The organism is Manganibacter manganicus (assembly GCF_002075885.1).
Classification (GTDB): domain Bacteria; phylum Pseudomonadota; class Alphaproteobacteria; order Rhizobiales; family Rhizobiaceae; genus Mesorhizobium; species Mesorhizobium manganicum.
Map to the genome: position 1 here is coordinate 169,341 of NZ_MDET01000023.1, position 106,737 is coordinate 276,077.

Below are 106,737 nucleotides of genomic sequence, written 5' to 3' on the forward strand. Positions count from 1 at the left end.
GTCGGGCAAGTCGTTTATTTCCGCATCGGCCGCGAAGCGGTGCTGCGCCGGATGGGTTGGCAGGCCATGGGCACGGCCGAATCCGCCAAGGTGGCGTCGGTAGCCGCCGATAATCTCGAAGCCATATTGGCGGCCCGCATGAGGAATGCCCCATGAGTTTTCTGTGCGCCCTTCCGCTCGCCATGCAGCTTTTTTCCTCCTGTGCTCCGGCCCCTTTGGCTGTCGGCTATGTCGAGGGAGACTATGTGCTTCTGGCGCCGAACGAGGTCGCGCAGGTGGAAAGTATCGCGGTCAAGCGCGGCGACCGCGTCAAGCCGGGCGAAAAACTGGTCGAACTGGAAAAGGACGACGCAGAGATTGCCGTGGCGCAGGCTCAGGCGGCACTTGCCGAAGCCGAGGCGCAACTCGCCAATCTCAAGATCGGCAAGAGGCCGGAGGAGATCGCGGTACTGGAGGCCGCCGTGCGCTCGGCCAGGGCGCAGGCCGACGATGCGCGGCGCACGCTCTCCCGCACTCAAGATCTCCTGAAACGCGGTGTCGCCAGCCAGGCGCAATATGACGATGCCGCGACCAAAGCCGAGGTGGCGCAAGCGGCCATCGGCCAGAGCGAGGCCAATCTTGCCGTCGGCAAGCTGCCGGCGCGGCCGGAAGAGATCGAGGCGGCGCAAAACCAGGTCGATCAGGCCGAATCCGCGCTCGATCAGGCGAAATGGCGGCTGTCCAAACGCACGCTGACGGCGCCGGCGGCAGGGCGCATCGATGACGTCATCCGCAATCCGGGCGACACGGCCGGCCCGACAGCGCCGGTTCTTTCCATGTTGCCGGACGGGGCGGTCAAGCTCACCGTCTATATTTCGGAGGCTGAATTCTCCTCGGTCAAGGTCGGCACCCTGCTTTCGGTGCATTGCGACGGCTGCGGGGCAGGCCTGAAGGCGCGCGTCAGCTATGTCTCGCCCGACCCGGAATTCACCCCGCCGGTGATCTACTCGCTCGAGAACCGGCAGAAGCTGGTCTACCTGGTCGAGGCCAGACCGCAGGGCGACGCCACGCGGCTCCAGCCGGGGCAGATCGTCGATGTAGACTTGGCAATCGGCAATCGGCAATCGGCAGTTGGGGATTAAGGCATGCGCCCAGGCAGAACTGCTCCGCAACACTGGCAAGGCTCGGGTCCCGATTGCCGACTGCCGACTGCCGACTGCCTCGTCCAGCCATGAACGTCATCGAGGTCAATGGGCTTACCAAACGCTTCGGCGACAAGACCGTCGTCGATGACGTTGCGATGACGGTGGCGCAGGGCGAGATCGTCGGCTTCCTCGGCCCCAACGGCTCCGGCAAGACGACCACCATCCGCATGATGTGCGGGCTTTTGACCCCCGACGAGGGTGAAGGCACGGTGCTCGGCTACGACATCCGCACCGAGAGCCTGAAGATCAAGCGCGAGGTCGGCTACATGACGCAGCGCTTTTCCTTCTACGAAGACCTGACGATCGGCGAGAACCTCGAATTCGTCGCACGGCTCTACCAGTTGCGGCCAATGGAACAGCATGTCGCCGACACGCTGGAAGACCTCGGCATGACCTCGCGCCGTAACCAGCTTGCCGGCACGCTGTCAGGCGGCTGGAAACAGCGGCTGGCGCTTGCCGCCTGTATCATGCACAAGCCGAAACTGCTGCTGCTCGACGAGCCGACGGCCGGTGTCGATCCCAAGGCGCGGAGAGAGTTCTGGGACGAGATCCACCGCCTCGCCCATGGCGGACTGACGGTGCTGGTTTCCACCCACTACATGGATGAAGCCGAGCGTTGCCACCGCATCTCCTACATTTCCTATGGCAAGATGCTGGCCACGGGCACGGTCGCCGAAGTCGTCCACAATGCCGGGCTCACCACTTTCGTCGTGCAGGGACCAAAGCTCGATGCGGTGGCCCGAGACCTCGAAAAGCGCCCCGGCGTCGAGCAGGTGGCCCCGTTTGGCGCGACGCTGCATGTCGTCGGCTCGGACAAGACAGCGCTGGAAGCCGCGCTCGCCGATGTCGAGAAAGACCATAAGGGTGTGACGGTCGCGCCGGGCGAAACCAGCCTGGAGGATGTGTTCATCCAGTTCATGGCCGGGTCGAAGGACAATATGGCGTCATGAACACCTTCTTCTCTCCCGCCCGGCTGAACGCGCTGCTGGCGAAGGAATTCATCCAGATGCGGCGCGACCGCGTCACCTTCGCCATGATGCTCGGCGTGCCGCTGATGCTGCTCATCCTGTTCGGCTTCGCCATCAACAACGACCCCAAGCGGTTGCCGGCGGCGCTGCTGGCCATGAGCAACGACCAGTACAGCCGCGCCATGGTGACGGCGCTGGAAAACACCGGCTATTACCGCTTCGACCATATCGCCGAAAGCGAAGCCGAGGCGGAGCGACTGCTGGAGCGCGGCACGGTTTCCTTCGTGGTGACGATCCCCGCCGATTTCGGCACGCGCGTGGCGCGCGGCGACCAGCCGCAAATCCTGATCGATGCCGACGCCACCGACCCTTCTGTCGCCAGCGGCGCAATTTCGACGCTGGGCACGGTGGCGAGCCAGGCGCTGCTCAGAGCCCAGGGCAAGCAGGCTGCGGCCGCGGAAAACGCCCGCAGCCAGCTCGATGTCGTCGTGCACCGGCGCTACAACCCGGAAGGCATTTCCCAATACAACATCGTGCCCGGCCTGCTCGGCGTCATCCTGCAAATGACCATGGTGATGATGACGGCCATGGCGCTGACGCGCGAGACCGAGCGCGGCACGATGGAGAACCTGCTCGCCATGCCGGCGAGCCCCGTCGAGATCATGTTCGGCAAGGTGCTGCCCTATGCCGGCGTCGGCGCCGTGCAGGTGGTTGTGGTTCTGATCGCCGCAAAGCTCCTGTTTTTCGTGCCCTTCATCGGCGGTATGACCCTGCTTTTATCGAGCATACTGATCTTCGTGCTCGGGCTGGTGCTGCTCGGCTATTCCATCTCCACGGTGTCGCGCACGCAGATGCAGGCGATGCAGTTGACCTTCTTCTTCTTTCTGCCCTCGATCCTGCTTTCGGGCTTCATGTTCCCCTATCGCGGCATGCCCGGCTGGGCGCAGACGCTGGGCGAAATCTTCCCGCTCACGCATTTTTTGCGCGTCGTGCGCGCGGTGATGCTGAAAGGCGCGACGCTGCCGGCGGTGGCCGGCGAGATCGTCTGGCTGATCGGCTTCGTGGTGTTGTTTGCGGGCATGGCGCTGGCGCGCTTCCGCCGCACGCTGGATTAATCCGCAGCGAGCGCCCTGGCATAGAGGTCGGGATCGACATTGCCACCGGAAAGCACCACGGCGACGCATTTGCCGGCAACATCGATGCGGCCCGCCAGAATGGCCGCCAGCGCCACCGCGCCGCCCGGCTCGACGACCAGTTTCAGCGCGCTCATCGCCTCGCGCATGGCGGCGAACACCTCCGGTTCGGAAACCGCCACGGCACCGGTCAGCGCCGTGCGGTTGATGGCGAATGTGATCGCGCCCGGCTGCGGTGTCAGCAAGGCGTCGCAGACGGAATTGTGGCCGGGGCGGTTGGCGACGGGGCTACCTTCCTCCAGCGAGCGCCGCGTATCGTCGAAATGCTCCGGCTCGGCCGCCCAGATCGCGGTTTGTGGCGAGGCATCCTTGACCGCCAGCGCAACGCCGCCGGTCAACCCTCCCCCGCCGCAAGGCACGATAACGGCATCGAGCACAGCGCCAAGTTCTCTGGCCTGCGCTGACAGTTCCAGCCCGACCGTGCCCTGCCCGGCAATGATCGCCGCATCGTCATAGGGCGGCACCAGCACCATACCGTCCTCGACATAGCGGCACACCACGGCGGTGCGGTCTTCGCGATGGCGGTCATAGGCAACGATCTCGCCACCCATGCGCCGCACATTGTCGGCCTTGGCGCGCGGCGCATCCGCCGGCATGGCGATAACGGCCCGGATGCCGAACATCGCCGCTGCCGCTGCCACGCCCTGCGCATGATTGCCGGAAGAATACGCGACCACGCCGCGCGCGCGATCTTTCGGGTCGAGCCCGGCGATCTTGTTGTAGGCACCGCGAAATTTGAACGAGCCGGTGCGCTGGAGGACTTCCGACTTGAACAGGATGCGTCCGCCGAGGCGTTCGTTCAGCGCCTGCGATTCCAGCAACGGCGTCTCGACTGCAAGGCCGCGCAGGCGTTCGGCCGCGCGGCGAATGTCGGCAATAGCGGGCGGCGTGTTCACAGGCATGACGGAATCCAGACACGGGAGGGAGTTCGCGACGCATATGAGCGAAAAAAACAGCAGCATGCCACCGAAAAAACCAACCACCGGCACCAGGCCGCACAGTTTCACGATTTCACCGATTATATCAGCGCAGCAATGGAAACTGATGTGAACCGGAAGGCAGCCGCCACGTTATGGCGAGAAGGAATCAACAGGAGATCGCTGCAATGCGTGCAATCGTGACATCTACCATTTTCGCCTTTGCCACGATGCTGGCCATGCCTGCCGGCGTCGCAACCGCCCAGGATATCGAGCTGCATCTGGGAAATGACGGACCGACAGTCCGGCTTCGCGACGATTGCGATCCGCGTCGTGAATATTGCCGGGATCGGGACGATCGCAGGGCATGGCGGCACAAATGCACGCCCGAGCGGGCGCTCGACAAGGCCAGCCGCATGGGCATACGCCGGGCGCGCATCGATCATATCGGGCATCGCAGCATAGAGGTGCGCGGGCGCTCGCATGGCGAACGCGTGAGCGTGCGCTTCGATCGAAGGAGCAGCCGTTGCCGCGTGCTGGGCTAGAGCATCGGACCGAAAAGTGGAATCCGGGTTTCGGCTTGTTCCGATGCTCCATCAAAGTGTTGGAGCGTTGTGCATTCAATTGAACGCACGGTGCTCTAAGCCGCGACGAAATAAACGCCCGGCTCTACCCCAGCAGCGCACGCTTGCGCTTGGCGCCGCCGGCCTTGCGCCAGGTTTCAAACCTGTGGCTGGCCGCGGTGAATGAAATCTTCATCGACTGCGCAACGGAATAGCGCGACTTGCCTTCATCGAACATGCGATAGCAGCGTTCGACGCCATCCTTGGTCAGCTTGCCGTCAGCCGTCTTGTTATGCGGGTTGGCGGGATCGGCCTCGTCGATCCTCTGGGCCACCATTGTCTTCAGACGCTGGAGGTCGGCTTCGATGGAAGCGATCAGTTCGAGCACCGGCTTGGGGTCGAAGGAATTCTTGTGCGGTTGGGTCATCGGACCTGCCTTTCGCGAGCCGTTTATATAGGCAAAGGCTTGCCGATATAAAGACCGCGTGCCTTGCAACCGCATGGTTGACCCAACCACGACATTTGCCTAGATTAGAACTATTCTAAACTAGGTAAGAATTTGCATGCTTTCCCGTGTTTTCGGCTTTGGCCGCCGCAGCTTCGATTCACTATCGGAGCAGGAAGTCCTGGCGCTTGCCATTTCGTCGGAAGAGGACGACGCGCGCATCTACCGCGCCTATGCAGACGGGTTGCGAGACGAGTTCCCGCAATCGGCCAAGGTATTCGAGGAGATGGCGCTCGAGGAGGATGGTCACCGGGCATCGCTGATCGAACTGCACCGCACACGTTTCGGCGAACGCATCCCGCTGATCCGGCGCGAGCATGTGCGTGGCTATTACCAGCGCAAGCCGGACTGGCTGGTGCGGCCGCTCGGCATCGAACATGTACGTGCCCAGGCCACCGCCATGGAACGGCAGGCGCAGCTTTTCTACGCCGAAGCGCAGAAGCGGGCAGGCGATGCCGCGACCCGCAAACTGCTCGGCGATCTTGCCGCCGCGGAACAGGGCCATGAGACACTGGCCGAAGACCTCGAGCGCAAGCATGTGCCCGGCAAGGTGAAGGCCGAGGAAACCGAGGCCGAGAGGCGGCAGTTCATCCTGACCTATGTGCAGCCGGGGCTGGCCGGCCTGATGGACGGCTCGGTCTCGACGCTGGCGCCTATCTTTGCCGCCGCCTTTGCCACGCACGACACCTGGCAGACTTTTCTTGTCGGCCTCGCCGCCTCGATCGGCGCCGGCATCTCGATGGGCTTCACCGAGGTCGCCTCCGACGACGGCAGGCTTTCAGGGCGCGGTTCGCCGATCAAGCGCGGACTGGCCACCGGCATCATGACGGCACTTGGCGGATTGGGCCACGCGCTGCCCTATCTCATCCCGCATTTCTGGATGGCGACGGGCGTGGCGGCAATCGTGGTGTTCTTCGAATTGTGGGCCATCGCCTTCGTGCAGAACCGCTACATGGAAACGCCGTTCCTGCGCGCCGCCTTCCAGGTGGTGCTGGGCGGCGCGCTGGTGTTCGCGGCGGGTATCCTGATCGGCAATGCGTAAGGGCATCAGCCGTTGACGGCGCGGCTGTCGGTGGGAGCCTCAGCGCGTTCGGTGAGGCCGTAGTCGCGCACGACATGGGCAATACGTAGCCTGTAACCGGCAAATACGCCGCCACGGCCAGCCTTTTGCGCCTGCCGATGCTCCTCCGTGTTGCGCCAGACTTTCACCGCCTCCTCGTCGCGCCAGAAGGAGAGCGACAGGATGCGGCTGGGATCGGCAAGGCTCTGGAAACGCTCGATCGAGATAAAACCGTCAATGTCATCAAGCAGCGGCCTGAGATCGGCGGCAATGCCGAGATAGGCGTCTCGTTTTCCAGCGGCAGGCTCGACCTCGAAGATGACCGCGATCATGGCAACACCTGCGGCGCATGCGGGCCGGAGACCAGTTTCAGGAAAATGCGGTCTTCCTTGAAGATGAAGCGTTCACGTCGCGCGAAATCGTAGTTCGCCTTGCCCAACGGATGCGCGCTCAGCCGCGCTCGATAGGCCTCGTAGGCCGCCAGGCTTTCGATATTGTAGATGCCGTAGGCCGTCGTCGCAGAGCCCTCATGCGGCGCAAAATACCCGACCAGATCGGCGCCGCAACCTGGAATGGCCTGCCCCCAATTGCGGGCATATTCCTCGAACGCCTCCTTTTTGAATGGATCGATTTCGTAGCGGATGAAGCAGGTGATGGTCATTGTTCGTTCCTCGCAAGGGCTTGTTCTGACAGTTCGATGGAAAGCGAAGCATTGCCGCTTGCCACGATGTGACAATAGTGGTCCCATGACATCAATGCTTCGATGGAGAGCGAACTATGAACGACAGATTGAAGGACGGACCGGACATTGCCCGAATCGCCAGCCTGGTCGGTGATCCCGCCCGCGCCAATATGCTGACCGCGCTGATGGCCGGTTCGGCTCTTACCGCCAGCGAACTGGCGCTGGAGGCCGGTGTCCGCCTGCCGACGGCGAGCTCGCATCTCGCCAAGCTGATGGATGGCGGCTTGCTGACCGTAGCGAGTGAGGGCCGCCACCGCTATTACGGGATTTCAGGCCCGCAGGTCGCCGGCATGCTGGAAGCGATCATGGGTGTTGCCGCCAGCGTCGGACCGAAACGGGTGCGGCCCGGCCCGCGCGAACCAAAAATGCGCGAAGCGCGCGTGTGCTACGATCATCTTGCCGGCGAGCAGGCGGTGAAAATGCTGGACAGTCTGCTCTCACGAGAAATCCTGATACGGGAGGGCCAGAGCCTCAAGCTCGGCACAGGCGGCGCGGCGCATTTTTCGGCCATCGGCATCGATGTCGATGAAAGCGCCAGATCCGGCGTCCGGTCTGCCGCACCTGTCTCGACTGGAGCGTGCGCCGCTCGCATCTGGCCGGGCGGCTGGGCGCGGCCATTCTCGACAAGATTCTCGCCGAGAAATGGGCGCGCCGCGAAAAAGACAGCCGCGTCGTCACCTTCTCGCCAAAGGGGCGGATGGAATTCGCGCGCATGTTCGAACTCGACGCGGTTTCCGGGTAAAAGTTCTACGTTCGTTTCAAGGCCTTCGCCTTGTCGAAAAAATCCTTCCATGGATCGTCTCCGGCAAGCCGTTTCAGCGTGGTCTTGTCGCCCAGCGGAAAGGCGTTAGGCGCAACGCCGTCCTCGATCTCCGCCCACGTCACCGGCATTGAGATCGTCGCCCCTTTTTTGGCGCGGGAAGAATAGGGCGCCACTGTTGTCGAGCCACGGCCGTTGCGCAGATAATCGATGAAAATCCTGCCCTTGCGCGCCTTTTTCGATAGGGTCGCCGTAAAGCGCTCCGGCTCGGCCTGTTCCATGGCGCGGGCAAAGTCATGTGCAAAACCCTTGACCTCATCCCAACCGGCCTTGGGTTCCAGGGGAACCACAACATGATAGCCCTTGCCGCCGGACGTCTTGACGAAAACCGGCAGAGCCAGCTCCTCCAGTCTGTCGCGTATATCCATGGCGGCCTGCCGCACCATATCGACCGCAACGCCCTCGTCGGGATCGAGATCGAAGACGATCTGGTCGGGCGTGTTGATCTCCTCGACCTTGCAGCCCCAGACGTGGATTTCCACCACGCCCATCTGCACCAGTGCCGCGATGCCGTCGAAATCCTTTAGGTAGAGGATTTCCTCGCCGTCCTCCGGGTCCTTCGACCTGAAGATTTTTTCGCTCATGCCGGCCGAAGCATGCTTCTGGAAGAAGCGCTGCCCGCCGACGCCGTCCGGTGCGCGCACGAGAGCCAGCGGCCGGCCGACGACGAATTGTTCCATGCGCGGCCAGACAAGGTCGTAATGCTCCAGCAGATCCTGCTTCGCCACCTTCTCGTCCGGCCATAGCAGTTTATCGGCGTTGGTGAGATTTATCGAGGTCTTCACTTCGGATTTCCCCTTCCCGGTCGAGCCGGTTCTTTCCGTCTTGCGCTTGCCGGCATTGGCGGCCGGCGGCTTCTCCCGCACCACTTCGTCCGCCGGCTTGTCCTCGCGCAACCCCTGGAAGGAGGCATGGCGAATGATACGGTCGGCTGTCCAGGAACGGAACTCCACCTCAGCCACCAGTTCCGGTTCAACCCAGACCAAGCCCTTGCCACCGGGCACCTTGGCACCAAAGGGCGATTTTTTTGCCTTCAGGGCATCGAGTTTTTTCTTGAGGTCGTCGCCGGTCTTGGTGGAAAAGCCGGTGCCGACACGTCCGGCATAGTTCAGCTTGCCGCCCTCGTGATAGCCGACCAGCAGCGAACGCAGGCCGCGCCCGGTCTTGTCCGAGGGCAGGTAGCCGCCAACGACGAATTCCTGCCGTTGGGTGCATTTCGACTTTATCCACACGCTGGTCCGGCCCGACCTGTATGGCGCGTCGGCACGCTTGGAGACCACGCCCTCCAGCCCCATGCGGCAGGCATGCTTCAACATCAGCTTTCCAGGCTCGGAAAAATGATCGGAAAGCCGCACCATGGCATCGTCGGGCAGGTTTTCGAGCAATTCGCGAAGCCGCTCCTTGCGCTCGACCAGCGGTTCCTTGCGCAAATCCTCGCCGTCCAGCCGCAGCAGGTCAAAGACGTAGTAGATCATGCGGGTGGTGCGGCTGGCCGACAGGTCGGCCTGCAAAGCCGAAAAGGACGAGACGCCGTTATCGGCGAGCACCACGATTTCGCCGTCGAAGATTGCATCGGCGCATTTCAGCGACGCCAGCGCAGCCAGGATGTGCGGGCCGAAACGCTTCGTCCAGTCGAGGCCGGTGCGGGTGAGCAGACGGATTTCGATGCCGGCGATCTGCCCCTGCATGCGATAGCCGTCGAACTTCACCTCATGCAGCCACTCATTGCCGGACGGGGCGCTACGCCCCAGCGTCGCCAATGCCGGCTCAATGAAGTCGAGCTTTGCCGCCTTGGCGTGTTTTGCCTTGCCCGCCGCCGGCTTGTTCGAATGCCAGACCTGCGGTTTCTCGCCTTTCGCCGCCTTGCCGGCGCCGACCTCCTCAACGGTCAGGCCAGATTTCACCGATGCCGGCGCTTCTTTCAGAATATCCTCGCCTGGCCGCGCCGCCGCATCGTCGGACTTGATCAACAGCCAATTGTCTTTTTTTTCGCCGCTGCGCGGCTTCAACCGCACCAGATGCCATTTGCCTTTGAGCTTGTGGCCATGCAGTTCGAAATCGATATGCCCCTTCTTCATGCCGGCGGCCGGATCATGTTCCGGCTGCCAGGTGCCTTCATCCCAAACGATCACCGCACCGCCGCCATATTCGCCTTTGGGGATCGTGCCCTCGAACGGCGCATAATCGATCGGGTGATCCTCGACGTGAACGGCGAGCCGCTTCTCGTGCGGATCGAGACTGGGGCCGCGGGTGACCGCCCAACTCCACAGCACGCCGGCACGCTCAAGGCGCAAATCGTAGTGCAATCTCGTCGCCGCATGCTTGTGGATGACGAATATGCCGCCGCCCTGCTTCTTTGCCCGCGTTCGCACGGCCTTGCCGGCGGGCTCAGCAGTTTTGGAGAAATCGCGCTTGGCACGGTATTTTTCGAGGGTGTCAGCCATCACAGCCCGCCGTCGCGCCTGGTCGTTCGCTGGCACCCGTGAGCCGAAACAAAGCCGTCCGCATCAGGCGGACTTCCGTTTCGTCTTCGCCGCCGGCGCCTTCTTCCTGGACGCTTTCGTTTCCTTTACCGCGTCATTGTCGGCGGCCAGGCTCTTCTTCAGTGCATCGAACAGATTGACGACATTCGATGGTTTTTCGGCCGTCCTGGCTTTCGGCGCCTTCTTGCCGGCCTTCTTGGCGCGGATCAGCTCAAGCAGTGCCTCGTCATATTTGTCCTCGAATTCGGATGGATCAAACCTGGTCGCCTTTTTCTCGATGATGTGCTCGGCAAGATCGATCATCTCCCTATCGGTTTTCACCGCCTTTATGTCGTCGAACACGGTGTCTGGCTGACGCACGATGTTGTTGTAGCGAAGCGTGGTGAGCACCATGCCCTTGCCGAGCGGTTCGATAACCACCGGCCGCTCGCGGCGGTAGAGCACGATACGGGCCAGCCCCGCCTTCTTCTTTGCCGCCATCGCTTCGCGAATAACGGCAAAGGCATCTTCCGAAACCTTGTCGGCGGGAGCCAGATAGTAGGGCGTGTCGAGATAAATCTGCTGGATCGAAGCTTTGTCGACAAAGCCATCGAGGCTCATCATGTTGGAGGATTCAATGGCAACGGCATCGATCTCGTCCTCTTCAATATGGACGAACTCGCCCTTATCGACCTCATAACCCTTGATCTCGTCGCCATCGTCGAGCGGTTTGCCCGTTTCGGCATCGATATAGATGCGCTTCACCGGATTTCCCGTCTCGCGGTTGAGAATTCGGAAGGAAACCTTTTCGGCATGGCTGACGACATTGGTGAGTTCCACAGCGCAGGTGACCAGCGACAGCTTCAGATATCCTTTCCAGGCAGGACGCGGCGCCATGGCAAACTCCAGACGATTCGGGTTCGTGGTAGGAACGGGTTGGGCAAGCCGAGGTTCCATGCCGCGAAAGCGGAAAGAACCTCCCCGTCCGCAGGCGCCGCAAGTTGCTGAAATGCAACAGCTTTCAGAATGACGGCAAAAGGCGCTGAAAGACCGCGAATCAGCCGCATTCCCGCCACGAAGCGGGGCATTTCGACCCAAAGATTAACATCGCGTTCACCGAAGATTCACAGCTCGACGCTAATGTCATTCTCACTTCGGGCGGGGTCCGAACGGGACAGGGATTGAGTGCCGTGAACTTCTTGACGCACCTTATCGGCTACGTTGCCGCCATCCGCGAATTCATCGCCCCGACTTACCGTCCCGAGCGCTATTACATGCGTGGTCCCGGCCCCGCCTGCCAGCGCCGACACCCGCGGCTCGGCGTTCAATGAGCCTTGCCTTGAGCACGACCGTCACACGCCGTCACCACGGCCGGGTCTTGCGCCCGGCTGCCGAGCACCGTGCAACCATCTGACGTGCAGAGCGTCCAGCCTTCGCCCGTCGCCCCTGAGGCGGCGAGCACCAGCTTGTCCAGCGGCTTGACCTTCGGCGCATAGACCCACCAGCCATCCTTGAGCACCGAGCCTTCGGGCGGGTCCATTCCGGCGCCCGATCCCTTGATGCGCGCCTCGACCACCTGGAGGCCCGCCGGCGTCACTTGCCAGTGCTCTTCCCAGCGGGTCTTTTCCACCGAATGGGTCCAGGCCAGCGTGAAGACGGTTCCGGCCAGCACCGTGACCTTGCCAGCGGCGAGGATGCAGATGCTCATGCCGCCATTGCCGCTGCCTGCCGCGCGCGCCACCAGTGCCAGCCGATCCACGCAAAGGCCAGCAGCCAGCCCGCCTCGTCGGTAAGCGGCAGCGCCAGAACCAGAAGCAGCCCCGCGGCAAAGGCGATCAGGCGTTCCCACCACGCAGCCCGCGCCACCAGAAAGCCGACCGCCGCCGCACCCCAAAGCACGATACCCATGCAGGCCTTGGCGACGATGTAGAAAACCTCGACCGGGTAGCCATAGGCGGCCGCGATTGGGCCGGGATCCTGCAACATCAGCGCCGGCGTATAGACAGCCATGAACGGAACGACAAAGCCGGCAATGGCGAGTTTGCTCGCCTGAACGCCAATCTTCAGCCCGCTTTCCTTGGCCATGGGGGCCGCGGCAAAAGCCGCCAGTGCCACAGGCGGGGTGAGGTCCGCCATGATGCCGAAATAGAACACGAACATGTGGCTGACCACCAGCGGCACGCCGAGATGCAGCAGCGCCGGGCCGGCCAGCGAGGAGGTGATGATGTAGTTCGGGATGGTCGGGATGCCCATGCCCAACACCAGGCAGGTCAGCATGGTCAGGATCAGCGACAGGAACAAATTGTTCTCGCCGATGGAAATAATCCAGCCGATGAAGGTAGAGGCGATGCCGGTCAGCGTCAGCGTGCCGATGACGATGCCGACAATGGCGCAGGCGATGCCGACGGGTAGCGCATTCTTGGCGCCTTCCGCCAGCGAGTCGACGCAGATTTGCAGCGTTTCGCGGCCGCCCTTGAACAGCAGGCAGGCGACGATCAACGCGCCGATCACCAGAGACAGGATATCGACGCCGTACTCCACGAAAGAGGCAGCGGCAATGCCGAGCGCGATCCAGAAGACGACGCGAAAGGCCAGCGGTCCGATCAGGGCGGCCAGCGGCGTGCCGAGAATGAGCACGATGGTCAGCGCCAGCCCCATCGTGCCGGCGAAGATCGGCGTATAACCGGCGAACAGCAGATAGACCAGCGCCGCGAGCGGCAGAACGAGCGGCCAGTGTTTTCGCACGGCCTCCCACGGGTTGGGCAGCGATGCCTTGTCCATGCCGCGCAAATTAGCCTTGCCGGCCTCGAGATAGACCTGCCAGAAACAGGCGCCGAAATAGAGCACCGCCGGGATGATCGCCGCCTTGACCACGGCGGCATAGGGGATGTTCAGCGTCTCGGCCATGATGAAGGCGACCGCGCCCATCACCGGCGGCATGATCTGGCCACCCATCGAAGAGGTCGCCTCCACCGCGCCGGCAAAGGCCGAGCGGAAGCCGAAGCGCTTCATCAGCGGAATGGTGAACTGACCGGATGCCACGACATTGGCGACGCCGGAGCCGGAAATGGTGCCCATCAGCGCCGACGACAGCACACACACCTGCGCCGGGCCGCCGCGCCACGAGCCGACCAGCCCCAGCGCGAAATCGTTGAACAGCGCGATCATGCCGGCGCGTTCGAGGAAGGCGGCGAAGACGACGAAGATGAAGATATAAGCGGCGGAAACATAGATTGGCGTGCCGTAAATGCCTTCGACGCCATAGGCGAAAACATCGACGATCTGCGAAAAATCATAGCCGCGATGGATGAAGGGCGGCGGCAGATGGTTGCCGATGAAGCAATAGCCAAGGAAGATGAAAGCGATGATGGCCAGCGGCAGGCCCATCAGCCTCCGCGTCGCCTCGAACACCAGCACGATCAGCACCGTGCCGACGATCAGGTCCGGCGTGGTCAGGAAGCCCGAGCGCATGATCAGTTCGTTGTAAAGCACCCAATGGTAGATGCCGGTGGCAAAGCCCAGCATGCCGAAGGTCCAGTACAGGGCCTTGGCTGCCTTCGATGTCATGCGCAGATTGGCGAGCAGGCCGAAGCCGAGCAGAAGCAGGAAGCCGACATGCATGGCCCGCACGACCTGGCTCGGCAAATTGCCATAGGCCGCGGTATAAAGCTGGAAAACGGAGAAGGCGACGGCGATCAGGAATGCCAGTTTTCCGGCGAGGCCGTCGCCGAAACCGGGCGGCAGGCCCTCCGTCTGCTCCTCGACAACGGGCATATGAATCGTGGAGGCGCCGTCAGCGCCGCCTGATGTCGTCTGGCTCAAGTCGGTTCTCCCGTCGGCTACATTCCAGCGAAGCGACCGGTCGGACGCCCCGCAATGATGCCGCGCTCTTTTGGTATGCGGGCTACTTGATAATCCCGGCTTCCTTGTAATAGCGCTCCGCGCCCGGATGCAGCGGGATCGGCATGCCGTCCAAAGCCTTGGCGGGGTCGATGCCCTTGGCGGCGGAATGGGCGGCGACAAGCTGGTCGAGATGTTCGAACAGAAGCTTCGTCATCTGATAGGCCGTCTCGTCGGACACGCCGCTGTGGGAGACGAGGAAATTGCCGACAGCCGCGGTCGAGACATCCTCCGTCTGGCCTTCATAGGTCCCGGCCGGAATAGTGGCGGCAACATAGGGTGCGCCGATCTTGGCCACCACATCCGCCGGCACGGCAACGACATTGATCGGTATAGATGTGGAAAGATCACGGATCGAGGCAACGCCCAGCCCGGACGATTGCAGCGTGGCGTCGATCTGGCGGTTCTTCATCAGTTCGACCGATTCGGCAAAAGGCAGATATTCGACCTTGCCGAGATCCTCGTATTTCATGCCGGCCGCGGCCAGAATGGCGCGGGCATTAAGCTCGGTGCCGGATTTCGGGGCACCGACCGAAAGGCTCTTGCCCTTGAGGTCGGCGAGCGTCTTGATGCCGGAATCCTTGCTGGCGACGATCTGGATATAATTCGGATAGATGGCGGCGATGCCGCGCAATTTGTCGAGCTTGCCGGGGAACCCCGCTTCGGTGTTGCCTTCGGCAGCGAACTTCACCGAATCGCCCAGCGCAAAGGCGATCTCGCCCTTGCCCTGCTGGAGCAGGTTCAGATTTTCCACCGAGGCCTTGGTTGCCTGCACCTGAACACGGGCGCCTTCGATATTCTTGGAATAGATTTCCGACAGCGCCACGCCGAGCGGATAATAGACCCCGCTCGTACCGCCGGTCAGTACGTTGATGAATTCCTGCGCGGACGCCGTCACCGTGCCGGCGCCGGCAACAAGCGCGGCAACGCCGGTTGCAATCAACTTGTTTCTGAAATGGAACATGTGGTCCTCCCTTATGCAAATGCGAAAGATGCCGGGCGCCCCCCTTTTCGCACGGACGGGCGAGTTTAATCGGTGAAAGCGAAATGCCAACCCGCAAAACGCTGCGGCAAGGGCAGGTCCGGTTTGATCGAGCGGTATGTCCGACTATCCGCCCAGCCCGTCGAACAGAACGGTCGAGAGATAACGCTCGGCGAAGGAGGGAATGATCACCACCATCGACTTGCCGGCACTCTCCGGCCGGGCGCCGACAATTGCCGCGGCCTGCAAGGCGGCACCGGACGAAATGCCGACCGGCACGCCTTCAAGCCGAGCGACCAGCCGGGCATTGGCGACAGCATCCTCGTTGGAGACTGTAACGATCTCGTCATAGACCTTGGTGTCGAGGATTTTGGGCGCGAAACCGGCACCAAGCCCTTGGATTTTGTGTGGACCGGGCTGGCCGCCGGACAGCACCGCCGAGGCCGTCGGCTCGACGCCGACGATCTTCACCGTCGGCTTGCGTTTTTTCAGCACCTGGCCGACGCCTGTAATGGTGCCGCCCGTGCCGATGCCGGCAACGACGATGTCAATCGCACCATCCGTATCGTTCCAGATTTCCTCGGCGGTGGTGCGGCGGTGAATATCGGGATTGGCCGGGTTCTCGAATTGCTGCGGGATAACCGCATCCGGCAGCGTTTTGGCCAGTTCATCCGCCTTGGCGATGGCGCCGTTCATGCCCTTGGCACCGTCGGTCAGCACCAGTTCGGCGCCGAGCAGGGTCAGCATCTTGCGCCGCTCAACCGACATGGTTTCCGGCATGGTCAGGATCAGTTTGTAGCCCTTGGCCGCGGCAGCGAATGCCAGCGCGATGCCCGTATTGCCGGAGGTCGGCTCGATCAGTGTCGATTTGCCGGGCGTGATCCGGCCTTCAGCCTCCAATGCCTCGATCATCGCCACGCCGATACGGTCCTTGACCGAGGCGATGGGATTAAAAAACTCCAGCTTGGCCAGCAGCGTAGCGACGATGCCTTTTTCCGCGGCATAGCGGTCCAGCCGCACCAAGGGTGTATCGCCGATCGTCTCGGTGATCGAGTTGAAGATGCGGCCACGGCCGGGAGCGCGCGCTGGAACGGTCTTACTCATGGATAATGGCTCCCGTGAATGGATCGCAGAATCTCGGGCCGGACCGGCCGCGCAACGAGGATAGCCTAAGGGGCGGGCCAGTGAAAACCCGCATTGCCGGATACGCTCAACTCAAGCCTTGCTGACGCCGAAATCCTCATCAAGCCGCTGCTCCAGTTCGACAAGGTCGGCGGGAAGCGGCATGCCCATGGCCCGCAGTTCCGCCAGTTTCTCGCGCAGTTGCTCCTGAATCTGGTGCGCGTCCTCGGGCTGGTTGACCATCTCCTGGAACAGCAACCCGATTTCGGCCTTGATCGCTTCCAACGCCAACTCACCCTCCAGCCAATCACCATGCCGCAACACCGCAAAAGCGGGCACTTAGCGCAGCATGCGCGAAATAAGCTGCGCCGTATAGTCCACCATCGGCACGATGCGGGCATAATTCAGGCGCGTCGGGCCGATCACGCCAAGCGCGCCGATGACGCGTGCTTCCTTGTCGCGATAGGGCGCCACAACCAGCGAGGAGCCCGACAGCGAAAACAGCTTGTTCTCCGAGCCGATGAAGATGCGAACGCCCGAACCCTGTTCGGCAAGGTCGAGAAGCTGGATCAATCCATCCTGCGTTTCCATATCCTCGAACAGCCGCTTCAAAAGCTCGATATCGGCCTGTGCAGTGACGTTTTCCAGGAGATTGGCGTGGCCGCGCACAATCAGCCGTGCCGGTTGGTCGCTTTCCGTCCCAACCCACAGTGCCAGGCCCTTCTCGACCAGTTGCTGCGACAGCGTATCGAGTGCGGCGCGCGTCTCTTCCTTCAACCGACCGATCTCGATACGGGCTTCCGGCAGCGTACGGCCGCGAATATGGGCATTGAGAAAATTGGACGCTTCGTGAAGCTGCGAAAGCGTGATGCCGGCCGGAAGGTCGATGACGCGGTTTTCCACGTCACCGCCCTGTGAAACCATGACGACGAGCGCCTTGGTGGGCTCCAGTTGGATGAACTCGATATGCTTCAGCGCCGCCTCATGCTTGGTCGCCAGCACAAGGCCGGCACCGCGCGACATGCCCGAAAGCATCTGGCTGGCCTCGGTCAGTAGATGTTCGAACGACGCGCCCTCGCCAGAGGCCTTGATTTGCGTATCGATGGAGCGGCGCTCCTCTTCCGTCAGGTCGCCGAGTTCCATGAAGGCATCGACGAAAAAGCGCAGGCCTGCCTGCGTCGGCAGGCGTCCGGCGGAAATATGCGGCGCATAGATCAGGCCGAGATGCTCAAGATCGCTCATGACATTGCGAATGGTCGCCGGCGAGAGCGAGGACGGCAAGACGCGCGACAGCGAACGTGAGCCGACCGGCTCGCCGTCGCGCAAAAAGGAATCGACAATGCGCCTGAAGATGTCGCGCGAGCGCGCATCGAGCGACTGCAGGGTCGGGTCTTTGATTGGCGTGTTCATGGTGGCCTGCAAGATATAAAACCTCCACAGGCAATGACAAGGCAAAGAGTCTTGTCGCTGCTTCGGCATGATCGCGCCGCTTTTTCTTTGCGCTCCGCCGCACCGAGGGCTAAAAGCCGCGGCAGTTTCCCCTTTCCGGAGTTCCCATGCGACCGTCCAAACGCCAGCCCGATGAAATGCGCGCCATAGCCTTTGAACGCGGCATATCGAAACATGCGGAAGGGTCCTGCCTCGTCAAGTTCGGCGATACGCATGTTCTGTGTACCGCCAGCCTCGAAGAAAAGGTGCCGGGCTGGATGCGCAATTCCGGCAAGGGCTGGGTAACGGCCGAATATGGCATGCTGCCGCGCTCGACCGGCGAGCGCATGCGCCGGGAAGCCTCGTCCGGCAAGCAGGGCGGTCGCACGCTGGAAATCCAGCGCCTTATCGGGCGCTCGCTCAGGGCGGTTGTCGATCTCCAGGCGCTTGGCGAACGGCAGATCACCGTCGATTGCGACGTCATCCAGGCGGATGGCGGCACCCGCACGGCTTCGATTACCGGTGGATGGGTAGCACTTTACGACTGCCTGCGCTGGATGGAGGCGCGGCAGATGGTCAGCCTGCCGAAAGTGCTGAAAGATCATGTCGCGGCGATTTCCTGCGGCATCTACGACGGCCAGCCGGTGATCGACCTCGATTACCTCGAAGATTCGTCCGCCGGCACCGACGCCAATTTCGTCATGACCGGCAAGAGCGGCATCGTCGAGATCCAGGGCACGGCCGAGGGCGAGCCGTTCTCGGAGGAGCAATTCGCCGCGCTGATGGGATTGGCCAAGAAAGGCATTTCGCGGTTGGTGGACCTGCAAAAAATGGCGGTGGGATAAGGCGCCGCCGGCATATGCAACCCTCATCCATTCTTGAATCGGCACTCTACGTCACCGATCTCGCGGCGGCGGAAGCCTTTTACGCCGACGTCCTGGGATTGGAATGCATTGCCAAGGTGGAAGACCGGCATGTGTTCTTCCGCTGCGGGCAAGGGGTGCTTTTGCTGTTCAACGCCGAAGCGACAAGAAAGCCGCCGGCTGCCGGGGCAAAGCTGCCGGTGCCACCGCACGGCACGACCGGCCAGGGCCATCTGTGCTTTGCAGCCAGTGCCGACGAAATCGAGCGCTGGAAGACAGTGCTGGAGGCGAAAGGCGTAATCGTGGAGGCTGATTTCGAATGGCCTCCCAAAGCCGGAGAGGCAAGTGGCGGCCGCTCAATCTACTTCCGCGATCCGGCTGGCAATTCACTCGAATTCGCCGAACCGCGTATCTGGGTCAAGAACTAAGAGAGCTTCATGCACGCATTGAACGGAAAAGAAATCGTCGTCGCCAGCCACAATGCCGGCAAATTGTACGAGTTCGCTGGATTGATCGCGCCGTTCGGTTTTACGGCCAAATCGGCCAAGGATTACGGCCTGCCCGAACCGGACGAGACTGGCACGACCTTCGAGGAAAACGCCTATATCAAGGCTTTCGCTGCCGCCAAGGCCACCGGCCTGCCGGCATTTTCCGACGATTCCGGCCTGTGCGTCGATGCGCTCGACGGGGCGCCGGGAGTCTATACCGCCAACTGGGCGGAAAAAGAGGACGGCACGCGCGACTTCGCCATGGCCATGCAGCGCACCGAAGTGGCGATGCAAAAGGTGGGCGCGACCGAACCCGAACAGCGCGGCGGCCGCTTCGTCGCCGTCATCTGCCTGGCTTTCCCGGACGGGCAGGCCGAATATTACCGTGGCGAGACGGAGGGCCGGCTTGTATGGCCGCCACGCGGCGACGTCGGATTCGGATACGACCCCGTTTTCCAGCCGGACGGTTATGACAAGACCTTCGGCGAAATGACGACCGAGGAAAAGCATGGCTGGAAGCCGGGCGACGAAAAAGCACTGTCGCACCGCGCCCGCGCCTTCAAGAAATTCGCCGAGGCACGGCTGGAGGTCGCGTGAACCCCGACCGCGCGCCCGGCTTCGGGGTCTATGTCCACTGGCCGTTCTGCGCGGCCAAATGCCCCTATTGCGACTTCAACAGCCACGTCCGCCACCAGCCGGTCGATCAGGAACGCTTTGCACGCGCCTTCGCTACCGAATTGGCCACGATGCGCCAGCGCACCGGGCCGCGCGAGGTGACGTCGATCTTCCTTGGCGGCGGCACGCCGTCGCTGATGAAGCCTGAAACAGTCGGCGCGGTTCTCGAGACCATCTCACAAAACTGGACCGTGCCGGCCGGCATCGAGGTGACGCTGGAGGCCAATCCCTCCTCCGTCGAGGCCGAACGCTTTCGCGGCTATCGCGCCGCCGGCGTCAACCGTATTTCGCTGGGTGTGCAGGCGCTGAACGACAGCGACCTGAAATTCCTCGGCCGGCTGCACAATGTTTCGGAGGCGCTGCACGCGATCGGGCTGGCGCGCGAAATCTTTCCGCGGCTCTCCTTCGACCTGATCTATGCACGACCCGGCCAGACGCTGGAAAGCTGGGCGGCGGAACTGGAGCAGGCCATCGGCCATGCTGCCGATCACCTTTCGCTCTACCAACTCACCATCGAGGATGGCACCCCCTTTGCGGCGCTGCACAGAGCGAAGAAATTCACCATCCCCGATCCGGATCGCGCCGCCGATCTCTACCAACTCACGCAGGAAATCACCGCCGCGCATGGCCTGCCGGCCTACGAAATCTCCAACCACGCCCGGCCGGGTGCCGAAAGCCGGCACAACCTGACCTATTGGCGCTATGGCGAATATGTCGGTGTCGGGCCGGGTGCGCATGGCCGTTTTGTCGAAGATGGCCGCCGCGTCGTCACGATTGCGGAAAAGCTGCCGGAGCGTTGGGCCGAACTGGTCGAGGCTCAGGGGCATGGCGTTGTCGACGGCGAGGTGCTGACGCGCTCGGAAGAAGCCGACGAATTCCTGCTGATGGGGCTGCGTCTGGCCGAGGGTATCGATCTGGCCCGCTACGAACAGCTTTCAGGCAAAAGTCTTCCCGCAGCCCGACTTTCAATCCTCCAGGATGAAGGGCTGATTGCGCCGATCGGCAATTCGCATTTGCGCGCAACGCCGGCCGGAATGATCGTGCTCGACGCGGTGGTGGCCGATCTGGCACGATAGGCGAAGCGAGGGTGTGAGCGTGACCGCCGGAACAACCAGACACAGCTTTGTCATCGGCCAGGCCGAAATCACGGCATCGCCACTCGAACCGGCGCTTTATCTGGTGGCGACACCGATAGGCAACCTTGCCGACATCACCCTGCGTGCGCTTCAGACGCTGGCTGCCGCCGACATTCTGGCCTGCGAAGACACGCGCGTGTCCCGCGTGCTTCTGGAGCGCTACGGCATACGCCGCCGCACCACTGCCTATCATGAGCACAACGCCGCGCAGGCCGGGCCGAAACTGATCGCGGCGCTGGAAGCCGGGCAGAGCGTGGCGCTGATTTCCGATGCCGGCACGCCTTTGGTGTCCGACCCCGGTTATCGGCTGGTCGGCGAGGCGCTGGAGCGCGGCATTCGCGTGGTGCCAATACCCGGCCCATCGGCCCCGCTTGCCGCGCTGACCGCATCCGGCCTGCCTTCCGATACCTTCCTGTTCGCCGGCTTCCTGCCCGTCAAGGCAGGGCAGCGCTCCAGCCGGCTGGAGAGCCTAAAAGTGGTGCCGGCAACGCTGATCTTCTTCGAATCGCCACGCCGCTTACCCGAAGCTCTCGCTGCCATGGCCGAGACATTGGGCGGAGGTCGCAAGGCTGCGGTGGGACGCGAACTCACCAAGACATTCGAGGAAATGCGCACCGGCACACTTGCCGAACTTGCTTCCCACTATGAGGAAAGCGGTCCACCGAAAGGCGAAATCGTCATCTGCATCGGTCCGCCCGAGGACCAACCGGTCGAGGCCAACGATATCGATCGCCTGCTGCTGTCGCTTGCCACTGAAATGCCGGCATCGAAGGCCGCCGGCGAAGCGGCAAGAATGACCGGCGGGCAAAAGCAGGCGCTTTATCGCCGGCTGCTGGAATTGAAGGCCGAGGGCGGTGGCTGATACTTTCACGGCAAAGCGGCGCAAATCCTACCGGCGCGGTCACCGCAGCGAATGGCTGGCGGCCATGGCGCTGATGCTGAAGGGTTATCGCATTCTTGCCCGCCGCCACCGCACCAGGCTCGGCGAGATCGATCTGATCGCGCGGCGCGGCGATCTGATGGTGGTCGTCGAGGTCAAGGCCCGCAAGACGCTGAAGGAAGCCATGGAGGCGATTGCCCCCGGTTCCGAGCGGCGCATCGAAGGCGCTGCCGATCTTTGGCTGTCGCGCCAGCCGGATTACAGCCGGCTCTCGGTGCGCTTCGACATGGTGGCGGTGCTGCCGTGGCGCTGGCCGGTGCATGTCGAGAATGTTTTTCAGGGACGGAACTGAAATCGACGCTTGCGGGCTTGAAACCACCACCGCTGGCGGCTATCGCGGCTGGCCGGTATCGACCGCACCGCTTCAGGAGACCGAAAATGACCCTTCCCGACAGAATGAGCGTCGACGAGCGCAGCCCGTTCTACAATGCCGAGGCGCTGGAGCGCGGGGTCGGCATTCTGTTCAACGGTAAGGAGCGAGAGGACGTCAATGAATATTGCGTAAGCGAAGGCTGGATCCGCGTCGCGACGCCGAAATCCAAGGATCGTTACGGCCAGCCGCTGACCATCAAGCTGAAGGGCGAGGTCAAGCCCTTCGTCAAGGAATAGGGCTTTCGCGCCGAAACCCGGCGCGCCTAGCCGGTAATGCGGAATCCGGTCGGCGTAGCGGCAATGTCAGCCGCTTCCGTCCTGACATCGGCCACCACCGCCCCGGCCGGCCCTTGCCAAAACCGCTCCAGCATCAGTGCAACAGCGCCATCCGATCCGGCGATCAGCGCCGTGACCGAGCCGTCCGGCTCGTTGCGCACCCAGCCGTCGAGGCCAAGCCGCTCGGCTTCGCGCAGTGTCCACAAGCGGAAACTCACGCCTTGCACGCGCCCGGTAATGAGGACTCGACAGACCCGTTTGCTCATCGCCTCGTCACCCGCATCGGCAGGCCTCCTTCCGGCTGCGTGGTCAGTTTCTGCACCGGCCATGGCTTTGTCTCGGCCACCGTGTCAAAACGGAAGCGCGACATCAGCACCGCCAGCGCGATCATCGCCTCTTGCATGGCGAAGCTGGCGCCGATGCACACGCGCGGACCCGCGCCGAATGGCAGGTACTGGAAACGCCCGACTGTCTCGCGATTGCCGGGGTGGAAACGTTCCGGCATGAAGGCATCCGGCTTGTCCCACAGTTTGCGATGGCGATGCACGACCCAGGGCATGACCAGAACCGCCGCCTTCGGCGGAATATAAAGGTCCTTGTAATACTCCGGCTCGATCGGCTCCCGATTGATCGACGGTGCAGGCGGATAGAGCCTGAGCGTCTCCTCGAAGGCGGCGCGGGTCAGCGGCATCATGTCGACCCATTTCGCCGGATCGGGCTCGCCCGCCACAACCGCGTCGATCTCATGCTCGACCGGTTCGCGCTCCCACGGCGCTTCGGCCAGGCAATAGAGCATCCAGCCCAGCGCGCGGGCCGTGGTTTCATGGCCGGCGCCGATGAAGGTGATGATGTTGTCTTCGATCTCGGCGCGCGTCAGGCCGCCCGGCCCTTCGGCGCGCAGGAGCAGCGTCAAAAAATCCTGCGGCGCGCCATCGGGATCACGTTTCAACCGCTCGACCCGCATCTTCATCGTGTCGGCGACGATGGCGCGGAAATAGGCCATGGTCTTGGCGCCGCGAATGCGGGTGATGCGCGGCAGCCAATCCGGCGCACGTAAAAGATCAAGTGGATCGACCCGCCCCATTGTCTCGAACAGGCGATCGATCTGCGTCTCGAAACTGCCCGGCTCGCCGGCGATCTCACCGGAAAACAGTGTTTCAGCCAAAATCTCATAGGTCAGCGTGGTCATGTCGCGGGCGATGTCCGAGATCATGCCATCGGCGTAGCGGTCCGCGAATGCCAGCGAGCGGTGCAGCATCGGCTGTGCGAAGCCGAAAATGTGGCGCGGCGTGAACACCGGCGCCATCGCCTTGCGCGAACGCTTCCACACCTCGCCTTCCGCCGTCAGCAGGCCGTCGCGCAGGATCGGGCGCAGGATTTTCTGGCGCACCGTCGCCATCCTGTAGTTTTTCGCATTATCGACCAGCACATGACGGATAAGGCCCGGATCGTTAGCGATGACCAGCGGCCCGCCGATACCCGTCACCGAAATCCACGGCTCGTTGTAGGAAGGCTCGCCCCATAATTCGAGCGGATTGCGATAAACGATGCGCATCATCTCCAGCGTCGAAGGCGGCTTGGTACGCGGCTTCGGCGCAGGCGGAACGAAGGGAGCGGGTCGGGCGTCCATGGCGTACTCCGATATGCGACCAATGTAGGGGGCAGGCAAGGCAACGTCCATGTGACCGATGAGTTACCAAAAGGTGCCCGCTTGCCCGACGAGGCCATCCACCATAAATGACAGTCACCAACAGATACCGCCAACCATCAGGAGTTTTGCCTTGAAGCATCGGCTCAGCATCATTGTCGGCAGCACGCGCCCCGGCCGCATCGCGCCCGTTTTCGCCCAGTGGATCGCGGATTTTGCGCGCACGCACGACAAGTTCGAACCGGTGATGACAGATCTGGCAGATTTCGACCTGCCGGTTCTCGACGAACCGCGCCACCCGCGCCTTGGCCAGTACGAGCATGAGCACACCAAAAGGTGGTCGAGGGAGGTCGATGCGGCCGACGCCTTCATCTTCGTCCTGCCTGAATATAACTATTTCGCGCCGCCCGCGGTGGTGAATGCCGTCGATTATCTAGTGCGGGAATGGCAGTACAAGCCGGCCGGCTTCTTCAGCTATGGCGGCATCTCGGCCGGTCTGCGCTCTGTGCAGTCACTGAAACCGCAACTAACGACACTCAAGATCATGCCCATCCCCGAAGCGGTCGCCTTGCCCTTCTACCAGAATTCACTCGATGAAAACCGCGCCTTTACGGCCGGGGAGCAAGTCGAGAACAGCGCGAAAGCGATGCTGGACGAACTCGCCCGCTGGAGCGAGGCGCTGAAGCCGCTGCGCGGTGCCGCCAAATAAGCGCGACACGCCGGAAACTGTGGCCAAAGGTTTGCAAAACTTGGAAAATCGGCGCTGAAAGCCTATATCTAGAGCTATCCGGCCATGCGATTCGGGGATTTCCTTCGCATGGCGCAAGCGGCTTCGAGAAGACAGGTTTTCATGAGCGATCAGTCCGACAGCGCCAACAGCGCACAGGCCGAGTATGGCGCCGATTCCATCAAGGTTTTGAAGGGGTTGGATGCCGTCCGTAAACGGCCCGGCATGTATATCGGCGACACCGACGATGGTTCCGGCCTGCATCACATGGTCTATGAGGCCGTGGACAACGCCATCGACGAGGCGCTGGCCGGTTATGCCGACCTGGTGACGGTGACGCTGAATGCCGACGGTTCATGCTCGGTGACGGATAATGGCCGCGGCATCCCGACCGATATTCACCCCTCCGAAGGCATTTCGGCGGCCGAGGTCATCATGACCCAGCTTCATGCCGGTGGAAAGTTCGACCAGAATTCCTACAAGGTTTCCGGCGGTCTGCACGGCGTCGGCGTTTCCGTGGTGAACGCGCTTTCGGTATGGCTCAAGCTCAAGATCCGCCGCAAGGGCCGCATCCACGAGATCAGCTTTACCAATGGCGTTGCCGATGCACCGCTAAAGGATGTCGGCGACGCTGGCGAGGAGACGGGCACCGAGGTTTCCTTCCTGCCCTCGCCCGAAACCTTCACCATGGTCGAATTCGACTATGAGACGCTTGAGCACCGGTTGCGCGAACTCGCCTTCCTGAATTCGGGCGTGCGGATTCTTTTGACCGACAAGCGCCATGCCGACATCAAGCAGCAGGAACTGCACTATGATGGCGGGCTGGAGGAGTTCGTCAAATATCTGGACCGTGCCAAGAAGCCACTTATCGAAAAGCCGATTTCCATTCGCAACGAACGTGACGGCATTACCGTCGAGGTGGCGATGTGGTGGAACGACAGCTACCATGAGAACGTGCTGGCCTTCACCAACAACATTCCGCAGCGCGACGGCGGCACGCATCTGGCCGGTTTTCGCGGCGCGCTGACCCGGCAGGTGACGGGCTATGCGGAGACGTCCGGCCTGACCAAGAGGGAAAAGGTGAGTCTGACCGGCGACGATTGCCGCGAAGGGCTGACCGCCGTGCTTTCGGTCAAGGTTCCCGACCCGAAATTTTCTTCCCAGACCAAGGACAAGCTGGTTTCCTCGGAAGTGCGTCCGGTGGTCGAAAGCCTCGTCAATGAGGCGTTGGGCACCTGGCTGGAAGAACATCCGAACGAAGCCAAGACATTGATCGGCAAGGTGGTCGAGGCGGCAGCCGCGCGCGAGGCCGCGCGCAAGGCGCGCGAGCTTACCCGCCGCAAGGGCGTGCTCGACATCACCTCGCTGCCCGGCAAGCTCGCCGACTGCCAGGAACGCGATCCGGCCAAATCCGAAATCTTCATCGTCGAGGGTGATTCGGCCGGCGGCTCGGCCAAGGGCGGCCGCTCGCGCCAGAACCAGGCGATCCTGCCGCTGCGCGGCAAGATCCTCAATGTCGAGCGCGCGCGCTTCGACCGCATGCTGTCGTCGGACATGATCGGCACGCTGATCACCGCTCTCGGCACATCGATCGGCAAGGACGAATTCGACGCCGACAAGCTGCGCTATCACAAGATCATCATTATGACCGACGCCGACGTGGACGGCGCCCATATCCGCACCTTGCTGCTCACCTTTTTCTTCAGGCAGATGCCGGAACTGATCGAGCGCGGCCACCTCTATATCGCCCAGCCGCCGCTCTATAAGGTTTCGCGCGGCAAGAGCGCGCAATATCTCAAGGACGAAAGCGCCTTCGAGGAATTTCTTATCCAGTCAGGGCTGGAGGAGGCCTCTCTGGTACTGGCCTCGGGCGAAGTGCGTGTTGGCCGCGACCTCCATCAGGCCGTGGACGATGCGCTTGCCATTCGCCTTCTCGTCAATGGGTTGCACACGCGCTACAACCGCGCCGTTGTCGAGCAGGCGGCAATCGCCGGCGGGCTCAATCCCGACATCTTCAACGATCTTGGCCGCGCCAATCAAATGGCCGAGGCCATCGCACATCGTCTCGACCTTATCGCCGAGGATACCGAGCGCGGCTGGCACGGCCGCACCGCGACCTCCAACGAAGGGCCAGGCGGCTATGTGTTCGAGCGTACGGTGCGCGGCGTCAAGGAAACCGCGCATCTCGACATGGCTCTGATCAATTCCGCCGATGCGCGCCAGATCGACCGCCTTGCAACTCGCCTCGACGAGATTTATCGCCAGCCGCCGACGCTGCGCCGCAAGGAAAGTTCGGAAACGATTTCCGGCCCGCTCAACCTGCTCGACGCGGTCTTTGCCGCAGGCCGCAAGGGCTTGACCATGCAGCGCTACAAAGGGCTGGGCGAGATGAACGCCGAACAGCTTTGGGAGACGACGCTGGACCCGAATGTGCGCTCTCTGCTTCAGGTCAAGGTCAACGACGCGACCAATGCCGACGCGCTGTTCTCGCGGCTGATGGGCGACGAGGTCGAACCCCGGCGCGAATTCATCCAGGAAAACGCCCTGTCGGTCGCCAATCTGGATATCTGATCAGCTCCACTATTGCAGTGCGAGCGAACATGGGGGCCGCCAGATCAGTCCTTGGCGCGCTCGACATAAGCGCCATCGGCCGTCATCACCACGACACGGGTGCCGACGGCAATATGCGGCGGCACTGTGGTCTTGACGCCATTCGACAGAACGGCGGGTTTGTAGGACGAAGATGCGGTCTGGCCCTTGGTGGTCGGTTCGGTTTCCACAACCTCGAAGACGGCACGCTGCGGCAGGACCAACGCGATGCCGACGCCTTCGTGAACCGAGAGATCGACGGCCATGCCTTCCTGCAGATAGGGCGCCTGATCGCCGACGACGTCGGTGGAGACGGCTATCTGGTCGTAGGTTTCCGGGTTCATGAAATGGAAGCCTTCGCCGTCGCTGTAGAGGAAGGTATGTTCGCGATCCTCGACATGCGCCCTTTCGACCTGTTCGGTGGTGCGGTAGCGCTCCGAGACTTTCACCCCGTCGGAAATGCGGCGCATATCGAGCTGGGTCACCGGCGTGCCCTTGCCAGGATGAATATTTTCGGCAACGAGGATCACATAAAGCTTGCCGTCCTTCTCGACGACATTGCCCTTGCGGAGAGAACTGGCAATGACTTTCACTTATTTCTTCCTGTTGTTCAAAGAGCCGTTGCCGCGCTTTACCCTATTCAAGCGCTCATCGCCACCCGCCGCGCTAATTTGAAGATCGACCGATCATGATCGAAGCCTCTCCATGGTGGACACCGCATGTCCATGCTGACCGCCGGCCGCGCCTGCTCGCACGCAACCGCATTGCTGCCGCGAGCCGTTCCTTCTTCGCCGAGCGCGATTTCATCGAGGTGAGCACGGCGGCATTGCAGGTGTCGCCAGGCAACGAAACCCACCTCTCGGCATTTGCCACCACGGCGATCCGCCCCGATGCGACAACGGCGCCGCTTTATCTGCACACCTCGCCGGAATTCGCCTGCAAGAAGCTGCTGGCGGCTGGCGAGCGGCGCATCTTCAATTTCGGCGCTGTGTGGCGCAACCGCGAGCGCGGACCGCTGCATCATCCCGAATTCACCATGCTGGAATGGTATCGCGTCGGCAAACCGTACGAAGCCCTGATGGACGATTGCGCGGCGTTGCTGGCGCTGGCGGCGAAACAGGCCGGCACCAAACATTTCAGCTTCCGCAAGGGCGAGGCCGATCCTTTTGCCGAACCGGAGCGGCTGACCGTGGCGGAAGCGTTCGACCGTCATGCCGGGATCGACCTTCTGGCCACCGTCTCACCCGACGGCAGCACCGACCGTGCTGGCCTGCTCGCGGCGGTGGAAAGCGTGGGCATCCGCACCGTGCCGGACGACACATGGGCCGATCTCTACAGCCGCGTGATGGTGGAGCGCATCGAGCCGACACTCGGCTTCGGGCGTCCGACTTTCCTGTGCGAATATCCTGTTGCCGAAGCATCACTGGCTCGGCCAGCGCCGCATGATGCGCGCGTTGCCGAGCGCTTCGAGCTTTATTGTTGCGGCGTGGAGTTGGCCAACGGCTTCGGCGAACTCACCGACCCGGCCGAGCAGCGCCGGCGTTTCATCGCCGAGATGGACGAGAAAGAGCGCATCTATGGCGAGCGCTATCCGATCGACGAAGACTTTCTCGCAGCCCTTGCCATCATGCCGGATGCGAGCGGCGTCGCGCTCGGATTCGACCGGCTGGTCATGTTGGCGGTTGGTGCCGCTCGCATCGATGAGGTGCTGTGGACGCCTGTAGCAGACGCCGGCTCATAGGGCGCACGGACCTGAAAACTCAGTGATCGAAAGCCTTGACGATATCCTCGGTCATCTTCTTTGCATCGCCGAGCAGCATCATGGTGCCGTCCTTGTAGAACAACGTGTTGTCGATTCCGGCATAGCCGGAGCCGAGCGAACGCTTGACGAACAGACAGGTGCGCGCCTTGTCGACCTCCAGAATCGGCATGCCGTAGATAGGCGATGACTTGTCGTCACGGGCCGCCGGATTGGTGACGTCGTTGGCGCCGATGACATAGGCGACATCGGCCTGCGCGAACTCGGAGTTGATATCCTCCAGTTCGAACACTTCGTCATACGGAACATTGGCTTCGGCAAGCAGCACGTTCATGTGGCCAGGCATGCGACCGGCGACAGGATGAATGGCGTATTTCACCTCGACGCCATTTGCCTTCAGGCGGTCGGCCATCTCGCGCAGGGCATGCTGTGCCTGGGCCACCGCCATGCCGTAACCCGGCACGATGATGACCTTCTGCGCGTTCATCATCAGATAGGCGGCATCGTCGGCAGAGCCCTGCTTGACGGTGCGCTCGACGCCATCGTCGGCGGACGCACTCGCCGTATCGCCGCCGAAGCCACCAAGGATGACGGAAATGAACGAGCGGTTCATGCCCTTGCACATGATGTAGGACAGGATCGCACCTGACGAGCCGACCAACGCGCCGGTAATGATGAGCGCCAGATTGCCGAGCGTGAAGCCAAGCGCCGCCGCCGCCCAGCCGGAATAGGAATTCAGCATGGAGATGACGACCGGCATGTCGGCGCCGCCGATCGGCACGATGAGCAGGACGCCGAGCGCCAGCGACAGAAGCACGATCAACCAGAAGACCGCCTTGGATTCGGTGCCGACCAGCGCAATGACGAGCACGACAAGCGCAACGCCCAGCGCAATGTTCACCAGATGGCGGGCCGGCAGCAGGATCGGCTTGCCGGACATGCGGCCGTCGAGCTTCAAGAAAGCGATGACCGAACCGGTGAAGGTGATGGCGCCGATGGCAACGCCCAGGCTCAGTTCCACCAATGCCTGCCCATGAATGGCGCCTGGCGAGCCGATGCCGAAGCTTTCCGGCGCATAGAGAGCCGCGGCAGCCACCATCACAGCGGCGAAGCCGACCAGCGAATGGAACGCCGCGACGAGTTGCGGCATCGCCGTCATGGCGATACGGCGCGCGATATAGGCGCCGATGCCGCCGCCAATGGCCAGTCCAAGCACGATCAGGCCGAAGCCGCCGGCCGAGGGAACGGCCAACGCCAGTGTGGTGAGAATGGCGATACCCATTCCGACCATGCCGTAGACATTGCCCTTGCGGCTGGTGGTGGGATGCGACAGGCCGCGCAGCGCCAGAATGAACAGAATGCCGGAGATGAGGTAGAAGAAGGAAGCGAGGTTCACCGACACGTCACTTGTCCTTCTTCTTGTACATGGCCAGCATGCGCTGGGTGACGAGGAACCCACCGAAGATATTCACCGAAGCGAGCGTCAAGGCGATGAAACCGAAGCCGGTGGCCGCTCCTGTGGCCGAAATTCCGACCGCCAGAAGCGCGCCGACGACAATCACCGAGGAAATGGCGTTGGTGACAGCCATCAGCGGTGTATGCAGCGCCGGCGTGACGGACCAGACCACATAATAGCCAACGAAGATCGCCAGCACGAAAATGGCGAGGCGGAAAACGAAAGGATCGATCGCGCCGCCCGAAAGCGCGTGCGCGGCATTGCCTGCGGCCTCGGTGGCGCCATTGCCATTGGCCAGATCCTGAATGGCGAGCCGCACGGCGGCAGATGCCTGATCGAGTTGGTCGAGAGCTTTCTGCAAGGCATCCATCAGGCGATCCCCTCATCCTTGGCGGACTTGCTGGCCGGCTTCCGTTTCGGAGCAGCGGTCTTTTTCGGAGCCGTGGCATTCTTCGCGGCGCCGCGCCTGGGCGCAGTCCCTGCATCGGCGACCATCGTGGTGGCCGGAATGGCCGCCGGCTCCACATATGGCTTTTGCGCGGCCTTGGCGAAGGTCGGATGCACGATGCTGCCACCGTCCGTCAGCATGGTCGCCTTGGCCAGTTCGTCGCTGCGGTCGATCGCGAACTGCTTCGTGTCCTTGTCGATCATCGTCTCAAGGAAGGCGAACAGGTTCTTGGCATAGAGCAGCGATGCGGATGCGGCGACACGACCGGGCACGTTCAGATGACCGACAATCTTCACATCGTTCGCCGATGTCACGACCTTGCCGGCCACCGCGCCCTCGACATTGCCGCCGCGCTCGACGGCGAGATCGACAATGACCGAACCCGGCTTCATCGAGGCGACCATCGCCGCCGAGACCAGTTTCGGCGCCGGACGGCCGGGGATCAGCGCCGTGGTGATGACGATATCCTGCTTGGCGATGTGTTCCGCCGTCAGCGCCGCCTGCCTGGCTTGATAGTCTTTCGACATTTCCTTGGCATAGCCGCCCGCCGTCTCGGCCTGCCTGAACTCCTCGTCCTCGACGGCGATGAATTTGGCGCCGAGCGAGGCGACCTGTTCCTTGGCGGCGGGACGCACATCCGTCGCGGTAACGACAGCGCCGAGCCGGCGCGCGGTGGCAATGGCCTGCAGGCCGGCGACGCCGACGCCCATGACGAACACCTTGGCGGCAGGCACGGTGCCGGCCGCCGTCATCATCATCGGCAGAGCGCGATCGTATTCGCCAGCCGCATCGATCACCGACTGATAGCCGGCAAGATTGGCCTGACTGGACAACACGTCCATCGACTGCGCGCGGGTGATGCGCGGCATGAATTCCATGGCGAAGGCCGTCACGCCCGCCTTGGCGAGCGCGGCCACGGCGGCGTCGTTGCCGTAAGGGTCCATGATGGCGAGAACGGCCGCGCCCTTTTTGTAGCCCTTCAACTCGGCGTCGGTCGGGCGGCGCACTTTCAGCACCACATCGGCCTTGGCGGCATCCGCGGCCTTGCCGATGGCAGCACCCGCCCTGGTGAAATCTTCGTCGGTAATGCGGGAGGCCTTGCCGGCGCTCTTTTCAACGATAATGTCGAAGCCAAGTCCGGCCATGCGCTTCACCGTATCCGGTGAAGCCGCCACGCGGCCTTCAGTGACGTCCAATTCCCGAGGAATGAAAACCGTCTGCCCCACCGCATGATCCTTTTGGCTGGAAACTCGACTGGACGCGAAAATCAGCGCGCCGGCAGCGAAGAATGCGAGGCCTCATGGACGCCCAAAGGAAGGCGCTGCCTGCGCCGTCAATGGATGTGTGTCGGCAGATCGCGGGTCAGATAGCTGCCGATTGCCACGATCAGGATGAACAGGATCGTAGCGGAGAAGAAGCCGCCGACGAAGAAACCGAAGGCCATCGCGATCAGCGTCGCGGCACAGACGAGCGAGCCATATTTGGCGAGCATCGTGAATCCGCGATAGGTCTTCTCATGCTCGGCATAGTCCATATCGGCGCCGAGTTCGACCGGCCCAGTCGTTGCGTGGTCAGCCATGGCAGTAATCCTCCGAATTCATCTTCAGGGCACATAGCGAAAACCACCGCCGAGGGCAATGGCACTAATGCCGCATTACCAGTGCCAAACAGCTTCAAAAAAACCAAAAAGCCAAGGTAGCGGCGGTGCCGCCACGAGGTTTTCTCAGTGAGCGAGGCTCGGAAACAGCCCAAGCAAGCCGATCAGGATCAGGTAGATAGCGACGATGTAGTTGAGCAGCCGCGGCACGATCAGAATGAGCACGCCGGCAATCAGCGAGACGAGCGGCGTCAGCGCTATCGTGGAAAGGGTCATTGGGCTGCCTCCATGGTTCTGGTTCACTGCCACTTTCAACGGCCGGAAACCGATTAGGCTCCATGAAAGCCGAATCTCAGGCTGCAGCGCTGTAATATTTGGCCGTCGGCAAGATGGTCAGCGGCGCCAGTTCGCCTTCTCCCAATGGCTGGAACAGTAATCGGCGTTCGACCGGCGTGGACCGGAAAAAAGGAAAACGCGCATAAAAGCGTTCCCGGTTGCCGTATGCATCGGTGCGAAACAGGATCACCTTGTTGAACACGCCCGGATAGCCGCGCGCGTCGCTGATCTGTTCGGAATAATAGATGCGCTTGTAGAAGCCGGCATGATCGTCGCGCACCACTGAAAGTCCATAAGGCGCCTCGAAATAGAAGCATGCCATGCCCGCCAGCCGCATGGTGAGATAGGGAAGCTGGGCATAAACCTTCGACCATTCCGGATCGGAGGCCTGCCGGCTCATGCAAACGAAGGTCAGTCCCTGGTCCAGCATCGGATAGACGATGTCGCCGAACGCTTTCGTCGAGGCCGACATCGGTGTTTCGCGCGTCACATGGTGAATGCGCATGGTGCTGACCAGTTCCTGATCGACATAGACGCCGAAGCGATGAACATTCGGCGCCTCGTCAAGCTCGTCGCTGATGACATGGTTCTCGCTGTCGGGGATCATGTCATTGGAGCGGTAAGACTTGTAGCGCAGCCGGTAGATGTCCTCGAGATCCTCACCCTTGTCGCACCGCCTGTATTCGGTACGCTCCAACAACGCCGAAACCTTCTCGGCGAGACGCGAAGCTTGCGGCGCCGCGCGCCGTTCCGCCGCATCGTGCGGCATATCCAACTCGGTCTTCATTGCGATTCCCCGTCAGTCAACCCCGATCAAAGCCTACGGGTTGCGCGCCGACTGTAAAGATTTAAATGAAACGCTTCCTGTTTACTTTGCGTTAACCTTAACGCACATGCAAAGGCAAGATCGGCAGAATCTTTATTGCAGAAGACGGGAATAAAGGCAGGCGGGCAACTCAGCCTGGCGGTTGATTCAAACATTTGCATCCGCCTGATGATGTGCTCAGGCAAATGTCTGGGCGCCCTGCGATGCAAATGTCAAATCCGCTCCGCCAGTGCCGGACGTTTGACCGGATCGATCGCCTGCGCGAAGGGCCACACCTTGGTCGACATGGTTTCGATACCAGACGCGCTGAGCGCCGAGCCGAACAGGAAGCCCTGAACAAGATCGGGATGCACCTCTCCGGCAAGGATGTTGAGTTGCTCGAAGCTCTCCACCCCTTCGACAGTGACCGCAAGGCCGAGCGAGCGTGTCAGCTTGACGATGCCCTTCAGCAATTCCAGCGAACGGGCATCGCCGGTCACATCCATCAGGAAACTGCGGTCGATCTTGATCTTGTCAAGCGGCAGTTTGTGCAGATAGCTCAAGCTCGAATAACCGGTGCCGAAGTCGTCCAACGCGATGCGCACGCCGAGCGCCTTGATCTCGCCGATCAGCTCGCGTGTTGCCGCCTTGTCGTCGAGCAATGCGGTTTCGGTGACTTCGATCTCCAGCCGGTCCGGCGCAAGCCCCGATGCCGCCAGTGCATCTCGAACCTTGGCGACGACGACGCGGTCGCGGAAATCCTTGGCCGACAGATTGACGGAGACGGCCGTGTCGCCCGGCCATTTCGCGCATTCCGCACAAGCGGCGTTGAGCATGAAGGTGCTGATATCGGCGACGATACCCATTTCCTCGGCGAGAGGAATGAACACGGCCGGTGAGACCGGGCCGAGTTCGGGATGATCCCAGCGACACAGCGCCTCGCATCCGGCAATGCGCATGGTCTCGGTCGCGATGATCGGCTGATAAACGACACGCAGCGATCCGGTTTCGACGGCGCTGCGCAGGTCCGCCTTCATGGCCTGGCGATTGCGGAAGGCTGCATCCATAGCCGCCTCAAACAGTCGCCAGCCATTCTTGCCCGCATCCTTGGCATTGTAGAGTGCAAGGTCGGCCTTCACGATCATCTCATCGACATCGGTATCGCCTGCCCGCGCCAGAACGGCACCGGCGCTGGCCTGGATGCGCAGCGCATGGCCGGCGACATCGACTTCGCCCTGGAGATTGGCAAAGACCTTGTCGAGCAACCGGCCGATTTCCTCCTCACCCGAAACATGGTCGAAGAAAATCATGAATTCGTCGCCACCGAAGCGGCTGACCAGAACGCCCGGTCCCGACAGCTTCCGTATTCTTTCCGCGACCGCATAGATCAGTCCGTCGCCAACCGGGTGGCCCAGCGTATCGTTGACGCTCTTGAAATCGTCGAGGTCGAGCGTGACGATGCCGCAAAGCCTGTTCCTGTCGCCGGAAGCCATGACAGCCGTGACGAGTTGGTGAAAATAGGCGCGGTTGACCAGTCCGGTCAGGCTGTCGTAGCGCGCCATGAAGCGGATACGTTCTTCCGCCTTCACGCGGGCGGTCACGTCCTCGAAGGTGACGACCCCGAGTTCCTGGTTGCCCTCCCGCGCCGAGAATTCATAGTGCTGGCCATTGGTGAGCCCGACCAGAACCTTGCGGTTGCGGCCTTCGCGCAAGGCGCGGGTCAACTGCGCCTCGACATAACGGCAATCGTTCACGGTAAGCAGTTTGCCGGCAACGCCGCGCAACAGCAGCGAACGCACCGTGCGGCCCAAAAGCAGGTCCGGCGATTTCATCGCCATCAGTTGCGCGGCTTCGGCATTGGCAACGACGACACGCCCCTGCGGCCCAAGCATGACGAGCCCATGCGACATGGTGTTCAGCGCCCGGTTGAAGCGGCCGGCAAGCCGATTTGCCCGCTTCTCCGAAGAAATGGCCGTAAAAAGCACGTCACGGACCGTATCGGCGTAGCGATACATGGCGGCCAGGAAGGGAATACAAAGCAGCCCCAGGATAACGTGATACACATCGCCGCGCATGACAAAGCCCAGCGCCATCGGCAGGCTCAGCGCGACGACGAGGATGACCACCATGCGCGGCGAGCCGTAATTGCGGCCGACAATGCCGGTGGCGGTTGCCAGCGATATGCAGACCGCCGCGGTTTCCGAGAAATTGTCCTGTGCGGTGTATATGGCGACAAGGCTGAAAATGCCAAGCACTGCGCCATGCATGGCGCCATAGACGATATAGCGGTTTTCCCGCTTGCGTGCCTGCCTGCGTGTCGTAGCCGGCGGCAGGCGCGACACGCGGCGCATATCCAGCAGACGCAAGACACCTACGACCACCAGCAGAAGTGCGACGGCCAGGTAGACCCGGTCGCCGGTCTTCAGCCAGACCAGTGAAATCAGCGTGAATTGCGATAGAATGCCGATGACAAGAGACACGCCGTCGCGAAACAAAGTTTCTACGAACGGGACGTAAATGTCGTCCGGCAGTTCTTTTGTTCTCGTAACAGACACGTGCGGTTCCCACGCTGGGGAACCAACCCTTGTCACAGTCGCATTAAAAAAGCCTTAGAACGCAGCGGAAGACGCTGAAAGCGCACGAAGAATCAGCGTGTTCAATAAATTTTCCCCGTGCCTATTTCGCCGCCTCCAGCCGGGACGGCGCCGAAAATGCCCGCAGGCGCGCAACCAGCCTTTGCCGCTCAGCCTCGGCTTTGTCCATGGCTGCCATCCGGACATGACCGTAGCCACGAACCAGTGCGGGCACCGAGGCAAGTGCCGCCGCTGCTTCGATATGATCGGGGGCCCGGCCCGGTGACAAAGCCCTTGCGACCAGATCGAGATCGGCTTCGTAGCGGGCGAGAAATGCACGCTCGGTGCGCCGCTCGGCTGTATAGCCGAAGACGTCGATCGCGGTGCCGCGCAACCGCCGGGCAGTCGCCAACAGCCGAAAAGCCTTCATCATCCAGGGTCCGAACCGCATCTTGCCGGGGCGTCCATCGGAGTCGCGTCGGGCAAGAAGCGGCGGAGCCAAATGAAATTCGAGCTTCTCATAGCTTTCGAACTGCTCCGCCATGCTACGGGCGAAACTGCGGTCGGTGTAAAGCCTGGCAACCTCGTATTCGTCCTTTGCCGCCATCAGCTTGAACAGGTTTCTTGCCGCCGCCTCGCTGACAATCGTAGAGCCGGACACGGCCTTCTCCTCCACCATCCGCAAGGCCGCGATGCGCTCGGCATAGCGCTTCGCATAGGCAGCATTCTGATAAGCGGTGAGGAAGGCGACCCGCCTTGCGATGATTTCATCAAGCGTCTGCGCCACCGGTTCGGGTGCCCTGCCCTGCCGTTGGACAAGCGAGTGGACAAAGTCGGGTTGCTGAGCGGCGCGCCGGCCCCAGCGGAAGGCGGAAACATTCATGCCGACTGCCTGGCCATTCAGCTCAATCGCCTTTTCCACCGCCTCGGCGGAAAGCGGCAGGCCGCCATGCTGGAAGGCAAAGCCCAGCATGAACATGTTGGCGCCGAGCGAATTGCCGAACAGCACTGTTGCCGTGCGCGACGCATCAAAGAAATGCGCCCGCTCGTCGCCGGCTGCGGTGCGGATCGCCCGTTTCAGGCGCTCGGTCGGCAGCGAGAAATCGGCGGAACGAGTGAACTCGCCCGGCATGGTTTCAGCGGTATTGGCGACAAACAGCGTATGGCCCTCGCGCACGGAAGACAGCACTTTTGCCGAGCCTGAAACGACGAGATCGCAACCGAGGACCAGATCGGCCTTGCCGGCTGAAACGCGGATCGCGTGAATATCGTCCGGCGTTTCGGCAATGCGGACATGGGTGAAAACCGAACCGCCCTTTTGGGCAAGGCCGGTCATGTCGATCATGCCGCAGCCCTTGCCTTCCAGATGCGCCGCCATCCCGAGGATTGCGCCAATAGTGACGACGCCGGTGCCGCCGACGCCGTCGATGATACCGGCCCAACCATCCCTGTCGAGCCGGAACGGCTGAGGCGCGGGAACGCCATCCAGCGGATCGGTATTGCCAGCAATGCCGCCCGCCTTCCTGATCTTGCCACCATGAACGGTCACGAATGACGGGCAAAAGCCGTCGATACAGGAAAAATCCTTGTTGCAGGATGACTGGTCGATGCGGCGCTTGCGCCCGAATTCCGTCTCGACCGGCTGGATCGACACGCAATTGGAGGCGACGCCGCAATCGCCGCAGCCCTCGCAGACCAGTTCGTTGATGAAGACGCGCTTGTCGGGGTCGGGAAAGGTGCCGCGCTTGCGGCGACGGCGTTTTTCCGCCGCACAGGTCTGGTCGTAGAGCAGGACGGAAACGCCCTTCACTTCGCGCAGTTCGCGCTGCACGCGGTCAAGTTCATGGCGGCCATGAATGGTGGTTCGCGCCGGAAAGACCGTATGGCCGGCATATTTGCCCGGCTCGTCGGTGACGACGGCAATACGCTCCACACCCTCGGCGCGAAGCTGGGCGGCAATCATGCCGACCGTCAACTCGCCCTCATGCGGTTGGCCGCCCGTCATGGCGACGGCATCGTTATAGAGGATCTTGTAGGTGATGTCGGTGCCGGCAGCGAGCGCGAAGCGGATCGCCAGCGAACCGGAGTGGTTATAGGTGCCGTCGCCGAGGTTCTGGAAGATGTGACCACGCTTCGAGAATGGTGCCTGACCGATCCACTGCGCGCCCTCGCCGCCCATCTGGGTGAAGCCGACCGTCGAACGGTCCATCCACAGCGCCATGAAGTGACAGCCGATGCCGGCGGCGGCCAGCGAGCCCTCTGGCACTTTCGTCGAGGAATTGTGCGGACAGCCGGAGCAGAAGAACGGCGTGCGCGCGCCGATATCCTGCGTTTCAGTCAGCATCGCCTGAAACTGCTTCAGCTTGGCAATACGCGCGGCGATCTCTTCCGACGGGCCGATGACCTTGAGGATACGCTCGCCCAGCGCAATGGCGATGTCGTTGGGGTCGAGCGCGCCCTTGGCCGGAAACAGCCAGTCGCCGTGCTCATCCTTCTTGCCGATGATCTCCGGCTGGATGGCGGTGCCATAAAGGTGCTCACGCAATTGCACTTCGATCAGCGAGCGCTTTTCTTCCACCACAACCACCGTGTCGAGGCCGCGCGCGAACTCGGCGACGTGCCGGTAATCGAGCGGCCACGGACAGCCGACCTTGAACAGCCTTATGCCGATGCGGTTGGCCGCCGCCTCGTCGACGCCGATATCCTCCAGTGCCTGGCGCACGTCGAGATAGCTCTTGCCGACGGTAACAATGCCGAGCTTCGGCTTGGCTCCGCCGGAATAGACGATGCGGTTCAGCCCGTTCGCTTCGATGAAGGCGGAGACCGCGTCGCGCTTGGCCTCGTGCAGCCGGGCTTCCTGGCCAAGCTGGTTCAACTCGTTGCGGATGTTGAGCCCGCCCGGCGGCATATCAAATTCGGGAACGACGCTGTTCACCCGATTGAGGCCGGCCTCCACCGCCGCCGTCGACTCGATATTGTCCTTGACGCATTTGATCGCCGTCCAGGTGCCGGAAAAGCGCGACATGGCGATGCCCAGCAGGCCGTAGTCGATGATCTCCTGCACGCCGGCCGGGTTCAGCACCGGCATCATGGCATCGACGAAGTGAAACTCGGTGGCATGCGCATTGGTCGAGGATTCGGCCATGTGGTCGTCGCCCATCAGAGCGAGAACACCGCCGTGCCGCGAGCTTCCGGCTAGATTGGCATGACGGAAGACGTCACCGGAACGGTCGACGCCCGGCCCCTTGCCGTACCAGAGCGAAAAGACGCCGTCATACCTGCCTTCGCCCATCAGTTCGGCCTGCTGCGAGCCCCAGCAGGCAGTAGCCGCAAGCTCTTCGTTAAGACCGGGCTGGAAAACGATCTCGGCTGCACCGAGTTGCGTCCGTGCCTTCCATAATTGCAGATCGAGACCGCCAAGCGGCGAGCCGCGATAGCCGGAAACGAAGCCGGCTGTATTCAAGCCAGCGCACCGGTCGCGCTCACGCTGCATCAACAGCATGCGGATGACCGCCTGCGAGCCGGAGACAAAGACGCGCTCCCTGGCGAGATCGTATTTGTCGTCGAGCGCGACGTCGTGCAGCGTCATAAGGCTTTTCCTCTGCCAGCGCCGGGCAAAACGGCGGGGCCGCCGGATCGGGATTCGGCATCCTTCCCCCGCCAGCTATGCAGGTCAAGCGGCCAGGCTCGACTCTATGCTGGACAGGTAACGCCGCGTCCGCCGGGAAGCCGCCCGTCCGGATGGCCGGCAAGTTCGGGATTGGGATCGTAGCCCGACCCGACGACGAGAGGCCGGTCAGGCAGCATATCCTGGTCTTGCGCCGAGACCATCGTCGTCTCGATCGTCTGCAGCACCTTGCCGGCCTTGCTCTTCACCGTGATGGCAACCTTGTAGGGCCGATCCTTGACCACGCATTCCAGTTCAGGGCTTTCAATCGTCACCTTGGTGTGACCGACAAACAGCTTTTGCGAGAAGACCAATGGCCCGCCACCTGCCGGATTGTCCATGGTGGTGGTGATTGTCTGGCCTTCCTCGATAGGCCTCAGCGGATTGAGCGTGACCAGATAGGTCAGCGTCGCCTCGCGATAGTTGAAAACCACGAGCCGGCCGGAAATCTCGAACAATGCCTGCTTGCCCGTGTCACGGCAGGCGCCGACCAGCGCCGCTGCCGTGAAGACCGCGAGCGCGAATGCCGCACGCGAGACCGGATTAACCATCATCAACCTCCCCATTGTCCTTTACGGCCCCCGCGCCCCTCTTTCGCAGGTAGTGCCGGCGTGCCTTGCGGCGGTTGCCGCATACCGCCATGTCGCACCACAGCCGGCTGCCATTGCGGCTGCGGTCGAGGAACAGCCAGTTGCAGTTCCGGCAGATTTTAAGCCGCGCGCGCCTGGAAGCGTCCAGCAGCGACAACGCGGAGATCGCGAGCGCCGTCTCGAACGGCAGCGGCATGCCCGGATCGCCGAAGGGTTGTGCTGGCGCGCCGAGCATCATGCTTTCCCCGGCAAATCCTTTGGAACAGGCGTTCAGAAACGGCGGCAACGCCGTTGTTTCCATGCCGCCATTTGCCATGGCCGCGCCGCGAAACAACCGGTCCGTCGCCTCGCGGATGCCCACCACCGTCGCCGCGATCTTTTCCGGCTCCGGTGCAACGAGCGGTCGCCCGCCCAATTCGTCGGCGCGAAAGATGCTGGCAGCGTCGGCGAAGCGGGCGATTTCCATCGGATCGGCCAAACGGTCGAACGTTCGCGGATCGCCGCGCAACACGACTGTGTTGGCGGCATCGAGCGCAAGCACGCCACCTGAAAAGCGGTGCGGGGTCCAGGAAACTGCCATAGGCCAATCTAACTTATAAACTACATTTGACAAGTTAGAATAGGCGATGCAGCCTGTCTCCCGCCATCGCGCCGCGAAAGGTTGCGGAATGCTCTATTTCCTCCAGCAGGTGCTGAACGGGCTGCATTCCGGCGCGCTCTATGCGCTGCTCGCCTTCGGCTATGCGCTGACCAACGGCATCCTGCACCGAACCAACCTCGCCTATGGCGGCATCTTCGCCTTTAGCGGGCAGACGCTGATCCTGGTGGCCGTCTATGGCTGGCAGGTGCTTTGGCTGACGCTGCCCGCCACTATCGCGCTCGGCGTGCTGGCCGCCTTCATCTATGCCGTGCTGCTCGGACGGCTGCTTGCCGCGGGCGTATTCGCACCGCTGGCCACTCGCTCACCCAACGCCATTGCGGCGGCAACGCTCGGCGTGCTGATCGTCTTGCAGGAACTTTCGCGCATCGCCGCCGACACGCATGACTACTGGCTGCCGCCAATGCTGGCCTATCCGGTGGTGCTGGCAGCCGGGCCGAATTTCCATGCCACGCTGACCGTGATCCAGTTGATGAACTGCGGGCTCGCAATTGCCGTGCTGCTCGTGGCTGGCCTGCTGCTTGCCCGCACCAGTTTCGGCCGCAACTGGCGGGCAGTCTGCGATGACCCGCAGGCGGCAGCGCTTTGCGGCATCGACCCCGGCCTGATCTTTACCCGCGCCATACTTGCAGGGGGCCTGTTCGCGGCGCTCGCCGGCATCATGGCCGCGCTTTATTATGGCAATATCGGCTTCGGCGCTGGATTGACCTACGGCTTGAAGGTGCTGTTCGTCACTGCCGTCGGCGGCTATTTGTCACCGGCTTATGCGGCTCTGGGCGCGGCGGCATTCGGCATGGCGGAATCGCTTTGGGCCGGCTATTTTCCAATCGAATGGCGCGATGCCTGGATGCTCGGCCTCCTTGCCCTGCTCCTGGTGCTGATCGGCAGCAACCGTGACGCCAAGACGATCTGAAGCCGGATTCATCCCATGCACTTGGTCATTGAATTGACGCATGTCTCCGGCGGATGCGTTACCCGACGTCGGCTTGCCTCCCATGGCGCGAGGCGGCTTGGCTTTGGTGCCGGTATGCGGTGTTGACAACGCCAGCGGAACCTTAGGGTCAGGAAATATCGAATATGGTCGTTGATCCAAGAAAGCGCCCGTTTGCCAGGAGGGGTGGCAAACGGGCGCCAACGGCACAAAATATGCGCCTTCGCGATCCCTGGGAGGATCACCCGCCAAACTCGGGATTTACGGAAAGGTTCCCTGTTTCCGGACGTCTTTGTGGCAGGAACAGATGATAAGGAATGTCGCAAAAAGACCTTAATTCAGTTGGGAACGAGGATGCCTCGATGTGGTTCTTCCCGAGCAATCTTGCTCGAAAGGAGAGAACCGATGAAAACGATTCTTCCAGCCTACGTCGCATGCGCGATACTGATGACGATGGGCGTAGCCAACGCGCAGGACACGGTCATCGTACCGGCCCCCCAACCCGACACGGTGGTCATCCAGCCGGAGCAGCAGACTGTGATCCGGGAGTATGTGCATAAGAATCCGGTTGCTTCGGTGAATATCCTCGGACTGGAACTGGCACTGGGATCGAAAGTGCCCGATACGGTCGAGCTCCACGAAGTTCCCAATGCAACCTATCGCTATACCGTGATTGACGACCAGACTGTCATCGTGGATCCCGAGACCCACGAAATCGTCTAGATCCTGCACTGATGTGCCTCTTCGACAGGGGCGCATATCGCGCCCCTTGTCGAGCGCCCTTGTCGGGCGACTGCGCTGGAAGCAGGTCGGAATGCTTCCAGCGCAGGCCTGTTTCTGCGCGGCAGGCGGTCCGCCTGTGAAAGCGCCACATCCTCTCCCGCCGACGAGGGCGGGAACGGGTAGCCAATGAGCGATATCGCGAGCAGGTTATCTTATCGGGCGATAGCTGTCGCATCCGCCGCCCGCCGGCGTGTCGTCTATCTCCGACTGTCCGTTTTGTGGCCTACTCAGCGCGCGGCATCGTGTCTATTCTAATGAAGAGACAGCGATTATGGAGGACGAAGCGCGCATGACCTGGCGCAAGACATTCATGGCATCGCTCGCCATGGCGGCAACCCTCATGTGCAACAGCGCCGTGCGGGCTCAAAGCATCAATGCCGGCGACCACATGGCAAGCGCCACTCGCCCTTTCGCCGTTCAGCCCGTGGCCGAATTCGACACACCCTGGGCGATCGCTTTCCTTCCGGATGGAAGGATGCTCGTCACCGAAAAGCCGGGCCGGATATTTCTCGTCAGCCAGGAAGGGCAGAAGATCGAAATCGGCAATATGCCCGAGGTTGCCGCGTCCGGCCAGAACGGACTGCTCGACATTGCCCCTTCCCCGGATTTCGCAACCAGCTCACGCATCTACTTCACCTATGTCGCGCCAGATGATGGCGGCAGTCGCCTCGTGCTGAGCAGCGCCACGCTTTCCGTTTCAGGCGACGGTGCAACGCTTACCGATCGGACGGTTATCTGGCGGCAGACGCCGGGAGGCGGAGGCGGGCAGCCGGGCGGCATCATCGCCTTCGATCCAAAAGGAACTCATCTTTTCCTGACTGTCGGCGACCGTATGCGGCCGGCCAGCGCCCAGGACCCCGACCAGGCACGCGGCAAGGTGCTGCGTCTCAACCTCGACGGTAGCACGCCGCCGGACAACCCTCTCGCCGGAAAAGGCGGGATACAGGCGCAGACCTGGACGACAGGTCATCGCAACCCCTACGGCCTGGCCTTCGCGCCCGACGGACGATTGTGGCTGCATGAAATGGGTCCGCGCGGCGGCGACGAACTGAACCTGATCGAGCCCGGTCGCAACTACGGCTGGCCGGTTGTCTCCAATGGAGACGAATACAGCGGCGCCAAAATTCCCGACCACGACACGCGACCCGAATTCGCGTCTCCGGCCGTCTACTGGACGCCTGTGATCGCCCCTGCCGGCCTTGCCTTTTACGAAGGCCCGATGTTTCCGCAATGGCAAGGCTCGGCGTTGATCGGCGGCCTTGCGGTGCATGCGCTCGTTCGCGTCGCTTTCGGCTCCGATGGCCGGCCCGACGAAGCCGATCGCTGGGGCATGGGCGCGCGCATACGTGATGTCGCCGTCGCCCCCGACGGAGCCGTCTGGATCATCGAGGACGACGAACCCGGCCATCTGCTGCGCCTCACGCCCGAGCGTCCGGACGGCTGAAGCGGTTCCTCGACGTTTTCCCCTATTGATGACCCACAGCATTTGCGTGTGAGTTGACGGGCCGGACCACGGTCGCCATACGGTTGGGCCAAAAGGCGCGTCGAACCATTCCATGTGCGGCAGCGCCTGTCCTCGAGAGGAACCCTATGGAAGCCATCAACGCGCTGATCGACGCTGCCCGCGCTTCTTCTTCCGTGTGCGCCTTGCTGGTCATCCTGATTGTCGTCGTCGTTGCCACCATCCTGACCGTCGCCTTCGACCGCCGCATGGCGGTGTTGGCAGCCGTTGCGCGCGCCATCGACCGGATCAACGAGTTTGTCGGCAAATGGGTGTCCTGGCTGATTTTGGCGTCGATCGTCGTCAGCGCCGGAAACGCCATTATCCGCAAAACCTTCGATATCTCATCCAATGCCTGGCTGGAACTGCAATGGTATCTGTTCGGCGCGGCCTTCCTGCTGGCAGCCGCCTATACGCTCAAGCAGAACGAACATATCCGCATCGACATCATATATGGCCTGTTTCCACGCCGGGTGCAGCACTGGATCGACCTTTTCGGCCATTTGTTCTTCCTGATGCCGTTCGCCACGCTGATGCTGTTCTACCTCGTGCCTTATGTCGGCCGGTCCTTCGGAAGCGGTGAAATGTCCACCAATGCCGGCGGGCTGATCATCTGGCCGGCCAAGGCGGCGCTGCTCGGCGGCTTCTTCTTCCTGTGGCTGCAAGGCATTTCCGAAGCCATCAAGAAGATCGCGGTGATCAGCGGCAACATGGACGATCCGGCGCCTTTCGTCTCGGCCCACCAGCAGGCCGAACGCGAAGCCCAGGAAATCGTCGACGAGGTGCGCCAATGATCGACTTCATCGCCCAGAACATGGCGCCGATCATGTTCTGCTCGCTGGTGGTCTTCATGCTGATCGGCTACCCCGTTGCTTTTTCGCTCGCCGCCAACGGACTGCTGTTCTTCTTCATCGGCGTGGAGCTTGCGCCCTATTCGCACGGCAGCATCAATCTTTCATGGCCGCTCCTGCACGCCCTGCCCGACCGCTTCTATGGCGGGGTGATGGCGAACGAGACGCTGCTGGCCATCCCGTTCTTCACCTTCATGGGCATCGTGCTGGAACGCTCCGGCATGGCGGAGGACCTGCTCGACACGATCGGGCAATTGTTCGGGCCGATCCGCGGCGGCCTTGCCTATGCGGTCATCATCGTCGGCGCGCTTCTGGCGGCCACCACCGGCGTGGTCGCGGCATCGGTCATCGCCATGGGGCTGATCTCGCTGCCGATCATGCTGCGCTACGGCTATGACCGGCGGCTGGCCTCAGGCGTCATCGCAGCCTCGGGAACGCTGGCGCAGATCATCCCGCCCTCACTGGTTCTGATCGTGCTGGCCGACCAACTGGGCCGCTCGGTCGGCGACATGTATTCCGGCGCGCTGGTGCCGGGCCTCGTGCTCACCGGTCTCTATCTCGGCTATGTGCTGGTGATGTCGATCGTGCGGCCGAAATCCATGCCGGCGCTGCCGCCCGAAGCACGCACGCTCGGTCATGGGGTGACCTCGCTGATCCTCGCGCTGGTCGTCACGGTGGCCGTATCCTACGCCGCCTATCGCTATCTTGAGCCGGTGCATGGCGAAAACGCCGAAATCCTTGGCGCTTCGGTCGGCATCATCGTCATCTATGTCGTGGCGCTCGCCGACAAGGCGCTGAACCTCAACCTGATGTCGCGGCTGGCGCAACAGGTGGTGATGGTGCTCATCCCGCCGCTGGCGCTGATCTTCCTCGTTCTGGGCACCATCTTCCTCGGCATCGCGACCCCGACCGAAGGCGGCGCGATGGGTGCGGTCGGCGCCATGGCCATGGCGGCGCTGAAGCGGCGGCTGACGCTGGACCTGATCAAACAGGCGCTCGCCTCGACGACGCGGCTGTCCTCCTTCGTGCTGTTCATCCTGATCGGCGCGCGCGTCTTTTCGCTGACCTTTTACGGCGTCAACGGTCATGTCTGGGTCGAGCATCTCCTGACATCGCTGCCCGGCGGCGAGGCCGGCTTCCTGATCTTCGTCAACCTGATCGTGTTCTTCCTGGCCTTCTTCCTCGATTTCTTCGAGCTTGCCTTCATCATCATTCCGCTGCTGGCGCCGGCGGCCGACAAGCTCGGCATCGATCTGATCTGGTTCGGCGTGCTGCTCGGCATCAACATGCAGACCTCGTTCATGCACCCGCCCTTCGGCTTCGCGCTGTTTTATTTGCGCTCGGTCGCCGCGCGGGTGCCTTATCTCGATCGCATCACCGGCAAGCAGATCGCGCCGGTCACGACAGGCCAGATCTACTGGGGCGCGGTGCCGTTCGTGTGCATCCAGATCCTGATGATCGGCATCACCATCGCCTTCCCCCAGATGGTGATGCGCTACAAGCACGAGCCGGTGAACTCCGCACCCGCGGTCATCAAGCTGCCGCAACTGCCCGGCCTGTCCCTGCCGCAGATCGGCGCGCAGCCGGCCTCACCAGCCGCGCCCGATCTGTCGCAACCGCCGAATTTCGGCACGACGCCGGCAAAGCCCGCCGCACCGCCGGCGCCGGATCTTTCGCAGCCGCCAAGCTTCAATTGAAATGCGTAAACAAAACCCCGGAGCGACGCTCCGGGGTTTTACGGTGGCAGATGTGCCAAGCCTCAATGTCTGAATCAAAAGGGTGGCAGGCCGGGCGAAACGGGTGATTTCGAGAACCGGAGCGCAGCGTACATAATACCAACGGTCATTTTGAATGACCGTTGGAGCGCGCGACTGCGCGCCGCGCCCGTTGGCGCGAAAGCCAAGTGGCCCGGATGGGCTGCGCCGGCGATTGAGGCGTCCTGGATGTGTCAACGTCCAAGACCTCTGGTATAAGGTACGTGAGCAGCGGACGCGCAGAAATCGCCGGTTTCAGCCTGGCATGGCGACTTTCGGATCAGACATTCAGAGCTTGCCGGCGCGCTGTTGCAGCATCATGAAGGTGTCGAAATTGTATTCGGCCACCTGCTGCCACAGATAGTGCTCCTTGCGGAACGCGACGATCGAATCCCAGATGGTCTTGAAATCCGGATTGGAGGCCGACATCTCGGCATAGATCTTTGCCGACTCGTCGAAGCAGGCCGACAGGATTTCCTGATTGAACGGCCGCAATTGCGCACCCTTTTCCACCAGCGAGCGCAGCGCCGGCGGATTCACATAATCGTATTTCTGCAGCATGTTCGCATCGGCCGCCTGGCAGGCGGTGTGCAACAGCGCCTTGTAGGCAGGCGACAGCCCTTCGTATTTTTCCTTGTTGAACATGAAGTGGACAGTCGGGCCGCCTTCCCACCAACCGGCATAGTAATAATAGGGCGCGACTTTCTGGAAGCCGAGTTTCTCGTCGTCATAGGGGCCGACCCACTCGGCGGCGTCGATGGTGCCCTTTTCCAGCGCCGGATAAACATCGCTGCCGGCCAGTTGCTGCGGCACGACGCCGAGCTTTTCCATGACCTTGCCGGCAAAGCCCGCGATGCGCATCTTGAGGCCCTTCATGTCCTCCAGCGTGTTGATCTCCTTGCGGAACCAGCCGCCCATCTGCGTGCCGGTGTTGCCGCCGGGCAGGCCGAACAGGCCCTGCTTGGCCAGGAATGCATTGTAGAGATCGATGCCGCCGCCATGATAGTGCCAGGCATTGCGGCCGCGCGCGTTGAGCGAAAAAGGAACGTCGGAGGCCAGCGCCCAGACCGGATCCTTGCCCCAGTAGTAATAACCCACCGTATGACAGGCCTCGACCGTACCGGTGGCCGCCGCATCGGCCGCTTGCAGCCCCGGCACCAGTTCGCCGCCGGCAAACACCTGAATCTGGAAATTGCCGTCGGTCGCTTCCGAAACCATTTTCGACATGACCTCGGCGCCGCCATAGACGGTATCGAGCGATTTCGGAAAGGACGAGGTCAGACGCCACGACACCTTCGGGTTCGACTGGGCGATGGCAGGTGCGGCAAGCGTCGCGGCGGCAGCAGCCGCGCCCGCGCCGGTGACACCCGCCTTGCGGATGAATGAACGACGATCCATGAAGTCCTCTCGCGTCAATATTGATAGTTCAGGGGCAGGACCCTAAACTGAGCACGGAACGGTTTGACGCGCAATTCCCATGACCGGCTTCAATGCGCCTTGACGCGCCTCACCGCCAAGTTGAGACGGACCTCGCGTGCCCTTCTCGTCAAAAAACGCGAGCCAGGCCCGCGCTTCGGCAGGCGAATCGGAGCCGCGCAGTCGCGCGCGCAGTTCGGGCTGACGCAGAAGACGGCAGAAGCTGGCAAGTGTCGGCAGGAAGCCGGCCATGTCCGAACTCGGCCACAGGAATGCCAGAAGCAGGTCGACCGGATCATTGTCGGGCGAACCGAACCAGACAGGCTCCTGCAATGTCGCCATCATGGCCACGGGACCGGCAATGCCCTCGATCCGCGCATGTGGCACAGCGACGCCGTGACCGATGCCCGTCGAGCCGAGACGTTCCCGGCGTTGCAGCGCCGTCAGCACCTCGCCTACACCCTTGCCGACATTGTTGCCGAGTTGAGCCGCGATCCTGGTCAAGGCGGACCGCTTTCCCTTCGCCGGCATGCGGATCACCACGTCCTGCTCGCGCAGGATATCACCGATCTCCATCATAGCCTCCATGAGTTTGCCGCTTTTTGCCGAGCGCGAATGCGTGCCGGCAAAAGCCACGAGACAAGAACGGCGATAATTCAGTCGGTTCGCTCAACCGCGCCCGAAATGCCGACCCTGCCCCGCGTCCGCGCCGGGCTATGGATGCGGGAGCGCGGCTGATCGGTGAAGGCGAAAGGGACAACAAGCGATGCAATGCACCACGGGCACCGCGCAGCGGCCCTTGGCAGCGTGCGGTTGCAGGAAGGGCAGATATGTCGTGAACGGACAATTCTCATGTTACGCTCCATCGGTGCGACGCCAAAGCGCCGCAGAATGAACCGCAATTATCGAATGTCCCGGAGCAGGTATTATGTGCGGGTTTCAGGGTTAAGCGGCCCGCTCCGGGAAAGGTCGCGTCCTTTTCCGGCAAGCCTCGAAACTCTGATGAAGGTATCCATGCACATGCCTTCCCATATGGGGTCTGACGACGGCATTTTCAAGGCACCCCGTTCCCGGCCGATCTGGATTTTCCTTTTTCTGTCAGATATTTGGCTCCCTGTCAGGCCCGCCCGCGCATTCTGCGGACCAGGGCCTGAGCTTCAAGCAAGTTGCCATTGGCAAAGTTCGTTACAATCACCTATTTTGTATGCGCAGCACCCATAATGGATTCCGGCCAAAATGCTTCAGCCCCTCGTTGCCGTTTCTACCGACGTCAAGCAGTTCGAGAACTACATTTGGCATGCCGCGCCGCAGCAATATCTGGAAGCCGCGCTACTGGGCGCCGGCGTGCTGCCGGTGCTGCTGCCTTCGCTCGGTGAGAAACTCGACCTCGATGAACTTCTTTCAGGCGTCGATGGGGTGATGATCACCGGCTCGAAATCTAACGTCCATCCCTCGCTTTATGGTGGCGATGCCAGCGAGGAGAACGGGCCATACGACCCGGCGCGCGACGCTACCACCCTCCCGCTGATCAGCAAGGCGGTGGAGCGCGGTGTGCCGCTCCTGGCGATCTGCCGCGGCATTCAGGAAATGAACGTCGCGCTCGGCGGCACGCTGGCAACCGAAATCCAGGATCGCGAAGGCGCGCTCGACCATCGCGCGCCGCCAAGCGACATTCAGGACGAGCGTTTCGCCATTCGCCAGACACTGTCGATCAAGCCCGGAAGTTGCTTGGCCGGCGTGTTCGGAGCCGGCGAAATCAAGGTCAATTCAGTTCACCGGCAGGCGATCGACCGGCTGGGGCCGAAATTGCAGGCCGAGGCGGTGGCCGAAGACGGCACGGTGGAGGCGGTCTCGGTGCGCGATGCCCGCGCCTTCGCGGTCGGCGTGCAATGGCACCCTGAATATTGGGTGAAGTCGGACAGCATCTCGCAAAAAATGTTTAAGGCTTTCGGCGATGCGGTGCGGGCGCATGCCACCGCCAGGCACGGCGTACGCGCGGCAGCGGAGTAGCGGTTCCCCCTTGTGGGGCGGGTAAGTCAGCGCGCCTTCACGTTCACCGTCTCGGCGACCGGCGTTCGCGCCCTGCCCTCGCTGAACCACGTCACCAGATTGTCCACGCACAGATCGGCCATGGCGCGGCGCGTATGAACCGAGGCCGAGCCGACATGCGGCAAAAGCACCGTGTTGGGCGCATCGAGCAAAGCCTGCGGCACGTTCGGTTCATCGGCGAAGACATCGAGGCCGGCAGCGGCGATAGTGCCATTGGTCAGCGCCGCAGCCAGAGCCGCCTCGTCCACTGTCGAGCCACGGCCGATATTGACCAGAACGCCGGTCGGCCCGAGTGCGGCCAGAATTTCGGCATTGATCGCCTTTTCCGTCGCAGCCCCGCCGGGAGCGACGCAGATCAGCGTGTCGACCGCTTCCGCCAGCGCTTTCAGGCTCGAATGATACGTATAGGAAACGCCCTCCACCGGGCGGCGGTTGTGATAGGCGATCGGCAATCCGAAAGGTTCCAGCCGGCGCGCGACAGCCAACCCGATTCGGCCAAGGCCGAAAATGCCGATGCGGCGCTCGCGCAGGGTCAGCGGCGTGACGCGGTAATGGCCCTTCGTCACCCAGTTGCCGGCGCGCAGCCACGCCTCGGCGCGCGGAAATTCGCGGATGGCCGAGATCAGCAGGCCCACAGCGGAATCGGCAACCTCCTCGGTCAGCACGTCGGGCGTGTTGGTGACCATGATGCCGTTCTTGCCGGCATAGGCGGCATCGACGCCGTCATAGCCGACGCCGAAATTGGCGACGATCTCGACCTTCGGCAGCGCCTGCAAAAATTGCGGCCCGACAAAGGAGCCGCCGACGACCGGCGCGGCCGCAACACCGCGCACGGTCTCGCGCATTTCGGCGGTCAGCAGCGAAGGGTCGATTTGCTCGATCGTCACCAGCCTGAACGTGTCGCGGATGCGGGCAATGGCATGCTCATGCAACTTGCCGGCGACAAGGACGGGAATGGAGCTAAGGTCAGATGTCATGGGAGATTTCGCTATTCATGGACGAGAATGGAAAGATCAGAGACGCACCACCGGGCGCGCGGTGGACTGGCGTACATGGAGTTCGGGCCGGATCAGTTCTTCATTGGGGCGCAGTGTCTGGCCGTTCAGCTTGTCGAGAAGGGCGCTTGCCGCACGGCGGCCGACCTCGCGCTGGCCGTTCCAGACGGTGGTGAGCGCCGGCGTTGCGATGGCCGCCTCCTCCAGATCGTCATAACCGGTCACGGAAATGTCGACGCCCGGCGTCAGGCCGGCGCGGGAAATGCCGTTCATCAGGCCGATGGCGACCAGATCGTTCCAGCAGCAGGCGGCGGTCGGCTTGTCCTTGAGGGCAAGGAAATGGCTCGCCGCCTCGAAGCCGCCCTGCTTGGTGCGCGGGCCGGGAATGCGCCAGGACGCACGCGCTTCCAGCCCCGCCGCCTCCATGGCGTTGACATAGCCGTGATAGCGGTCGCGCCCGGTGGAGGTATCGTCGGTGCCGCCGATCATGGCGATGCGCTTGTGGCCGAGCGAGATCAGGTGGTTGGTGGCAAGTGCGGTGCCATAGGCGTCGTCGCCGCGAAAGACCGGCACATGCGCGCCCTCGACATCACGCGCGATGAGCACCGCCGGCAGGCCGTTGCCTTCGGCGGCCAGAATATCGGATGCCGGCGTGTCGATGGCCGGCGACATGATGACGCCATCGGCGCCAAGCTGCAAAAGCGTGTCGATGAAGGTGCGCTGCTTGTCCAACTGGTCGTAATGGTTGGACAGAAGGAAGGTCTGCCGGCTGCGGTCGAGTTCATGCTCGATGGAGCGCAGGATCTCGGCATAGAAAGGGTTCATGATGTCGTGCACCACGACGCCGACAATGCCGGAGCGCGAGGTGCGCAGCGAAGCCGCGCGGCGATTGTAGATATAGCCGATCTCGCGGGCATGTTCCTTGATGCGCTCGCGTGTCGTTCCGGCGACCAGCGGGCTGTCGCGCAGCGCCAGCGACACCGTGGCGGTCGAGACACCGAGCGCGTCCGCGATCGTCGAGAGCTTGATCTTCTGTGCCAGGGCGGGGCCTTCCGGATTTAAACAGTTTAAAGCCGGCTTATGCCACCGTTGCGGGTCAAATCAAAGCTTTTTCGCCAGTTCCTGCGCCCCCGAATCGAGGCCGGCGCGCATCTTCACCCGCAGGCGGTGCTCGCGGTGCACGATATAGAGCCCGCTTGCTATGATGATCGCCGCACCTGCCAGCGTCCAGCCATCTGGAAGCTGGCTGAAGATCAGCCATCCGAGGCCGATCATCCACAGCATTTGCAGATAGGGATAAGGCGCCAGCGCCGTGGCGGTGGCGCGCTGGTAGGCCTTGATCAGGAACCAGTGGCCGAAGGCGCCGAAGACGCCGGGCAGGAACAACACCAGCCAGTGCCACGCATCGGGCGGCATGGAGGCGGTGGCCGGCAGGGTCGGCAAGAGCAGCACGACCGGCGCCAGCGCCGAATAGAGGATCAGGCTTTCGGCGGTTTCGCGCGCGCCCATGCGGCGCGTCATGATGACATAGAAGGAGTTCGACAGCATCGAGCCGAGCGCCAGCACATGGCCGATGCCGAACACGCCGACGCCCGGCCTGGTGATGACGAGAACACCGGCGAACCCGACCACGATGGCCATCCAGCGCCGCCAGCCCGCCCATTCGCCAAGCAGCGGACCGGCCAGCGCGGTAATGACCATGGGTCCGAAGAAATAGATCGACGTCGTCTCGGCCAGTTGCAGATAGCGCAGAGCCATGAAGTTGAAGATGGTCGAGCCGAACAGGAAAATGCCGCGCAGGATTTGCGCCGGCAAGTTTTGCGCACGCAGCCGCCCCGGATGCCGCCACGCCCGAAACAGCAGCACGACGATCACCAGATGCACGGCAAAGCGCATCCAGGCGACAAACAGCGGATCCAACCCCGAAAGCACCAGATATTTGCCGCTGGTGTCGAGGAAGGCAAACAGGAAATAGCCGCCGAGAATGTACGCGATCGCCGCCGGCGGGGTTGAGGTATCATCGTCTTTTGAAAAAGCCTTCACGCCAGGTCCGCTCTGGAAATGCCCATACGCGACCTTTGCGGCAAAGGCGGCGGGCGGGCAAGGCTGGAAGGCCTGCATGCGGCGCAATGTTCAGACAATTGGGTGTCAGGCCCAACACCCGCGCCCGACTGGCACAGGGCAGGCGGCGATTATTCCTCGGCGTCGAGGTCGTCCTCGACATGCGCCGCTTCGCCGTCGGAGAGATTGGCCTCGACGCGCGCGAGAAGCTTGAACAGCGCCTTCTGCTCCTTCTTGTCGAGGCCTTTCAGCGCCTGCTTTTCGGTCTTCTTCACCGATTTCTCGATGGCACGGATGGCCTCGCGTCCGGTATCGGTCAAAAACACATGCGCCTGCCTTGCATCCGATTCCGAAGCGCGCTTGTCCAGAAAACCCTGAGCCTGCAAGCGGTTGATGGTCTTGGTGATGGTGGGCGGACGCACGCCCAGATGCGACGCAAGACTGCCGGGCGTCTGCCCGTCCTCGCGATCCAGCGCCAGCATGATCTGGTCCTGCCCGGCATAGAAGCCATGTGCCAGAAGCCGCGCCGCCAACGCCGTGCGCGCCAGACGGGCAGCCGAATGCAGCCGGCTCATCGTCGCGGTTCTGCCTGCCTTTGCCATAGTCGGTCTCCCAGAGGCGCGACGGCAGAATAACTCTGCCGGGCCGATTGACAATCGCCTTCGCGACGAAGCGTCCAAAGCCGCTATGCCGGCTAAATGCCAGAGAAATATTTCAATTGCATGACAACGCGTTTCCGTGCGCGGCGCGACCGCTCCCACCATGCGCCGATCTGCCTTGGTCCAGCGATTCCACCCGTGCAAAAGCGCAGCCGCCGTCCTATATGGGGGTCAGGTTTTCTTTCGAGGTCCGACATGAGCGAAACACAGACGCAAATCCCCGTAACCGTTCTCACCGGCTATCTCGGCTCGGGCAAGACGACGCTGCTCAACCGCATCCTGTCGGAGAATCACGGCAAACGCTACGCCGTCATCGTCAACGAATTCGGCGAGATCGGCATCGATAATGATTTGATCGTGGAATCGGATGAGGAAATCTACGAGATGAACAATGGCTGCGTGTGCTGCACGGTGCGCGGCGACCTGATCCGTGTCGTGGAAGGCCTGATGCGCCGCCCCGGCCGTTTCGACGCCATCGTCGTGGAAACCACCGGCCTTGCCGATCCGGTGCCGGTGGCGCAGACCTTCTTCATGGACGAGGACGTACGCGCCAAGACCAAGCTGGACGCGGTCGTCGCGCTGGTCGACGCCAAACATCTGCCGCTGAGGCTCAAGGACACCAGGGAGGCGGAGGACCAGATCGCCTTTGCCGATGTGGTGCTGCTCAACAAGACCGATCTGGTGAGCGAAGACGAGTTGCGCGACGTCGAGGCCACCATCCGCGCGATCAATCCGGCGGCGAAGATCCATCGCACCCAGCGTTCGGGCGTCGATCTCGGTGAAGTGCTGGATCGCGGCGCCTTCGACCTGAAGCGCACGCTGGAAAACGATCCCCATTTCCTCGACGCCGACGAGCATGACCATGACCACGATCATGTCTGCGGGCCGGATTGCGACCACGACCATCATCACCACCATGACCATGACGGGCACGATCATCATCATCACGATCACAATGGGCACGATCATCCTTCTTCCATCCATGACGTGACGGTGAAGTCGATCTCACTGCGCGGCGGCGAGATGGATTCGCGCAAATTCTTCCCGTGGATCGAGAAGGTCACGCAGTTGGAAGGCCCGAACATCCTGCGCCTCAAGGGCATCATCGCCTTCAAGGACGATCCCGACCGCTATGTCCTGCAAGGCGTTCACATGATCATCGAGGGTGACCACCAGCGCCCATGGAAGGACGACGAGAAGCATGAGAGCCGGCTGGTGTTCATCGGCCGCGAACTGGATGCGGAACGGTTGAAGGCCAGCTTCGACGCCTGCCAGGCGGTTGCGGTGAACTAGGCGCCCTGCTATCGCGGTTCGATGCCTGCGTTCCTTCACACCCCTCCGCGGATTTCCCATATTGAGGCGGCGTAACCCATGCCCACAGTTGCCCCGCTCGATCTTGACGGCCATTGCGTCGCTGCCGTCTTCCTCAACGACGTTCCGCATTTCGCCATGGCCGATGGCCTGGTCCACCGGCTCGACCATGGCCACAAGACCGCACAGGCCAATGACGGCCTGCTTTGCGCCACTCGTGATGCGGCGGGCGACCGCCTGATTACCGGCGGCGAGGACGGCAAGGTGTTTGCGCTCACAAGCGACGGGACGGTCACGGAACTGGCCGAAGCCGGCAAGAAATGGATCACCAGCGTGGCCGCCGGTCCGCAAGGGGCTGTCGCCTATGCTGCGGGACGCGTCGCCTTCGTGCGTTTTGCCGATGGCAAGGCGAAGGAATTCAGCCATCCGCGTTCGGTCGAGGGATTGGCCTTCGCGCCAAAGGGCATGCGCATCGCGGTCGCCCGCTACAATGGCGCGACGCTGCATTTTCCCGCTGCCGAGGGCAAGCCCACGGAACTGGAATGGGCCGGCGCCCATACCGGCGTCACCTTTTCGCCGGATGGCAATTACCTCATCACCTCCATGCAGGAAAACGCCCTGCACGGCTGGAAGCTGGCAGACGGCAAGCATATGCGCATGGCGGGCTACCCGGCCAAGGTCAAGAGCCTGTCATGGGCGCCCAGGGGGCGCTGGCTGGCAAGCTCCGGCGCGCCGGCGGCGATCGTCTGGCCCTTCCAGGGCAAGGACGGACCGATGGGCAAGGCGCCGCTGGAACTCGGCACGCGCGGCAATACGATGGTGACATGCGTGGCCTGCCATCCGAGCCAGGACGTGGTGGCCATCGGCTATGAGGACGGCATGGTGATCGCCGCGCGCTTTGCCGACGCCAAGGAGGTGTTGCTGCGCCGCCCCGGCAAGGGCGCGATCACCGCGCTGATGTGGGACCGCGAGGAGCGCCGCATCGTGTTCGGCTCGGCGGCCGGCGATTGCGGTGTCATCGACATAGCGGGCTGAGCCAGAAGCCCGCCATTGCCTGCCGGCGGGCGCAAAGCTACAAGTTCGCCCCGAGCACTAATGGGCGGGCACATCTTGAACGCATCGACAAGGGCAATCCAGGGCGGCATCGAAGCCGCGCGCATAGCCAGACTGCGCGAGAGCGAAGCGGTGGCCTTCCTCAAGGCCCGGCCAAAATCGCAGGCGCGCATCGGCAACGGCGCGGCCGGCTTTTTCGGCGGCGTGCCAATGCACTGGATGAATGACTGGCCGACACCCTTCCCCATAATGGTGGATCGCGCCAAAGGTGCCGCGATCACCGACATCGACGACAATCGGCTGGACGATTTCTGCCTGGGCGACACCGGCTCGATGTTCGGCCATTCGCCGCCGCCGGTGGCGCGCGCCCTCCGCCGGCAGGCCGGGCGCGGGCTGACCTATATGCTGCCTTCGGAAGATGCGCTCGCCATCGGCCCGCTGCTGCGGGAAATATTCAGCCTGCCGCACTGGCAGATCGCCACCACCGCCACCGACGCCAACCGTTTCGCCCTGCGCGTAGCCCGCGCGGTGACGGGCCGCGACAAGATCCTCGTCTTCAACGGCTGCTACCACGGCGCCGTGGATGAAACGATGGTGCGGCTGAAGGACGGCCGCCCCATCAACCGTCCGGGTCTGGCGGGGGAATTCCGCGACCTCACCGCGCGAACAAAAATCGTCGAGTTCAACGACGTTACCGCACTGGAAGCCGCGCTTGCGGACAAGGACGTGGCCTGCGTCATCACCGAACCAGTGCTGACAAATAGTTGCATGGTACTGCCCGAACCGGGTTTTCATGCAGCACTACGCGACCTCACGCGCAAGGCCGGCACCCTGCTTCTGATCGACGAAACGCACACCATTTCCACCGGGCTGGGCGGCTATAGCCGCGCCTGCGGGCTGGAGCCGGACCTTTTCGTGCTCGGCAAGCCGGTTGCCGGCGGGGTGCCGGCGAGCATATGGGGCATGAGCGAGGAGACCGCCTCACGTTACGCCGCCTACAACCGCGCCAAACAGCCCGGCTATTCCGGCATGGGCACGACGCTTTCGGCCAATCCGCTGCAATTCGCCGCCATGCGGGCGACGCTGGAAGAGGTGATGACCGAGGCAAATTACGCCCATATGGAAAATCTGGCGCGGCGGCTCGATGCCGGGCTTTCAACGGCTATCGACCGCCACCGCCTGCCCTGGCATGTCGCGCGCGTCGGCGCGCGGGTCGAATTCATCTGCGCACCCGGCCCGCTGCGCAATGGCGGCGAAGCGGACGCCGCGCATGTGCCGGAACTGGAAGCGGCCGTTCATGTAGCGCTGGTCAATCGCGGCGCGCTGATTGCGCCGTTCCACAATATGATGCTGGTCTCGCCCGCGACCACGCGGAGGCAGGTGGACTGGCTGGTTTCGGCGTTCGACAATGTGTTAGATCAGCTCGCCTGACCATCCCTGGATACCGACATGACTTCCCCCACCGGCTCCACGCCTGCCGAGGCGCAAGACTTCCTCGATGCGCATCCTGAAATCGAGGCCTTCGACATCGTGCTCACCGATGCCAATGGCATCGGGCGCGGCAAGATCATCCGCCGCCATGAACTGACCGGCCTTTACGAGAGCGGCCGGCACCTGCCGATCTCCATTCTCGGCCTCGACATTACCGGCGAGGACGTGCACGAGACTGGCCTGATCTGGGACAGCGGCGACGGCGATTTGCGCGCATGGCCCCTGCCCGGCACGCTTGTGCCGCTCTACGGCACCAACCCGGCACGCGGCCAGGTGCTGATGACAATGCACCATCTCGACGGCAAGCCGATGCTTTCGGACCCGCGCCATGCGCTGGCGCGGCAGGTGGAAAGGCTGGCGGCAAAGGGCCTGCACCCGGCCGGCGCCTTCGAACTGGAATTCTTCCTGCTTTCCAACGAGCGCGACGCCGAAGGCAGGGCACAGCCGGCGCGTGCGGTGCTGGACGGCCGCCGCTCCGCCAAGACCGAAGTCTATTCGGTCGATCACCTGCACGGCATGGAGCCTCTGTTTTCCGACATCTATGCCGTGGCGAAGGCGCAGGACATCCCGGCCGAGACAGTGATCTCGGAATATGCGCCGGGCCAGTACGAACTGACGCTGAACTACCGCAAGGCGCTGCTTCGTGCCGCAGATGATCTCGTCATGCTCAAGCGCATCGTGCGCATGCAGGCACGTCGCCATGGCGTCACCGCCTGCTTCATGGCCAAGCCCATCGAGGCCTATGCCGGCTCCGGCATGCATCTGCATGTGTCCATGCTGGACGATGCGGGCCGCAACATCTTTTCGGAAAAGCCGGGGGAAACATGGTCGCCAACGCTGCTCAATGCGCTGGGCGGGCTGTCGCGGACCATGGCCGAATCGATGCTGGTGTTCGCACCGCACGCCAATTCGTGGCGGCGCTTCGTAGCACAATCCTATGCGCCGGTGGCGCCGACATGGGGCGTCAACAACCGCTCGGTGGCGCTGCGCGTGCCGACCGGCGACGTCAAGGCGCGCCGCATCGAGCATCGCCCCTCCGGCGTCGATGCCAATCCCTATCTGGTGGCGGCAACCGTGCTTGCCGGCATCGCCAGGGGGCTGGAGGAAAAGCTCGACCCCGGCGCCGAGACGACCGGCAACGGCTATGAAGCCGACACCGACACCGCCATGCCCGCCGACTGGCGCATGGCGATCGAGGCGGCGGGGGCGTCCGATTTCCTGAAAGAAGCGCTCGGGCCAGACCTGCACAGGACCTTCACCGCCGTCAAGCAGGCGGAATATCTGCGCGTCGCCCGCACGATCAGCGAACTGGACTATCACCTCTATCTGCACGAGGTGTGATGCCGCGGTTGCGGAACCTTCGTCCTTCCCGCCCATTGCAACGGGGAGAGGCGAGCCATGGAAAACCGGACGGCACGCATAGTCGAAGACAGTGCGGCATCGCTGGAGGAGGCGCGTGAAAACGCCGAGATGGTTTTCGTCGAGCCGGCCGGCAGGATGTTCGACGCCATACTCGACGAGGCCGGGGTCGACCGCCGCAAGTCCTGCGAGGCTACCGCACCAATATCGCCCGCAGATCATTGACATTCGTGCCGGTGGGGCCGGGCACGAAAAGATCGTTTACCGCATGGAAGGCGGTCCAGGCATTGTTGCCGGCAAGCATCGCCTTGGCATCGACACCGGCGGCGCGCATGCGCGCCACCGTGGAGGCGTCGCAGAAGGCGCCGGCATTGTCTTCCGAGCCATCTATGCCGTCGGTGTCGGCGGCCAGCGCATGGATGCCTTCGACGCCCGCGATACCGATGGCGAAGGAAAGCAGGAACTCGGAATTGCGGCCGCCCTTGCCTTTTGCCTTCAGCGTCACCGTCGTCTCGCCGCCCGAAAGGATCAGCACCGGTTTCCAGAACGGCCGGTTCTGGAGAGCCACCTCGCGCGCGATGGCCGCATGGACGGCGCCGACCTCGCGCGCCTCGCCCTCGATGGAATCCGACAGGATGGCCGCCTCTACCCCCTGCCTGCGCGCCTCTGCCGCCGCCGCGACCAGCGACACGCCGGCCGAGGCGATGAGATGCACCTCGTTGCGGGAAAATTTCGGATCGTCCGGGGTGGGTGCGTCGGCGGCGGGCGAATTGAGATGCGTCATCACGGCGTCAGGCAGTTTCATGCCATAGGCTGCAATGGCGGCCAGCGCATCGGCGCGGCTGCCGGTGCTGGGCACGGTCGGCCCGGAGGCGACCAGCGCCGGATCGTCGCCCGGAATATCGGAGACCACCAGCGAGACAACCTTTGCCGGATGTGCGGCGGCAGCCAGCCGGCCGCCCTTGATGGTCGAGACGTGCTTGCGGATGGTGTTCATGGCCGAAATCGGCGCGCCGGAAGCCAAAAGCGCCTCGTTCACCGCGATCTCGTCGGAAAGCGTCAAGCCGCCGGCGGGCGAAGGCAGCAGGGCCGAGCCGCCGCCGCAGACCAGCGCCACGACCAGATCGTCTTCGGTGAGGCCGCAAACCTTTTCCAGCAGCCGCCGCGCGGCTTCCAGTCCGGCTTCATCCGGCACCGGATGCGCGGCCTCGATCACCTCGATGCGCTGCGTCGGCGCGCTGTAGCCATAGCGGGTGACGACAAGCCCATCGAGCGGCGCGTCCCATGCCTTTTCGAAGGCGGCGGCCATCTGCGCCGCGCCCTTGCCGGCGCCGATGACGATGGTGCGGCCCTTCGGCTTTGCCGGCAGATGGCTCAAAATGGTCTTTTCCGGGTCGGCCGCGGCCACCGCCGCGTCGAAAATCGACACGAGGAAGGATTTTGGATCGAATGCGGTCATGGTCCTTGTCGTCCTCGCTGTCGGGAAGCTTTGGTCTCAATCGCTCGCGGCGGGCAGCGCCAACCCGTTACGCTCCATGCCGAGACGGTCACACAGGGCATCGACTACCAGCGCATGATCGTCGCGTTCCGACAGGCCGGAAACGGCGATCGCGCCGATAACGCCGGCGTTCCTGACCGTGATCGGGAAGCCCCCGCCGGCCAGAACATAATCGGCGATATCAAGCCCTTCGCCCGGCTTGAAGGTGCGGTCCGGCCGCTGCTGTTCCAGCACCATGCGATATGAGCTTTTGAGAAAGCGCCGCACGACATTGATCTTGCGGCGCGCCCAATCCGGATTGGACGCATTGGAGCCGGGCATCGCGGCATAGAACAAAGGCCGGTCGAAGGTGCGGATATCGACGATAACGGGCAGGTTTTCCGCCAGCGCGCGTTTTCGCACATAGGCGCCCAACTCGAAGGCCACGGCCTCGCCAAAGGCGTCGAAGACCAGTTCCGTCTCCTGCCGCCTGATCCTGTCAATGTCGGCCGCTGCGGCCATCCTCGCAATCCTCCAGTCCGCAGCACGCTTTGACGGATCGCTGCCGCTGGGTCAAGCGCAAGGAAGGCGGCAATGGAATTATCAGTGCGTGCTTCGAGACAGCGCTGCGCGCCTCCTCAGCATGAGGAAGGTGAGTGCCAATGCCCCTCATCCTGAGGCGCGAGCCTGAAAGGCGAGCCTCGAAGGACGCACGATAGCGGCCGGATCAGCCCGCCAGATCGCTCTTTGCCGTGCGGCCGGCGACATAGACTTCGCGGATGGCGCGATCGTCGCCCACCGTCTGCAACAGGAAAAGCTCCTCGGCCAGCGTCTCGACCGTCTCCATGCGCAGTTTCATGATCGGCGTGGCGCTGGAATCCAAGACAACGACATCGGCATCCGTGCCGGCGTTAAGCGTGCCCACCCGATCCGATACCGAAAGCGCCTCGGCATTGCCGCGCGTCATCTGCCAGAAGGACTGGAACGGGTTCAGCTTTTCGCCATTCAGCGCGATTACCTTGTAGCCCTCGTCCATAGTGCGCAGCATGGAATAATTGGTGCCGCCGCCGACATCAGTGGCGGTGGCGATGCGCAGGGGTTTGTCACGGGTGCGGTAGCGTTGGTAATCGAACAGGCCGGAGCCCAAAAACAGGTTCGAGGTCGGGCAGAACACGGCAATCGAGCCGCTGTCCGACAGCGCGTCGGCCTCGCGCTCGGAAAGGTGGACGCAGTGGCCGAACAGGCTCTTTTTGCCCAGAAGCCCGTAATGCTCATAGACGTCGGTGTAATCCTTCGCCTGCGGGTACAGTTCGCAAGTAAACGCAATCTCGGCATGGTTTTCCGACAGATGCGTCTGCATGTGCAGGTCGGGGAACTCTTTCACCAGCGCGCCGGCCATCTCCATCTGCTCAGGGCTCGACGTAATGGCGAAGCGCGGCGTGACGGCATAAAGCTGGCGGCCCTTGCCATGCCACTCGCCAATCAGCGCCTTGGTGTCGTCATAGCCCGATTGCGGCGTGTCGAGCACGCCTTCCGGCGCGTTGCGGTCCATCATCACCTTGCCGGCGATGTTGAGCATGTTGCGCGCGTGGCTCTCCTCGAAAAAGGCCTCCGCCGATTGCCTGTGCACCGAGCAATAGGCGGCCACGCTGGTGGTGCCGTGGCGGATCATTTCGTCGAGGAACAGGCGCGCGACGCGGCGGCCATATTGCGCGTCACGAAATTTCGATTCCTCGGGAAAGGTGTAGGTATTCAGCCATTCCAGAAGCTCGGCGCCGTAGCTGGCCAGCACCTGAAGCTGCGGGTAATGCACATGCGCGTCGATGAAGCCGGGCAGGATGAGATGCGGCCGGTGGTCGATCCTTTGCGTGTCCGCGCCGGCCTGCTTCTCGACCTCGGCATAGGGGCCGGCGGCGACGATCTTTCCGTCGCGAATCAGCAATCCGCCATCCTCCTGATAGGCATAGGCGGCATGGTCGTCGATCGTCTCGGGCCAGCGCAGGAAGGACAGCGTGCGGCCACGCAGCAATGTGCTCATCATTTCGCGGCCACCTTCTGTCCCGTGCCTTCATACCATTGCACCAGCAATGCGCGCTCCTCGTCGGTGATCTGCGTGACATTGGCGGGCGGCATGGCATGGCTGCGCCCGGCCTGGAGATAGATTTCCCTGGCATGGGCCGCGATGCGGGCATCGGTGTCGAGCATCACGCCCTTCGGCGCATGATAGATGCCTTCATAGGACGGTTCCGCCGCATGGCACATGGAGCAACGGCCGAGCACCGTGTCGCGCACCTTCGGAAAATCGGCAGAAGCAGTGAAAACCGTATTGGCCGCCGAAACCTTCGGCTCGCCTGTCAGCACTTTCGGCACGGTGGACAGCCACATGATGATGATGAACAGGATGCCGGCCAGAAGCCATGTCCATGTCGGGTTGCCCTTGCGGGCATGGTGGGTGTTGAAATAGTGGCGGATCAATACGCCGATCAGAAACACCAGCGAGGCGATCACCCAGTTGAACTCGGTGCCGAACGCCAGCGGATAGTGGTTCGACAGCATCAGGAACAGAACCGGCAGCGTCAGGTAATTGTTGTGCAGTGAGCGCTGCTTGGCGATCTTGCCGTATTTCGGGTCCGGCTTGCGGCCGGCGATCAGGTCGGCGACGACGATCTTCTGGTTCGGAATGATGACCATGAACACATTGGCCGACATGATCGTGGCGGTGATCGCCCCCAGATGCAGGAAGGCGGCGCGGCCGGTGAACAGGTGGGTGAGGCCCCAGGCGATGAACACCAGCACGCCATAAAGCAGGATCATCAGCCCGGTATCGGACCTGCCGATCAGCCAGCGGCACAAAAGATCGTAGACGATCCAGCCGCCAGCCAGGCAGCAGATCGAGATGAAAATGCCCACGGGCACCGACACGTCGAGCACGATGGGGTCGATGAGGAACAGGCTCGCGCCGGCATAATAGACGATGGCGAGCATGGCGAAGCCCGACAGCCAGGTGGCGTAGCTTTCCCATTTGAACCAGGTCAGGTGCTCCGGCATCTCGCTGGGGGCCACCAGATATTTCTGGATATGATAGAAGCCGCCGCCATGCACCTGCCATTCCTCGCCGAAGGCGCCGGCAGGCAGGCCGGGCCGCTGGCGCAGGCCGAGGTCGAGCGCGATGAAATAGAAGGACGAGCCAATCCAGGCGATGCCGGTGACGACATGCAGCCAGCGCACGGCAAAGGCCAGCCAGTCCCAGAAAATGGCAAGATCGAGCATGGGTCCTCCCCTGGATGAAGCCGCGACTTTAAGCCGTGCGCCTCGAATCGAAAGAGGGCACGAACACGAGGACTTTCAAAAAAAAATGGAAAATACTAGGCTCGCGCCACGCAGCTTCATGAATATGCCATGAAGGCCACGAGGGGTGCATGTCCTATCTCAACAATATCGCGGTCTTCGTCCGGGTGGTCGAACTGGGCAATCTTTCCGCCGCCGGGCGCGACATGCGCATTTCGCCCGCCGTCGCCTCCAACCGAATCAAGGAACTGGAGAAGCATCTGGGCGTGCGGCTGTTCAACCGCACGACGCGGCAGTTGATGCCGACCGAGCACGGCACGGTGTTTTACAGCGGCGCCAAGCAAATCCTGGAGGCGATCACCGAGGCGGAAGCGGCCATATCGGCGCTTTCCGGCCAGCCGCGCGGCACCATCCGCGTCACCGCGCCGCTTGGGCTGGGGCGTCGGCTGATCGCCTCTGGCATCCCCGATTTTCGCGACAAATATCCCGACATCGAGGTGCGGCTGAGACTGTCGGACCACAATGTCGATATCCTCAAGGAAGGCATCGACGTCGCGTTTCGCCTCGGCGTGATCGAGGATTCCTCGCTCAGGCTGCGCGGGATCATGGAATGCGAGCGCGTGCTGGTCGCCTCGCCGGACTATCTCAAGGCGCGCGGCGAACCGGAAACCGTATCCGAACTGATCACGAAAAGGCACGATTGCCTGATGCTGCGCTATCCCGGTTCAAGGGAGTTTTTCTGGATGCTGCAAATGCCGGACGGGCCGCAGAAATTCGAGGTGCACGGCCCCTTCGACAGCGACGACGGCGACGTGCTGACCGGCTGGGCGCTGGCCGGGCGCGGCATCATCAACAAGCCGCGCTTCGAGGTCGAACCCTATATTCGCGACGGGCGGCTGAAAGTAATCCTGACCGATACGCCGCCGACGCCGGTGCAGTTCGCCGCCGTCTACCCGCACAAGAAATTGCAGGACCCGAAGGTGCGGCTGCTGCTCGATTTCATGGCCGAGCGCTGCCAACGGCTGATCCGCGACCTTTTGGCCGGGCGCTGACCGGTCGTTTCGCGCCGGAACCAAAGCCGGCCTTGTCCATTATCGAAAAGCGGCGGAACGGGGCGCGGCTTCTTCCGTGCGGCCCGCCGAAACCGCAGATTTTTTCATCGAGGCTTATGCTTCCAGCCAGGAGATCGAGATGGCCACCATTGCGACCCACAACGATTTGAAATCCAACACCCGCAATACCGTGATCGATATTGTCAATGCGCGGCTGGCCGAGGCGATCGACCTGGCGCTCATCACCAAACAGGCGCACTGGAACATCAAGGGGCCGCACTTCATCGCCATTCACGAGATGCTCGACATGTTCCGCACCGGCATCGATGGCCATGTCGATACCATTGCCGAGCGCGCCGTCCAGCTTGGCGGCACAGCGCTGGGGACCTCGCAGGTGGTCGCGAAGGAAAGCGCGCTGGAAGCCTATCCCACCGACATCCACAAGACGAAGGATCATCTGGCGGCGCTGATCGACCGCTATGCGACGGCGGCCAAGAACGCGCGCGCGGCTATCGACGAGACGGACGAGGCCGGCGATGCCGACGCCGCCGACATTTTGACCGGCTATTCCCGCTCGCTCGACAAGTTCCTGTGGTTCCTCGAAGCGCATACGCAGGAAAAGGAGTAGTCGGGCCTCTCACCCGGCCCGCACCGCGTCGGTGGATGCGGCCTGCGCCCGATGGTTGGCGAAGGCGGTCATGATTTCGGCCGCCGCCAATGCCGCGATTACCGTCGGGCGCTTGTCTTTTACCGTCTCGCCGCCGATCGGCGAGACGAGGCGGGCAAATTGCCGCTCGCTGCCGCCCGCCGTCTTCAGGAACCAGCTTTTGAAGGTCGCCTTCTTGGTCTTCGAGCCGATCATGCCGACATAGGCCGCATCGGTGCGCTTCAAGGCCTCCGCCACGATCAGGAAATCCAGCGCGTGATCGTGAGTGAGGATGGCGAAGGCCGAACCGGCGGGCGCGGCGCGCACCACCTCTTCGGGCATCGGCGTCAATCGCGTCTCTACGCTTTCCGGCAGGCCCGCCAGCGCGTCGGCGCGCGTATCGACGACGACGACATGGATCGGCATCAACGCGCAGGCCACCGCCATGGCATGGCCGACATGGCCGCCGCCGAAAATATAAAGATGCGGCTGGCCGGCCGCTTCCGCTTCGGCCTTCGCGATCAGTTCGGCCTTCAAGCCCTCATCGACAAGCGTCACCGAAACCGCGACGCGCCCGCCGCAGCATTGGCCGATTTCAGGGCCGAGGGGAATGTCGAGCGCGGCTTTCCCCGTCTCGTTCTGGCGCAACATCTGCCGCGCCTTGTCGATGGCCATGAATTCAAGCTGGCCACCGCCGATGGTGCCGCGAGTGCCAGCGGTTGATACCAGCATCCGCGCGCCGGCTTCACGCGGCGTCGAGCCCTTGGCGCCGGCAACCTCCACCAGAGCGATGGCAAGGCGCTGGTCGAGAAAATCCTTCAAATCCTCCACGAATTTGGTCATGTCCGGCTTCCATCGGCAGGGAACGCAGCCATCCTTCCAATATAGGCGTTCATGGCCGGCGGCGCTATTTCGCCGCCTCGCGCTTCATGCGCTCCACCGCCATCAGCACGCGCTCGGGCGTCGCCGGTGCGTCGAGGCGCGGGCAGATTTTATGGTTCGCGACACTGGCCACCGCATCCGCCAGCGCATGCAGCACCGACAGACCGAGCGGCAGCGGCGGTTCACCCACCGCCTTGGAGCGGTGAATGGTCGGCTCATAGGCTTGCGACCAGTCGGTCAGCGCCACGTTGAAGATTTTCGGCCGGTCGGAGGCGAGCGGGATCTTGTAGGTGGACGGCGCATGCGTGCGCAGCCGGCCCTTTTCATCCCACCACAGTTCTTCCGTGGTCAGCCAGCCCATGCCCTGCACAAAGCCGCCCTCGACCTGGCCGATATCGATGGCCGTGTTCAGCGAGCGGCCGGCGTCGTGCAGGATATCGGTGCGCTCCACGACATATTCGCCGGTGAGCGTGTCGATGGACACTTCCGAGCAGGCCGCGCCATAGGCGAAATAATAGAAGGCATGGCCCCGTCCCTTGGCGCGGTCCCAGTGGATCTTCGGCGTCTTGTAAAAACCCGCCGCCGAAAGCTGGACGCGCGCGACATAGGCCTGCTGGACCAGTTCGTTGAAGGAAATCTCGTGATTGCCGATACGCACGCGATTGGGCAGAAACACCACCTGATCGCGCGGGATCTGATGCGTCTCGGCGGCGAAATCGATCAGCCTGTCCTTGATCTGGCGCGCCGCATTCTGCGCCGCCATGCCGTTGAGGTCGGCACCCGACGATGCCGCCGTCGGCGAGGTGTTCGGCACCTTGCCGGTGGTCGTGGCAGTGACCTTGACCCGGTCGATGTCGATCTGGAATTCCTCGGCCACCACCTGCGCCACCTTCATGTGCAAGCCCTGCCCCATCTCGGTACCGCCATGGTTCATATGCACGGAGCCGTCGGTGTAGACATGCACCAGCGCGCCGGCCTGGTTGGACTCGGTCTTGGTGAAGGAAATGCCGAACTTGACCGGCGTCAGCGCGATGCCGCGCTTGATGAAGCGGCTGTTGGCGTTGAAGGCGGCGATCTCGCGGCGGCGGCCGGCATAGTCGGCGCTTTCCTCCAGTTCCGCCACGATGCGCTGGATGATGCAATCCTCGACCTTCTGGTGGTAGGGCGTGACATCGCGGCCGGCGCGCTTGTCCATCGCGTCATAGAAATTGAGCTTGCGGATTTCGAGCGGCTCCTTTCCCGTGGCAAAGGCGATCTCGTCGATCACGCGTTCGGCGCCGACCATCCCTTGAGGCCCGCCAAAGCCGCGAAACGCCGTGTTGGACACCGTGTTGGTATAAAACAGCGCCGAGCGCGCATGCACATGCGGATAGAAATAGGCGTTGTCGCAGTGAAACAGCGCACGGTCGCCGACCGGGCCGGACAGATCGGCGGAAAAGCCACAGCGCTGGCCATAGGTGTAATCGATGGCCAGGATGCGCCCCTCGTCGTCGAAGCCGACATCGTAGTCGATGACGAAATCGTGGCGCTTGCCGGTGGCGGTCATGTCCTCGTCGCGGTCGAGCCGGACCTTGACGGCGCGCTTCAGCTTCCTTGCGGCTATGGCGGCGATCACCGCGCACTGGTTGGCCTGGGTTTCCTTGCCGCCGAAGCCGCCGCCCATGCGGCGCACCTCCACCGTCACGGCATGGTTCGGCACGCCAAGCGCGTGCGCGATCATGTGCTGCGTCTCGCTTGGCCCCTGCGTCGAGCAATAGACTTCGACCTCGTCGTCCTCGCCGGGCACGGCCAGCGAAACCTGGCCTTCGAGATAGAAATGATCCTGCCCGCCGAGCCGCATGCGACCCTTGATGCGGCGCGGCGCCGTCTCCAGCGCGCCGGCGGCATCGCCGCGCTTCAGAACCAGCGGCGTCGTGACCTGCCGGTCCTTTTCCGCTTCAAGACCGCCAATGTCGATGATCGCGGGGAGTTCGTCATAGTCGATCTTCGCCAGCCTTGCCGCGCGGCGCGCCTGATCGCGTGTCTCGGCGATGACGCAGAAAATCGGCTGGCCAAGGAATTCGACCTTGCCGTCGGCAAGGATCGGATCGTCGTGCATGCCGGAAGGCGAAATGTCGTTCTCGCCCGGCACGTCCTTCGCCGTCAGCACGGCGACCACACCGGGTGCCGCCAGCACGGCCGAAAGATCGACTGCTTTCAGCGTCGCGTGGGCAACGCCGGACAGGCCGAGCCCGGCATGCAGCGTGCCGGCCGGTTCTGTGATGTCATCGACATAGATGGCGCTACCGGCAACATGCTTGTGCGCTGAATCGTGGGGATGCGCGGTGTGGACGCCACCGGCGATCTTCTGGGCTTTCAGGTTTGGAGTGTGCTTGGTCATGGCTTAGGCAGCCTCGTATCTGGACACCTGCACCGGTGCGCTTGTGCCGGTCGTTTCCACATAAAAACGCAAAAGAAGGTTTTTCGCCGCCAGCGCGCGATATTCACCGGTGGCGCGCATGTCGGTCAACGGCGCGAAGTCCTCGGCGTATTTTTCCATCGCGGCCTCGACCGCGGCTTCCGTCCACGGCTTTCCAAGAAGCGCAGCCTCGACCGCCCTCGCCCGTTTCGGAGTCGCCGCCATGCCGCCATAGGCGATGCGGACCGCCGCCACCGTGCCGTCAGCCGCCAACCTCACAGCGAATGCGCCGAGCGTGGCGGTAATGTCCTCGTCGCGGCGCTTGGTGATCTTGTAGACGGCGAATTTCTCGCCCTTGCCCGGCAGCGGCACTTGAAGCTTTTCCACGAACTCGCCGGGCCGGCGGTCCTGCTTGCCATAGGCGATGAAGAAATCCTCGAGCGCAATGGTGCGGCGGGCCGTGCCCTTGCGCAGCGTGAGCTCAGCGCCCAGCGCGATCAGCGGCGGCGGCGTGTCGCCGATGGGCGAGCCATTGGCGACATTGCCGCCGATGGTGCCCATATTGCGCACCTGTTCGCCGCCGATACGGTCGATCAGCGCGCCGAAGGCGGGAATGCGCGCGGCAAGATGCCCGCGCGCTTCGGTATAAGTCACGCCGGCGCCGATGGTGATGACGCCATCCTTTTCGGAAATGCGGCGCAAGCCCTCAAGCCCGCCGATGAACACCACCGGCGCGATCTCGCGCATCTGCTTGGTCACCCACAAACCGACATCGGTGGAACCGGCGACGATGGTCGCCTTCGGTTCGGCTTCAAGCACAGCGGCCAGATCGTCGACATCGGCCGGCACGATCAGCCGGTTGCGACCCTCGCCGATCTCGACGCGCGCATTGTCGCGCAGCGCCTTCAGCCGGGCGGTAACGGCTTCGCGTTCGACGCGCAGCGGATCGTTCTCGGCTTTGCCGTAGCTGGCAATGGCGCGGGCGGCGCGCATGATCGCTTCATAGCCGGTGCAGCGGCACAGATTGCCCTGAAGCGCGGTTTCGACCTCGCGGTCGGACGGATTGGGCGTCTGCATCCAAAGGCCGTAAAGCGACATGACGAAGCCCGGCGTGCAGAAGCCGCATTGCGAACCATGGAAATCGACCAGGGCCTGCTGCACCGGATGCAGCCTGCCGTCTTCGCCGGCCAGATGCTCGACCGTCACGACATGACAGCCGTCCAGCGAACCCATGAAGCGGATGCAGGCATTGACGCCTTCATAGACCAATGCACCCCCATCTGGTCCACCATCGGTCAGTTTGCCGACCAGAACCGTACAGGCGCCGCAATCGCCCTCGGCGCAGCCTTCCTTGGTGCCTTTCAGGGAACGGGAAAGGCGTAGCCAGTCGAGCAGAGTCTGGTCCGGCGCGACGTCGCGCAACGCCACATCGCGGCCGTTCAGGATGAAGCGGATTTCGTTGCGGGTCTTGGCCATCAGCTCCCCCTGTAGGTCGAATAGCCGTAGGGCGAGATCAGCAGCGGCACATGATAATGTTTTGCCTCGGCCATGCCGAAGCGGATCGGTACGATATCGAGAAAGGCCGGCTCGGGCAGGTCCACGCCCTGTCCTCGGAGATAATCGCCGGCGGCGAACACCAGCTCGTATTCACCCAACTGGAATGCCTCGCCTTCCAGCAGCGGCGCATCGCAGCGCCCGTCGGCATTGGTGCTGACGCTCTTGAGATGCGTGCGGTGACCGTTGGAAATGCGGAAAAGCTCAATGGACAGGCCGGCGGCCGGTTGTCCGGTCGCTGTGTCCAGCACATGGGTAGTAAGCCGCCCACCTGCTGTATGCATTCCTGCCAACTGCCGCCTCCCTTCACGGATCAATCGAACATGATAATGAATTGAACCATTAAAGGCCAAGGGCAAGGCCCGGTCGAGGAAAACCGCCTGAAAACACTTTCAAAATTTTCGGGGGAATATCGCTTCGCCCTTTCGACTATCTTCAAAGACAAGGAAGAGGACAAGGCTCATGCGTTACGTCAGAAACATGCGCGGTTACGGAGCCAACCCGCCGGATCCGAAATGGCCGGGCGGCGCGCATGTCGCGGTGCAGTTCGTGGTCAATTACGAGGAAGGCGGCGAAAACTGCATCCTGCATGGCGATGCCGCCTCCGAGGCCTTCCTGTCCGAGATCACCGGCGCCGCGCCATGGCAGGGCCTGCGCCACTGGAACATGGAATCCATCTATGAATATGGCGCGCGCGCCGGGTTCTGGCGGCTGCACCGCCTGTTCACCGGAGCGAACGTGCCCGTCACCTGTTACGGTGTCGCCTCCGCGCTTGCCCGTTCGCCCGACCAACTTACCGCGATGCAGGAAGCCGGCTGGGAGATCGCCACGCATGGCCTGAAATGGATCGACTACCGCGACCATCCGGCCGACCTTGAAAAGCAGGACATCAAAGAAGCGATCCGGCTGCACACCGAAGTAACGGGCGAACGCCCCTCCGGCTGGTACACCGGGCGCACCTCCGACAACACGGTGCGGCTGGTGGCGGAGGAAGGCGGCTTCGCCTACTGCTCCGACACCTATGACGACGACCTGCCCTACTGGCTCGACCATGACGGCCATGGCAAACCCATCGCGCCGCTGCTGATCATTCCCTACACGCTAGACGCCAACGACATGCGTTTCGGCATCCAGGCTGGTTTCTCGAACGGCGAGCAGTTCCTCACCTATCTCAAGGACGCCTTCGACACGCTCTATGCCGAGGGCAACGCCGGTCAGCCGAAGATGATGACGATCGGCCTGCATTGCCGGCTGATCGGGCGGCCCGGCCGGTTCGGCGCGCTGAAACGCTTCGTCGAATATGTCCAAAGCCATGACAGGGTCTGGCTGCCGCGCCGCATCGACATCGCCCGGCATTGGCACGAGCACCACCCCTACGAGACGCCGAAGCTGCGGCCATCACGCATGGGCAAGGCGGATTTCGTGACGGCCTTCGGCGGCGTGTTCGAGCACTCGCCCTGGATCGCCGAGCGCGCCTACGAGCTTGAACTGGGAGCCGTGCACGACACGGCCGGCGGCCTGCACAACGCGCTCTGCCGCGCCTTCCGCACAGCAAGCGAAGCCGAGCGGCTCGGCGTGTTGAGCGCGCATCCCGATCTGGCCGGAAAACTGGCCGAGGCCAAACGCCTGACGGCGGAATCGGCAAAGGAACAGGCGTCCGCCGGGCTCGATGCACTGACCGATTCGGAACGGCAGAAGTTCATCGAACTGAACAGAACCTATGTCGAAAAATTCGGCTTTCCCTTCATCATCGCCGTCAAGGGCCGCAGCAAGGCCGACATCCTTGCCGCCTTCGAGGCCCGTATCGGCAATGATCGCGACACCGAATTCACGACTGCCTGCCGGCAGGTCGAGCGTATCGCCCTGCTTCGCCTGAAAGACATGCTGCCCGAGTAGGCTTAAACGATGGATATGAACACGATGGCCCAACGCACCTATTACGCGCCCAAGGGCGGGTTGCCGCCGCAACGCGACCTGATCACCGACCGCGCCGTGTTCACAGAGGCCTATGCGGTGATCCCCAGGCGGGAGTTTTCCGATATCGTCACCTCCTGCCTGCCGTTTTGGGAAAAGACGCGGGCCTGGATCATCGCCCGCCCGCTTTCGGGCTTCGCCGAGACCTTTTCGCAATACATAATGGAAGTGCAGCCGGGCGGCGGCAGCGCCCGGCCGGAAACCGACGCCGGCGCCGAGGGCGTGCTGTTCGTGGTCGAGGGCGAGGTAACGGTGACGCTGGGCGGCAAGGCGCACAGGCTGGTGCCGGGCGGCTACGCCTTCCTGCCGCCGGCAAGCGGCTGGAGCCTGCGCAATGAGGGCGCGGCAACGGCGCGCTTCCACTGGATCCGCAAGGCGTATGAGGCCGTCGAGGGGCTGGCTGCGCCGGAACCGATCTTCGCCAATGAGAACGACATCGCGCCCAATCCGATGCCCGACACCGATGGCGGCTGGGCAACGACGCGCTTCGTCGATCCGGCCGACCTTCGCCACGACATGCACGTCACCATCGTGACGCTGAAGCCGGGCGCGGTGATCCCCTTCCCCGAAACGCATGTCATGGAGCATGGGCTCTATGTGCTGGAGGGCAAGGCGGTCTATCGGCTCAACCAGGATTGGGTAGAGGTGGAGGCCGGCGACTATATGTGGCTGCGCGCCTTCTGCCCGCAGGCCTGCTATGCCGGCGGCCCCGGCAATTTCCGCTACCTGCTCTACAAGGACGTCAACCGCCACGCCAAGCTGGGCGGGTTCGGACGGTGAGCGTGTCCGGCATCATCACCGCCCAGCCGCTTACCCGCGAAAGCTTCGCGCCCTTCGGCGAGGTGATCGACATGGGCGGGGCCAATCACTACCCGATCAATAACGGCAAATGCGAACGTTACCACGAACTCGCAACCGCCGAAGCGACCGGGCCGAACGCCCGCGTGCTGATTTCCATGGCGCGCGGCACCCCTTACGAATTTCCGCTGGCGCTTTCGATGGTCGAGCGCCATCCCTTCGGCAGCCAGGCCTTCATTCCGCTTTCGCCGCGCCCCTTCGTCGTTGTCGTGTGCCCGGACGGGCCTGACGGCCCCGGCACGCCTCAGGCCTTCCTGACCCAGCCCGGCCAGGGCATCAACTATCCGCGCGGCCGCTGGCATGGCGTACTGACCCCTATCGGCCAGCCACAGGATTTCATCATCGTCGATCGCGGCGGCGACGGTTCCAATGTCGAGGAATTCTACTTCTCGCACCCCTACGAGATTCATCTGCCGAAGGGAGCTGGCCTTTGACCGACATCTCGCTGATCGACCGGCTGCTCGACGTGATCGAATACAACATTGTGCCGATGACGGCGCAGGGCGTTGCCGAGGGCAATAAACTGTTTGGCGCCGCGGTGTTAAGGAAGAATGATCACTCTCTGGTTCTGGCGGAAACCAACAATGAAACCAACAATCCGCTGTGGCATGGTGAGATGCATTGCCTGAAGCGTTTTTACGAGATGCCCAGGGCCGAGCGCGTCGACACGAAAGACGCGATTTTCCTTTCAACGCATGAGCCTTGCTCGCTTTGCCTGTCGGCGATCACCTGGGCCGGCTTCGACAATTTCTACTATCTGTTCAGCCATGAGGATTCGCGCGACAGTTTTGCGATTCCGCACGATTTGAGAATCCTGAAAGAGGTTTTCACCCTCGACCCCGGCGGCTACAATGCCGAAAACGCCTATTGGAAAAGCTACTCCATTCGCAGGCTGGTGCGTGAATTGCCGGAAGCCGAACGCGCGCGTCTGGAGGCCAGAATCGGCGCAATTTCAGTGCTTTACGACGCGATGTCGGATATCTACCAGGCCGGCAAGGCCGACAACGACATCCCGCTGAACTGAACCGCCAATCGGGTGGCGCGGTTGCGAATCGCTTCCCAACGGCGCTAGAAGCAGCCCGAAGCAGGATTTTTGCCCTGTGCAACAATGCCGAAATCACCGGCATCCCCGCCGCCCACGGAGCGGCAACATGCGTTTTACGCCACATCATGTCGCATTGGGCCTTGCGTTGGGCTTTGGCTTACGATCATTATTGAGCCAATAATCAACAAAAAATGCGGCCTTCGTGTCGTACCGCCAGAGTGAGGAGCAAAAACAATGTCTAAAGAACTGGAATTCCTGAGCCGCCATGTCGCCAGCGGCAAGCTCAACCGTCGCGATTTCCTTGGCCGCGCCGCCGCACTTGGTGTCGGCGCCGCTTTCGCCAACACCATGCTTGCCGATGCGGCCAAGGCGGCAGGTCCGGTCAAGGGCGGAACGCTGAAAGCCGGCCTGCAAGGCGGTGAATCCTCCAATGTTCTCGATCCGGCGCTTAACCTCAGCCAGGTCAATTTCAGCTTCGGCAAATGCTGGGGCGAGCTTCTGGTGGAACTGAAGCCGGACGGCAGCCTCGAACAGCGCATTGCCGAGGAGATCGGCTCGTCGCCGGACGCCAAGACCTGGACGATGAAAATCCGCAAGGACATCGAATTCCATGACGGCAAGACCGTGAAGCCCGAAGATGTCGTGGCGACGCTGGAACGCCACAGCGACGCCAAGTCGAAATCGGCCGCGCTCGGCATTCTCCAGGGTATCGAGACGATGAAGGTGGACGGCGATAATGTCGTCATCGGCCTGAAAGACGCCAATGCCGACTTCCCCTATCTGATGGCCGATTATCACCTCGTCATCCAGCCGAATGGTGGCAAGGACGATCCGAATGCCGGCATCAGCGCCGGCCCCTACAAGGTGACGATCAACGAGCCGGGCGTGCGCTATGGTGGCGAGAAGTTCAAGAATTATTGGCAGGGCGATAAGCTCGGCCATGCCGATCAGGTGCTGATCCTGGTCATCAACGACGCCACGGCGCGCACGGCGGCTCTGCAAAGCGGCCAAGTCAACATGATCAACCGCGTCGAGCCGAAGATCGTCGATCTGGTGAAGCGGATTTCGGGTGTCACCATCCAGAACGTGTCGGGACGCGGCTTTTATCCGTTCAACATGTTCTGCGACACGGCGCCCTTCGACAATAATGACCTGCGCATGGCGCTCAAGCTCGCCATGGATCGCGAGGAGATGCTGCAAACGATCCTGCGCGGCTACGGTTCGGTGGGCAACGACTTCCCGATCAACGAGGCCTATCCGCTGTTTCCCGCCGATATCGAACAGCGCAAATTCGATCCCGAAAAGGCGGCGGAGCTATACAAAAAATCCGGCCATAGCGGCTCGATCCTTCTCAGGACTTCCGATGTCGCCTTTCCGGGCGCGGTCGATGCCGCCCAGCTTTACCAGCAGAGCTGCGCCAAGGCCGGCATCACCATCCAGGTGGAGCGCGAGCCGGGTGACGGCTACTGGTCGGAAGTGTGGAACAAGAAGCCGTTCTCGCTCTCCTATTGGGGTGGCCGCGCGACCCAGGACCAGATGTATTCGACCGCCTATGTTTCCAGCGCGGACTGGAACGACACACGCTGGAAGCGGCCGGAATTCGACAAGATGGTCATCGCGGCGCGCGGCGAACTCGATGAAGACAAGCGCAAGAAGATGTATCATGACATCGCCATGGTCATGCGTGACGAAGGCGGGCTGATCGTACCCTTCTTCAATCAGTATATCGACGCCAGCGGCAAGGGTGTCGAAGGCTGGGTCAACAATCCCGCTCAGGAAATGTGCGGCGGCTATGCGCTGGCCATGTGCTGGCTCGCGGCTTGATCCGGCAGTGAGCGCATGGGTTCACCTGTCCTGAAACTGGTCGCCCAGCGCGTTGCGCTGGGCGTCCTGCTCCTCTTTGCGGTATCTGTGCTGATCTTCGCCGGCACGCAAATCCTGCCGGGCGACGTTGCTCAATCCATTCTCGGACAGGCTGCGACACCGCAGGCGCTGGCCAATCTGCGCGCCCAGCTGGGGCTGAACGACCCCGCCTATGTGCGCTATTTCCGCTGGCTTGCCGGCCTGCTGCATGGCGATCTGGGCCACGCGCTGTCGAATGGCCAGGATATCGCCACATCGGTCGGCGACCGCCTGAAGAATACGCTTTTCCTCGCTTTCTGGGCGGCCATCGTGGCAGTGCCTCTGGCCATCACGCTCGGTCTGATCGCCGTGCGTCACAAGGATGGCTTCATCGACAAGCTGATCTCGGCCACCACGCTGGCGACGATCTCGCTGCCGGAATTCTTCATCGGCTATGTGCTGATCTATTACGTCGCCGTCTATCTGCAATGGTTCCCCAGCGTGTCGACCGTTTATGACGGCATGTCCTTCGCCGACCGCATGAGGGCGATCGCGCTGCCGGCCACGACGCTGACGCTGGTGGTGCTCGCGCACATGATGCGCATGACGCGCGCCGCAATCCTCAACGTCATGCAGTCGGCCTATATCGAGACGGCGGAACTCAAGGGACTTTCCCCGTTCGAGATCATCCGCCGCCATGCCTTCCCGAACGCCATCGCGCCCATCGTCAATGTCGTCATGCTGAACCTCGCCTATCTGGTGGTCGGCGTCGTGGTGGTCGAGGTCATCTTCGTCTATCCCGGCATGGGGCAATATCTGGTCGATCACGTCGCCAAGCGCGACATACCAGTGGTGCAGGCCTGCGGCATCATCTTCGCGGCCGTCTATATCTGCCTGAACATCATCGCCGATATCGCCTCCATCCTGTCCAATCCACGCTTGAGGCACCCGAAATGAGCGCAGCGTCGGAAAGCAGAAGTTTCAGGTTCCCCCGCATCCCGATAAGCGCCTGGATCGGGCTCATCGTCAGCGGCCTTTTCCTGTTCGCGGCTATTTTCGCGCCATGGGTGGCGCCGTTCGGCAACGCCCAGATCGTCGGCGACGTGTGGGAACCGATCTCCGGCGCGCATTGGCTGGGCACCGACAATCTCGGCCGCGACCTGCTGTCGCGAATGATCTTCGGCGCACGCACCACCATCACCATTGCCGCGGCTGCCACCGTCCTGTCTTTCGGATTGGGCTCGGTGCTCGGCTTCACGGCGGCGGTGATCGGCGGCTGGTTCGATCAGCTTCTGTCGCGCGGCGTCGATCTTCTCATGTCGATCCCGACGCTGATCTTCGCGCTGGTCGTGCTGTCCGTGCTGCCCGGCACGATGCTGATCCTGATCCTGGTGATGGGCATTCTCGATGCCACCCGCGTCTATCGCCTCGCCCGCGCCGTCGCTGTCGACATCAATGTCATGGACTTCGTCGAGGCGGCGAAACTGCGCGGCGAAGGCCGAATCTGGGTGATCTTCCGCGAGATCCTGCCCAATGCGCTGTCGCCGCTGGTCGCAGAACTTGGCCTGCGCTTCATCTTCGCGGTGCTGTTTTTATCGGCGCTGTCCTTCCTCGGCCTTGGCGTCCAGCCACCGGCCGCCGACTGGGGCGCAATGGTGAAGGAAAACAAGGAAGGCATCGTGTTCGGCATCCCGGCCGCCCTCATACCGGCCGCCGCCATCTCGATCCTGGCCATTTCGGTCAACCTCGTCGCCGATTGGGTGCTGAACCGCACGAGCGACCTCAAGGGAGGCCGTGGCAATGGCTAGAACAGAGGGCAAGACCAGCAAGACCGGCAAGCTGCTCGAAATCCACAATTTGCGCATCGAGGCGACGGTCTATCCCCCCGGCGGCGACCCTGAAAACGTCGTCATCGTCGATGACGTCTCATTGACGCTCGAGCCGGGCAAGGTGCTCGGCCTGATTGGCGAATCGGGCGCCGGCAAATCGACCGTCGGGCTGTCCTCGATGGGCTATGGCCGTGGCGGCGTGCGCATTACCGGCGGCAAGGTCATACTCAACGGCCGCGACATCCTCAAGGACCGCCCCGGCCTGCGCAAGCTGCGCGGCAACGAGGTCTGCTATGTCGCGCAATCGGCGGCGGCGGCCTTCAACCCGGCGCACCGGCTGATGCGGCAGGTGGTGGAAGCCTCGGTCAAGCATGGCGTCTGCAGCCGTGCCGAGGCCGAGCGGCGCGCGGTGGCGCTCTTCCGCGAACTCAGCCTGCCCGACCCCGAGCATATCGGCGAGCGGTTTCCCCATCAGGTCTCCGGCGGGCAATTGCAGCGCGTGATGACGGCGATGGCGCTGTGCTCGCAACCCGATCTCATCGTCTTCGACGAGCCGACCACGGCGCTCGACGTCACCACGCAGATTGATGTGCTGGCGGCGATCAAGAAGGCGATCCGCGATACCGGAGTCGCCGCGCTCTACATCACCCATGATCTTGCCGTCGTCGCCCAGGTTTCGGACGACATCATGGTGCTGCGCCATGGCAAGAAGGTAGAATATGGCGCCACCCAGCAGATCATCGGCGAGCCAAAAGAGGAATACACCCGCGCCCTGGTTTCCGTGCACCACATCGCGCATGAGGAAAAAAAGCCGGCACCGCAGCCTCTGCTTTTGGTCAAGAACGTCACCGCGTCTTATGGCGGCGGCACGGTCAAGGTGCTGAAGAACGTCTCGGTCGACATCAACGCCGGCCAGACCTTGGCCGTGGTCGGCGAATCCGGCTCCGGTAAATCGACTCTGGCGCGCGCCATTACCGGGCTTCTGCCGCCGTCGGAAGGCTCCATCAGCTTCGAAGGGCGCACCCTGCCGCCACGTCTTGCCGGGCGAAGCAAGGAAGACCTGCGCCAGTTGCAGATGATCTACCAGATGGCCGACGTGGCGATGAACCCGCGCCAGACGGTGGGCACGATCATCGGGCGTCCGCTACAATTCTATTTCGGCATGCGCGGCAGGGAACGCAAGGAACGGGTGCTCGAACTGCTCGACAAGATCGAGATGGGCAAGGGCTTCCTCGACCGCTATCCGGCCGAGCTTTCAGGCGGCCAGAAGCAGCGCGTGTGCATCGCCCGCTCGCTCGCCGCCAAGCCGAAGCTGATCATATGCGACGAGGTGACGTCGGCGCTCGATCCGCTGGTGGCCAACGGCATATTGAAGCTTCTTCTGGAACTGCAGAAGGAAGAGAACGTCGCCTATCTGTTCATCACGCACGATCTCGCCACGGTGAAGTCGATCGCCGATTCGATCGCGGTGATGTATCGCGGCGAAGTGGTGCGCTACGGTCCCAAGAGCGAGGTGCTCAAACCGCCTTTCGACGCCTATACCGACCTTCTTCTGTCTTCCGTGCCGCAAATGCAGGTCGGCTGGCTGGAAAAGGCCATTTCCGGACGGCGCATGGAAGCTGCGGGGAATTAGATTCTTCGGCCCAACCATTGAGGTCCGCCGATGGCATTGAACAGCAAACTCCTGCTCATCGTTCTGGACGGCGTGCCGTGGCGCAACTGGCGGCGGCTGTTCGGCAATCTCGAAGGCTGGGTGCAATCCGGCGAAGCGCAGGTATGGAAGATGCGTTCGGTGCTGCCGTCCACTTCTGCCTGCTGCTATGTCTCGATCCATACCGGCGTGTCGCCACAGGTGCATGGCATCCGCTCCAACGAGGAGCGCTTCCGCGTCGAACAGCCGGACCTGTTTTCTGAAATCTCGAAGGCCGGCGGCGTAACCGGCGCGGTGACCCATTCCTACTGGTCGGAATTCTTCAACCACTACCGAAAAGTGAAATCTGTCTATTTTCTCGGTTCCAATTCCCATAGGAATCAAGTGGTCTGGCGGTTGGCACTCATGGGCACTTGTTGACACCTACGGCGTTTTGTTGGAAGACTCCCAACACATTTTGAAAGGACTCTCCCAACATGCTAACAGAACGTGATTGCCGAACCGCCACGGCTACGGGCAAACCGGTCAAACTGACGGACGGTGGCGGGCTTTATCTCAACGTCACGCCGCGCGGAAATAAGACATGGCGTCTGGCCTACCGTGTCGGGAAAGTGCAAAAAGACCTCAACATAGGGAGCTTCCCTGAGTTCTCGCCGGCTCGCGCTCGCCTCGCGGCCGAGGACTTCAAGAAAGGAAAACTGGAACCCCTTCCTGCGTCAGATACCTTCGAGGTGTCTGCGATGACCTGGTTCAGATTGAAGTCGCCAGAGTGGGCACCACGTCATGCCTCACGAGTTCTCTCTCGCATCAAGAAAGACGCCTTCCCGCTTCTCGGCAAAAAATCAATGGCCTCGATCACGTCGGCCGACGTACTGGACGTGCTGCGCAACATAGAAGCGCGCGGCGCGCGTGACATTACCAGGCGCTTGCGGCAAAACATCGAAGGCATCTTCGTGCTGGCGATCGCCGAGGGGAAGGCAACAACGAACCCCGCCGTCGGTCTGAACCTCGTCTTGGCCAAGCGGCCCGCCACCAAACACATGCCCATGCTGCCAGTCGATCGTGTCGGTGAGTTCATGTCGGCTCTGCGTCGTTACCCAACAGAAGACAAGCGGGCCGCCCTGGCAGTAGAGTTCATGCTCAGAACTGCTGCTAGGACGACAGAAGTTCGAGGCGCTACGTGGTCGGAGATCGACGAGCGCCGCCGTATATGGACGATCCCGGCTGACCGGATGAAAATGACCAGAGAACATTCCGTCCCGCTGACCGATCAGGTTGTAGGCATTCTGACAAAATTGCCTAGAGACGGTGAGTTCTTGTTCCCCGGCAAACGACGAGGAATGATGAACGAAAACACGATGCTCTACGGCATCCAGCGGCGGCTAGGCTTCACTCAAGCAACGGGCCACGGGATGCGAGCACTGTTCAAGACGGTATGCACCGAGGCCCGTCTTGATGGGCAAGTTGTGGAGCGTTGCCTTGCCCATGTGACCGGCAACAAGGTCGAAGCGGCCTACGATGCCAGTGAATTGTTAAAACAGAAGCGGGAAATCCTTCAGTGGTATAGCGACTGGCTGGACGAACAGGAGCGCGGCGATCTGAGCGGGGTGCTGAGTTAAATTCTGTCCTTGAAGGACTCGATCTCGCGCGGCGCAACGTCTTCGAGCAGGAAAGAGATATCGTTGTTCTGGCGTTCGCCCTTTTCGACAATCGTTGCCCAATCGATCTCATAGATACGAATTGCGAATCCTTCAATGCGTTCCACGGCGATCACCACGGTCGATCCTTCAGCCTTCCGAGACACGACTATCCTTGTCTCGTCGCCCTTCCGCACAATGGTGGCGATGTGGAAATTGTATTTGGCGCCGCGAATGATCGCGTAAAGATCGATGTGCTTTTCCTTGGCGTCTCGGTCGTCGGTGGCCGGAAACGCTGTGTGACCGCCGTCCATCTGAACGAATCCTGCAACAAGCGCCTGGACGCCGCTGCTGATGTTGCCGATCTGCTTGACCTCGCGGTCGGTCAGAGCCGGCGAACGGCCGCTGGCAAGCCAATCAGGATCAACTTTCAATATGACGGCAAGTGCGTTTAGCGTCTTATCTCTTGGTTTTGTCTCGCCATAAAACCACTTCCGCACACCTTCAACGGTGACAGTGATACCGTGTTTTTCAAGCTGCTCGACGAACCATGTGAGACGACCGAAATTGATGTCGGGAACGTCAGGATTCCCGTCAACAGCTTTATCCATGCGCCGTCCAAAATCAGGATGCGCTAACTTTTTCAACGATTTACTCTCTTGCTCAATACTCATATTAAAAACTCCTTATACAAAAATATAAGTGAGAAATGTGAGCAAAAAAAGTGAATGTCAAGATCGATAGGTGAAATTTCGGATGATCCGGTCCTGCGTCGAATCCTTATCGTTGAGCACAGTTAACGCGCGTTCATCATACGTTCCCTCTGCGATGATCGGGTAAATAAGGACTTGTTTGGTCTGGCCGGGTCGCGGAAGGCGGGCGTTGGCCTGCAACCAAAGCTCCAATGAAAAGGTCAGCCCGTACCAAACGGCAATATGCCCGCCATATTGTAGATTTGTGCCGTGACCGATAGACGCTGGATGGGCCAGTCCAAGACGAATTTTATTGTTATTCCAATCGGTTACAAAATCCTTGGATTCGTTTGCGACGACCGCGTGGGGGAAGCGTTTGCGGATCGAATCCTTGTCGAATTTGAAGCCGTAGAAAACAAGCAAATTCTCGCCTTGCGCGGTCTCAACGAGTTCTTCCAAGGCTTCCATTTTGGCATCGTGGATATGCACCACGGAACGGTCTTCGCGATACATACTGCCGTTGGCCCACTGAAGGAGCTTGTTGGCAAGTACGCCATTCGATACCGCTTCTACATCGTGGGGTTCGCTATAAAGAGTAGCCTCGAAATCCCGATAATCTCGCATCGTTTTCTCAGACAGCCGCACTTTCATGGGAACGAATTGCGGGTCTGGCGTCACTTTTTCAGGCGGGATGGTCACTAGGAGATGTTCGAGACGCTTCAAGATGCCGGCTTCGGCACCCTCCTTCGGCGTCACGGTATGGGTGTACAAATCCTTGTCGAACCACGTCTTCTCAAATTCGGACTTGTTGCGGCCAAGCGCCCTGCCCTGATCGAGCAGATACGCCTGACCCCAAAGGTCAATGAGTCCTTGCGGAGCCGGCGTGCCCGTCAACTCGATCACTCGGTCGATCTTGCGGCGAGCCGTGGTCATGATGCCGAAGCGCGTCATGTTGCCACCGGGCCTCACTTTTATCTCGATCTCGCCCCCCTTCTTGACGGTCTTCACCTTGGTCGGCTTCGTGCGACCTTCACCTTGCTTCAGCCTGGAACTCTCATCGATTACAACCGTGTCCCAATACCAGTTCTCAACACTGCGAATGTGCTTCGCCAGCCATTGCAAATTGTCGAAATTCACGCAGGTGATCTCGGCCCGCTTGGCAATGGCCGCTGCGCGTTCCTCGGCGGTGCCGACGGCAACCGCGCAAGACAGCACGCGGGTGTGCGACCACGCGCGAATTTCGTCGGGCCAGGTGTTCGAGGCGACGAATTTTGGAGCAATTACGAGCACATGCGAAATCTCGAACCGATTCAGCATATCGTAGAGAGCATCGAGCGTGGCGCCCGTCTTACCGCTCCCCATGCCACTGATGATCAGTTTGCTCGGATTCTTACGGATAATCTCGGCTATGAGCCGCTGACCTTTGCGCAGGTCGGAAGGGTCTCTTGGCTTCACACCATCCTCGACTTCAAAAATTCAATGGTCTCGGCGGCGCTATAAAATACGTGAACCGTCACACCGACTGCCGCGAACCGCTCGAACTCGACGCGCTGACCCTCGGACAACTCACCTTTTTTGGTGGATGTCTTGGGCTTCTTCATTTCGATGAGGAACAATTGCCCGTAGCCGGCGAACAGACGATCGGGGCAAGAGCGGCGGCCGACGTACTGAATCTTACGCACTACCCACCCGTTGTTTTCGGCCCAGGCCACGGCGTCGAGTTCTTCGTTGGCCTCGATGCGGCGGGGCGTGAAATCGAAGTCGTCGAGGACTTTCATCTCAATGAGCCTTCATGATTCGAGCATTTTCGGAACGGTAGATTGGATCGGGTTCGAGATTCGGCAGATCGGCAAGCGCCACCCAACGAACCTCATCGCCGTCGATGGGGAACAGGCGCTCCCAAACGAAGTCGAGCCAAACCCACATGCCGTCGTCAGTTTGACGTGGCTTCCAGCAGAACGAACGCTGCCACGTAGTCACGCGGTCGTACCATTCGTCGTAAGTTTCGCCTTTCCACCTCATGCTAAAATCTCCACCACTTCGATGCCGGCCTTCCGTGATCTGCGAACCATGTCGGCCGTTCCCCGACCTCCGGGGAAAGCGACAACCAAATCAGGTTTCCCTTCGTCGATCATTTGCTGATTGCGGATTGGGCCTGCCGCTTTGCCGTGGGTGTCCCAATCGGCGTAGAATTTGAGAGTCGGGCAGAAATTGTCGGTGGCCCAATCGACCGCGAGCGTGTCGGCGCCGCGCGCCATACCGGAAATCACCGTGACGTTTGGCATCCATAGGCCATCGGGGCTACCGACAATCCAACCGCGTTCGTGGCACAGGTTATCGAGCACGGACGAAAGGCGTCTGTAATCTCGATACTCGCGGCCGCCACAGGCTAGAATTTTGCTCACGCCGCCAGCAGCCATGCGCGAAGCACGGCCTCCCTGTTTGCCTTGGTGATACGAATTGGTTTGCGAGGCTCGACCTTCGGCCCGTAGTATCCAAGGTCGCTCAAAATGCTCTCGGCCTCGGCGATGTACCGTTCATAGTCGATGTCGTCTGGAAACTCGTCGGGCAGTCGCATGCACTCGATGGCGCCGTCGGTCTTAGGCACCTTGGCGAAATTTCCCGTGGTAGGATGTGGATCGGCGCGGTAGATCGGTGCTCCGTTCACACCCCAATAATACCGCACGACTTTTCCAAGGTAGGAGCCACCACCGGGATAGACATCTGCGTCGTGCGCAGGAAGTTGGGTTCCGTCATACGCTGTGTATTCGGGGAAATGCTGGCGCTTGTACTGCGGAGATGGCTCCCAGGTGGCGCCCTTCGCAGCCTTGATGACGGTTACGAACTGCTTGATGTCGCGGCAGTTGCGGATCGTCTCGGCGACTGGTGTGCCATGTTTGATCTTGGCGAGCGCGGCGTCAGAGCAGATCGTCATCTGCGGGTTCTTCATCAATTGGCCGCGTGGGTCGAAATCTGACTTGTCAGGGTTCCACGGGTTCGAGTTGGGTCCCTTGCGCTTGTGCCCGCCGTCGGCCTTCAGCGCGAAATAACTGTTTACCGACTGGTTGTAGAGCGCCTTGTATTCTGTCGCTTCTAGGTTGAACTCAGTGTCCTTTTCCCATTGCTCAAGAACATCGTTCAGGGCACACGGGTTCAGGCGAACCGTGCGGTTCCCGCCGTCGTCAAGCGCCACACCGCCCCATTTGTCGCGCGGGCAGTAAAAGACGATACCGTCAGTGTTTGCGCTGACAACTTTTATGCCGAGGCGTTCTGCTCGCTCTATAAGAAGAAGCAACGCAAGTTGTCCTGTAAGTGTTGTTGCAATAAGAAGATGCGGGGCATAAGTAAATGAGTAAGGACTTCCTAGCGATCCGAAGCCACCTCCATTCAACGCGATCTTAAATCCCTTGTCTCTTACTTTGTCTTTCTTACGCTTTGCTTGCATGCGATCATCGCGAATGTCTCTATACGCATGAAGGAAACTCCTGCCCGTTGCCATCGGATACAGGCCGAGCGCCAGGATGATCGCAGGATAGTAAGACCCTGCGTCAACGTCACAGAGCACGTTATCGTCGTCTGACTTGATTGCACGGTTGGACTCCATCGAGTGGAGCCCGCCGATGCCCATTGAGTATTGGGTCGAACCTATGATGATCTCGGCATCGGATAACCACTTCGGCAGATCGACCTTGCCGTCGTCACGGACGATGAACTGATGCTCGGATATTCGCGTAAGAAGGTCTCGGAGAAAAGGCGTCTCGAATTGCAAATAGTCAGGCGGGGCGTATTGGAACGTCCATCCGGCTTGGACTTTTTGGCGCTCGATCCTGCGACCGAGGACAGACTCGACGCGCTTCTTGATGATCGCCAGGCCCATCTGAGAGTCGGATTTGGACCGCAGATCAATACCCAGATCGTTTCCCACGATCTCGCGCAGATGCAGTTCTTCCTTTAGAGCGACGTACAGAAGTTCCGTGGCAACGATGTCGTTCACGACGTATTCGCGTAGAAGGTCGATCTCGTCGAACGTGAGAACCCTGTCAGGGTCGAACGGCAGGTCTTGGAGGGTTAGGCCGTGCATCCGGCCGTGGAGCACCTTGAGGCTCGCAAACGGATTTGGCTGCGGCTCGATAAGATCGATGTGGTTCTGCTTGAACCGGAACGGGATATGTACCCCGATCTGTTCCTCAACGTCCCACCAACGAATGCGTCCCTTGATGATCCTGTCGCTGGCCGCCTTGACCTTCGCGGGACCGGCGCCGGCTATGATCATCCACAACAGCGGTGCGTCGTAGCCCATGCTGTTGAAGCCTACGGCCGTGTGGGTCAGGAGAATGTTGCGCAGGCGATCGAGGTCGATGGTCGAACGGTCGCTGTTCTCCATGATGAGGATTTTGCCGGTCTCGATCTGCTTCATACAGACAAGCGTGACGTTCTTGTAGACTTCGATGTCTACAATGATCGTCTTGCGCTGATGCGCGTCTATGGCGACCGGGCTGGCGCTGGCGTTCATGCTGCTACATCCAACTTCGGAAGATTAACCCAACACGGACTGACCCATGTTGTTCGCTTCTGAAAACCTTCGGGTAGATGTCTGATGTGACCCTTTCGGTAGTGTGCGGCAGCGGCAGAGCGACCTTTTTCAAGGTCAATCAATGCCGCATCTCGCGCGTCAATGTCTGCGAGAGGTTGATTTTCTTTCCACAGGTGGATGTACTTAAGACCCTCTCGACCGCCGGGGATCGCATTCAGGCCCTTCGGAGCGAGCGTATGTTTGGCTACGTACCTGTTTTCTAACTCGTATATTTCATCAAGTGTGTCGGCCCTACCTATTAGGCAGAACGAAGGCATGACCTTTCCGCTGTTGGGGATATCAACGCCCCATCTCTCTTCTATTCCGGCCAAAGAGCGCCACGCAGAGTGAAAAAAATGCCCTCCCCCGTTGAGCATATCTCGACGATGCTCGTTGAATCTCTGCATTGGATGTCTTGACGTAACCCCGATGTAACCAGACTTAAAAACATCAAAAGATGAATCTGTTAATTCTTCTGGAAATTGAAATTGTACGTTGTAAATAGTATACGACGGGAATCCTTTAGATAACCATATAAATGGGCAGTAAACACAGTATTCCGATTTCTCTGTAAGTATTGCATAGTCAGTCAAAGAACTTTCTGAGCACATTTTATTAATTGACGACATCATATCAACTTCATATTTATATACATAAATTCCTAACATAGATCCGTTAATTGGATTATTATCAATCAAATACCAATTTTCGTCGTTTTCCGCTCGCGAAGGTTCTCTTATCCTGCAGCTATAACCTGTGTCTAAACATGTAGTGGCTATGTATAAGTCATTACGTCTCAAAATATCTTTGGAATTTTCATTCTGCCACTGTGAAATAAGGCTAGACAACGCATCTCCAAATAGGCGTTCAACAGTGCTCCAATTCGGACGAAATTTCTCGCTCATTCGCCTGCACCCTCCAACGGCACGAGACGGTGCAAGCCCTGTATGCCGTGTCCTCCACGGCTCAGAGGTATCGTCCAACCGAACGGCGCGATTTGCTTGCGCACGCGATAGAGCAGCACGTTGACGATGTTCGGATCATCCGGGCCGCCGTTCGGATCGCTGGCGTAGAGGGCGTCGAAAAGCGCGCCCTTGCTCACGGCTCTTGGGTACGCTTCGGCGAGTGTCTTGACGATGATTCCGATCTGACCGCTGAATCGTGCGTGAACCAGCGACTCGGCAGGGAAATGCGTCATCTCGCGACCGCAGCAGGGGCATGGGATAGGCTTGGTCATACCAGCAAGTCACCCGTATCCGTTGCGGGCGCCGGAGTTCTGGTGACACCGCGCAATCCCTGCCAGTAGACGGAGACGTAGTTCGCCTGGTGCTTGGCGTCATCGAGCGCGGTGTGGGCTGTGCCTTCGAGTTTGCCCTCAAAGGTCACGATGCCGTCGGCTAGGTCCTTGATTGTGCGGCAGTCACGCACGTTCCAGAACTTCCAAGGTGCTGGTTTGCCGAGTATCCGACCGAAAGCATATTCGAGGATGGAAATGTCGAACGACGAGCCATTGCCCCACGGCTTTACGTTGTCGCCGTGCTTCAGGCAGAAATCGTAGAACGCCCCGAAGACGACATCCGACGGCTGCCGGCCGCGAACGACCTTCTGGCGCGCAGCATCGGATTGACCTAGCCACCATTTGATTGTGGAGCCGGAAGCCTTGCCGAATTGCATCGCACTTTCAATGTCGATGGCAGCGTCGAAGGTATCGCCGAGCGTGCCGGTGTTCGGGTCGAAATAGACGGCGCCGACGGCAACGACGGGGCAGTTGACGGCGGTTCCTAGCGTTTCAAGGTCGATCATCAGGTGTGTGAATTTCACGTCGTGTCTCCTAATCGTTCTCAATATCACTTAAAAAGTGAAAGTGTGTCAAGCCAGAAGGTCGGTTAGGTCGGATTGTTTCTGCCGCAAAACCCAATCGCCCCATTGCTCGGCGATGGCTGCGGCGTGACCTGGGGTGAATTTACTTCTCGCCATGCGACGTTCTTCAGGATCGGCGGTGGGTGCCATGCGAAACACTTCGTCTCTGGCGGTCGAGCCGTCCAATGTTCCGGTTCTTCTCAACTTGGGCAGCCCGCCCTTGAGCCACCAACAGGTCCCTTTCGTCACGTTGTCAGGGCCGTCGGGATCATCGCCGAACCACCATGGCTGCACGGTCTGGTTTGGTTTCCCGATCATCATCTGCGCATAACCCAACATCACAGGATTCTCCCAAGCGACGAACCGAACAGGGCACAGGCGCATGTGGTTCCAGAAAGCCCATGCGTGACGCCCCAATTCCAACCAACGCGCCTCATTTAGCCCGCCCTCCTTCTGCATGTTTTGATACAGGTGCTTGGCGCTCGAATTAGCCATGAACGTGCAGGTGCGATGGAATATCGCCAAGTCCCACCCATCCCCTTCGATGTCTCCCCAATCTCCCTGATAGTGCGGTCCAGGCGAAATCGCAGGCGAGAAGTCGCACGACATCGCGTAATGCCCTCTCGCGATGAAGGCGTCTCGTATAGTCCCGCTGTATTCTCCACCGACCAACACGCGGAGAGAGAGAGAGTTTATTAGCATATTATCACTTAAAAAGTGAAACTGGCGGCGCAAAAACACCGCCAGTTTCAGCCGGATCAGAAGTCGAGATCGTCGGACGAAGACGACTGCGATGACGTAGACGGTCCTTCGTCGAAGCTGTCGTCAGCCGCGAGCGTGTCGAAATCGTCTTCATCGACGTAGATGCCACCGCCGCCGAGACGTTCGCCTTCCTGACGCGAGCGAATGGCTTCAACCGAACAGGTAATGCGCGGTGTGCCGCCGTTCTCGGTGCCGTACCAGGAGATGATCACGTCGGCGTAAGTGCCGTTGTAGACAACCTCGTTGATGTCGGCGACTTCGACCGGCTTCTTGAAGCGATCCATGATCTTAGGCCGCATCTGCCCACCTCTCGGCCCTTTGGCGCTGATGACGATATTGCCCTCGTAACCCTTGTAGATTTCGCCCGCGTCATTCTTGAAACGGTCGCCCTTCTTGAAGGACAGGTTGTCGGGCTTGTCGTCCCAAAGGGTCTTCCACCAGTCTTCCGGCTTCTTGAACTCGACACCGGCCGCCTTCATCGCCGAAATGCACGCAGCCTTGTTGCTGGCGAAGTCCGGTGAATCGTGCTCAAGGATGAAGTTGGCGCCGTGCTTCGGCTTCGCGTTCGGGTCCTTGTTCTTGCGCGGCAAAGTCGCCTCCTTCAACGAATCCGCGAACGATGTGCGAACCCGCGTCAGAGTGACGGTGCGTCCGGTCTTGTCTTTCTCGTTTACTTTACCCATCGGGGTATTCCTTCTCAGTTGCTCGGTTTCTCAATAGTGGCGGGTTAATCGAGGTCGTCGAACGCATCAGCAAGCGGCGTGAGAGCCGGTTTTGCGTGATCGGCAGGGACCAATTTTGGCTTGCCTGGCGGTCTATCGACCAGCTTCAACAGTTCCTCCCACGTCTCCGGGTGGCCCTGTTTTCTCCTTCCCGGCTTCACCTTCTTCTCGATGTCGGTGATGCCGATGATTTCTCGTGGTTTGTAGGCTTCGTCGCCAAGGGCTTCGACGAGCAATGCCTCGGCCTTCTTTGTATCGACGAAGTAGCGGTTGCCGAGATCGCCTTCGACAGCCTTGGAACCTGGGTCTGGATTGCCGTCGAGTGCGGCTTGCAAGGAATCCTCGTGCAACTTGGCAAGCCAAGCGCGAATTTCCGCTGCGTGTTTGACGATGTGCCAGCGTCGTTCCGGGGTGATTGTCGAGGCGTCGAGCAGTTTCGGCTCATCGCCTTCAAGGTCGTCAAATTCATCTACAATCATGTCGAGAAGCCACTTGTTGCGAGCGGCACAGCCTTCGGGCTGGTCCTTGACGGGGCACCAGCGGCACGCCTTCGTGCCTGGTGCAAACTTGACTCTGCCCGCCGCAATGTCCGCGTATACGAGCTTCATTTTCTCGCCGAACTCGATCAGTTCTTCGAGCGAGATTTCCCAAAACTTCATTCCGCCTGCACGCGGCTGATCGATGTTCATCAGCACGGACTTGACAGCGGGCCGACCTTTGAAGTGCCAGTAACCAAGCGCGTAGAGGCGCAATTGCTTGTTGCCTACAGCATCGACGGGTTCACCGGCACCGAATTTCAGGTCGGAAATGGTGCAGAGATCGCCGGCTATGAAGCCTGTATCACACGTTCCGAACTGACCGGGGAGCCACGGTGACAAATCGACTTTGATTTCGACTGACGGCGATGATGTATGCTCGCGCACCCAATCGATACCTGTCTGCAGGTGGCGGCTCATGTCGTCGTCAACGACGAAAGTGAAGCCATCTGCAGAAATCGTTTCGCCTACGAAATGATAAGGTTCAAGACCGAACTGCAAGCACATCTCGCGCACTTCGTGGGCAACCGTTCCCTCAGCCGCGAACTGCGATGAATCGCGTTCAGGGATGCGACCTTCCGCGCGCAACTTCTCGATCTCGGCGACCGAAGCGGTACAGTCGGACCAGCGGTCGCATGCAGACGGGGAAAGGCGTGCGTGGGCTGTCATTCCAACTCACCCCTCTCGTTGAAGGGTCCTGTGTATGTGATGGGCCTGGAAATGTGCCGGCGCGTGCTCTTGTTGAACTCGCCTTCGATCGTGTCGATGAAGTGCCAGGTCTCGCGTACGACGCGCAGCGGGAAGCGGTATCCGGCGCTGTCAGCAACGATGAAACGGCACCTTGGATGAATGTCAGACACGACGAATGTCCCCGACTGCAAGGACGATGATCTCGACGAAGAAAAGGATGATCCATGTCGTCGCGTAGTTCTCCAAGCCGAAGAACAACGTGGGTAGAGCAAGGACTGCGGGCACTCCGAAAATCAGAAGGAATATCGCCGGAAGCGGCCGCATCAGCGTCCAAAAGAGCATGGGGATAATGCATCCGACGAATGCACAAATCGCGCTGATGACGGCAATTACGAAATTACTGAACGCGCTCATCCCTCCTGCCTCCAAGCGATGTAGAGGCACCACAGGAAAATCAACAGAACAAAGCCGAAGACATAGGCGACGATGCCGAAGAACAGAGCCGGCGTGGCAACGAGTGCTGGCGGCAAGATCAGCAGCGCCGAGGCCCACTGATAGGGATGGTGATAGAAGTAGTGCCAAAGCTCGTCGATGATATTGGTGATGAGGGTGGGGGTCATCTCACGCCTCGTTGCGATGAAGATAAAACTGGATGCGCCGAGGATCGGCGCAAATCATGCGAACGACCTTGCGTTTCGGGTGATCGTGGATGTACTTCGCCGCCTCGCTCTGCGCCGCAATCGGGCAGGTGTGGAAGGGAATGTTGTCCGCGACTACCGTTGTCGTACAGTCGAAGCCGACGGTGCTGCAGGTGATCAGGATGAGAGCCGAGAGCATCACTCGCCTCCCCGCGCTTTGATCATCGCGTCGGCGTATAGATAGGCGCTATCGGCCACGCGCACGTACCAATTATCGGGGTCGTTTTCATCTGGCGTTTTGTCGAAAAACTTCGGACGATATTTCACGATGATCGCCGACATGGCTTCGATAGCGATGCGGTCGCGGAGTGAAATCTTTGCCATTTGGTCCTCCTATGATTGAAACAGGTCTGCGCGGCGGGCACGCTTGCGGTCGCCGCGAGTGCGACCATCAGAGTCAGTGCGAGGCTCCGTCTTAGGGGTGCGGAAGCCCTTGCCGCCGCGCAGTTCGGACATGGTGTTCATGCGGGCCAGGAACGGCCCACTGTCCACACCAAGCGGGTTGCCGAGGCGAACCGTCGGCTCGAACGCTTTGTTCAGAATGCGTGTGAAGATGTTCATGCCTGTCTCCTATTGAGGCGCTTTGGGAGCGAGCAGACGGGTGGGAGGGGACACCGATCATCGAAGCGGGGGACGGGAACTTCGAATGATTGTCTGCTCGCCGCCGAAGCGCCTCCCGGCCGAAACCGGAAGGGCTGCGGTGCCGGCGCTTAGACGAGATCGTCGGAGTCGGCCTTGGGAGAGGTCAGGTCGCCCTTGTCCTTCAAAGCGTTCAGGTTCTTCATGAACAGGTCGATGGACTCTTCACGAATGTGATCCGTGGAAGTGGCGTCGGCGACACCTTCCTTCTTGATCTTCTCGTGATTCAGCAATGCCTTGACCTTTGTCTTGCGCGCATCGCGTTCTTCAGGGCGGTCGGTGCCCGTGATGTAGCCGGCGATGGCCTCCTTGATGCCCTCGTAAGGGTTTTCCTTCCGGTCTTCCGGCGACGTGGAAATCTGCGGCTTGGCTTCTTCCTTGGCGGTTTCCTTCTTCGGCGCGGCCTTGGTTGCCGTGGCTGTTGCAGCAATCTTGTCCATGGCTTCGGTGCGAAGTTCGTTGGACTGTTTGGTAATGGCGATCAGTTCTTTGATCGCGGCAGTGTTTTCGGCGATGGTCTGTTCGAGGCTCATGGTGTCTCCTGTGGGCGGTTCAAAATCACTCAATAAGTGAATACCCGACCCTTAAATCACCTTTTGGCGACACTTTCAACCCCAAAGTGATTTAATTTCACTTAAAACTTGATTTTGGCTTTTCGCCCCTTTATGGTCAGGCCAGATTTTCAAGAACGGATGTGAAGAATGGAAACTGCAACGCAGATGGGTCGCCCGAAGACCACCGGGGACCAGAAGCTACACGACAGTGCACTCTATCAGTTGCTTATGGACAAGCTTCCGAGCGAATTCATCAAGTATGACAAGATCGACACGCAGCGTCTGAGCGCCGCGACCGGCAACGCCAGGTACACGATCTACTGCTGGCTCAATGAACGGCGCACGCTGTCAAAGCGCGCCATTCAATCGCTTCTGGAAATCTCCCGCGAGACCGACGATCCTGAGAAGAAAGGCGCGCTGACCAAGGAAGACCTGATTCCTTTCGCTCTCGGCTTCTGAACACAGGGGTCGAGCGCATGAGTGACTCATTCCGGGTCTCGTTTTTCCGTGGCCTGAAGCTCACATGGCCGCGCGTCGAAAGCATTTCGTTACGCGACCTCGCCGGTCGCATCGCGGCGGCGCGCGCCGACCACAAAGCCGATCTGCCGATGCTCAAACTCGGCGTGTTCGAAGGCGGCGCCAAACGCGAAAACCTAAAAACCCTCAGCGGTGCCATGCTGGACTACGACGCTGGCGAAGTGTCAATCGACGAAGCTGCCGACCGTCTTCGCGATGCAGGCGTCGTTGCCCTGCTCTACTCGTCGCCGAGCAGCACCGTAGAATCTCCACGGTGGCGCGTCCTCGCGCCTTACAGGCGTGATGTTGGGCCGGTTGAGCACCAAGACCTGACCGATCGGGTTAACGGCGCTCTCGGCGGCATCATTGACGACGCCGCCTCATGGGAAACTCAACAGAGATTCTATTACGGTCAAGCCAAATATCGAGACGCCAAGAAAGGCGGCGGTGACGCAGACAAAATCGAGATCATCATCACCGAAGGCGATCCGATCGACACACTGGAGATCGAGCCGGCACCGCGCCCCGCGCGAGCTAAGGCTGCGCGAGATGATTCTGGTGATTTGGGCGACTTGCTCGGAGATGATGAAGACGATCTTTTCGACCTGGTTCGCACGTCACCGCTCGGTCTGACCGAAGACGAGATTGATGGCTTTCTCGCAGATATCCCCAATGCCGGCGACGGCATTCATTACGATGACTACGTGAATGTCGGCATGGCCATCCACCACGAGTACAGTGGGTCGGCCGAAGGCTTCGAGAAGTTCTGCGAATGGGCAGAGCAGTCCGTGAAGTTCGATCTGCACAACGCCAAAGGGCGCTGGCGTTCGTTCAATAAAGAATCCAAAAGCCCCAGGACGTTCCGTTCCATCATTCAAGAGGCCAATGCGAATCGGGCAGCAGCCAGCGCAGCGAAGCTGGCAAGCGACCTCGGCTTGGACGACTTCGACCTGCCCGCAGAACGCACCAATCTTCCCGCAGTAATTTCGCAGGGCGATCTCGACGATCTGCTCGGCGGCGACACGCCACCTGCCGCGAAAGCGGCTGCAAACGTCAAGACCGATCCCGACTGGTTGCACAAACTGCACCGCAATGAGGAAGGCGAACTCAAGAGTTCCCTGCCTAACATAGCCCTGATCATGGACAATGACCCGCGTCTCGCAGGTCTTGTTGCATATAACGAGTTCAAACAGATGGTCGTGCTGCGCGGCGAGCCGCGTATCGCATCAAAGAAGCGAGAATCGGCCCACGATCCGGTGAACCTCAAAGGGCGGTTGTGGAAGATTGAAGACACGCTGAACGGCGATAATTGGACCGATAGTCACGACATCGCCGTCCGCAATCTCATCGAGACCAAGACGCAGATGAAAGGATACGGGATCAAGGTGACAGATCGCGATCTCAACGGTGGCGTGGACCTAAGCGCACAGCGCCGAGCCTTCCATCCGGTGAAAGAAGCAATCGAGGCGGTTACGTGGGACGGGAAGCCTCGCGCCGAAACCCTGTTCATCGACTACCTTGGCTGCGACAACAACAACTATTACCGCCAGTGTGCGTTAATGACGCTGGTCGGCGCCATTACGCGCATTTACCGGCCGGGGCACAAGTTTGACTTCGTGCCGATCCTAGAAGGCGCACAAGGCAAGGGCAAATCCACGTTCATCGAAGTGCTCGGACTGAATTGGTACAACGAGCTTACCGGCGACATCCGTGATCCGAAGCAAATGATCGAATCCATGCAAGGTACGTGGATACTTGAAATCGGCGAACTTTCAGCAATGCACCGATCCGAGGTAAACGACCTCAAGGCGTTCGTAACACGCACCCACGACAAGGGTAGGCTGGCCTGGATGAAGCGCGTCCGCGAGTTTCCCAGGCAGTGCATATTCATGGGGTCCACCAACGACCGTGAGTACCTTCGAGACCGTACTGGTGGTCGCCGCTTCTGGCCCATCGTCTGCAGGGTTGACGGACAGATCGACAATCTGAAACTGCGAGAAGAAATCTTGCAGGTTTGGGCAGAGGCTCTGCACATCTATCGCCAGATGGAGAAACAGTATCCCGGAAAACAATTGCCCCTGTACCTGACCGACGAAGCCGCTTTGATAGCTCTCGAAATGCAGGAGAGCCGTCGCGTTGAGACATCCGAAGATGTGCTGTCGGGTAAAATCGGTGCGTGGCTTGATACCCCCATCGGTGCCGATTTTGACGACCTGGAAGATGCACCGAAGATTTACCGTGATGAGACTTGTATTCAGCAGATTTGGGAAGAAATGATGGGTCGTGACGGTTCTGTCCCGCACACCGATACCATTAAGATCGGTGCCGCTATGCTCGCCCTCGGATGGCCAAGGTCAAAGGGTCCAGTGATCACCATGGATATCAATCGGAAGTACGGCAAATGCCGTGTTTATACGAGGCCAAGCGAAGAAGGAGACATCATTGACCAGTTTTAGAGAATACGTAGCTGGCCGCAGGGTCGGTCATCTTTCGCACCGTCAAGAGGTGGTCGCTGCGGCGCGAGAGGTGTGGAAACAATACCGGGCAAAATTGCGAAAATCCGACTAAATAGCCTCTATTCCATCGGCCCGCTTCGGCGGGCTTTTTCTATGGAAGTTGGAAGATTTCTAACTTCTAGATGTCGAATTAGAAAGTGGAATATATCTTATTTGCCGATTTTGAGGTGAGAAATGCGATACATCTTAATTTCTGCCTTTTCTACGGGAAAATGGCCTGTATCTTAACCAAAATTCTCAGTCTCTCAGTCTTCTCAGTCCGCTCACACGGTTTCTATATCCTTGTCGTTTTGGAACTTACCACGGGGGTGGGTTTATACCCCATCTTAGCCCTTCTTATTTTACTACAACTATATAGTAATAGAGTGAGAGAACTGAGAGACTGAGAGAGCATTGATTTTACAAGGAAATTTCCTCTCACTCCATTCTCAGTCTAAGAAGCAGACTGAGAATGCTCTACAATCCATTTCCTGTTTCTCTGCTCGATTCCCCTCAAAATTTTTCAGGCCAACCGTTACTGTGTAACATCGAGGTAGGAATATGATCCTAAAACTCGTTTCGCTGCCGAAACTTTCACATTTTGCGTGAATCGCGCTCGGTGTCCCCCGCCCCCGTGCAAAATGCAACCAGTAGTACCTTGACCCAAATGGCCTGCAACCTATTGGCGCGATTGAATAATTTCGATTTTCGGCGTGCGAATGATCAGCACGGCAGCACGGCAGCACGGCAGCGTCGAGCACGGCAGCACGGCAGCACGGCAGCACGGCAGCGTCGAGCACGGCAGCACGGCAGCGTCGAGCACGGCAGCACGGCAGCTTGAAACTGGGAACAATCCGACAGGGAAGCCCGCCAGCGCGATTCAACGCATTGGCAGGCGGAATGCATCATGGCGAACGAAAACGGCGCCCAGGAAGCCCAGGCGCCGCGCTACGTCTTATCGATTGGGATTGGTGCTATCGGCGTTTCCTGCCATTGACGAAAGCGGCGTGCCGCTTGGCAAACGCCCATGCGCTCAAAGCATGGCGACCATATGGTGCGCTGCCGTATGTCAACTCGGTACGGCCGCTAGGATAGGTGCAAAGCATCCCGCCACCGCTTGCGGCGATTTCCATTTGATGCGCGCGCGATTGCCTGAAAAGCATTTTGTGTTGCTCGGTCATGGCCGATTCTCCTTTGCAGCGATATTCACTAATTAAGTGAAAGTAGTGCGGGAGTCAAGCTATACCATGTTGCCGATCAGCACGGCACCATATAGCACGACTCCGACGGCTAATGGCCAATGCCACCACGGGCGCGGCTTGCGCTTCGGCACAACGTCAACCGGCCGATCAGGCGTGCTAGGACGCGATTCGACTACTGCAGGCGGAATACACGCGCCCATGCTGCAAAGTTCTTTCCTGCCACGCTGTATAGCAACGCTTCGCCCTGGCAACGGTGCGCCGCGTGAGTCTGGCACGGAAACGATTGCGTGACCGGTTCCGAGTCCCATGATGTCGGCAACGGTGATGCTGCCCGGCATGGTGTCGGCTGCAGCTTTCAACGCCTTCAAATGGTGCGACGTGCTGCCGCGCAAAGCATGTTGGACTCTTGTGGCAAGCTGCCCGCTGATAACGTGCGGCAAGTCTGAAGGCGATTGGGTAACGTAAATCAGGCCGACTCCTTTCGATCGAATGAGTCGAGTGATTTGCTCAATGCGCCGCACAACGGCTGGAGTCGCACCGTCAAACACCAAATGCGATTCATCGATCATGACCATGAGTCCAGGTGCAGCAACGTCGCCGATCTCGCCTAAGCCGGAATAGAGCGACTCCAGCACATGCGCGGCGAATGCGCCATATAGACCGGGCACGGCCGCAAGCATGCCGCACGTTAGAACGGTAACGCCGCTAACGTCGCGTGGATCGAATGACGATCGGCCGAACGCCCATGGCGCGCCACGTTCCAGGCGAAGCAAGGCGCGTTGCACGGCCGCCACGGAAACGGGCGAAACAAGGCCATATGACGCGCTCAAATCAGCGCCGCATGCGTCATTCAACAATGCGCGCAAGTCTGCCAACGTGGCAACGACGCGGCCGGTATCGTCTGCCCAGGCGAGCGCAATTTGAATGGCGCCGGCTTGTGCGTCGGAAAGATCAAGCGCGCGGGCAATAAGATCGGCGCCGAGACTGCCAACGCGCATTTGTGGAAAGATGCAATCGCCAAGCGACTCAAGATCGCCTTTCGCGTCTAGCACTAAAACCGGGCAAGGTGCGCGTTCGACAATGGCGCCGAGAGTCGTACTTTTGCCCGTGCCCGTGGCGCCGAAGATTCCAACGTGCCGGGTTAGATAGCGATATGGAATCGCGGCGCCGCTACCTAATGGGATGGAGTCAGTCATGCGCGCGCCATTCGCGCAACATTTCCGCAGCTTGTGAGCGATCGACGGGAATTGACACATTCCAAGAAAAAGCGGGAATGATGCATGCGAGTTTATCGCCCGTTATGTCGTTTCGGTAGCAGACAAGAATTGCCCGACTCGAATGGTGATAGCGGCGCATCGTTCCACAATTCCAACGATCGATTCTCATGATCCCGACTCCTTGGCCGTCATGGCGATGGAATAGAAAAGGTTATGGGCGCCGTTTTTGTTTTCTTCGGACGGGCAACGTTCCGCACGATCAAGCGCCGCGTTGTAAGCATCAGCTTGCACTTGCGTGAAAACGTATCCCGTAAATGCGCGATATCCGGCCGCAATGCGCGTCATGATCTCGACTTCCTGCTAGGCAACGTTTCCAGGAAGCCGGCATAACGCGCCCATAGACTCGGCCGTCGCTTAATGTTCGCTGCCAAATCTTCACGCGTTAGCGGATTAGTTGGATGCTTCACCAATTCCATAAATGTTGAATTGGCTTCCGCGAGTCGGCGCCTTGCTAATTCGAAGTGTTGGGCTTGTGTTATCATGACAAACACACCTTTCCGCCGTCGCCGATATACAAATCGGCGTTGCCGAATGCCTTAGCCGCGTTATCAAGAATGGTCGCGGCCGGTTCGGGCCAGTCACCATCCCAAAACCCGGCGCCATGGCGGCAACGGGTTAACCAAAAGTCATGACCGGCCATTGCAGCTTCGCGCGCTGCAATTGATCCTTCGAAGTCATTGGCTAGTGGCGGGCTTTTGCTCAGCGGCTCAATGTCGTTTGCCTCGCAAAGCTCTTGCCACGATTCAAACTCAGCAATTCGCACTTCGCTGCCGATCGGCGCCACAAAATAGCCGTTGTGCCAATTGCGAGTCCAGCCGGCAGCGCGTGCCGCGCCTTCGAAGTCTTCACACTCAGCATGTATGGTTTCCAAATTGGCCGCATAGAATGCGGCACAATCTTTCAACATGCTTTCCAGGCAATCCGGCGACAAGTCGGAAATGTCGTAATTCGAGTCCATCGGTTCGCCGCCGTTTTCGTCGGACTCGTCGTTTGAAGACCACAACGCCGCGCCGACATATGATCGAAAGAAGTACCATTCGGCCGAATGACCGGGCACGGGCGAATCCGCGCGCATGTAGTCTGCAATCACGTTTTGCATTGTCTCAATCCTTTGTTTGATTTGCACTTTTTAAGTGATTTTGCCACGCGCAATGACGCGGCACAAATATGCGTGAAAGTAGCGGGCACGACTGCCGTTTGCGTTTTTGGGCTGCCGGTATTTGACCGAGTCGGCCGCGTCGATGATGTTTTGGACATGCTGTGAATTGAGCGCATGAAAGCCACGATCGACGGGAATGCAGAACGATGTACAAATCGCCCAGGCGCGATCATATGTGAGGCGAGTCATGATCAGGACTCCCGTTTTCCAGCAATGGCAGACAAGATTGCATCGCTGGACTCGCGGCTATATGCCGATACCCGTTGAAATGAAATGCGGCCGTCTGTGTAAAGCGTGCCGCTGGCATAGCCGGCGCCGTTGTTGATGTAGATTTCGGCCGTCAAATCGTTCGGGTTTTTGCGGTTGATCTGGAGTCCAGGAAACCGCATTTCCATGAGATGTATTAGCGCGCCGAATTCGTCGGCAGAACGCACGCGCTCTTTCACTTGTTCGCGGAGTCCATCGACAAGCGGCCGCGCTACATCGATTATGTTTTTGCGGATTGCCTTTGCAATTGCTGCCATGGGCCGCGCCGCGTCATATGTGGCGCTTGGCATTTTTGGACCATTGGAGTCGAGCTTGCGCACTAAACCCGTGAACGCGCCGACTTTAACGCGGCCGATTTTGGCGCCATGTTCCGCATTGACGAAAATCGTTAGATCGTTGCCGCAATCAATCCAGGCGCCGGCGTAACTTTGCTGCAGATCGTCGGCATTCTCGACATTCATTGCAAGTTCGGTTGCCAAGTCAAAGGCAAAATCCCGCATGAGAAAATCACGATCAATGCGCGGTACTGGATTGCCGATGCATGAGCGATCGACAATGGTTTCTTTGATGTATGGATTCGACATTTGTATTTGTCCTTCACTTTAAAAGTGATTTATTGTCTCAGTTGAAAGACGCTGCTAGGCGGATTTCCGCTAACAAGGCGGAACCGAGTCCGGCGCGTAGTTTCATGGCTATTTCAACGCATGCCCGGTAAATCGCTTCGGCCGCACGCGAGTCGGTCTCATATCCGAAGTCAGACGCCCAATTTTCGAAACTGCCATAATCGAAAACGTCGCAATCCCGCACAAGCGATTGCATTACGTCGCCGATGGAAGGCGCCGGAATAGGCTTGCTGCCGGAAAAGCTATTACCCCATAAATGCCCGCTAGCAATTTTGCCGGTTTCAATTTCATAGGCGAGCATGTCGCGTTTTGCTCTTGATACTGGCATACGCATGACTCGCGCGGCCGTTTCCATTTGGGCGGCCGTCTTTTTTGAAGCGGGCGCGTGCCCTTCGCCTTGTGAATAGTCAGTTTCGAGAATCGCGACGCTAGAGCGACGATGAAAGATCGAAACGCGCCAATTGAGAGAACGCCAAGTTTTGCCGTCTTCCCCTGGCTTGGCGTTCCTCGATTTCGAAAACGGCACAAAAACCGTTTGCATGGTGATGCCAGCGCGTTCGCATATGGCGCCGATCAAATCTTCGACATCGCTGCAATCGATTTCTTCGACATATTCGATCGAGTAACCTTCATGCTTCAAAGCATGATCCATCGAGTAAGCGGCGCAATTGTTATGAAACCAGGCTATCAGGCTGATACCTTGCGGCGCTGCGTCTGCTAGTCCGATACGCTTTCCATCGCGCTTGATTATTGCAAGTTCCATTTCCCCACTCCCTACAGCGTGGCCAGAAAGGCGGCCTTGCGAGCGATAGCCGCGCGACGGGTAAAGCGGCGGCGGCGGCCGGCTTCAGACTTGGCGAAAGTTTCACGTTTCAACATGGTAGAATCTCCATTTGCGTTGTCGATATTCACTATTTAAGTGAAAGTTAGACGCGAGTCAAGCGGTGATTCCGGCAGCATTATTGAACGCCGCGACTAAATCCAGGTCGCGGCTATTCCAGCCCGGAATCCATTCGTCGATATAGTCGCCTTCGGACAAGGCGCGGCGTTCCTTGCGAGCTTTGCGAATGTCGGCAAGGCGCGAGCATAGAGTCTGATGCAAGATTTTGTGCGCATGCGGAAACGTGTCCAACATGGCGCCGGCTTTGCGGATTTCAGGAATCAAATCCAGGATTGCCGTTTTCGTTTCCGCGATTTCTTCGCCCAACTCGGCAAAGCGGTTTCCGGCTTGCCAAGCGGCATGATAGTTGCGCTCCGACTCCGCAACCCATTCGGCAATCTGATCAGCCGCGCGCGCGGCGTCTCGCGTACCCGCATTATCGTCGCCATATGACCCTACGAATTCTGAAATGACTTCGCCAAAATCCAGGCTAACCGGACCATCGGAGTCGGCTTTGCCATTATTCCAGTCTTCATAACCCGCGATGAATCGCGCATGGCCGTTGCGCCCTGGCATTTGAAACACAACGCCGCGCACAATCTCATTTTGATCGTTATCGACGTAATAGCCGCTATGGTTCAAGCCCGCGATTTTGTCGGCGTACCCGACGAATCGGAGACCACACGTCGACGGCTTTTCAATCCAGCGCATATGTTTAGAACCGCGCTCTTTGTAAGCCGGACCATAGCCGCTCGATTGCGGGTAACGGGCTTTGCCGTTCGCAACGTCGGCGCGTGCGGCTTTCAATGCTTCGCTGGCTGGATTCCATGTCAATCTATCGCGGTTGCGCGGATAGACGTTGCCGACATAGTGGCGCCGCTGCCAACGATACGCATTCAAAAGTTCCTGATTCATTTTCTCGACTCCTTTTCTCAGCGACCGGCAAGCGGGCGCAATTTGTTGCGAATGCGGAAAATACCGCGTTTCAAATCGTGGCGCTGCAGCCGGTTAGCATCGCCCAGGGCCATGCCCATGAATGTCTCGGCGCAACCATAGAAGCCCAGGCGCGCGGCCATGCGGGCAAGCTCAACATTGGCTTTGAGTGATTCCATGACTCATTCTCCCTTTTAAAGTGAAACGCAGACAATCGAACGCCAATCGGCCGGCAGCTTGGCGCTATCCCATGCGGCGCCGCAATCATCGCCGACTCCCGCGATATATGAATCGCCCATTGAGCCCGTCGCGATGATTCCGAATTGCTCAGGCGCGACTATGTTTGCCAGCGCATAGGACAGGCCGAAGCCGGCCGCAGCGGAAAGCGTGAAGGCAATAAGCATTTTCATTGTTTCACCTTTAAAGTGATTGTTCGGAAATTGCCGCGACGGCAACGGCCGAAACGATTGCGGCAAGCGCGATAAAGAGGAATGGCATAATCTCAACTCCAGTTTCCGATATTCACTAAATAAGTGAAAGTTAGATGCGAGTCAACGGCAGATTCCAAAATAGTTTCAATGCGCACCAGGTCGGCTGCAGCAATGTTAGGTTATTACATTACGTGTAATGTTATTACATTTCGCCTAGGATTTATTTCCTATCTCGGAACCTGGAAGCTGCTCGACGATCGTCGAGGCGGCCGGCGCCAAAACCGCCCCGGAGAAATAGGACGGGGAAATCTGCACCGCCTGGGCCTCAGAGAAAATCAGATTCCAAGACCACGGAGAAATCTAAATGGTGATGCCCATCTCGGCGCATTTTTGCCGAATGGCGATCGTCGATGCGCCGTCACTACCGAGACCGGCCAGGCCGAAATGCCCACCATAGAGCACGCCAGCAAAAGGACGCTCGCCGACGTAACCACCGAAGCTGTTCTTGGCGTTCACCGTGCCGCAGGCACTCACGACGCCGGATGAGTTCGTCACCGCCTGGATCGAGCCGAAGCGTGCGCTCTCAGGGTCTTTGAGCGACGATGCCACGTCACGTTTGATTGCAGCGCGATCTGCAGCCGACAAGCTGTGAGCCGTGCCGCGTGCAAGCGGTTTGACTTCGGTAGACTGGCAGCCGGCCAAGACCAGCACACTTGCAATGAGAATGTATTTCATGAAGCCCTCCACGGAGAAATCTGCATATTAGCGGTGCTTCAGTCAACCGTCAGAGAAATCTACGCTTGACAGGCCATACATTTTCACTTTAAAGGTGAATGTAAGAGATGAAGAAGGAGACGCAAAAATGACCCGTGCAGTTGCCCCGAAAACAATACCCCCGCTTCCCCCAAGAGCAGTAGCGTGGGGTAGATCGACCAAGAGGGTTGGCGGCATGTTTCACGCCCACGCCCTCGGTGTTCCGGTGTGCGGTGCGCGGTTGGTTCTGGATCGTCATGCGTCGGAAGCGCCGCGCGATCTTGGCGACATGCAATATTGGGGCGTGTGCCCACGATGCTATCGTTTGGCAACGACCTGACATCGCCCTTCGATAGAGGGGCGCCCCCGATTTTTGAAACCCGTTTAAGGAGGCTGAGCCAAAATGACTGAATCCATGATTGAGAGAGTTGCTCGGGCATTAGCGGACACGACGCACGCCGGTTACGAATCCTGGGACGATGTTCCGCAAGAGATGCAGACCAGTTTCTTGATTGATGCTCGCACCGCTATCGAGGCAATGCGGAAACCGACTGACACGATGCTAACTGCAGCACTTTTCGCAATGGACACGGAAGACGATTCCGGTGGGGTGATCAGTTGTTGGGAAGCCATGATCGACGCCGCCCGCAATGAACAGGTGCCGGGATGACTGAATCCATGATCGAGAGAGTTGCTCGCATCCTAGAACCGCAGGCATGGGACACCACCAGAGACAGTCTCGCTTATCAAAATCGACGCATTTCGTCGTTGCGAAAGGCCCGCACAGTCTTCGAAGCCATCCTAAAGCCGACCGATGGGATGGTGGCCAATGGGTCATGGGCACCAAATGGGTGCGGTGAAGTAGGTTCTACGGGAGCGAAGAACGCTTACACCAAGATGATAGCCTACGTTCTCGCCGAGCAGGTGGTGGGATGACTGAATCCGTACCGCTGTCGCGTGTGCTGCGAGAAGAAATCAAAGCACTCGACGACATTCCGCCTTCCATCCAGACGCAGGCCAATATCAGGCTGATTAATGCAGTCCACAAAGCTGCCGCCGCCCTCGACGACATGCAAATGGTCTACCAGGCTGTTCTAGCCTGGTGGGAGGAAAACAAGTTTGAGGTGGTGGATTACGGAGAAGATGAGAAGAATCTGTACGACGAGCCGCCCGATTTCGTCGGCTTGGTGCAGGCATCGATTGCTCGTGCAGAGAGAGAATGAAAATGACTGAGGTATATGTCGTCACCGGAGAAGGGCGTCGTTTTGTCGGCGAACTCGAAGACATGAAAGTGAATGTCGAAAAGACCGTGCGACTAATGGTCGAGAACGGCTCCGGTTTAATCATTAAGGACTCTTCGCCGGAGTTGGTCGAGTTTCTGCTGGACCTGCAAAAGCGTTACCCGTGGACCGGCACAATCAATTGGAACCCACCACCGCTTCCGACAATGGAGGAAGCCGAGAAATCCCTATCTGCACGCATCGCTGACGCCGACGAGCGTGGCAATCGCTACCTTGCCGATGCCAATGAGGCTGCCGAAGCCGGCAAGACTCAGAAGGCAGAAAGGCTCTACATGAAGGGTCAGTTCTGGCTCGATCGCTCGAACAAGTTGAGGGGGAACTCATGACCGAACCCCTAATCCCTTATGACGTGAAGATACAGGCCGAGGAAGTCGCGGCAGAGTGGGAAATGGAAGCTGGTCCCCATCGTATGCTCGTTGCGTCTATTGCCTCGGCAATCATGTGGGAGCGCAAACGGTGTACCGAGATCGCAAACAGATACGCAACGGACGGCCTACAGCCCGCCGCTGCCCGGTTAACTGCGGCGTACATCAGACGTGAGATCGAGCAATGACTCCCGCAACCGACGACGAGATCGCCGAAGTCAGGCGCCGCCTGGCCGTGTTCAAGCACCCGTCCTTCGACCGCGACACCGTGGAGAGGTTGATCCTGCGCCTCGAAGAAGGGGCGCCCCCGATTCCTGACGAACAGTCAGAATGCCTGAGCCAACTCACCGAAGCTCGAAAGGTGATCGAGTTCTACGCCGATCGTGAGCACTGGCGCACTGCGAATGTCGATGGTCTGAGCAACACAGGGTACGGCCTCGGTTATCACAGGACCGGCGACGGCATTATGGAGGTGTTGGGGTCTAATTGCGGCCAATGGGTGCCAAGCAAGATGATGGTTCACGGCGGCCATTGGCAAGCTGACGCTGGTTATGTTGCACGGCAATTTTTGGCAGACAAGAAATAGGAGCAAGCCATGAAGACACTCCGCTTTCGAAACACGATTCTGACTTTCAAAGGATGGCGGTTAATGGGCGTCACACGCAAGGCCACGGACGAAATGGGACATCCGTACTGGAGGAGTCTTTGGTGGCGATACTGAGGTCTTTTTCTCTACCTCACTTTCACTTTTTAATTGACTTATCTCTTTTAAAGTGAAAGTGTGAGTCAAAAGGAGACGCCGCTATGAGCAATGAAATCGAACCACTCGAAGCCCCCGCTAACCCACCCGCTCCCACGCATCAGATATTCGTGTCGTATGTCACGGGCAGCGGCAAGTTCCTGTCCGAAGTGATCCAGGCGCCGTTCGAGGACATCGACAGCGCGGAGAAGTGAGAGCGGCGGTGCAAAATTCGTCCACGGTAGCGGCGGGATAATCCCGCTGCGGGCGGCGT

At 60.7% G+C, this 106,737-nt stretch carries 115 protein-coding genes and 2 pseudogenes (1 of these 117 cut by a window edge); 48 read left to right on the forward strand and 69 right to left on the reverse strand.

All coding sequences use genetic code 11. The annotated features are described in order from the left end of the window. The 4 genes from BFN67_RS15115 to BFN67_RS15130 form a co-directional block, all read left to right on the forward strand. Positions 1-156, forward strand: the 3' end of a protein-coding gene (locus BFN67_RS15115; protein ID WP_080920380.1) for a CerR family C-terminal domain-containing protein. 528 nt of this gene lie to the left of the window's left edge; only the last 156 of its 684 coding nucleotides appear in the window; its start codon lies off the left edge, out of view; it ends in the stop codon at positions 154-156. Further along, on the forward strand, positions 153-1,121 hold the full coding sequence (locus BFN67_RS15120) for an HlyD family secretion protein (protein WP_080920381.1): 969 nt from the start codon (positions 153-155) through the stop codon (positions 1,119-1,121). Before BFN67_RS15115 ends, BFN67_RS15120 begins: the two co-directional genes overlap by 4 nt. Before the next feature lie 89 nt (positions 1,122-1,210). After that, positions 1,211-2,134: an ABC transporter ATP-binding protein gene (locus tag BFN67_RS15125; RefSeq protein WP_080920382.1), complete on the forward strand. Its 924-nt coding sequence runs from the start codon at positions 1,211-1,213 to the stop codon at positions 2,132-2,134. Beyond that, on the forward strand, positions 2,131-3,267 hold the full coding sequence (locus BFN67_RS15130; RefSeq protein WP_080920383.1) for an ABC transporter permease: 1,137 nt from the start codon (positions 2,131-2,133) through the stop codon (positions 3,265-3,267). The genes BFN67_RS15125 and BFN67_RS15130 overlap by 4 nt, the downstream gene beginning before the upstream one ends. Here the strand turns inward: BFN67_RS15130 and BFN67_RS15135 are convergent. Continuing rightward, on the reverse strand, positions 3,264-4,247 hold the full coding sequence (locus tag BFN67_RS15135; protein ID WP_080920505.1) for a threonine ammonia-lyase: 984 nt from the start codon (positions 4,245-4,247) through the stop codon (positions 3,264-3,266). The two genes, BFN67_RS15130 and BFN67_RS15135, sit on opposite strands and share 4 nt — an antisense overlap. A 203-nt stretch (positions 4,248-4,450) precedes the next feature. Here BFN67_RS15135 and BFN67_RS15140 point away from each other — a divergent pair, with 203 nt between their 5' ends. Beyond that, positions 4,451-4,807, forward strand: a complete 357-nt coding sequence (locus tag BFN67_RS15140; protein ID WP_080920384.1) for a hypothetical protein — start codon at positions 4,451-4,453, stop codon at positions 4,805-4,807. Positions 4,808-4,931: 124 nt separating this feature from the next. Here BFN67_RS15140 and BFN67_RS15145 read toward each other — a convergent pair whose 3' ends face one another. Next, positions 4,932-5,252: a hypothetical protein gene (locus BFN67_RS15145; protein WP_080920385.1), complete on the reverse strand. Its 321-nt coding sequence runs from the start codon at positions 5,250-5,252 to the stop codon at positions 4,932-4,934. Between the two features lie 136 nt (positions 5,253-5,388). Between BFN67_RS15145 and mbfA the strand changes: the two genes are divergently transcribed. Next, positions 5,389-6,372: an iron exporter MbfA gene (gene mbfA / locus BFN67_RS15150; RefSeq protein WP_080920386.1), complete on the forward strand. Its 984-nt coding sequence runs from the start codon at positions 5,389-5,391 to the stop codon at positions 6,370-6,372. 5 nt (positions 6,373-6,377) lie between these two features. Here the strand turns inward: mbfA and BFN67_RS15155 are convergent, their stop codons facing one another. Together BFN67_RS15155 and BFN67_RS15160 are read right to left on the reverse strand one after the other, a co-directional pair. Then, positions 6,378-6,722: an antibiotic biosynthesis monooxygenase family protein gene (locus BFN67_RS15155; RefSeq protein ID WP_080920387.1), complete on the reverse strand. Its 345-nt coding sequence runs from the start codon at positions 6,720-6,722 to the stop codon at positions 6,378-6,380. Beyond that, entirely contained in the window at positions 6,719-7,051 is a 333-nt protein-coding gene (locus BFN67_RS15160; protein WP_080920388.1) for an NIPSNAP family protein, read from the reverse strand. The genes BFN67_RS15155 and BFN67_RS15160 overlap by 4 nt, the downstream gene beginning before the upstream one ends. Positions 7,052-7,179: 128 nt before the next feature. Between BFN67_RS15160 and BFN67_RS15165 the strand changes: the two are divergent. After that, a pseudogene (locus BFN67_RS15165) lies at positions 7,180-7,874 on the forward strand (ArsR/SmtB family transcription factor). A 5-nt stretch (positions 7,875-7,879) separates the two neighbouring features. Here BFN67_RS15165 and ligD read toward each other — a convergent pair. After that, a complete protein-coding gene (gene ligD, locus BFN67_RS15170; protein WP_080920506.1) occupies positions 7,880-10,396 on the reverse strand; it encodes a DNA ligase D in 2,517 nt (838 codons plus the stop codon). A 63-nt stretch (positions 10,397-10,459) separates the two neighbouring features. Further along, positions 10,460-11,311 (reverse strand): non-homologous end joining protein Ku, encoded by an 852-nt coding sequence (gene ku, locus BFN67_RS15175; protein WP_080920389.1) that lies wholly within the window; start codon positions 11,309-11,311, stop codon positions 10,460-10,462. A 293-nt stretch (positions 11,312-11,604) separates the two neighbouring features. Between ku and BFN67_RS24045 the strand changes: the two genes are divergently transcribed. Continuing rightward, a complete protein-coding gene (locus BFN67_RS24045; RefSeq protein WP_139789196.1) occupies positions 11,605-11,745 on the forward strand; it encodes a hypothetical protein in 141 nt (46 codons plus the stop codon). Here BFN67_RS24045 and BFN67_RS15180 read toward each other — a convergent pair. The 6 genes from BFN67_RS15180 to hrcA all read right to left on the reverse strand — a co-directional run bounded on the left by BFN67_RS15180 (position 11,739) and on the right by hrcA (position 17,828). Continuing rightward, the gene (locus tag BFN67_RS15180; RefSeq protein ID WP_080920507.1) at positions 11,739-12,122 is read right to left on the reverse strand and encodes a DUF1850 domain-containing protein; all 384 of its coding nucleotides are present in this window, start codon (positions 12,120-12,122) and stop codon (positions 11,739-11,741) included. The two genes, BFN67_RS24045 and BFN67_RS15180, sit on opposite strands and share 7 nt — an antisense overlap. After that, on the reverse strand, positions 12,119-14,236 hold the full coding sequence (locus tag BFN67_RS15185) for a TRAP transporter permease (RefSeq protein ID WP_139789197.1): 2,118 nt from the start codon (positions 14,234-14,236) through the stop codon (positions 12,119-12,121). The genes BFN67_RS15180 and BFN67_RS15185 overlap by 4 nt, the downstream gene beginning before the upstream one ends. An 82-nt stretch (positions 14,237-14,318) precedes the next feature. After that, positions 14,319-15,278 carry a TAXI family TRAP transporter solute-binding subunit gene (locus tag BFN67_RS15190; protein ID WP_080920391.1) on the reverse strand — a complete coding sequence of 320 codons (960 nt, stop codon included), beginning with the start codon at positions 15,276-15,278 and terminating at the stop codon, positions 14,319-14,321. A 144-nt stretch (positions 15,279-15,422) separates the two neighbouring features. After that, entirely contained in the window at positions 15,423-16,400 is a 978-nt protein-coding gene (gene cysK, locus BFN67_RS15195; RefSeq protein WP_080920392.1) for a cysteine synthase A, read from the reverse strand. Positions 16,401-16,511: 111 nt separating this feature from the next. Continuing rightward, positions 16,512-16,709, reverse strand: a complete 198-nt coding sequence (locus BFN67_RS15200; RefSeq protein WP_080920508.1) for a hypothetical protein — start codon at positions 16,707-16,709, stop codon at positions 16,512-16,514. Positions 16,710-16,757: 48 nt separating this feature from the next. Further along, complete coding sequence (gene hrcA / locus BFN67_RS15205) at positions 16,758-17,828, reverse strand: heat-inducible transcriptional repressor HrcA (protein ID WP_080920393.1); 1,071 nt, start codon at positions 17,826-17,828, stop codon at positions 16,758-16,760. Positions 17,829-17,974: 146 nt separating this feature from the next. On the opposite strand from hrcA, the gene rph reads away from it, so the two are divergent. The 7 genes from rph to BFN67_RS15240 all read left to right on the forward strand — a co-directional run bounded on the left by rph (position 17,975) and on the right by BFN67_RS15240 (position 22,557). Further along, positions 17,975-18,691 (forward strand): ribonuclease PH, encoded by a 717-nt coding sequence (rph, locus tag BFN67_RS15210; RefSeq protein ID WP_080920394.1) that lies wholly within the window; start codon positions 17,975-17,977, stop codon positions 18,689-18,691. Between the two features lie 14 nt (positions 18,692-18,705). Then, positions 18,706-19,137 (forward strand): VOC family protein, encoded by a 432-nt coding sequence (locus BFN67_RS15215; RefSeq protein ID WP_080920395.1) that lies wholly within the window; start codon positions 18,706-18,708, stop codon positions 19,135-19,137. Between the two features lie 9 nt (positions 19,138-19,146). Further along, complete coding sequence (gene rdgB, locus BFN67_RS15220) at positions 19,147-19,794, forward strand: RdgB/HAM1 family non-canonical purine NTP pyrophosphatase (protein WP_080920396.1); 648 nt, start codon at positions 19,147-19,149, stop codon at positions 19,792-19,794. Next, a complete protein-coding gene (gene hemW / locus BFN67_RS15225) occupies positions 19,791-20,948 on the forward strand; it encodes a radical SAM family heme chaperone HemW (RefSeq protein WP_080920397.1) in 1,158 nt (385 codons plus the stop codon). Before rdgB ends, hemW begins: the two co-directional genes overlap by 4 nt. Before the next feature lie 19 nt (positions 20,949-20,967). Further along, entirely contained in the window at positions 20,968-21,870 is a 903-nt protein-coding gene (rsmI, locus tag BFN67_RS15230; RefSeq protein ID WP_080920509.1) for a 16S rRNA (cytidine(1402)-2'-O)-methyltransferase, read from the forward strand. After that, entirely contained in the window at positions 21,863-22,240 is a 378-nt protein-coding gene (locus BFN67_RS15235) for a YraN family protein (protein ID WP_080920398.1), read from the forward strand. The genes rsmI and BFN67_RS15235 overlap by 8 nt, the downstream gene beginning before the upstream one ends. An 86-nt stretch (positions 22,241-22,326) precedes the next feature. After that, positions 22,327-22,557: a DUF3297 family protein gene (locus BFN67_RS15240; protein WP_080920399.1), complete on the forward strand. Its 231-nt coding sequence runs from the start codon at positions 22,327-22,329 to the stop codon at positions 22,555-22,557. Positions 22,558-22,583: 26 nt separating this feature from the next. On the opposite strand, the gene BFN67_RS15245 is transcribed toward BFN67_RS15240, so the two are convergent. Both BFN67_RS15245 and BFN67_RS15250 read right to left on the reverse strand, forming a co-directional pair. After that, entirely contained in the window at positions 22,584-22,862 is a 279-nt protein-coding gene (locus tag BFN67_RS15245; RefSeq protein WP_080920400.1) for an acylphosphatase, read from the reverse strand. Next, positions 22,859-24,226: a cytochrome P450 gene (locus tag BFN67_RS15250; protein ID WP_080920401.1), complete on the reverse strand. Its 1,368-nt coding sequence runs from the start codon at positions 24,224-24,226 to the stop codon at positions 22,859-22,861. The genes BFN67_RS15245 and BFN67_RS15250 overlap by 4 nt, the downstream gene beginning before the upstream one ends. A gap of 151 nt (positions 24,227-24,377) precedes the next feature. Here BFN67_RS15250 and BFN67_RS15255 point away from each other — a divergent pair, with 151 nt between their 5' ends. Then, a complete protein-coding gene (locus BFN67_RS15255) occupies positions 24,378-24,953 on the forward strand; it encodes an NADPH-dependent FMN reductase (RefSeq protein ID WP_080920402.1) in 576 nt (191 codons plus the stop codon). A 141-nt stretch (positions 24,954-25,094) separates the two neighbouring features. Next, positions 25,095-27,542 carry a DNA topoisomerase (ATP-hydrolyzing) subunit B gene (gene gyrB, locus BFN67_RS15260; protein WP_080920510.1) on the forward strand — a complete coding sequence of 816 codons (2,448 nt, stop codon included), beginning with the start codon at positions 25,095-25,097 and terminating at the stop codon, positions 27,540-27,542. 44 nt (positions 27,543-27,586) lie between these two features. Here the strand turns inward: gyrB and efp are convergent, their stop codons facing one another. Continuing rightward, positions 27,587-28,153 carry an elongation factor P gene (gene efp / locus BFN67_RS15265; protein WP_080920403.1) on the reverse strand — a complete coding sequence of 189 codons (567 nt, stop codon included), beginning with the start codon at positions 28,151-28,153 and terminating at the stop codon, positions 27,587-27,589. A gap of 95 nt (positions 28,154-28,248) precedes the next feature. Between efp and epmA the strand changes: the two genes are divergently transcribed. Continuing rightward, positions 28,249-29,301 carry an EF-P lysine aminoacylase EpmA gene (gene epmA, locus BFN67_RS15270; RefSeq protein ID WP_080920404.1) on the forward strand — a complete coding sequence of 351 codons (1,053 nt, stop codon included), beginning with the start codon at positions 28,249-28,251 and terminating at the stop codon, positions 29,299-29,301. Between the two features lie 19 nt (positions 29,302-29,320). Here epmA and BFN67_RS15275 read toward each other — a convergent pair whose 3' ends face one another. From BFN67_RS15275 to BFN67_RS15320, 10 genes are all read right to left on the reverse strand, one after another. Next, positions 29,321-30,721, reverse strand: coding sequence for an NAD(P)(+) transhydrogenase (Re/Si-specific) subunit beta (locus BFN67_RS15275; RefSeq protein WP_080920405.1), 1,401 nt, complete (start codon positions 30,719-30,721; stop codon positions 29,321-29,323). Between the two features lies 1 nt (position 30,722). Next, a complete protein-coding gene (locus BFN67_RS15280) occupies positions 30,723-31,145 on the reverse strand; it encodes an NAD(P) transhydrogenase subunit alpha part 2 (protein WP_080920406.1) in 423 nt (140 codons plus the stop codon). Then, positions 31,145-32,449: a Re/Si-specific NAD(P)(+) transhydrogenase subunit alpha gene (locus tag BFN67_RS15285; protein WP_080920407.1), complete on the reverse strand. Its 1,305-nt coding sequence runs from the start codon at positions 32,447-32,449 to the stop codon at positions 31,145-31,147. Before BFN67_RS15285 ends, BFN67_RS15280 begins: the two co-directional genes overlap by 1 nt. A 107-nt stretch (positions 32,450-32,556) precedes the next feature. Continuing rightward, a complete protein-coding gene (locus tag BFN67_RS15290; protein ID WP_080920408.1) occupies positions 32,557-32,802 on the reverse strand; it encodes an aa3-type cytochrome c oxidase subunit IV in 246 nt (81 codons plus the stop codon). A 144-nt stretch (positions 32,803-32,946) separates the two neighbouring features. Further along, positions 32,947-33,096 carry a DUF3096 domain-containing protein gene (locus BFN67_RS15295; protein WP_080920409.1) on the reverse strand — a complete coding sequence of 50 codons (150 nt, stop codon included), beginning with the start codon at positions 33,094-33,096 and terminating at the stop codon, positions 32,947-32,949. 76 nt (positions 33,097-33,172) lie between these two features. Beyond that, positions 33,173-33,943, reverse strand: a complete 771-nt coding sequence (locus BFN67_RS15300; protein WP_245295274.1) for an N-acyl amino acid synthase FeeM domain-containing protein — start codon at positions 33,941-33,943, stop codon at positions 33,173-33,175. Positions 33,944-34,194: 251 nt separating this feature from the next. Further along, positions 34,195-36,516, reverse strand: coding sequence for a putative bifunctional diguanylate cyclase/phosphodiesterase (locus BFN67_RS15305; protein ID WP_080920410.1), 2,322 nt, complete (start codon positions 36,514-36,516; stop codon positions 34,195-34,197). A 121-nt stretch (positions 36,517-36,637) separates the two neighbouring features. Continuing rightward, on the reverse strand, positions 36,638-40,123 hold the full coding sequence (locus BFN67_RS15310) for an indolepyruvate ferredoxin oxidoreductase family protein (protein ID WP_080920411.1): 3,486 nt from the start codon (positions 40,121-40,123) through the stop codon (positions 36,638-36,640). Between the two features lie 104 nt (positions 40,124-40,227). Further along, positions 40,228-40,755, reverse strand: a complete 528-nt coding sequence (locus tag BFN67_RS15315; protein WP_342587450.1) for a hypothetical protein — start codon at positions 40,753-40,755, stop codon at positions 40,228-40,230. Next, the gene (locus BFN67_RS15320; RefSeq protein WP_080920413.1) at positions 40,745-41,371 is read right to left on the reverse strand and encodes a CGNR zinc finger domain-containing protein; all 627 of its coding nucleotides are present in this window, start codon (positions 41,369-41,371) and stop codon (positions 40,745-40,747) included. The genes BFN67_RS15315 and BFN67_RS15320 overlap by 11 nt, the downstream gene beginning before the upstream one ends. Before the next feature lie 88 nt (positions 41,372-41,459). On the opposite strand from BFN67_RS15320, the gene BFN67_RS15325 reads away from it, so the two are divergent. The 5 genes from BFN67_RS15325 (at position 41,460) to BFN67_RS15345 (ending at position 47,212) form a co-directional block, all read left to right on the forward strand. Further along, the gene (locus BFN67_RS15325; RefSeq protein ID WP_080920414.1) at positions 41,460-42,362 is read left to right on the forward strand and encodes a branched-chain amino acid ABC transporter permease; all 903 of its coding nucleotides are present in this window, start codon (positions 41,460-41,462) and stop codon (positions 42,360-42,362) included. A gap of 423 nt (positions 42,363-42,785) precedes the next feature. After that, positions 42,786-43,103, forward strand: coding sequence for a DUF1236 domain-containing protein (locus tag BFN67_RS15330; RefSeq protein WP_080920415.1), 318 nt, complete (start codon positions 42,786-42,788; stop codon positions 43,101-43,103). Between the two features lie 349 nt (positions 43,104-43,452). Further along, entirely contained in the window at positions 43,453-44,607 is a 1,155-nt protein-coding gene (locus tag BFN67_RS15335; RefSeq protein ID WP_139789199.1) for a PQQ-dependent sugar dehydrogenase, read from the forward strand. Between the two features lie 266 nt (positions 44,608-44,873). Beyond that, positions 44,874-45,458: a TRAP transporter small permease subunit gene (locus tag BFN67_RS15340; RefSeq protein ID WP_080920513.1), complete on the forward strand. Its 585-nt coding sequence runs from the start codon at positions 44,874-44,876 to the stop codon at positions 45,456-45,458. Then, complete coding sequence (locus BFN67_RS15345) at positions 45,455-47,212, forward strand: TRAP transporter large permease (protein ID WP_080920416.1); 1,758 nt, start codon at positions 45,455-45,457, stop codon at positions 47,210-47,212. Before BFN67_RS15340 ends, BFN67_RS15345 begins: the two co-directional genes overlap by 4 nt. 345 nt (positions 47,213-47,557) lie before the next feature. Here BFN67_RS15345 and BFN67_RS15350 read toward each other — a convergent pair whose 3' ends face one another. Together BFN67_RS15350 and BFN67_RS15355 are read right to left on the reverse strand one after the other, a co-directional pair. Next, positions 47,558-48,667: a TRAP transporter substrate-binding protein gene (locus BFN67_RS15350; protein ID WP_080920417.1), complete on the reverse strand. Its 1,110-nt coding sequence runs from the start codon at positions 48,665-48,667 to the stop codon at positions 47,558-47,560. A 42-nt stretch (positions 48,668-48,709) separates the two neighbouring features. Continuing rightward, on the reverse strand, positions 48,710-49,264 hold the full coding sequence (locus BFN67_RS15355; protein WP_204842177.1) for a PTS sugar transporter subunit IIA: 555 nt from the start codon (positions 49,262-49,264) through the stop codon (positions 48,710-48,712). Positions 49,265-49,921: 657 nt separating this feature from the next. Between BFN67_RS15355 and BFN67_RS15360 the strand changes: the two genes are divergently transcribed. Next, complete coding sequence (locus BFN67_RS15360; RefSeq protein ID WP_080920419.1) at positions 49,922-50,695, forward strand: gamma-glutamyl-gamma-aminobutyrate hydrolase family protein; 774 nt, start codon at positions 49,922-49,924, stop codon at positions 50,693-50,695. A 26-nt stretch (positions 50,696-50,721) separates the two neighbouring features. Here the strand turns inward: BFN67_RS15360 and BFN67_RS15365 are convergent, their stop codons facing one another. From BFN67_RS15365 to BFN67_RS15380, 4 genes are all read right to left on the reverse strand, one after another. Next, positions 50,722-51,711 (reverse strand): 2-hydroxyacid dehydrogenase, encoded by a 990-nt coding sequence (locus tag BFN67_RS15365; RefSeq protein ID WP_080920420.1) that lies wholly within the window; start codon positions 51,709-51,711, stop codon positions 50,722-50,724. A 36-nt stretch (positions 51,712-51,747) separates the two neighbouring features. Then, positions 51,748-52,770: a LacI family DNA-binding transcriptional regulator gene (locus tag BFN67_RS15370; protein ID WP_080920421.1), complete on the reverse strand. Its 1,023-nt coding sequence runs from the start codon at positions 52,768-52,770 to the stop codon at positions 51,748-51,750. Between the two features lie 60 nt (positions 52,771-52,830). Further along, positions 52,831-53,772 (reverse strand): DMT family transporter, encoded by a 942-nt coding sequence (locus BFN67_RS15375; RefSeq protein WP_245295275.1) that lies wholly within the window; start codon positions 53,770-53,772, stop codon positions 52,831-52,833. Between the two features lie 149 nt (positions 53,773-53,921). Then, a complete protein-coding gene (locus BFN67_RS15380; protein ID WP_080920422.1) occupies positions 53,922-54,392 on the reverse strand; it encodes a MarR family winged helix-turn-helix transcriptional regulator in 471 nt (156 codons plus the stop codon). 252 nt (positions 54,393-54,644) lie between these two features. Between BFN67_RS15380 and BFN67_RS15385 the strand changes: the two genes are divergently transcribed. The 5 genes from BFN67_RS15385 (at position 54,645) to BFN67_RS15405 (ending at position 59,888) form a co-directional block, all read left to right on the forward strand. Beyond that, positions 54,645-55,742 carry a CobW family GTP-binding protein gene (locus BFN67_RS15385; protein ID WP_080920423.1) on the forward strand — a complete coding sequence of 366 codons (1,098 nt, stop codon included), beginning with the start codon at positions 54,645-54,647 and terminating at the stop codon, positions 55,740-55,742. A gap of 78 nt (positions 55,743-55,820) precedes the next feature. After that, positions 55,821-56,795 carry a WD40 repeat domain-containing protein gene (locus tag BFN67_RS15390; protein ID WP_080920424.1) on the forward strand — a complete coding sequence of 325 codons (975 nt, stop codon included), beginning with the start codon at positions 55,821-55,823 and terminating at the stop codon, positions 56,793-56,795. 75 nt (positions 56,796-56,870) lie between these two features. Further along, positions 56,871-58,244 (forward strand): aspartate aminotransferase family protein, encoded by a 1,374-nt coding sequence (locus tag BFN67_RS15395; RefSeq protein WP_425349789.1) that lies wholly within the window; start codon positions 56,871-56,873, stop codon positions 58,242-58,244. 18 nt (positions 58,245-58,262) lie between these two features. Beyond that, a complete protein-coding gene (locus BFN67_RS15400) occupies positions 58,263-59,645 on the forward strand; it encodes a glutamine synthetase family protein (protein WP_080920425.1) in 1,383 nt (460 codons plus the stop codon). Positions 59,646-59,702: 57 nt separating this feature from the next. Beyond that, positions 59,703-59,888: a hypothetical protein gene (locus BFN67_RS15405; RefSeq protein WP_080920426.1), complete on the forward strand. Its 186-nt coding sequence runs from the start codon at positions 59,703-59,705 to the stop codon at positions 59,886-59,888. Here the strand turns inward: BFN67_RS15405 and BFN67_RS15410 are convergent. The 4 genes from BFN67_RS15410 to BFN67_RS15425 form a co-directional block, all read right to left on the reverse strand. After that, positions 59,857-61,122: a glycerate kinase type-2 family protein gene (locus BFN67_RS15410; protein WP_080920427.1), complete on the reverse strand. Its 1,266-nt coding sequence runs from the start codon at positions 61,120-61,122 to the stop codon at positions 59,857-59,859. The two genes, BFN67_RS15405 and BFN67_RS15410, sit on opposite strands and share 32 nt — an antisense overlap. Before the next feature lie 36 nt (positions 61,123-61,158). Then, positions 61,159-61,662: a heme-degrading domain-containing protein gene (locus tag BFN67_RS15415; RefSeq protein WP_080920428.1), complete on the reverse strand. Its 504-nt coding sequence runs from the start codon at positions 61,660-61,662 to the stop codon at positions 61,159-61,161. Positions 61,663-61,867: 205 nt separating this feature from the next. Then, positions 61,868-63,181 (reverse strand): guanine deaminase, encoded by a 1,314-nt coding sequence (gene guaD / locus BFN67_RS15420; protein WP_080920429.1) that lies wholly within the window; start codon positions 63,179-63,181, stop codon positions 61,868-61,870. After that, entirely contained in the window at positions 63,178-64,410 is a 1,233-nt protein-coding gene (locus BFN67_RS15425; protein ID WP_080920430.1) for a urate hydroxylase PuuD, read from the reverse strand. Before BFN67_RS15425 ends, guaD begins: the two co-directional genes overlap by 4 nt. A 149-nt stretch (positions 64,411-64,559) precedes the next feature. Here BFN67_RS15425 and BFN67_RS15430 point away from each other — a divergent pair, with 149 nt between their 5' ends. Next, positions 64,560-65,480: a LysR family transcriptional regulator gene (locus BFN67_RS15430; RefSeq protein WP_080920431.1), complete on the forward strand. Its 921-nt coding sequence runs from the start codon at positions 64,560-64,562 to the stop codon at positions 65,478-65,480. 139 nt (positions 65,481-65,619) lie between these two features. Further along, complete coding sequence (gene dps, locus BFN67_RS15435; RefSeq protein WP_080920516.1) at positions 65,620-66,108, forward strand: DNA starvation/stationary phase protection protein Dps; 489 nt, start codon at positions 65,620-65,622, stop codon at positions 66,106-66,108. Between the two features lie 9 nt (positions 66,109-66,117). Here the strand turns inward: dps and xdhC are convergent, their stop codons facing one another. The 4 genes from xdhC to uraH all read right to left on the reverse strand — a co-directional run bounded on the left by xdhC (position 66,118) and on the right by uraH (position 71,244). Next, complete coding sequence (gene xdhC, locus BFN67_RS15440) at positions 66,118-66,969, reverse strand: xanthine dehydrogenase accessory protein XdhC (RefSeq protein WP_080920432.1); 852 nt, start codon at positions 66,967-66,969, stop codon at positions 66,118-66,120. 64 nt (positions 66,970-67,033) lie between these two features. After that, positions 67,034-69,388 (reverse strand): xanthine dehydrogenase molybdopterin binding subunit, encoded by a 2,355-nt coding sequence (gene xdhB / locus BFN67_RS15445; protein ID WP_080920433.1) that lies wholly within the window; start codon positions 69,386-69,388, stop codon positions 67,034-67,036. Between the two features lie 3 nt (positions 69,389-69,391). Further along, a complete protein-coding gene (gene xdhA / locus BFN67_RS15450; RefSeq protein WP_080920434.1) occupies positions 69,392-70,882 on the reverse strand; it encodes a xanthine dehydrogenase small subunit in 1,491 nt (496 codons plus the stop codon). Beyond that, complete coding sequence (uraH, locus tag BFN67_RS15455) at positions 70,882-71,244, reverse strand: hydroxyisourate hydrolase (RefSeq protein WP_080920435.1); 363 nt, start codon at positions 71,242-71,244, stop codon at positions 70,882-70,884. Before uraH ends, xdhA begins: the two co-directional genes overlap by 1 nt. Before the next feature lie 178 nt (positions 71,245-71,422). On the opposite strand from uraH, the gene puuE reads away from it, so the two are divergent. The 10 genes and pseudogenes from puuE (at position 71,423) to BFN67_RS15505 (ending at position 81,778) form a co-directional block, all read left to right on the forward strand. Continuing rightward, positions 71,423-72,856: an allantoinase PuuE gene (gene puuE / locus BFN67_RS15460; RefSeq protein ID WP_080920436.1), complete on the forward strand. Its 1,434-nt coding sequence runs from the start codon at positions 71,423-71,425 to the stop codon at positions 72,854-72,856. A gap of 24 nt (positions 72,857-72,880) precedes the next feature. Then, positions 72,881-73,714 (forward strand): bifunctional allantoicase/(S)-ureidoglycine aminohydrolase, encoded by an 834-nt coding sequence (locus BFN67_RS15465; RefSeq protein ID WP_080920517.1) that lies wholly within the window; start codon positions 72,881-72,883, stop codon positions 73,712-73,714. A 2-nt stretch (positions 73,715-73,716) separates the two neighbouring features. After that, the gene (locus BFN67_RS15470) at positions 73,717-74,226 is read left to right on the forward strand and encodes an ureidoglycolate lyase (RefSeq protein ID WP_080920437.1); all 510 of its coding nucleotides are present in this window, start codon (positions 73,717-73,719) and stop codon (positions 74,224-74,226) included. Positions 74,227-74,282: 56 nt separating this feature from the next. Then, positions 74,283-74,816, forward strand: a complete 534-nt coding sequence (locus tag BFN67_RS15475; protein WP_192856851.1) for a nucleoside deaminase — start codon at positions 74,283-74,285, stop codon at positions 74,814-74,816. 255 nt (positions 74,817-75,071) lie between these two features. Further along, the gene (locus tag BFN67_RS15480; protein ID WP_080920439.1) at positions 75,072-76,661 is read left to right on the forward strand and encodes an ABC transporter substrate-binding protein; all 1,590 of its coding nucleotides are present in this window, start codon (positions 75,072-75,074) and stop codon (positions 76,659-76,661) included. Between the two features lie 15 nt (positions 76,662-76,676). Next, on the forward strand, positions 76,677-77,636 hold the full coding sequence (locus BFN67_RS15485) for an ABC transporter permease (protein WP_080920440.1): 960 nt from the start codon (positions 76,677-76,679) through the stop codon (positions 77,634-77,636). Further along, positions 77,633-78,487, forward strand: coding sequence for an ABC transporter permease (locus tag BFN67_RS15490; RefSeq protein ID WP_080920441.1), 855 nt, complete (start codon positions 77,633-77,635; stop codon positions 78,485-78,487). The genes BFN67_RS15485 and BFN67_RS15490 overlap by 4 nt, the downstream gene beginning before the upstream one ends. After that, a complete protein-coding gene (locus BFN67_RS15495) occupies positions 78,480-80,141 on the forward strand; it encodes an ABC transporter ATP-binding protein (RefSeq protein ID WP_080920442.1) in 1,662 nt (553 codons plus the stop codon). The genes BFN67_RS15490 and BFN67_RS15495 overlap by 8 nt, the downstream gene beginning before the upstream one ends. A gap of 30 nt (positions 80,142-80,171) precedes the next feature. Beyond that, positions 80,172-80,492 (forward strand): annotated as a pseudogene (locus tag BFN67_RS15500) (alkaline phosphatase family protein); the annotation flags it as partial. A gap of 143 nt (positions 80,493-80,635) precedes the next feature. Beyond that, on the forward strand, positions 80,636-81,778 hold the full coding sequence (locus BFN67_RS15505; RefSeq protein WP_080920443.1) for a tyrosine-type recombinase/integrase: 1,143 nt from the start codon (positions 80,636-80,638) through the stop codon (positions 81,776-81,778). Here the strand turns inward: BFN67_RS15505 and BFN67_RS15510 are convergent. The 19 genes from BFN67_RS15510 to BFN67_RS24365 all read right to left on the reverse strand — a co-directional run bounded on the left by BFN67_RS15510 (position 81,775) and on the right by BFN67_RS24365 (position 93,501). Then, the gene (locus BFN67_RS15510; RefSeq protein ID WP_139789203.1) at positions 81,775-82,470 is read right to left on the reverse strand and encodes a hypothetical protein; all 696 of its coding nucleotides are present in this window, start codon (positions 82,468-82,470) and stop codon (positions 81,775-81,777) included. The genes BFN67_RS15505 and BFN67_RS15510 overlap by 4 nt on opposite strands. Before the next feature lie 57 nt (positions 82,471-82,527). Beyond that, positions 82,528-83,943: an SNF2-related protein gene (locus BFN67_RS15515; protein WP_080920445.1), complete on the reverse strand. Its 1,416-nt coding sequence runs from the start codon at positions 83,941-83,943 to the stop codon at positions 82,528-82,530. Further along, positions 83,940-84,266: a PDDEXK family nuclease gene (locus tag BFN67_RS15520; protein ID WP_080920446.1), complete on the reverse strand. Its 327-nt coding sequence runs from the start codon at positions 84,264-84,266 to the stop codon at positions 83,940-83,942. The genes BFN67_RS15515 and BFN67_RS15520 overlap by 4 nt, the downstream gene beginning before the upstream one ends. Position 84,267: 1 nt before the next feature. Then, entirely contained in the window at positions 84,268-84,510 is a 243-nt protein-coding gene (locus tag BFN67_RS15525; protein WP_080920447.1) for a hypothetical protein, read from the reverse strand. Next, positions 84,507-84,908 carry a DUF2493 domain-containing protein gene (locus tag BFN67_RS15530; RefSeq protein ID WP_080920448.1) on the reverse strand — a complete coding sequence of 134 codons (402 nt, stop codon included), beginning with the start codon at positions 84,906-84,908 and terminating at the stop codon, positions 84,507-84,509. The genes BFN67_RS15525 and BFN67_RS15530 overlap by 4 nt, the downstream gene beginning before the upstream one ends. Continuing rightward, positions 84,890-87,001, reverse strand: a complete 2,112-nt coding sequence (locus tag BFN67_RS15535; protein ID WP_080920449.1) for a hypothetical protein — start codon at positions 86,999-87,001, stop codon at positions 84,890-84,892. Before BFN67_RS15535 ends, BFN67_RS15530 begins: the two co-directional genes overlap by 19 nt. After that, a complete protein-coding gene (locus BFN67_RS24050; protein ID WP_139789204.1) occupies positions 86,998-87,966 on the reverse strand; it encodes a GIY-YIG nuclease family protein in 969 nt (322 codons plus the stop codon). Before BFN67_RS24050 ends, BFN67_RS15535 begins: the two co-directional genes overlap by 4 nt. Further along, positions 87,963-88,259 (reverse strand): helix-turn-helix domain-containing protein, encoded by a 297-nt coding sequence (locus BFN67_RS15545; RefSeq protein ID WP_080920451.1) that lies wholly within the window; start codon positions 88,257-88,259, stop codon positions 87,963-87,965. Before BFN67_RS15545 ends, BFN67_RS24050 begins: the two co-directional genes overlap by 4 nt. Positions 88,260-88,294: 35 nt before the next feature. Continuing rightward, positions 88,295-88,882: a 3'-5' exonuclease gene (locus BFN67_RS15550; RefSeq protein WP_139789206.1), complete on the reverse strand. Its 588-nt coding sequence runs from the start codon at positions 88,880-88,882 to the stop codon at positions 88,295-88,297. Between the two features lie 48 nt (positions 88,883-88,930). Continuing rightward, positions 88,931-89,446 carry a hypothetical protein gene (locus BFN67_RS15555; RefSeq protein WP_204842179.1) on the reverse strand — a complete coding sequence of 172 codons (516 nt, stop codon included), beginning with the start codon at positions 89,444-89,446 and terminating at the stop codon, positions 88,931-88,933. A 233-nt stretch (positions 89,447-89,679) separates the two neighbouring features. Next, entirely contained in the window at positions 89,680-90,366 is a 687-nt protein-coding gene (locus tag BFN67_RS15560) for an ssDNA-binding protein (protein WP_080920454.1), read from the reverse strand. A 44-nt stretch (positions 90,367-90,410) separates the two neighbouring features. Then, positions 90,411-91,610: a DUF2800 domain-containing protein gene (locus tag BFN67_RS15565; RefSeq protein ID WP_080920455.1), complete on the reverse strand. Its 1,200-nt coding sequence runs from the start codon at positions 91,608-91,610 to the stop codon at positions 90,411-90,413. Then, complete coding sequence (locus BFN67_RS15570) at positions 91,607-91,801, reverse strand: hypothetical protein (RefSeq protein ID WP_080920456.1); 195 nt, start codon at positions 91,799-91,801, stop codon at positions 91,607-91,609. The genes BFN67_RS15565 and BFN67_RS15570 overlap by 4 nt, the downstream gene beginning before the upstream one ends. After that, a complete protein-coding gene (locus tag BFN67_RS15575; RefSeq protein ID WP_080920457.1) occupies positions 91,794-92,045 on the reverse strand; it encodes a hypothetical protein in 252 nt (83 codons plus the stop codon). Before BFN67_RS15575 ends, BFN67_RS15570 begins: the two co-directional genes overlap by 8 nt. Beyond that, positions 92,042-92,251: a hypothetical protein gene (locus BFN67_RS15580; RefSeq protein WP_080920458.1), complete on the reverse strand. Its 210-nt coding sequence runs from the start codon at positions 92,249-92,251 to the stop codon at positions 92,042-92,044. Before BFN67_RS15580 ends, BFN67_RS15575 begins: the two co-directional genes overlap by 4 nt. A 1-nt stretch (position 92,252) precedes the next feature. After that, entirely contained in the window at positions 92,253-92,468 is a 216-nt protein-coding gene (locus BFN67_RS15585; RefSeq protein WP_080920459.1) for a hypothetical protein, read from the reverse strand. Next, on the reverse strand, positions 92,468-92,653 hold the full coding sequence (locus BFN67_RS15590) for a hypothetical protein (protein ID WP_080920460.1): 186 nt from the start codon (positions 92,651-92,653) through the stop codon (positions 92,468-92,470). The genes BFN67_RS15585 and BFN67_RS15590 overlap by 1 nt, the downstream gene beginning before the upstream one ends. Before the next feature lie 9 nt (positions 92,654-92,662). Continuing rightward, the gene (locus tag BFN67_RS15595) at positions 92,663-92,890 is read right to left on the reverse strand and encodes a hypothetical protein (RefSeq protein ID WP_080920461.1); all 228 of its coding nucleotides are present in this window, start codon (positions 92,888-92,890) and stop codon (positions 92,663-92,665) included. A gap of 149 nt (positions 92,891-93,039) precedes the next feature. Further along, positions 93,040-93,501: a hypothetical protein gene (locus BFN67_RS24365; protein WP_080920462.1), complete on the reverse strand. Its 462-nt coding sequence runs from the start codon at positions 93,499-93,501 to the stop codon at positions 93,040-93,042. Between the two features lie 168 nt (positions 93,502-93,669). Between BFN67_RS24365 and BFN67_RS15605 the strand changes: the two genes are divergently transcribed. Both BFN67_RS15605 and BFN67_RS15610 read left to right on the forward strand, forming a co-directional pair. Then, complete coding sequence (locus BFN67_RS15605) at positions 93,670-93,981, forward strand: hypothetical protein (RefSeq protein ID WP_080920463.1); 312 nt, start codon at positions 93,670-93,672, stop codon at positions 93,979-93,981. A 17-nt stretch (positions 93,982-93,998) separates the two neighbouring features. Beyond that, positions 93,999-96,494 (forward strand): VapE domain-containing protein, encoded by a 2,496-nt coding sequence (locus tag BFN67_RS15610; protein ID WP_080920464.1) that lies wholly within the window; start codon positions 93,999-94,001, stop codon positions 96,492-96,494. A gap of 1,013 nt (positions 96,495-97,507) precedes the next feature. Here the strand turns inward: BFN67_RS15610 and BFN67_RS15615 are convergent. From BFN67_RS15615 to BFN67_RS15665, 11 genes are all read right to left on the reverse strand, one after another. Beyond that, a complete protein-coding gene (locus BFN67_RS15615) occupies positions 97,508-97,714 on the reverse strand; it encodes a hypothetical protein (protein WP_080920465.1) in 207 nt (68 codons plus the stop codon). Positions 97,715-97,773: 59 nt separating this feature from the next. Beyond that, complete coding sequence (locus tag BFN67_RS15620) at positions 97,774-98,931, reverse strand: helicase HerA-like domain-containing protein (protein ID WP_158083519.1); 1,158 nt, start codon at positions 98,929-98,931, stop codon at positions 97,774-97,776. Continuing rightward, a complete protein-coding gene (locus BFN67_RS24370; RefSeq protein ID WP_158083520.1) occupies positions 98,924-99,121 on the reverse strand; it encodes a hypothetical protein in 198 nt (65 codons plus the stop codon). The genes BFN67_RS15620 and BFN67_RS24370 overlap by 8 nt, the downstream gene beginning before the upstream one ends. Next, on the reverse strand, positions 99,118-99,297 hold the full coding sequence (locus BFN67_RS15625; RefSeq protein ID WP_080920467.1) for a hypothetical protein: 180 nt from the start codon (positions 99,295-99,297) through the stop codon (positions 99,118-99,120). The genes BFN67_RS24370 and BFN67_RS15625 overlap by 4 nt, the downstream gene beginning before the upstream one ends. Positions 99,298-99,490: 193 nt before the next feature. After that, complete coding sequence (locus BFN67_RS15630; protein ID WP_080920468.1) at positions 99,491-100,111, reverse strand: hypothetical protein; 621 nt, start codon at positions 100,109-100,111, stop codon at positions 99,491-99,493. A gap of 251 nt (positions 100,112-100,362) precedes the next feature. Then, positions 100,363-101,022: a hypothetical protein gene (locus BFN67_RS15640; protein WP_080920470.1), complete on the reverse strand. Its 660-nt coding sequence runs from the start codon at positions 101,020-101,022 to the stop codon at positions 100,363-100,365. 37 nt (positions 101,023-101,059) lie between these two features. After that, positions 101,060-101,824, reverse strand: a complete 765-nt coding sequence (locus BFN67_RS15645; protein WP_080920471.1) for a hypothetical protein — start codon at positions 101,822-101,824, stop codon at positions 101,060-101,062. 174 nt (positions 101,825-101,998) lie between these two features. Further along, positions 101,999-102,856: a hypothetical protein gene (locus BFN67_RS15650; RefSeq protein ID WP_080920472.1), complete on the reverse strand. Its 858-nt coding sequence runs from the start codon at positions 102,854-102,856 to the stop codon at positions 101,999-102,001. A gap of 17 nt (positions 102,857-102,873) precedes the next feature. Further along, positions 102,874-103,053, reverse strand: a complete 180-nt coding sequence (locus BFN67_RS15655) for a hypothetical protein (RefSeq protein WP_080920473.1) — start codon at positions 103,051-103,053, stop codon at positions 102,874-102,876. Positions 103,054-103,068: 15 nt separating this feature from the next. After that, complete coding sequence (locus BFN67_RS15660) at positions 103,069-103,284, reverse strand: hypothetical protein (protein WP_080920474.1); 216 nt, start codon at positions 103,282-103,284, stop codon at positions 103,069-103,071. A gap of 381 nt (positions 103,285-103,665) precedes the next feature. Next, entirely contained in the window at positions 103,666-104,040 is a 375-nt protein-coding gene (locus BFN67_RS15665; RefSeq protein ID WP_080920475.1) for a hypothetical protein, read from the reverse strand. A 421-nt stretch (positions 104,041-104,461) separates the two neighbouring features. Here BFN67_RS15665 and BFN67_RS15670 point away from each other — a divergent pair, with 421 nt between their 5' ends. The 5 genes from BFN67_RS15670 to BFN67_RS24375 all read left to right on the forward strand — a co-directional run bounded on the left by BFN67_RS15670 (position 104,462) and on the right by BFN67_RS24375 (position 106,678). After that, positions 104,462-104,728: a hypothetical protein gene (locus BFN67_RS15670; protein ID WP_080920476.1), complete on the forward strand. Its 267-nt coding sequence runs from the start codon at positions 104,462-104,464 to the stop codon at positions 104,726-104,728. A gap of 262 nt (positions 104,729-104,990) precedes the next feature. After that, positions 104,991-105,281, forward strand: coding sequence for a hypothetical protein (locus BFN67_RS15680; protein WP_080920478.1), 291 nt, complete (start codon positions 104,991-104,993; stop codon positions 105,279-105,281). After that, positions 105,278-105,685, forward strand: coding sequence for a hypothetical protein (locus tag BFN67_RS24645; protein ID WP_204842181.1), 408 nt, complete (start codon positions 105,278-105,280; stop codon positions 105,683-105,685). Before BFN67_RS15680 ends, BFN67_RS24645 begins: the two co-directional genes overlap by 4 nt. A gap of 223 nt (positions 105,686-105,908) precedes the next feature. Continuing rightward, complete coding sequence (locus tag BFN67_RS15695) at positions 105,909-106,310, forward strand: hypothetical protein (protein ID WP_080920480.1); 402 nt, start codon at positions 105,909-105,911, stop codon at positions 106,308-106,310. Between the two features lie 218 nt (positions 106,311-106,528). Further along, entirely contained in the window at positions 106,529-106,678 is a 150-nt protein-coding gene (locus BFN67_RS24375) for a hypothetical protein (protein ID WP_158083521.1), read from the forward strand. Positions 106,679-106,737: the final 59 nt, after the last annotated feature.

Coding starts and splice junctions, on each gene's coding strand:
- BFN67_RS15590 (WP_080920460.1), bottom strand. CDS start 92,653: ATGGCAAAGATTTCACTCCGCGACCGCATCGCTATCGAAGCCATGTCG.
- BFN67_RS15565 (WP_080920455.1), bottom strand. CDS start 91,610: ATGACAGCCCACGCACGCCTTTCCCCGTCTGCATGCGACCGCTGGTCC.
- ku (WP_080920389.1), bottom strand. CDS start 11,311: ATGGCGCCGCGTCCTGCCTGGAAAGGATATCTGAAGCTGTCGCTGGTC.
- puuE (WP_080920436.1), top strand. CDS start 71,423: ATGCGTTACGTCAGAAACATGCGCGGTTACGGAGCCAACCCGCCGGAT.
- BFN67_RS15620 (WP_158083519.1), bottom strand. CDS start 98,931: ATGACTGACTCCATCCCATTAGGTAGCGGCGCCGCGATTCCATATCGC.
- BFN67_RS15380 (WP_080920422.1), bottom strand. CDS start 54,392: ATGGCAAAGGCAGGCAGAACCGCGACGATGAGCCGGCTGCATTCGGCT.
- BFN67_RS15645 (WP_080920471.1), bottom strand. CDS start 101,824: ATGGAACTTGCAATAATCAAGCGCGATGGAAAGCGTATCGGACTAGCA.
- BFN67_RS15495 (WP_080920442.1), top strand. CDS start 78,480: ATGGCTAGAACAGAGGGCAAGACCAGCAAGACCGGCAAGCTGCTCGAA.
- BFN67_RS15630 (WP_080920468.1), bottom strand. CDS start 100,111: ATGCAAAACGTGATTGCAGACTACATGCGCGCGGATTCGCCCGTGCCC.
- BFN67_RS15510 (WP_139789203.1), bottom strand. CDS start 82,470: ATGAGTATTGAGCAAGAGAGTAAATCGTTGAAAAAGTTAGCGCATCCT.
- BFN67_RS15575 (WP_080920457.1), bottom strand. CDS start 92,045: ATGAGCGCGTTCAGTAATTTCGTAATTGCCGTCATCAGCGCGATTTGT.
- BFN67_RS15580 (WP_080920458.1), bottom strand. CDS start 92,251: ATGACCCCCACCCTCATCACCAATATCATCGACGAGCTTTGGCACTAC.
- BFN67_RS15530 (WP_080920448.1), bottom strand. CDS start 84,908: ATGGCTGCTGGCGGCGTGAGCAAAATTCTAGCCTGTGGCGGCCGCGAG.
- BFN67_RS15385 (WP_080920423.1), top strand. CDS start 54,645: ATGAGCGAAACACAGACGCAAATCCCCGTAACCGTTCTCACCGGCTAT.
- BFN67_RS15405 (WP_080920426.1), top strand. CDS start 59,703: ATGGAAAACCGGACGGCACGCATAGTCGAAGACAGTGCGGCATCGCTG.
- BFN67_RS15140 (WP_080920384.1), top strand. CDS start 4,451: ATGCGTGCAATCGTGACATCTACCATTTTCGCCTTTGCCACGATGCTG.
- rph (WP_080920394.1), top strand. CDS start 17,975: ATGCGACCGTCCAAACGCCAGCCCGATGAAATGCGCGCCATAGCCTTT.
- BFN67_RS24365 (WP_080920462.1), bottom strand. CDS start 93,501: ATGAGCCTCGAACAGACCATCGCCGAAAACACTGCCGCGATCAAAGAA.
- BFN67_RS15670 (WP_080920476.1), top strand. CDS start 104,462: ATGACTGAATCCATGATTGAGAGAGTTGCTCGGGCATTAGCGGACACG.
- BFN67_RS15290 (WP_080920408.1), bottom strand. CDS start 32,802: ATGGCTGACCACGCAACGACTGGGCCGGTCGAACTCGGCGCCGATATG.
- BFN67_RS15485 (WP_080920440.1), top strand. CDS start 76,677: ATGGGTTCACCTGTCCTGAAACTGGTCGCCCAGCGCGTTGCGCTGGGC.
- xdhA (WP_080920434.1), bottom strand. CDS start 70,882: ATGGCCAAGACCCGCAACGAAATCCGCTTCATCCTGAACGGCCGCGAT.
- BFN67_RS15595 (WP_080920461.1), bottom strand. CDS start 92,890: ATGAACATCTTCACACGCATTCTGAACAAAGCGTTCGAGCCGACGGTT.
- BFN67_RS15430 (WP_080920431.1), top strand. CDS start 64,560: ATGTCCTATCTCAACAATATCGCGGTCTTCGTCCGGGTGGTCGAACTG.
- BFN67_RS15410 (WP_080920427.1), bottom strand. CDS start 61,122: ATGACCGCATTCGATCCAAAATCCTTCCTCGTGTCGATTTTCGACGCG.
- BFN67_RS15295 (WP_080920409.1), bottom strand. CDS start 33,096: ATGACCCTTTCCACGATAGCGCTGACGCCGCTCGTCTCGCTGATTGCC.
- BFN67_RS24050 (WP_139789204.1), bottom strand. CDS start 87,966: ATGAGCGAGAAATTTCGTCCGAATTGGAGCACTGTTGAACGCCTATTT.
- BFN67_RS15125 (WP_080920382.1), top strand. CDS start 1,211: ATGAACGTCATCGAGGTCAATGGGCTTACCAAACGCTTCGGCGACAAG.
- BFN67_RS15605 (WP_080920463.1), top strand. CDS start 93,670: ATGGAAACTGCAACGCAGATGGGTCGCCCGAAGACCACCGGGGACCAG.
- BFN67_RS24370 (WP_158083520.1), bottom strand. CDS start 99,121: ATGAGAATCGATCGTTGGAATTGTGGAACGATGCGCCGCTATCACCAT.
- xdhB (WP_080920433.1), bottom strand. CDS start 69,388: ATGACCAAGCACACTCCAAACCTGAAAGCCCAGAAGATCGCCGGTGGC.
- BFN67_RS15520 (WP_080920446.1), bottom strand. CDS start 84,266: ATGAAAGTCCTCGACGACTTCGATTTCACGCCCCGCCGCATCGAGGCC.
- BFN67_RS15155 (WP_080920387.1), bottom strand. CDS start 6,722: ATGATCGCGGTCATCTTCGAGGTCGAGCCTGCCGCTGGAAAACGAGAC.
- guaD (WP_080920429.1), bottom strand. CDS start 63,181: ATGATGAGCACATTGCTGCGTGGCCGCACGCTGTCCTTCCTGCGCTGG.
- BFN67_RS15330 (WP_080920415.1), top strand. CDS start 42,786: ATGAAAACGATTCTTCCAGCCTACGTCGCATGCGCGATACTGATGACG.
- gyrB (WP_080920510.1), top strand. CDS start 25,095: ATGAGCGATCAGTCCGACAGCGCCAACAGCGCACAGGCCGAGTATGGC.
- BFN67_RS15310 (WP_080920411.1), bottom strand. CDS start 40,123: ATGACGCTGCACGACGTCGCGCTCGACGACAAATACGATCTCGCCAGG.
- BFN67_RS15525 (WP_080920447.1), bottom strand. CDS start 84,510: ATGAGGTGGAAAGGCGAAACTTACGACGAATGGTACGACCGCGTGACT.
- BFN67_RS15610 (WP_080920464.1), top strand. CDS start 93,999: ATGAGTGACTCATTCCGGGTCTCGTTTTTCCGTGGCCTGAAGCTCACA.
- BFN67_RS15335 (WP_139789199.1), top strand. CDS start 43,453: ATGACCTGGCGCAAGACATTCATGGCATCGCTCGCCATGGCGGCAACC.
- BFN67_RS15215 (WP_080920395.1), top strand. CDS start 18,706: ATGCAACCCTCATCCATTCTTGAATCGGCACTCTACGTCACCGATCTC.
- BFN67_RS15130 (WP_080920383.1), top strand. CDS start 2,131: ATGAACACCTTCTTCTCTCCCGCCCGGCTGAACGCGCTGCTGGCGAAG.
- BFN67_RS15490 (WP_080920441.1), top strand. CDS start 77,633: ATGAGCGCAGCGTCGGAAAGCAGAAGTTTCAGGTTCCCCCGCATCCCG.
- BFN67_RS15365 (WP_080920420.1), bottom strand. CDS start 51,711: ATGACATCTGACCTTAGCTCCATTCCCGTCCTTGTCGCCGGCAAGTTG.
- BFN67_RS15640 (WP_080920470.1), bottom strand. CDS start 101,022: ATGTCGAATCCATACATCAAAGAAACCATTGTCGATCGCTCATGCATC.
- rdgB (WP_080920396.1), top strand. CDS start 19,147: ATGCACGCATTGAACGGAAAAGAAATCGTCGTCGCCAGCCACAATGCC.
- BFN67_RS15190 (WP_080920391.1), bottom strand. CDS start 15,278: ATGTTCCATTTCAGAAACAAGTTGATTGCAACCGGCGTTGCCGCGCTT.
- BFN67_RS15560 (WP_080920454.1), bottom strand. CDS start 90,366: ATGGGTAAAGTAAACGAGAAAGACAAGACCGGACGCACCGTCACTCTG.
- BFN67_RS15120 (WP_080920381.1), top strand. CDS start 153: ATGAGTTTTCTGTGCGCCCTTCCGCTCGCCATGCAGCTTTTTTCCTCC.
- BFN67_RS15615 (WP_080920465.1), bottom strand. CDS start 97,714: ATGACCGAGCAACACAAAATGCTTTTCAGGCAATCGCGCGCGCATCAA.
- BFN67_RS15315 (WP_342587450.1), bottom strand. CDS start 40,755: ATGATGGTTAATCCGGTCTCGCGTGCGGCATTCGCGCTCGCGGTCTTC.
- BFN67_RS15240 (WP_080920399.1), top strand. CDS start 22,327: ATGACCCTTCCCGACAGAATGAGCGTCGACGAGCGCAGCCCGTTCTAC.
- BFN67_RS24375 (WP_158083521.1), top strand. CDS start 106,529: ATGAGCAATGAAATCGAACCACTCGAAGCCCCCGCTAACCCACCCGCT.
- BFN67_RS15585 (WP_080920459.1), bottom strand. CDS start 92,468: ATGCTCTCGGCTCTCATCCTGATCACCTGCAGCACCGTCGGCTTCGAC.
- ligD (WP_080920506.1), bottom strand. CDS start 10,396: ATGGCTGACACCCTCGAAAAATACCGTGCCAAGCGCGATTTCTCCAAA.
- BFN67_RS15665 (WP_080920475.1), bottom strand. CDS start 104,040: ATGAAATACATTCTCATTGCAAGTGTGCTGGTCTTGGCCGGCTGCCAG.
- BFN67_RS15360 (WP_080920419.1), top strand. CDS start 49,922: ATGCTTCAGCCCCTCGTTGCCGTTTCTACCGACGTCAAGCAGTTCGAG.
- uraH (WP_080920435.1), bottom strand. CDS start 71,244: ATGCATACAGCAGGTGGGCGGCTTACTACCCATGTGCTGGACACAGCG.
- BFN67_RS15135 (WP_080920505.1), bottom strand. CDS start 4,247: ATGCCTGTGAACACGCCGCCCGCTATTGCCGACATTCGCCGCGCGGCC.
- BFN67_RS15425 (WP_080920430.1), bottom strand. CDS start 64,410: ATGCTCGATCTTGCCATTTTCTGGGACTGGCTGGCCTTTGCCGTGCGC.
- BFN67_RS15650 (WP_080920472.1), bottom strand. CDS start 102,856: ATGAATCAGGAACTTTTGAATGCGTATCGTTGGCAGCGGCGCCACTAT.
- mbfA (WP_080920386.1), top strand. CDS start 5,389: ATGCTTTCCCGTGTTTTCGGCTTTGGCCGCCGCAGCTTCGATTCACTA.
- BFN67_RS15355 (WP_204842177.1), bottom strand. CDS start 49,264: ATGATGGAGATCGGTGATATCCTGCGCGAGCAGGACGTGGTGATCCGC.
- BFN67_RS15535 (WP_080920449.1), bottom strand. CDS start 87,001: ATGAACGCCAGCGCCAGCCCGGTCGCCATAGACGCGCATCAGCGCAAG.
- BFN67_RS15400 (WP_080920425.1), top strand. CDS start 58,263: ATGACTTCCCCCACCGGCTCCACGCCTGCCGAGGCGCAAGACTTCCTC.
- BFN67_RS15545 (WP_080920451.1), bottom strand. CDS start 88,259: ATGACGCATTTCCCTGCCGAGTCGCTGGTTCACGCACGATTCAGCGGT.
- BFN67_RS15180 (WP_080920507.1), bottom strand. CDS start 12,122: ATGAGCATCTGCATCCTCGCCGCTGGCAAGGTCACGGTGCTGGCCGGA.
- BFN67_RS15300 (WP_245295274.1), bottom strand. CDS start 33,943: ATGAAGACCGAGTTGGATATGCCGCACGATGCGGCGGAACGGCGCGCG.
- BFN67_RS15320 (WP_080920413.1), bottom strand. CDS start 41,371: ATGGCAGTTTCCTGGACCCCGCACCGCTTTTCAGGTGGCGTGCTTGCG.
- BFN67_RS15475 (WP_192856851.1), top strand. CDS start 74,283: ATGACGGCGCAGGGCGTTGCCGAGGGCAATAAACTGTTTGGCGCCGCG.
- BFN67_RS15680 (WP_080920478.1), top strand. CDS start 104,991: ATGACTGAATCCGTACCGCTGTCGCGTGTGCTGCGAGAAGAAATCAAA.
- BFN67_RS15280 (WP_080920406.1), bottom strand. CDS start 31,145: ATGGATGCCTTGCAGAAAGCTCTCGACCAACTCGATCAGGCATCTGCC.
- BFN67_RS15505 (WP_080920443.1), top strand. CDS start 80,636: ATGCTAACAGAACGTGATTGCCGAACCGCCACGGCTACGGGCAAACCG.
- BFN67_RS15415 (WP_080920428.1), bottom strand. CDS start 61,662: ATGGCCGCAGCGGCCGACATTGACAGGATCAGGCGGCAGGAGACGGAA.
- cysK (WP_080920392.1), bottom strand. CDS start 16,400: ATGAGTAAGACCGTTCCAGCGCGCGCTCCCGGCCGTGGCCGCATCTTC.
- BFN67_RS15655 (WP_080920473.1), bottom strand. CDS start 103,053: ATGGAATCACTCAAAGCCAATGTTGAGCTTGCCCGCATGGCCGCGCGC.
- BFN67_RS15325 (WP_080920414.1), top strand. CDS start 41,460: ATGCTCTATTTCCTCCAGCAGGTGCTGAACGGGCTGCATTCCGGCGCG.
- xdhC (WP_080920432.1), bottom strand. CDS start 66,969: ATGACCAAATTCGTGGAGGATTTGAAGGATTTTCTCGACCAGCGCCTT.
- hrcA (WP_080920393.1), bottom strand. CDS start 17,828: ATGAACACGCCAATCAAAGACCCGACCCTGCAGTCGCTCGATGCGCGC.
- BFN67_RS15340 (WP_080920513.1), top strand. CDS start 44,874: ATGGCGGTGTTGGCAGCCGTTGCGCGCGCCATCGACCGGATCAACGAG.
- BFN67_RS15480 (WP_080920439.1), top strand. CDS start 75,072: ATGTCTAAAGAACTGGAATTCCTGAGCCGCCATGTCGCCAGCGGCAAG.
- BFN67_RS15390 (WP_080920424.1), top strand. CDS start 55,821: ATGCCCACAGTTGCCCCGCTCGATCTTGACGGCCATTGCGTCGCTGCC.
- BFN67_RS15350 (WP_080920417.1), bottom strand. CDS start 48,667: ATGGATCGTCGTTCATTCATCCGCAAGGCGGGTGTCACCGGCGCGGGC.
- BFN67_RS15160 (WP_080920388.1), bottom strand. CDS start 7,051: ATGACCATCACCTGCTTCATCCGCTACGAAATCGATCCATTCAAAAAG.
- epmA (WP_080920404.1), top strand. CDS start 28,249: ATGATCGAAGCCTCTCCATGGTGGACACCGCATGTCCATGCTGACCGC.
- BFN67_RS15245 (WP_080920400.1), bottom strand. CDS start 22,862: ATGAGCAAACGGGTCTGTCGAGTCCTCATTACCGGGCGCGTGCAAGGC.
- BFN67_RS15660 (WP_080920474.1), bottom strand. CDS start 103,284: ATGAAAATGCTTATTGCCTTCACGCTTTCCGCTGCGGCCGGCTTCGGC.
- BFN67_RS24645 (WP_204842181.1), top strand. CDS start 105,278: ATGAAAATGACTGAGGTATATGTCGTCACCGGAGAAGGGCGTCGTTTT.
- BFN67_RS15250 (WP_080920401.1), bottom strand. CDS start 24,226: ATGGACGCCCGACCCGCTCCCTTCGTTCCGCCTGCGCCGAAGCCGCGT.
- BFN67_RS15345 (WP_080920416.1), top strand. CDS start 45,455: ATGATCGACTTCATCGCCCAGAACATGGCGCCGATCATGTTCTGCTCG.
- BFN67_RS15695 (WP_080920480.1), top strand. CDS start 105,909: ATGACTCCCGCAACCGACGACGAGATCGCCGAAGTCAGGCGCCGCCTG.
- BFN67_RS15465 (WP_080920517.1), top strand. CDS start 72,881: ATGGCCCAACGCACCTATTACGCGCCCAAGGGCGGGTTGCCGCCGCAA.
- BFN67_RS15625 (WP_080920467.1), bottom strand. CDS start 99,297: ATGACGCGCATTGCGGCCGGATATCGCGCATTTACGGGATACGTTTTC.
- dps (WP_080920516.1), top strand. CDS start 65,620: ATGGCCACCATTGCGACCCACAACGATTTGAAATCCAACACCCGCAAT.
- BFN67_RS15145 (WP_080920385.1), bottom strand. CDS start 5,252: ATGACCCAACCGCACAAGAATTCCTTCGACCCCAAGCCGGTGCTCGAA.